Source organism: Sulfurospirillum sp. SCADC (genome assembly GCF_000743525.1).
Taxonomy (GTDB): Bacteria; Campylobacterota; Campylobacteria; order Campylobacterales; family Sulfurospirillaceae; genus Sulfurospirillum.
Window position 1 is genome coordinate 1 of record NZ_JQGK01000017.1, and the last position, 84833, is coordinate 84833.

Below are 84833 nucleotides of genomic sequence, written 5' to 3' on the forward strand. Positions count from 1 at the left end.
GTTATAATATCTCGCTCCATAATCTCGCCTCCCACGGCTTTTTATGGAGTCTCAAGCAATTTTTAGACCCTTCTTCGCAACTAGCAGTTTGGGTTGTAGTATAATAAATTTACCATAGAAGGAGGATACTATGATCAAAAAGTGTCTCAAAAATCTACTGTTCTGGTTGATTTTTCTTCCTTTACTCTACACGTTAAGTGGTTTCGTCATCCTTCCATGGTGGGCACGTACACAACTTCCTAGCCTCATACAAGAGAAATTAGGTCTATCCATTTCGATTGAAAAAGTGTTGTTTAATCCCTTCACCTTTGAGTTACATGTAAACCATTTTGCACTGCACGATACGGCAGGAAACGATGTTGCAACGTTGGAACATCTTTACATCAATTACGATCCAACCTATCTTTTCAAAAAAGAGTTTTTTGTCAAATCACTCCTGCTTGAGCAACCCTTTGTTGACCTTAAAATCGATCCAAAAGGGAATTTGACACTCCTGAGCCTGTTTCCAACAAACCCTTCGAGCGAAAAGAATGCAACCACAGATACGAGCCTAAGCATGCCTTTTATCATCGAACATGTTGACATCCAAAATGCGAAAACCAACTTTAGTGATGAACGCCCCAGTGAGCCTTTTAAACTCGAAATCGGCCCTATCAATTATGCGGTCAACAATCTTAGTTTTTACAAAGACGATCTAAGTATTCACGCACTTAAAGTGATGTTGCAAAATGAAGAGAAAATCTCGCTTGCAAGCAGTGCTTCTTTTGATCCACTCAAATTTTATGGTGAACTAAACGTTGCACACCTTCCGCTTTCAAACTTTTGGCGATACGCCCTACCAAGTATGCCAGCAACCCTTACCCAAGGCGAGCTTACCCTTAGAGTTCCTTTTTCCATTGATTTAAGTAAAGAAAAACCATTGGTCTCTTTAGAAAAAGCCTCCGCTTCTTTAGAGCGTGTTCGCTTAATCGATGATGCAAACAAAACGGTTATTGAAGTACCTTCTTTAAGTCTTGCGAATATTGATTTTGACTTGCAGACTTCTACGATTAACATCGAAAAAGCTATGATTACCAAGCCTTTTGTGGACGTCCAATTGGAAAAAGATTATGCACTAAATTTAGTGCGTCTGTTTACGCCTAAAGGTGCACTAGCGCAGCCAGAAGCACCAACGCCTGCCACGCAAGAGAGTAAAAATGAGTGGAAATTTGCACTCAAAACGTTCGAAATCCATGAAGCATCTATCGATGTTACCGATAAAAATGTCAAAAGCACGCCTATCCACTTGGCGCCTTTAAAATTGACTGCTCAAAACATCACACACGATCAAAACAGCCCTATTAGTTATGATTTTAACAGCACCATAGATTCCACCGCATCTTTAAATGCAAAAGGTATTTTTATCCCTGCGACGGCTTCGCTTGAGATGGTGATGAATGCCTCTAAACTCTCTTTAGAAAAAGCGCAACCCTACATCACGCTTTTTACAACAACACTTATTCAAGACGGTTCCTTATCGCTCACCTCTAAGCTCACCGCTTCGTTTGATCAAAAGCCAATGTTCAAAATCGAAGGAGATGCAACCATCTCGAAATTTTCACTTGCGGATAAATTAAAAAACTCACTTGTGGCATGGGAAACGCTTAATGTGAGCAGCATCGCTTACACGCTCTCGCCTGCAACACTTAGCATTCAAAAGATCATGCTGGATAAACCGTATATCAATCTTGACATCAAAAAAGATGGCACCACCAATTTTTCCAATCTTTTAAAGACCCCACAAACGCCTGCAAAAACACAAAAGTCTCAAACGACACAAGATGCGATGTCGATTTATATTGGTGATGTTACGCTTAAGCGAGGAACAACCCATTTTAAAGATGCTTCCTTACTTCTCCCTTTTGCAACCTTTGCAGATCGCCTCAATGGATCAATGTCAACCCTTGATACCAAAAATACGAAGCCTTCCGTGCTTAAACTCGAAGGAAAAGTCGATAAATATGGCTATGCAAAGATTGATGGATCTGTTTTACCATTTGATTTTAAAAATAGAGCCACGCTTAAAATTCTCTTTAAAAACATCGATATGCCTTCTCTTTCGCCGTATACGAGCAAATTCATAGGCTATACCATCAAAGAGGGGAAACTCTCTATGGATCTAAATTATAAAATCAAAAAAGGGGTTATGGAAGGTGCCAATAAAATCAACCTTGACTCACTACTGTTGGGTGAAAAGATCGAAAGCAAAGATGCAACCAATCTTCCTTTAGGACTTGCCATCGCTATTTTAAAAGATTCCAAAGGACAAATCGACCTTGACCTTCCCGTCAGTGGCGATCTAAATGACCCTGAATTTCGTTATGGAAGCATTATATGGAAAGCGATTGAAAACCTCATCGGAAGCATCGCGACCTCTCCATTTAAACTTTTAGGCTCTATACTAGGAATTGAGACAGAAAATCTTAAAAGTATCGATTTTGCGGCGGGTGAATTTGCATTGATTGCCTCCGAAGAGGAAAAGATAGAGCAGTATCGTCTGATTTTAGACAAAAGAGCGGAACTCAAGCTTATCATTACGCCAAGCTTCAATGAAACCCTCGATACCAAAGCGCTTCAAGAGCAAAATGTTACAGCGCAAATCGAAGCATTGATTCCTAAAAAAAGCAAAGAAGATGATAGTTATGGCAAAGCGATCAAAAAACTTTTCCTTCAAAAATACTCAGATGATGCCTACGATCATTTACTGAAAACCTATAAAGAGGAAAATCTAGATATGGGTGCCATTCACGATGCTTTGATCTCTAAGATTGCAGAAGGTATCACGATTGCACCCGAAGTGCTTCAAAACTTAGCGTTGAAACGCTCCGATACCATCATTCAAACCTTGACGACAAAGTATAAAATAGCACCTGAAAGATTGATCAAAAATGAGCCTCAAACCAGTGATGCCATTCGTGAAGAGTGGGTGGGATGTCCGATTTCCATCAGTAATTAAGTGCCGTGGGGGGGTTCCATTTTGGAGCCCCCCACGCTCCCACGTTAACTCAGTGCTTCCAAGGCTTTTTTGACGTCACTTGCATGATCTTTCACCTTAACATTTGACCATACTTTGGCAATTTTTCCGCTTGGATCAATCAAAAAGGTTGAGCGCACGATGCCCATATATTCTTTGCCACAAAACTTTTTGAGCTGCCAAACTCCATAGCTTTGTGCCACTTCAGTGCTGACATCCGAAAGCAGTGTTATCTCCAATTTTTGTTTGGCTATGAACTTTTGATGCGACATGGTACTATCAGGGCTCACGCCTAAAACAACCGCATTTAATCCTTCAAAACTTGGCAGTGCCGCTGTAAAATCGCACGCTTCTGTGGTACATCCAGGTGTGCTATCTTTTGGGTAGAAGTAAAGGACAATCCATTTACCCTCCAAGTCTCGCAGGGAAATTTCAACATTGTCTTGATTGGGAAGACTAAGATCTGGAGCTTTATCGCCTATGCTTAACATATACATTCCTTTATAGATATTTTTCAGCATATTACCACAGATTGTATCTCAGATGTCTCATCCAAGAGGACAAAACGTGGTCTTTTTTTCCAGTGCCATCCGCTTCTAGCTCAGCAATCGCTCTTCTTGGTATAAAGAAATTATCTTTACATGCAAAGCAACGTTTCATACTAAAACTATCTTTAATTAATTTTTGGATACCATAGTAACTCTTTAGAAAAGACTTTTAAGAAGGTAGAAAATGGATAAAGCACACTACATTTGGATGGATGGTAAACTCGTTGCATGGGATGATGCAAAAATACATATTTTAACCCATACGCTTCACTATGGTAACGGTGTTTTTGAAGGCACACGTGCTTACATGACCGAAAACGGTTTAGCGATTTTTAAGCTCAGAGAGCACACCAAACGCTTGCTCAATTCTGCCAAAATCACCCGTATTAAAGCAACCTATTCCCTTGAAGAACTCGAAGCTGCACACATTGAAGTACTAAGATCCAATAACTTTACGTCCAATGTCTATATTAGACCTCTTATCTATCTAGGATATGGCATTATGGGACTAAACCACGTTCAAGCACCGGTTAATACAGCGATTGCCGCATGGCAATGGGGCAGTTACCTTGGCGATGATGGCATTGAAAACGGTATTCGCGTGAAAATCTCTTCGTTTACACGTAACCCTGTGAGTTCAACCATGGGTAAAGCAAAAGCAGCGGCAAATTACCTTAATTCACAAATGGCAAAATACGAAGCTTTAGAAGCAGGTTACGAAGAGGCTTTATTACTTGATGAAGATGGATTTATCGCCGAAGGCAGTGGTGAATGTTTCTTTATCGTGAGAAACGGCGTTTTAATTACGCCTCCTAATGACACATCCCTTGAAAGCATTACACAAGCTACTGTTTTAGATCTTGCTCGTGAAGCGGGTATCCCGGTTGAACGCAGACGCATTACACGTGATGAGGCGTATATTGCAGATGAGTCCTTCTTTACAGGGACCGCTGCTGAAGTGACACCGATTAAAGACATCGATAATTATAGCATTGGAGATGGAAAACGAGGGCCTGTAACCAAACAGCTTCAAGATGCCTATTTTGATGTTGTCTACGGACGCAATCCAAAATACAAACATCTCTTAACCTATATCTAAATTTCTGCCTCGAAAGAGGCAAGCTTTAGCGCCATAGCGGCCAACGTAGGTTTTTTAGCAAAGCTAAAAAACCGTATTTAAAATTGAACTAAAGGAAAACTATGCCAGCAGATTTAAACGATTATTTTAAAAAGAAAAACGGTGGAGGAAGTGGGAGCAACGGTGGAGGCGATAATGACAATCGCACACCTTTTAATATCGAACCTCCTGATTTTTTAAAAAACCTTGGTAAAAAAGCAGGGGTTATCTATGTGCTTATCGCCATTATCATTATTGCCGTTATTGCAAAGCCTTTTGTGATTATTAACTCAGGTGAAATGGGGATTAAAGCCACCGCAGGTAAATTTGAATCAACGCCGATGGAACCAGGTTTTCACCTTTTCATTCCGTTTATTCAACAAGTTTTCATTGTTGATACGAAAGTGCGTATTATGAACTATTCATCCACAGAAGATTTGGGTGAAGTGATGCAAAGAGGTTCAGGCATTAAACGCAATGCTGCGATCTCCGTTCTTGATGCAAGAGGTCTTCCAGTTTCGATTGAACTCACGGTTCAATACAAGTTAGAGCCAACCACAGCACCACAAACGATTGCAACATGGGGTATGTCATGGGAAGATAAAATCATCAATCCCGTCGTTCGAGATGTCACACGTGCCGTTATTGGTAAGTTTAACGCTGAGGAACTTCCTCAAAAACGTAATGAAATTGCGGTTAACATTGAAGAAGGAATCCGTAAAGCGATTGATGCACAACCGGGTCAACCTGTTGAACTCCTAACCATGCAACTTCGTGAAATTGTTTTACCGGTGAAAATTAAAGAGCAAATTGAACGTGTTCAAGTAGCGAAACAAGAGGTAGAGCGAACACGGTATGAAGTTGAAATCGCTAACCAACAAGCTCTAAAACGTGCCGCTGAGGCAGAAGGTCAAGCCAAAGCGAGAGAGATTAACGCGCAAGGTCAAGCCAATGCGATTAAAATTGAAGCAGAAGCGGATGCGTATGCCAACAAAAAAATCAGCGACAGTATCTCAACACCTCTTTTGACACTTAGACAAATTGAAGTGCAAGGAAAGTTTAATGAAGCTCTTCGTGAAAATAAAGATGCCAAAATTTTCCTAACACCTGGTGGTGCCGTGCCCAATATTTGGGTTGATACGAAAGATAGCCAAAAAGCAGTCAGTATAAGCAAATGAGTTCAACACTTTTAAATTCCATCGATTGGAATGCTTCACCGCTTCTGCCTGTCATCGTACAAGATGTAACGAGTGGTGAAGTACTGATGCTCGCTTACATGAACCAAGAAGCGCTTGTATTAACACTGCAAACAGGACTTGCACACTACTATTCCAGAAGCCGCCAAAGCCTCTGGAAAAAGGGTGAAACGAGTGGACACTTGCAACACGTTAAAGAAGCCTATTTAGATTGCGATAGCGATACCTTATTGCTCAAAGTGGAGCAAGAGGGTGTTGCGTGTCATACGGGGCGCATGTCATGCTTCTTTAACCGCATAGACGTTGAGGAAACACCTAAAGAGCCTGAAATCACTATTGAAGCGTATTCAATCACCGATAAAATTTACCATATTATTCAAGAACGTAAACAGGCTGATCCTAAAAGTTCTTATGTGGCGTCACTCCTTCACAAAGGAGATAACAGCATTTTGAAAAAAGTTTTGGAAGAAGCGGGCGAATTTTGTTTTGCATGTAAAGATGGTGATAGTAAAGAGATTGTCTATGAAGCAGCTGACCTTATGTTCCACGCCCTTGTAGCACTCGGCGCTAAAAATATTCATCCATCACTTATTTCCAAAGAGCTTGAGAGACGCTTTGGTCTGAGTGGAATGGAGGAGAAAAATAGCCGCAATGAACATTGATGCCCTTAAATTATCACTATTGACCTATGTGAAACATTTTGGTCTTTATGATTATTTGGCATTTGGATGGCTCCTTTTTACCTTTTTAGCATTGATTATCTTGGCAAGTTTAATTGCCAAGAAATCCTCCGTTGCCTCACTTTTTATGATTATTATTGCACTGATCCTTCTTGTAGTTTCACCTTTTTTTATCAAACTCAAGCTCAGCGAAATCACACGAGCAACCACAACGGAGATCAGTATGGTAAAAAAATTGACTTTTTCGGATTCTTTGATTGTTGAAGGATTTATTTACAACCATTCCAATAAAGACTTTTCGCTCTGTTTAGTACATACTACTGTTTTCAAACAGAGCAATACAGAAGGGCTTAAAGCATTTATCAACACATTAAAACCGATCGCGAATCAGTCGATACTAGTAAAACAAGCTCTTCTTAAAGAAGGAGTCATGGAATTCCAAAGTGTCTTCGATGATTTTGTTTACAGTGGCGATGTGAATGCGTCACTTAAAGCAGAATGCTATTAAAGGAGTATAGATGACTTATTTTACCCTACTCCATTGGTTTGCTATGATTGTTATTTTTTTACTCTTAGTTTTGGTCATCATCGTAACGATTCGCAACCATGATGGCAAATCTTCCCTTTATCCACCTATCCTCACTGCATTTTTTATTACGCTTATTTTTGCAGCCTTTACTATTTATGGTCTTGATAAATTGACCAAAATTGCACGACTTGAAAATATAGTACAGAAAAAAGTCTTGATTAATGAATCATTTTCTATCTCAGGACAAATTCGCAATATTGGTAATTTTAAAATAGGAACATGTGTCTTAGAAGTCAAGATTTCCAATGAATCATTTGAGCGAGCAGGCACAGAAGGCATCAGTTTTGTTCCAAAATCTGCATTCGATAACCTGTTTAATTGGGGAGAAGAGAGTCATAGTGTTGAGACAACCAAAGAATTTGTAATTGCTGAGAATTTACATAAAGGTGAGATGCGTAACTTCACTGTCTTTATGCGTTATCCTCCCTCTTATACAAAACCCTATACACGCTACGAGCTTTTCTGTCACTGATCCGTTACGTTAGTAAGCCAACCCCTCTTTTTTTAAGGCTTGACGAATATTAAACATCTGCTGATATTTGGTATAACACCAAGCGGGAGCAAGCAGTGTCTCATCTTCAATGCCTGCACTCACACGTTGTAACATCACCTCTTTGGGCAAAAGCTTGATCGCTTCAACCAGCGTTTGAATGTAGCACTCTTCTGAAATAGGGAAGAACTCTCCTTTTTTAAAATCATTCGCTAAGGCTGTTCGTTTGACAACATACAAAGGGTGAAATTTAAATGAGTGAACACCAAGTCGAAGGGCAAACTTCACACTTTCCAGCGCCATTTCAGGCGTTTCACCAGGGAGTCCAAAAATCACATGGGCACACATCTTAAGTCCATACCGATGCGTTAAAGCGATATATTTCTCAATATTACCACTATCATGCCCACGGTTGATGCGTTTAAGTGTCTCATCGGATGAAGATTGTACCCCATATTCCACCCAAATTTCATGCTCTTTGGAAAGCTTAGCCAAATACGCAAGTACCTCTTCGTTGATGCTATCGGTACGCGTGCCAATACTAAGGCCAACAACTCCTTCAAAACTAAGCGCTTTGGTGTAGAGTGCTTGCAGTGTCGCAAGTGGGGCGTAGGTGTTGGTAAAGGATTGAAAATAGATGATAAATTTTTGAGCGCCAAATTTTTTAGCCAGTACTTTTTTGGTCTTCTTATACTGTGCTTCTAACTGAATGAGTTGAAAGTCTATGTAAGGGTTTTCAGAAGTGGGATTAAGAAAAAATCGCTTGGGTTGATTGTGCTCTAAATTGGGGCTAAACGATTCATTTTCACAAAAAATACATCCACCGCGTGCAACTGTACCATCGATGTTCGGGCAGGTAAATCCAGAGATAGAGATGGGGATTTTATACACTTTCTCCCCAAATTTTCTCCTAAAGTACCGCCCTGCGGTTAAAATCTCGCGCATTATTTAATAAAGTAGTTTCCATCAAAGCTAACCAGTGAATAGTTCATATCGTTGCCAATACTCTCTTTAAGCGCTTCAATGCTTAAAAAAGCCAATGAATCTGCTTCAATATACTCTCTGACCTCTTCAACACTTTTATTGGCACTAATGAGCTCTTTATAGCTTGGGGTATCAATGCCATACAAACACGGATGCTCAATTGTCGGAGCCGCGATACGCATATGTACCTCAGCCGCACCTGCACGTTTGAGTAATTTTACAATCTGGCGTGACGTGGTGCCTCTTACGATACTATCATCAATCACAACGATTTTTTTACCTTCTAAAATTTTATGAATTGGAGAGAGTTTGAGTTTTACTTTGAGATCACGTACAGCTTGGGTTGGCTCAATGAACGTTCTTCCAACGTAATGATTTCGAACAATCGCCATTTCAAAAGGAATACCGCTGGCTTGTGCGTATCCTAACGCCGCACTCACGCCACTATCGGGAACAGGGATCACAAAATCAGCTTCTACGGGAGCCAGTTCTGCGAGCTTCATACCCATTTTTTTGCGTGCTGCATAAACGTTTTTACCTTCAATGACGCTATCAGGACGTGCAAAATAGATAAATTCAAACGCACAAATGTGTGGATCGGGCTCAAAAAGTTGAATGCTTTCAAAGGTCTCTTTACCTTGCTGGAAAATAACCATCTCACCGGGTCTAACATCTCTTACAAACTCCGCATCCACAAGATCAAGCGCACATGTCTCACTTGCAACGATGTAACCACCCTCTTTCATTTTGCCAATGGATAAAGGACGGACACCGTAACGATCACGAATTGCAAACATTTTGGATCTACTTTGAATCAAAAGACAATATGCTCCCTTGATTACATGTAACGCTTCAATGATACGATCTTTAAGTTTACCTTGTTGAGAACGAGCAATGAGATGAATGATATTTTCGGTATCCATCGAAGATTGGAAAATAGCACCTTGCTCTACCAGTTTACTTCGTACTTCATGCTTATTGATCAAATTTCCATTATGAACAATCGAAATATCGCCCAGTTTATAACTAGCAGCAACAGGTTGTGCGTCTCTTACAGAGTCACCTCCTGCGGTGGAATAACGGTTATGACCGATTGCCATATCGCCATGTAGAAACGAGAGTTTCTCTTCGTTAAAGACTTCGGTCACTAATCCATTGTCCTTAATCGTTCGAATTTTCTTGCCATCACTGGCACTGATTCCTGTTGCTTCTTGCCCACGATGTTGCATCGCGAACAGAGCATAATAGGCTATCTTAGAAGCATGTTTTACATCAAATACACCAACAATTGCACACATAAGTTCATATCACCTTTTTTAAAGACCTAAACAGTCACTAATGGTATAAAGACCATTGGGTTGATTGATGATCCACTTTGCGGCTTTGATAGCGCCTTTGGCAAAGGTATCACGACTGGTTGCAGTATGGTTCATTTCAATAAATTCGCCATCATTGTAAAATCCTACCGTATGGCGACCTACAATGTCACCCCCACGAAGTGCCATGATAGCAATCTCATCTTTAGTGCGCTCGCCAATAAGACCATTACGACCACTGACACGTACATCATCTAAATTAAGACCTCGTCCACGTGCAGCATGCTCTCCAAGGGTTAATGCCGTACCACTGGGTGCATCTTTTTTAAAACGGTGGTGTTGTTCTACGATTTCGATGTCAAAATCACTCAGGCTTTTAGAAGCAAGTTCTACCAAACGGTTGAGTACGGCTACCCCTAAGGACATATTCGTTGAGTAAAGAATAGGCATATTGTTCGCCGCTTCTTTTAAGAGATTTTGTTGATGTTCATTCAGCCCTGTAGTGCCAATGACGAGAGGAGTAGGATGTTTCAGTGCATTTTCAAGCAGCGTTTCACACCCCATAGCAATGGTAAAGTCAATGACAACCGCACTTTTTTGTAACAGTTCTTCAACATCATCCGTGACAATCACTTCTTTGGGAAGCGTAAAGTTAAAATCTTCCAGTGCATGCAAAACATGGGGTCTTGCCTCTTTATCTTTAATGAGGTTTTCAATCAGTAATCTGCCTACCCTACCGGTTGAGCCATGGATTCCAACATCTATCATTCGCATCTTTCCTTCTTAATGGTTCACATATTCTAAGGCTTGAATGCCTGCCGTTGCGCCATCACCTGCAGCACAGACGACTTGCTTTGAAGCTTTAATTCTTAAATCACCTGCCGCAAAAAGTCCTTTGACAGAGGTGTGCATATTAAGATCAACCACCACATTGCCGTTTTCATCCATATCGCATAAAAAGCTACCATCGTCTTGTTTTAAAATTGCATTGTTGACATTCATTCCAACAAAGACAAAGACACCAGGAACCGCAATATCACGCTCTTTGCCTTCAGCATCAACGACAATAATGCCATTTAAGCCCATTTTGTCACCATACGCTTTTTTCACTGTCGCATTTAAAATAAGTTCAATTTTTGGGTTATTTTTAACTTTTTCGATGGTACTTGGGCTGGCTCTAAACGTATCACGTCTGTGAACAAGATAAACTTTTGAGCAGATATGGGAGAGATAAAGCGCCTCTTCAAGAGCAGTGTCACCGCCACCTAGGGCTACAACTTCTTTGTTTTTATAAAAAAAGCCATCACAGGTCGCGCAGGTGCTTACCCCTTTTCCAAAAAACTCAGCTTCACCTTCGAACTTAGCTTTTTTAGGTGTACTTCCTGTACACACAATCACGCTTTTCGCCAGTTCACTTTTGCCACCCGCTAATGCTATTGTAAAGCTACCATCCGCATTTTTAGAGATACGAGTTACTTCATCCATTGCATGTTTAAGACCAAAGCGCATACACTGTTCTGACCAAGGTGCCATAAAGTCTAAACCACTGAGTATTTCTGCACTCCCTGGATAATTCTCGATTTCACTACTACTGGTAATCTGTCCACCAGGGAGTCCTTTTTCAAACATCACCACATTTTTTAAACCACCGCGTGTTGCGTACAATCCGGCACTAAGACCTGCTGGGCCGCCGCCAATAATTGCTAGATCTAACATCATTTTTCCTTATCTTTTTTAGAATGACCGAATGACACGTTGTATACATACTCGTATAGATCATGTTTATGGTGCAAAAGAGGTAACGTAGTCAAGGAAGTCGTTAAACTCCCTTGCAAAATTTTAATTAAAGAAGTGAATTAATTTTATCCGCTAAAACTTGTTTTGATGATGCACCAATCATTTGATCTACTAACTCACCATTTTTAAAGAAAAGGATTGTTGGAATAGATCTGATACCATATTTGATCGCAACATCTTGCTCTTCATCCGTATTGACTTTGCAAATTTTTGCTTTGCCTTCAAAATCACCTGCTAATTCATCAATCACAGGAGCGATCATACGACAAGGTCCACACCAAGGTGCCCAAAAGTCTACTAAGGCTACGCCCTCTGCTACGGTACTATCAAAATTTGATGCGTTCAACTCTAAATATTTTCCCATCTTTTTCCCCTAAAACGTTATTTTATAGATGATCAATTATACTCACTCTAACTTTAAAATTACCATAGTGGATAAAGTTATTTTTTTAGTAACTAATATTTTTTATTATTTCAATAGTTTCGGGTGTCACCAAAATAGCATCAATTTGATAATCATATGAATTGGGGTGCGTTAGCAAATAATAGTGAATTGTTTTGATGATTTTTGCCATTTTAGAAGGGGTGATACGCGTAATGGGATCGTATATTTGTGAAAATTTCACTTCGCAAAAATGAAGGGTATTCTCTTTACATGTAATAATATCTATCTCGCCAAATTTCGAGTGAAAATTGCGTGCGAGGATCGCATGTCCCTCTTTTTTGAGATAGGAAGAAGCCTTCTCTTCGGCCTCTTTTCCTATCATCACACTCATTTACGACTCGATACGAATCATTGCAGGCTTAAGCTCAACAAATTCTAATTGGCTAAGCTCGTGGAGTGCTTTTTGAATATCACTCTCTTTACAGGTATGGGTTGAGAAAAGCAATACCGCTCGCTCCTCTTTTTTCACATCTTGTTTTTGTAAAAAACTGCTGATGGAGATAGAGTGTCTTCCCAAAATCTCAGAGATTTTAGAGAGAACACCAATTTTATCTTCCACCGTGACACGAATGTAATACTGTGTGCAAATATCATCCCGATTCATCAGTGTCAATCCACTTTTCTCAAGCGGTTTGATAAATCCAAGCATCGGTGAGTTTTGCGTATGACGTGCAATGTCAATGAGGTCTGAGACAACGGCACTCGCCGTAGCACTTCCCCCAGCGCCTGGTCCATAATACATCGTCTCACCAACGCGATCACCGATAACGCTGATGCCATTCATCACACCATCCACTTTAGCAATCATCTGCTTAATAGGTACAAGGGCAGGATGCACGCGCAGCTCGACTTGATCACCACTTTTCTTTGCAATCGTTAGCAATTTGATGTTGTACCCAAACTCTTTGGCAAAATAGATGTCTTCACTGTTGATATGCTCAATACCTTCGATCAAAATCTCTTCAGGTTTCACATCAATGCCATAGGCGATGCTGGCTAAAATAAGCAGTTTATGCGCCGCATCAAATCCACCGACATCAAACGTTGGATCGGCTTCTGCATATCCTAGCGCTTGCGCTTCTCTTAAAACATCTGCAAATTCTGCTTTTTCATTCATCATTTTGGTCAAAATGAAATTACATGTACCATTCATAATGCCTTTAATGGCTTCAATGTGATTGGCACTTAACCCCTCACGCAATGCTTTAATAATTGGAATTCCACCCGCCACACTGGCTTCATAGCCTATCGGAGTATCGCCAGCAAGATCGCGTAATTCATAGCGGTGATACGCCAAAAGTGCTTTATTGGCGGTGACAACGGCTTTTTTGTTTTTGAGTGCACGCGTGACAATTTTATACGCTTCATCCACGCCACCCATGAGTTCAACCACAACATCGACTTCGGGATTGTCTAAAACGTCATTGACATCACTGCTCAAAGGGATGTTCGCATCCCTTTTTTTGCTTACATCTTTAACGACACCGATAATAGGAACAATTTTTTTGCCACTGCGCGCTGTGATAATGTCTTCATTCTCTTGTAAAATTTTAACAACGTGGCTACCAACGGTTCCTACGCCTATAATTCCAACTCTGATCATTCTTTAACCTTCTAAACTCTTCAAATACTTCTTAATATTACGTGCTGCTTGGCGGATTCTGTTCTCATTTTCGATAAGAGCAATTCTCACATAACCATCCCCACTCTCGCCAAAACCAATACCAGGGCTCACAGCAATTTTTGCCTCTTGAAGCAGCTGTTTTGCAAACTCCATACTGCCTAAATGTACTGCAACTTTAGGAATTTTCGCCCACACAAACATCGTTGATTGTGGTTTTTCCATTGGCCAACCTGCATTGTTAAAGCTCTCTACTAAAACATCACGACGTTTTTGATAAGTTGCACGGATTTCATCGACACATTCTTGTGGACCATCCAGTGCCACGGTTGAAGCGACTTGAATTGGCGTAAACATACCATAATCAAACCATGATTTGATTTTTTGAAGTGCGCCCACCAGTTTTTTATTGCCAACAACAAAACCAACACGCCAGCCTGCCATATTGTAACTTTTGGAAAGCGTATAGCACTCAACTGCTACATCTTTTGCACCCTCGACTTGAAAAATGGAAGGTGTCTCATAGCCATCAAACGATAAATCTGCATACGCAATATCGCTGATGATGTAAAAGCGCTCCTCTTTAGCATACGCAACTAACTCTTCGTAAAACGAGACATCGGTGGTCACACAGGTGGGGTTATGTGGAAAATTGACGACAACAAATTTTGGTTTTGGCGCTGATTCTTTAAACACTTTTTTAAGTTTTGCAAAAAAGAGCTCTTTATCCAAGACATATTTTTCATCATAATCGAGGCTAAATTTATGAACATTTCCGCCTGCAATCATAAACGCATAAGCATGAATCGGATACGCAGGATCAGGCACAACGGCAACATCCCCTGGATTCATAATCGCTTGGGCTAAATGTACAAATCCCTCTTTACTGCCTAATGTTGCAACCGCTTCGGTGTTAGGATCAAGCGTAACACCGTATTTACGTGCATACCAATTGCAAATGGCCAATCGTAATTTGTAAATACCCTTGCTCACAGAATAGCCATGAGTGCCATCTTTTTGAGCAGACTCTACTAGCTTGTCAATAATATGCTGTGGGGTTCTTCCATCGGGATTGCCCATCGAAAAGTCGATAATATCATCACCTGCATGGCGTGCAGCTAATTTTAACTCATTAATTTCGGCAAAAACATACCCTGGTAATCTATCAATCGTATTAAATCTAATCTCATCAAACATCTTTATTCTCCTATCACTCTTTTACATGTAAAGATAATCCATGTTTTATATTCTCAAGCATAAAAGCATCGCCAATCTTCAAATACGTGGCATTGCTAGGAACTTTTAGCTTCAGCGTTCGTGTCGATTCTTCCGATTTAACATCACTGAGTAGATGCAAATTCTCATCAAAAAAGACAACATCGGGGAACCAACGATCACCTGCGTGAACCGTTATGGTGACCTCTCTCATATTTTTTACATCAATCCAATAGGGCTTTAAAGGCTTGCCTAAGGGTGTTGTCACACCACTTTCTATCTTTTTGGCGCCCAGATAAGCGTTGCTTGAATCGATGTCATAAAACCAGTAATGGTCTTCATTTTTTACGATATTCGTTACAGTGCATCCTCTAGCCTCAAGGGCATTCGCGAAGGCTTCGGGATCAACGATATGCTCGGTTTGAAGGTAAATCTCCCATACAAAACCCGCACTATCGCGCAAGGCATTGTTTGTTAAAAAATAGTTATACCCCATTGCTTCAAGGGATTCATTGACAATTTTGAGAAAAATCAGTGGATCACTGTGCGTACGAAACGCTAAACGTAACTGTACGGGTCTATCATACAAGAGTTGCAGTAGCCCATTTTTTTTAAGCGTTGAGATTACTTTAACACTGTCCACTTCACCATTGGGTTTAACAAAGGTGCTATTTTGTGCAAAAAGTACTTGAATAAGATTTTTTTGTGTTTCGTATTTTGAAGCACCCACAAAACTTCGAATCTTCTCTTGAAGGCTCTGCGCTCCAAATAAAGAGAGTGAAAGGATGAGAATAAGCCATAATTTTTTCACCAGTTTTTGCCTCGATTGAGCTCTATAAATTTCTCTTCAGAGATTTTTTTCATCACACCATTTTCCACTAAGAAACGGGTTGATCCTTGTTCGCTAAAGTCTTCCACACTTCCATCGTAGGAGAGTTTGAAAAAGCCATTCCCGGTTTTGATGATTTGGTGCTTCGTTAAATCAATGGTCATATTTTGGTCATTGGTACTCTCTTGACGACTAAAGGTATCAAGATTAACACGGCCGATCCAAATGCGTTTTGTTGGCATAATGATTGCACTGTTTTGAGACACGGTATTGATCAAAGTTGTGTTCGATTCTGGAAGCATTGGAAGCGGTATAGTACTGGACGCATTACTGTCGTTTCCTTCTGCTTTACGTGTTAAATTCTCATCAATACTAACCACAACAGCTTCGACGGTGCTGTTGCTACTGTTGGTTTCAACAACACGCTCTTCTACTTTGACGCCCAAGGATGTCGCGGCTTCTTGAACAACAGGTGCACTTTGAAACGCACTGGTCTGATTGGTTTCGATTTTTGCTTTATCCAACAGAGCCATAAGATCGATATTAATCTCGCCTTTGAAGATAGAGATCACACCAAAGAGACCTGCTACTAGAAAGATGAACAAAAAGAGCCATGCCCCTTTTTTAGAAGCACGATCACTTTTAGCGCGAATAAAAATTTTATCTTTATGGGAATCCTCTTCAACGCTGTGCTCTGACCAATAATCATAAAAGCCTTCAAGCCAATCGGTTAAATCAAGCTTGTACTCACGTGAAATAATTTTAACAAAACCCAATGTGTTGATTTTGTTGAGCTTGTCATATTGATTGTTGATCATATATTCAAGTTGCTTGACTTCAATGTGCGTTCTTTTGCAAACCTCTTGCAAACCAATCTTTTCTAAGACCTTAATATCCTTATCCATTGGCAATCCTATCACACAGTACCGCAGCTGCTGCACTCACATTTAAAGAGTCAAATGCTCTTGCCATTTTGATTGAAACCATTGTGTCTAATCGCTCTTTTACTTTAGGAGACAAGCCCTTGCCTTCACTTCCCATAATCAACGCCCGTTTGGCTGCGAAGGTGACCTCTTTCACATCAACACCACTCATGTCCGCACCATAGAGTGTAAACCCTATTTGTTTGAGTTCATTGAGCATATCACGTGTTGAAGGGCACAATGCAATGGGCAATTCAAACGCTGCTGCACTGCTGGTACGTAAAATGGCTTCTAAATTGCATGTTTTCATACCACTTAAAATCAAGCCATCTGCACCAAAGGCATACGCACTACGTACAATAGCACCAATATTTCCCACATCGGTTACTTCATCCAAAATGACTAAAAACGAGCCATGCTTGATCTCATTAAACGAAACAAGTTCAAGATCCTTAATCTCAGCAATAAAGCCTTGATGGTTTCCCCCATGACACAGTGCTTGTGCTTTTCGCTCATCAATGGTGCAGATCTTTTGCGTAACACGCGCAATCTGCGAGAAGAGCTTGGTGTCACACTTCTTGGGTAAGAAGACCGTTTCAATCCTTGAAGGATAGTGATTTAACAGATGTAAAAAGAGTTGTTTTCCATAGATTATCATGGCAATTATTGTATCCAAACTGGCTTAAAATAATACTAGCTTAAATCTAAAATACCTTCTTTAGAAGTTTACATGTAACAAAATAGGGACATTAATTTTGAAGTTTCGTATACCACTCTTTGATGCTCTCACCCGTGAGTTTAGAAAGCAGTTTGGCTTTTTGTTTGGGAAGAAGGTCAAGATCGATCAAATCTTCTTTGGTAATGGCTTCGCCACCGTGCTTTATTTCAGGCGTAATCACCACAACCCATTCACCTTTAAGATTCGCCGTTTTGGATGCTTGTTGCACTTCAAGTGCGGTTCCAAAAAAACGTTTTTCATACAATTTGGTTGCCTCTTTGATCGCAAATATTGGACGATTGGGAGCAAACTGGGCGAGCTCTTCGATCAATTTTTCAATCCGGTGAGGCGATTCATACACAATGACGGCGTAAGGGGAGTTCAACACTTCAAACAGCTCGTTTTGACGGTCCATTCCTTTGTGCGATAAAAAGCCATAAAACAAAAATTGATGGGTTTTAATACCGCTGGTGACATAGGCAAGTAAAGCCGCATTCGCTCCTGGGAGAATTTCATACGCTAGGGCATTTGCTTGGCAAAAACGCACCAATGCAGCTCCTGGATCGCTAATACCGGGCATGCCTGCATCACTGAGATAGCCTACATGCTCTTCAAAGATTTTTTTATCAATGGTAGATAAAACAGCCTCTTCGTTGTGTGAGTGCATGGAGATAAAATTTTGGATCTGAAACGTTACGTTATGTCTTTGAGCAAGGAGGGAGAGAAGTCTTTTGGTGATTCTGGTGTCTTCGCAGAAAAGGGTTTTGCACTCCGCTAAAAGTTTAAGACTTCTAACGGAGATGTCATCTAAGTTTCCTATAGGGGTAGGAATGAAATAGATCAATGGGTTTAAGAACTATTTTAAGCTGTATTTTTTCTTAAATTTCTCAACACGACCTGCAGCATCTACGATCTTCTCACTGCCCGTGAAGAACGGATGGCATGAGCTGCAAATATCAATTCTTAACTCGGCTTTGTTGGACATAGTCTCGAAACTATTTCCACATGCGCATGTTACAACGCATGGTACATATTCTGGATGAATATCTTTTTTCATAATGCTTTTCCTTAATTGTTCATAAAAATAAAATCTATTATTTGGCGCGTCTTGCCAAAGGGTGCAAATTATAGCACAAAAGATTCATTATTTCAAGTCATGCCAATATTTTGGAAGCCGCAGCCACCACAGCCGTCTCACTTCGTAAAATAGTCTTACATGTAAGACCCACAATCGGCTGATTTTGAAGCACGATTCGCTCTTTTGGACTAAATCCACCCTCTGGTCCAATCAAAATTGAACTAACGGCTTCATCACCACGTAATTGGACCTCTGAAAAGTCCAAGACATGACTTTTCGGATACGCATCTAAGTAGGTTTGAAGCGAAGCAAACACTTCGATCTGCATTAGCAGACTTCGTCCACACTGTTGGGAAGAGTTAATCAAAATGCGCTTCATGCGCTCCAAATCGAGCTTATGCCCTTTTTGTGAAAATTCGGCATAGACAAAACTGATCTTAGAAACACCGAGTTCATTGAGCATCGGAAGTGTCTTTTCAATGATCTTAGGATCGATGATACTCCAGCCTACATGTAAAACGTTTGAAGGCACTAGGAGCAACTCTTTTTGGGAAACCAATGCTAGTTCAGCCTCTTTTTTACCAATCTGGGTAATTTCATACGCATAGATAAAAGCATCTTCCAAATTACGCCAAAAAAGCTTCTCCCCCACACTGATGCGACGCACTTTAAAAAGATGTTCGTACTCTCTCGTATCTACTTTAAGGATTGGCTCACCGGCACTGGGATGATAGACAAATTGCATTTAATGTACCGTATAAAAAAGCGCACTGGTAAGAGCGAGTGCCAGTAAATCAAGCGTGTATTTTTTAATGGCATAGCGTTTGTAAGCGCTTTGAGACGCTTCGGTTCGCTCCAATCTTTTGTACATTTTATGCCCTCTGATTCCAAAAGCGACAATGCCAACCCAAACGACAATCATCACCCACACCGAAAGCGAAAAGGTAAATTGACGCACTGCCATGACGATAATGCCGGTGAAAAAGATGGCGGAGAGCACAATGTAGTATTGAGGGGCGATGAGTTCAAGTCTTTTGGAGAGCTTGAGAAATGTTTTGTCACTTGTGAGCAAATAGAGATTAAGGGCGATCAGTACGACTAAAAGGATGATGAAAACCAAATGCAGTTGACTCGATAGTTGGATCAGTTCTTCCATAATGAAAAATCCTTTAAAAAATAATAGACTTCTTTCATAACCCTTGAAAAGATAAAGAGTTTGCTTAGAGTACGTTAATTTTTGAAACTCAAAATTGAGTCATAGCCGAAGCTATGGCGATGTTTTTAGTTTCAAAAAGTGATGCGCTATCAGCGATACTCTTTTTTCAACGGGTTATAAAAGAAGTCTAATCTCAGATTTTACCCATTTTAGTATAATAGTACCCATAAATCACAAGGTTAAACCATGCCTATTTCGTACCAAGAAGCGCTTCAGATTATTCAAACACAAATTCAACCTTTACATGTAAACCAAACATTGCCTCTTTTAAAAGCGATCAACCGCATTTCCAGTAGCGATGTTTACGCCAAATTTGCGTTACCGAAACATCCGATGAGCCTGAAAGAAGGCTATGGTATTGCGTTTGAGCCAAGTACCCTTACCTACACACTTTTAAATCCACCCTATCCTACGCCCATCCCGTTGGGGTACGGTGTTAGGCTTTCCACGGGGGAGAGTATTCCCGAAGGTGCCGATACGATTATTGCCGAAGAAGATGTCCTTTTTGAGCACAATGAGTGCATCAAAATTCCTTTACATGTAAGCCAATCTCAGCACATTAAAAAAGAGGGAGAAGACATTGCTAAAGGCGAATTACTGCTGAAAAAATATGAGCGTATCAGTGCGCAAAAAATCACAGCCCTCGCAGCCCAAGGCATTACTAAAGTCCAAGCGGTACAAAAACCGATGGTAAGTATTTTAAGCATTGGCTCCCAACTCGCCTCGGGTGAAATCCACAACTCAAACGCAATGAGTTTAGCCGCACGGGTCGTCGAATTGGGGGGAAACGTCGGTGAGATTGTGATTTGCGAAGAGGATGACGCTCAGATTTTAAAGACATTGCAGACACTCGTAACCAAAGCAGATTGCGTTATTACAACGGGAGCACTGAGTCGTCACGATGCGATGCGTCGCCTCTTAGAGACTCAAACACTTATTCCTCTGTTTCACCAAGTCCGCATTACACCTGCCAAACCCAGTGCGCTGACGCTTTTTGAAAACACGCCTATTTTACACCTTCCAGGACTCCCACTGGGGTGCATGTTGGGGTTTGAAATGCTGGGCGTTCCACTACTTCGGCACCTGCAACATCGACCTTGCATTATTCCTAATTTCATTACCTGCATCAACCAAAAACGCCTTACATGTAAAGATAATTCGATGAGTGCCATTCCGGGCTACAGCGATGGAAGACATTTTGTATGCGCGCCCTATTACGAGGCAGGGCGACTTAATATCCTCAGCCAATGCAATGGTTATACCTTAAGCGAAGGCAAAGAGAGCATCGAAGAAGGCGAAGAGATCTCCTTCTTCTATTTTACTCATCCACCCGTTTCGTAAAAGGCGCGACTTGATGTCTCATTTTGATCATCATCGCTCCATTTATTCTTTTCAGGTTTATTGCGCAATACCTCTTTTAAAATCTCAGCAGCAGCGGCCACGTCGCCTTTATGCACCGCATCTTTGATGCTCATTGCTTCATCAAAGTAAAGACAGGGAATCAACATGCCCTCAGCCGTGAGGCGAATGCGGTTACAATCTTCACAAAAATCGTGTTTGTGTGGGTCGATAATGCCAAAAACATAGCCATCATCCAGCTCAAACAGATGCGCAGGACTTGGTCCCACACGGCCTATCCCTTTAAAGGGGTATCGTTGTGCAATCATTGCTTGCACTTCATTTCCACTCAGACCTTTGAGTTGCTCTTTGGCATGGGTGTTTTCCATGTATTCGATAAAGCGAATCGACATACCGCGCGCTTTGGCATATTCGAGTACATCCAAAACCTCATCGGCGTTAATGCCTTTGATGGGCACCATGTTAATTTTAACGTTCAACCCCACACGAAGTGCTTCTTCAATGCCTGCTTGCACTTTGGCTAAGACGTCTTTTTGCGCCATTTTACTGGCGACCTCAGGTTTCAGACTGTCCAATGAAATGTTAACGCGTTGAAGTCCAGCATTTTTGAGTTTTTGCGCCGCATCTTTGAGTAAAAAACCGTTGGTTGTAAGCGCCAAATCCAACCCACTCTTATGCTGATTGATCATGGCGATAAATTTATCTAAATCGGTTCTTAAAAGAGGTTCGCCTCCCGTGATTCTGATCTTGGTGATGCCTTCATCAATGGCGACTTTGACAAATAAAAATAGTTCTTCAAAGCTCAGTAAATTCTCTTTAGGCACCCATGAAAAGGGCTTTTCAGGCATACAGTACTGACACCTAAAATTACACCTCTCGGTTACGGAAACCCTTAAATAAGTGACGTTTCTTCCAAATCCATCCACTAACATTTTTGTTCCTTGTTGCTTTAATGCGGAGGCTATTATACATAAATATCCACAATATAGATTGTTAAAAATGGTTATCAGAACTTTCAAGCTATTTTTAAAAATGATTGAGCTAGAATGTGTGACATTTTTTAAATAACCTTTGCAAGGAGTCTAGGTATGCAAAAGCCTATTCCCAATAATAAGGAACATACGGTCAGTGCGGATGCGTTTTTAGTTTCTAAAACCGATACCCATGGCAAAGTCACTTACTGCAATGAACCTTTCATCAAAATCGTAGGTGCGAGCGAACAAGAAATTCTTGGTAAACCACACAGTATTATTCGTCATCCTGACATGCCTCGCATTATTTTTAAACTCTTATGGGATCATGTCAAAAATAAAGAGGAGATTTTTGCGTATGTTAAAAATCTCAGTTTTGATGGAGGCTATTACTGGGTGTATGCCAATGTCACCGCTTCAACCGATTCATCAGGCAACATTATTGGCTATTACTCCATCAGACGCAAAGCCAATCCTAAAGCGTTAGAGATTATCAAGCCTTTGTACGCCAAATTACTTGAACTGGAAAAAACGGGCGGCATGGACGTTTCTTTTGCCTATCTTACCAATCTACTCAATGAAAAAGGAGTGAGTTATGAAGAACTTTCTAACACGTTGCAACGATTATAAACTCTTTCTTTTAACGCTTCTTCTTTTTATAATACTCGGAGCCTATTATGATGATTTTACCGAGAGTTTTACAACCTCAGGATTACTTCTAGGTGTTGGTGTCGGCTCTTTTTTTGGTAGTCGTAAGACCATGCAATGTGATACCGTAACCTATGAAAAAGTACTCAATGTTGTTAAAGAAGCTGCTAAAGGTAACTTAGAACCACGCATCGTTAATGTCGATCCACATCAACCAATGGGTGAAGTAGCGTATGCTATCAATGATCTTTTAGATCAAACGGAAGCCTTGATGAGAGAAACGAAAACGTCCATCGAGTCAGCGGGGCAAGGAAAAACATATCGCAATATTTTCAACGAAGGTTTTCGTGGACTTTTTGCTATTAATGCACGGTATCTCTCTGAAGGTGTTAAAGGTATTTCCGAGGGACAAAAAGGCAAAGCGAGAGGCATGCTCTCTTCTGCACTTTCTGATCTTGGCGGTGGTAGCAAAGGTATCACTAGCATCCAACATGATCTTTTTACAAGCATTGAGGAGATGGCAAAAATTACTGAAATGTCAAAATCCACCGCTAAAAAATCTGATGATAGTTTACGAACCGTTATGGTGTTATCCAATGATATTAAAGAATTACTTGAACTTCTCATGAGTACTAACGAAGCAATCACCTCACTTAGTGAGCGTACGAATGAAATCTCTTCTGTCGTCAATCTTATTAAAGATATTGCCGATCAAACCAATTTATTGGCACTCAATGCCGCAATTGAAGCAGCACGTGCAGGAGAACATGGACGTGGATTTGCCGTTGTTGCTGATGAAGTAAGAAAATTAGCAGAACGCACACAAAAAGCAACACAAGAAATTGCTATAACCATTCAAACCCTGCAACAAGAGACCAATGGTATTCACTCCAATTCAGATCGTATTAGTGTGATTGCAAATTACAGTGGGCAAAATGTTATACAATTTGAAGAGGCTTTAAAAGAGTTTAATAAAGATGCGAATGTAACAGCCAATATCTCTTACTCACTTGATAGTAAAATTAGAACTACATTGGCTAAAACAGATCATATTCTCTGTAAAACAAATACCTATGAGGAAGTTCTTAACGAAAGAGCAGATGGAAAATTTGTTAAGAATGAAAACTGTAAATTTAGAGCATGGCATACTAGTCCTATTATCAAAGAACGCTTCAACCGTACAAAATCCTACCATATGCTCGAAGCACCACTTTCACAAATTATTGAGTGTATGAACGAAAATGAGCAATTGGCAAAAATAGGCTATGACGTGAATAATGTTGCACAGTATATTAATGTTTTTAAAAAACTAGAAGCAGGTAGTGCAACCCTTCTTGCAACACTGGATAAAATGGTGGAAGAACACACAGAAGAGCTTAAACGCGCAATTTGATACACATAACATTAAAAAGTAAGAGGACTAAATCCTCTTACTTTAAATTTGCCAGTTTTAATACCAAATCAACTTCACCGATGCCAATGCGTAAATCTTTCGCAATTTCGGCTTCGCTTCTGCCTTTGGCATATTGAGAGACAATCACTTTTTCATTCGAACTTGAAGGCGAAGAGGAGGCAAATCCCATCTCTTTGGTACGGCTCTCCAAACGATCAATGCGACCACTTTGCTCATCTCTGAAATTCTGCATAATTTTTTCAACATCTTGCAAAGAAGCTACCAACGGAAACACACTTTGATGAATCTCCTCTTTAACACTTCCAAGAATCTTACTCTCCAACGCCTTAGCATCCAAGGCAGGCTCTTTGGAAGCGGAGGTGAGTTCGTTTAATGTCTTGTTGAGCACATGATTTTGGTAGTTCAGCTCTTCAATGCTTTTTTCATAAATCATCAGTTTTTTATTGACCTCGATATCGCGAATATAGACCATCAAAAAGATGATCACCACAAGGGCGGCTAATGCTATAAAGGCGAGGGTTTCAATACTCACTTTGATGTCCTTTCATTTGGCGTATCATGACACGCTCACACGCGACCATATACGCGTTCCAATCGTTCTCATCGTCTTCGTGCATCATCACTATTTTACCGACATTTTCACTGTGTGCTTCAAAAAAAATCGGAATCTGACGCCTTGGGAACGTTGGCATATCAATGCGTGCATAATAGCTCTCGTTTGGTTTTAAAACGTCGCTATCAAACGCTATGTAGCCATGCCCAATCGCTTTGAGATTTCCGTGCATCGCTAAGGGCACATACAAAGGTGTGTCACTGGTCGACAGATGGGTCAGTTTATCGATTTTTCGGTGCAGTTCAATTAACAGTGTTAAGAGAACCTGATCGCTCGCTTCGGCTTCTTTGCGAATTTTAGACGATTTGAGCCAAAGCCCTAAGGGGTCATCATTGATCTGCAAAAGTGCGTAATACTCTTGCAGGAATGGTGCATTCTCCACATCACTTGGTTCAAAAGCGATCTTTAAAAAAGCGGTCACAAAACGGATGTTTTCCATATTTAGAGCCTATCTAAAAAAATCAGGGCAAAAAAGATGATGCCCAAATAGCCATTGAGCGTGAAAAAGGCGCGATCAATTTTGGAAAAATCTTTAAGCACAATGCGGTGTTCAAAAAAGAGCACGATCGCAGAAATCACAACGCCCACATACGCCAAAAATCCAAGATTGGCACTGAGCACAAACAAGAACCAAAAGAGTACGGTTTGGGCATGAAACAGGCGCGAGATAAAAAAAGTCGCCTCTTGTCCAAAGCGTGAAGGAATCGAGAAAAGTCCATTGGCTTTATCGTATTCCATATCTTGCAAAGAATAGAGCAGATCAAACCCTGCCACCCAGTACATCACGCCAATGGAGAGTAAAATCGACCACAATGGAATGGACTCTTGAATCGCCACAACACCTGCGATGGGAGCAAGTCCCAACGAAACCCCAAGTACCAAATGCGCATACGGAGAAAAACGTTTGAAGAGCGAATATCCGCCCAAAATAACCAAAATAGGAATGCTCAGATAAAACGCAAGATCATTAATACAATAGGCAACCACGATAAAAACAATGGCATTGAGTGCTATAAAAAGCTGCATATTGAACGTACCAATGCGTCCATCAACACTCGGGCGATTGGCGGTTCGTGGATTGTATTTATCAATATCGCGATCGGCATAACGATTAAATGCCATTGCAAAATTTCGTGCACTCACCGCGGCTAAAAGTCCTAAAATCAATAGTTTAAATCCAAACCAAATAGAACCATTTACAGCTTTAGACGAGACTATCATCGCCACGAAAATAAAAGGAAGTGCGAAAACGGAGTGTTTAAAGACGATCAAATCACTAATATCTTTGAGTTTGAGCCAGAGTTGTTGCAATACTAACCTTTACGTTTAAGATGGCTTGATTTTACAACAAAACCCTTTAAAAGTGTTATAATTGCACGCACAGCACCGCTAAAAGGCGCAAAAGTACAACAAGTACTCAAACTGACATGTAAGAGAAACTCATTGAAAACCATCGCTATTTTAGGACCTACTGCTTCAGGTAAAACAGCTCTTTCCATTGAATTGGCACTGAAGTATAACGCATATAGTGTATCGCTTGATTCACTGAGCATTTATAAAGAGATTGACATTGCTTCTGCGAAACCCTCTCTTGCGGAGCGCCAAGGGGTAAAGCATTTTGGGATGGATATTCTTTTGCCCAGCGAGCATTTTGATGTCACGATGTTTTTTGAGCTCTTCCAAGACGCTAAAGAGGAAGCCTTGCGTGAGGGGAAACATCTGATCATCGTAGGAGGAACAGGTTTTTACCTCAAAGCGATGATGGAAGGACTGAGTATCAAGCCTGAAATATCTTTACATGTAAAAGAGAAAATCGATCATCTCTTGATGGATTTAGAAGCATCGTATGCGCTTATACGCGCGCACGATGAGGCATTTGCGCGCAAAATTGCGTCCAATGATCGTTACCGCATCGAGAAATGGTTGGAGATCTTTTTGACAACAGGTGAAATCCCCTCAGCCTATCTTTTACATGCCAAGCAAGCGCCTCTCATTAAAGAGATTGCCCTGTTTGAAATCGATACGCCACGAGAAATTCTTGCGCAAAGAATTGCACTGCGCACGCAGAACATGCTCACACAAGGGCTGGTGGATGAAGTCTTTGGGTTGGAAAAACGGTACAGCAGAGCACCGCAGTGTATGAAAGCGATTGGCATCAAAGAGGTGTTGGAGTATTTCGATGGGAAACTTACGTTTAATGAACTGGCTGAGCGCATTAGCTTGAATACAATTCATTTAGCCAAACGTCAACGCACTTTCAATGCTTCGCAATTTCCACCGCATCCCAAAGGTGATCTGAAGGATATTTTTGACGCCATTGAAACGCATTTTAAATCTTAACAACGATAAAGGTAATCTCATTAAATGAAAATAATCGACCAAAACTACATCAACGGCGAATTCAAAAAAATTGATTCGACCAAAAGCTTAACGCTGAAAAATCCTACAACCGAAGAGGAAATCGCACAGATTTATTTAAGCACGCCTGCTGCAATGGAGGAAGCCATTCACTGTGCCGCCACAACCTTTGAATCGTTTTCACACACATCGGTTGAGGAGCGAATGGAGATTTTACAGCGCATTCATGATGAACTGATCCAGCACGAAGAGAGACTCATTAACTTAGCCGTTTTAGAATTTGGTGCAACGATTACCACAACGCGCAGACGCACTAAAAACGCTATCAATCTCTTTTTAGCAATCAAAGAAGAGCTTAAGAGCTACGATTTCGTTAAAAAAGATGACTACTCCATAACGATCAAAGAGGGCGTGGGCGTCATTGGCGTGATCATTCCGTGGAATGCCAATCTAGCGCATTTATGTAGCAATATCGCTCCTGCTATCGCACTGGGATGCACCCTTGTGATCAAGCCCAGTGAATTTAATGCCCTTGAAACTCAAGCATTCTTAGAGTGTTTGCACAGAGCCCATATTCCCAAAGGCGTTATCAATGTCGTTCATGGAACAGGCGAGTGTGTCGGTGAAGTGTTAACAAAACACCCACTTGTCAATGCTATTTCATTTATTGGCAGTACCAAAACGGGCAAAAAGATTTTTGAAAACTGCTCAAAAACCATTAAACGCATGACCCTCGAACTGGGTGGAAAATCCCCAACGGTACTTTTAGAAGATGCCGATTTTGCCAAAGTAATTCCGCATGTTTTAAGCAGTGCCTATAGCAATAGTGGGCAAGCGTGCCATGCAGGCAGTAGACTGTTAGTCCCCAAAGCGAAACTGAATGAGGTCAAACTACTCCTCCTTGAAACGATCCAAAAGCTCACCATCAGCGATCCAAAAAACGAAGAGACCAAGATTGGTCCGATGATCAACCAAACCCAATTTAATACCGTACAAAATTACATCCAAAGTGGTATCAAAGAGGGAGCGCAGCTTTTGTGTGGAGGGCTTGGAAGAGTTCAAGGGTTTGAGAAAGGCTATTTTGTCAAGCCAACCGTCTTTATCTGCCAAGATCAAACATTGAAAATCGTGCAAGAAGAGATCTTTGGCCCCGTTTTATGCGTTCTACCTTACGAGACTGAAGCAGAAGCGCTCGTTATGGCAAACGACACTCTTTTTGGGCTCTCTGCATATGTCTTTTCAAGCGATGAGACGAAGGCGTATGAATTTGCAAAGCAGATACGAAGTGGAAGGGTTCTGATCAATACTGCTGCATCAAAGGCAAAAAACCCTCCCTTTGGTGGCATGAAACAATCAGGTCTAGGCAGAATGGGTGGACGCTACTCTATGGACGCCTTTTGCGAGATAAAGTCGATACTGTTTTAACACCTACGGCATTAAATCAAGATTTTGTTGGCAGATGCTTTTCCATGAGCTGTTATCGTTAATGGCGACGCATTGTGCAAAATACGATTTGGCTTTCACCGCATCTTGCAATTTTAAACTGAGCTCTCCGGCTTGGTAAAAGAGTCGTATTCTCTCTTTAGGTATTAAGTTTTGAGGCACAAGCGACTCTGCGACACGTAACGCCTCTTCATCTCGACCCAAACGCTTCAACGCATCCATATAGCTAAACTCCAAGGTTGGGCTAAGGGCTGTGGATTTAAACTTCGTTTGCATCTCACGGCTTGCTTCGGCATACGTCACCAGTAAAAGATCATTTTTCGCGTCACTCGCCATTTTCACAATCTCATAATAAATATCCAAATTGCTCGCTTCATCAGGATAGAGAATTTTAATACTCTCCGCCAAAGAGGCTGCGCCTTCAAGGTTTTTAAGTTTGACCAATGAGAAGAAAAGATCGCGAATCGTCTCTAGCCCTATTTTTTCCCTGAGTGAAAATGAGAGGGTTTTAAGATCCTCTTTAAAGGCAAGGGCTTCTTGGTATTTTCCCATTTTAAAGAGTGCTTGTACCTCTTTTTGTGCCCAGTAGTACCTACTTGCAAGAGCGTTGTCTTTAAGATGTGTTGTTGAAATCTCCCTAGCGCGATCAAAGCGCGATACGCGCATAAAGCATTGAAAAAGCTTCTCTTCGTGTTCAGACTCAGTAATTTGGAGTTTGTAGGTTTCGATCAGATTAACCGTATTTTGACATTCATCTTTTTGAAGCTCTCTAAGTGCCAATGCTTTTGCTGCTTCATAAACCAACTCTTCAGGTTTAATATCAAAGCGATCGGGTACTCGCTCAAGCTCTTTTTGAAGGGTTAAAACTTCTTCAAATCGTTGCTGTTTGAGCAATAATTTTGCTTTTTCTAGCAGTGCTTTTTGCCCAATCTCATTGTTATATTTTTCAATCAATTTATCATAGTAATTGGCAAGTTTTGTCTCATTGTTTTCGTTCAGTTTAAAAAAGAGTTCATCCAAACTCTCACTCACTTCTTGCACATAATCACCACTGTTTTTATAATCATTTAAGTACTCTTGATAACGTGCATGTGCCGCTTCTACTTCATTGGCTTTGGCATGCCAATCTCCACTCTCTTTGAGTAACAGCTCTCGATTATCGTCTCGTTTAGAGGAATTTTCTAAGAGCAAATCGGTAATCTTCGCCGCTAAGTCATACAGATGATGTTCAAAAAGTCTGCGTGCCAACTTATAGCTTGCCTCTTTGTCTTTGAGCAAATAGTGCGCATTGACATTAAGCACTTTAAGCAGATACTCTTTTGCCTCTTTCATCTTACCCGCATCCATCTGATGATCACTCAAACGTATCGCCGCTTCGGATGCGATGTCCAAATCTTGCGCACTAAAGAGCACATCGAGGTAGAGTTTCATCGCCTTATCTTTCTCTTTTTTAAGGAAAAGGTTATCCGCATAGAGCAAAATGGCACGTTTGGTAAAAAGACTATCGGGATGTTCACTGATTAAAATATCAATGAAATAGTTGGTATCTGATTTGGCGCCACTTTTGATATACGCTTTGGTCATCAACATTAAAACTTCAGGGATATTTTCATCACTGGCAAACTCTTTGGTCCACCGTTTTCCCACAGTGATAATGTCATTTTCATTGAAAGCGAGATTATCAGATTTGTCTTCACTTTTCGCACTTAAGATTTTATCCATAGCACGCATCTGATACAGTTCCAGTTCACTTCTGAAAATAGAATTAGGGAAAAGCGTTAAAACGCGTTTGACATCTTTCACCACACTCTCATAGTAGCCACTCTCATACGACTGCTTAATCTCTAAATAGAGCCCTATGTCTTTACTTTGCGCATAGGAGATCGGAGCACCATTGAGATCAAGTGCGCCGATGTAAGGCTTTTGATATTTGGGAAATTCCACGGGAAAATCGATCCCATCTTGGACACTTTTTTCTTCGTAAAGTGGTTTTTCTTGAAGAAGAATGGTCCAGTGGCTGTAAAGCTTCTCTTGAGGCTTCGTTAGAATCTCACTGGTCGTATAAAGGCTCTCTTCTACAGGAATTAGCTTTGAATCGACTTTAGGCTCAATCGTAACGTAAAAAATACCCTCTTTTTCATAAAAATCAAGCTCAACCAACTTCATTTTCTTCGATTCTATGGGTTTATCAATGGGCCGATTGATCGTACAAATGTAGTGTTTTTTATCGAGGGCATCCGGAATGGTTTGGCATAAAAAGGGCTTTGCATCCATTACATGTAAGATGGCATAATTCACCCTACTCTCTTTTCCACTGTTTAAAACAATCTCCAAAGCGAAGAGTTGTACCGATACTAAAAGGAAGATTAAAATAGATTTCATGCGTGCATTATAGCAAAATAAGGGGTTTTTCGCCCCTTATTAAAAACCGCTAGCGATCACATATTTGGTAATAACCGTTAATAAAGGCTCCACGAAAACAATCGCAAAAATAGTGAAAATAACCGCCACACCCACAATGACTTTTAACGGGGTTGAAGCATTGGTAGCATACAGCTTTGCATCCGCAGTAACCGGCTCTTTTAAGAACATGTAAATGACCAGTTTCATGTAGTAGTACACCGCAATAGCACTGTTGAGTGCGATGATAACCGCTAAGAAAATAAACTCACTGTTAATCGCAGCACTGATCAGATAGAGCTTACCCCAAAAAACGGAAAACGGAGGCATACCGGCAAGGGCAAACATGAAAATGCCCATAATCGTTGCCGTTGTTGGCATAATCTTAACCAAGCCTGAAAACTTAGTATAGGGGTGTTGGTAACGCTCATCCCAAAGATTTTTGCGATGGCGTACAATCCAAAGCATCGTAAATGCGCCAAGGTTGGTAAACATAAAAAGCGTCCAGTAGAGAAACAGAGCCGTATTGGCTTGCGTTGTTCCAATAAGAATTGCTGCCATCATAAAACCCGCATGCGAAATGGAACTAAAGGCTAGCATGCGTTTAACATCTTCTTGTACCAATGCGGTCAGATTGGCTAATGTCATTGTAAGCACAACGGCTGCGTAAAGAATGTGCTCGACCCATACCACACCCGAAGATACCAGCATCTCAAACAAACGCATCGCAACCACAAACCCTGCAATTTTTGGCACAACGGACATATACCCAGCCAGTGGCGCTGAACTTCCCTCGTAGACATCAGGCGTCCATGTGTGTGATGGCACCAAGGAGAGTTTAAATCCAAGCGCACCCAGCATAAATACCGTTGCCGCTAGCACACCAATGAGTGGCTCAAAATGACGTGCCATCAGTACTTTTTCGATCTGATAAATCTCAACACTCCCCGTAAGAGCGTAAAAAATCAGTGCAGACATGCCGTAAAATCCAGCCGCCAATGCGCCCATAGTAAAGTATTTAATCGCTGCTTCAAAGGCTTTAGCACGGTTGTGCAGCGCAATGAGTGTGTAAAGAGCAAGGCTTGAAGTCTCCAGTCCAATAAAAATCAAAATGAGGTTATCGCTGACCACCATACATTGGAACCCTACGATCATAAACATAAAAAGAGCGTAAAATTCTGCCATTCTAAACTCTCTAAAATGACGATGGCTTAACGAGAGCGGTAAGAAAAGAGCCGAAGCGACTAAGATAATGACCTGCGCAATTATGGCAATGCCATCGACCAAAAGTACATCAAAAAATCCGCGTGCAGGCCCTGTATAGCCAATCACTGCGCCGAAATCTAAGATAATAAAGAGCACCGTAATCATCGTTAAAAAACTACGATTAAGCCCTTTAACCGCCAAATCAGCACAAATAACCGCTAAGGCACCCACAACCAAGATTGCCATAGGAAGAAGTGCAGGCAGATTGAGGCTTGCAACATCAATTAAGATAGGCTCTAGCATTAGTTTGTTCCTCCTATGGTATTGGCTTTAAACAGCAGCTCTTTGGTCTCTTGCAGCACCGCTTTTTGGTCCATCAGTACGAGCATCTTTTGAACACTCATATCGATCACACTGAGCACAGGTTTGGGATAAATGCCTAAAATGGCAACCAATGCCACTAATGGAATGAGTGCGGTTAACTCTTTGGCATTCAGATCTTTGAGTGTTTTATTTTCAGCATGGACGACTTCACCAAAAAAAGATTTTTTATACAAAACCAACATGTAAACTGCGCCCAAAATAATGCCTGTTCCTGCCAATAAGGTCATCACCCAACTGATACGGTAAAATCCAACTAACGATAAAAATTCCCCAACAAATCCGATGGAAAGAGGAAGTCCAACAGAGGCCATCAGCATAATGCCGTAGATAGTTGCGAAATTTGGCATCACCGAAGCCAGACCTCCAAAATCACTCATAAGCTTTGTATGGCGGCGATCATAAATAACTCCTACCAGCATAAACAGAGCCCCACTCACGATACCATGGCTTAGCATCAAGAAGATAGAGCCTGTAATGCCCTCAGCGTTCATAGCAAACGTTCCAAGAACAACAATCCCCATATGTGAAATCGAACTGTACGCAATAACCTGTTTCATATCTTTTTGCGCGTACGCAATCATCGCCGCATAAATCACCATAATGATACAAATCACCGCCACAGGGATCAGAAAATAGACTGACGCATCCGGGAAGAGTGGAAGTGAAAAACGCACAAAACCGTAACTTCCCATTTTAAGAAGCACGGCTGCTAGGATGATCGAACCAATCGTTGGGGCTTGACCGTGCGCATACGGTAACCATGTATGAAACGGAAACATCGGCACTTTAATTGCAAACGCTAAGAAGAAGGCTCCAAAAAGCCATAATTGCGTTTCAAAAGGCACTTGCAACAAGTACCAATCTGGCAATGCAAAACTCCAAATTCCCGTTGCTTCGTGGTATAAAAAGCCCATATACAAGATGCCCACGAGCATTAAAACAGAACCTGCAAAAGTGTAGAGAAAAAATTTGATCGCTGCGTACATACGGTTCACACTTCCCCATGCACCAATGATATAGAGCATCGGCACCAATGAGAGTTCCCAAAAAGCGTAAAACCAGATCACATCCAAGATCACAAACACACCCACCATCGTCATCTCTAAAAAAAGCACGGAGATAATCAAGTTTTTAATCTCTTTTTCGATACTCAGCGCAATGAGTGCAATCATCGTAATAAAGGTCGATAAAATCACTAAGAAGAGTGAAATACCGTCTACACCGAGATAGTAACTCATACCATAACTTGAGATAAAAGGATAATACTCGACAAATTGATAGCCAGCATTGGTGCTATCATAGCCAATCCATAAAATAATCGAAAGAAAAAACTCAATGGCACTGACACTAATACCATATGCCCGAATACTCTCTTTAGCGACCAAAAAGCCTAAGAGTCCTGCCATTGCTGGGAAAAATACAAGAAGTGATAAAATATGTTCCATCCTCTGCTCCCTAAACCATTGGTCTGTAAACGAAGGCTAAAATGAGTAAGCCAATCATACCAACCACCATCCACCTAAGCATGTCTGAGAGGTTACCGCTTTGCATTTTTCTGCTTTTTTCACCTGTGGAGTACACCATTTTTGCAATTAAATCCACTGTCAAATCCACCACTTTCGTATCAATTTTTTGCCATGCAAAGTTTGCTAAAGCACTAAAAGGACGCATAATATAAAGCTCATAAAGTTTGGGTATATAGTATTGGTTGCTTAAAAGCTTGTAGCAAAAACGCTCTTCCCATGATTTGGGAAAGCCTCCACGTCGGTACATGTAAACGGCAAACGCAATGCCGCTGAGTGCAATGCCTAAGGTTGCGGCAATAAGCAGGGCTTCTGTGCCGTGTTCGATATGAATCTCATACTGAGCCAAAAGACGCGTTACAAACCCTTCAAACGTATGCTCCAAAAATCCTGACACAATGGCTAAAAGCCCTAAAGGAAGGAGTGCGTAAATGACAAACGGTTGCGCTTCATGCGGATGAATGCCATACTTTTCATACTCTTTTTCACCAAAGAAAACGAGCATGACCAAACGGAAACTGTAAAATGCTGTGAGTCCTGCACCGATGAAAAGGGCAAACCATAAAAAGTATGCCCCTTCATTAAAGGCAACTTCTAAGATTTTATCTTTGGAGAAAAAGCCTGCAAAGGGATAGATGCCCGCGAGTGCTACCGAAGCCACACTCATCAAAATCGCGGTGGCTTTCATAGAGCCATACAAGCCACCCATCTTTTTGATGTTGAGTTCATCGTGCATTGCGTGCATAACGTTACCCGCACCCAAGAATAACAGTGATTTAAAGAAGGCATGTGTCATCAAGTGAAACAGTGCAATCCAATACGCCCCAAGTCCTGCTGCTACAAACATATAACCCAGTTGGGAAAGCGTTGAGTAGGCGATAATGCGTTTAAGATCGTTATTGACCAGCGCCATTGAAGCGGCAAAAAGTGCTACAAATGCTCCTAGTGATGCGATGGCAAAGCCCACATCAGGAATCAGCGTATAAAGCTCTCCACAACGAATGACCAGATACACCCCTGCGGTTACCATCGTTGCTGCGTGGATCAATGCTGAAACCGGTGTTGGACCTTCCATCGCATCAGCAAGCCATGTGTGGAGGGGAAACTGTGCTGATTTACCCATCGCACCGATAAAGAGAAAGAGTCCAATCGTTGCGAGGAGCGTAGAATCCATCGTTTTGAGACTCGCAAAAAACTCGTCGTATTGGAAAGATCCCACACTCCAGTAGATCAAGAAAAGCCCCATAAGCATGCCAAGATCGGCAATGCGGTTCATGATAAATGCTTCATTTGCTGCCCAAGAGGCAGAGTGTTTGTGGTACCAAAAACCAATAAGAAGCCATGAACAAAGCCCCACACCTTCCCAACCAATGAAAAGACCGACAAAGTTGTCACTCATGACCAAAATCATCATCGAAAAAACGAAAGCGGAGAGGTAAGAGAAGAAGCGGTTAAAGCTTTTATCATGATCCATATAGCCAATCGAATAGATATGAACGATGGTGGAGACCAGTGTGACCGTGACCATCATAATAACGGAGACTTCATCGACCACAAAACCAAAAGGAATTTCCAAATTACCTGCCGAAATCCAGTCCATCATGCTTACATGTAAAGGACCGTAGGTGTTCACATCGATGAGTAACACAAAGGAGGCAATCATCGAAATCGCAATAAGCAACGAAGCCACAATGCCCGTAAAAAGCATCTTAGGACGCGCCGCAAACAAGGCTACAAACAAAGAACTTGCCAAGGGCGCAAAAAGTGCGGTATAAAGATAATTTTCCATACTTACCCTTTCATCATCTGAAGACTGTTAAGATCAACCGAGCCATTGCGTTTGTACCATAAAATGAGAAGTCCAAGCCCGACAGCGACTTCACTTGCTGCAACGGCAATGATAAAAAAGGCGAAGAGTTGACCGCTTAGATCATTGTAATATTTGGAAACCGCTACAAACCCTACGTTAATCGCATTGAGTAAAATCTCGGTTGAGAAAAAAAGCATTAAAAGGTTTGTTCGACGCATCACACCGACAAGCCCAATGGAAAATAAAATACCTGTTAAAATAAAATAGTGTGTTAAGGTGATCATCTGCCCTCCTTTACATCTTCGAGATCTTCATCTTCGATGGCTAAATACTCATCCATTTTTTTACTTGCAAGCACAATGCCTGAGATCATCGCAACCAAAAGCATGATGGCGGCTAATTCAAACGGGACTAAGTATTTGGTAAATAAAACAACGCCGATCATCTGAACATTGCCCACACCCTCAATGCTAGGATACAGTGCTTCCACACTCTCCCCCACAAGCGGTGCGCATAAAATGGCAACCACCAAAACAGCACTGGCAATGGAGAGACTGTAGGCGATTTTTTTGGAGCGCATCTTTTCTGAAACATCACGTGTTGTATCAAAAAACATCATACCAAACGCGTAAAGTGCCATAATAGCGCCCGAATAAACGACGATTTGAACGACCCCTAAAAACTCAGCATCCAAGATAAAAAAGAAGCCCGAGATAAAGATCATGCCACCTGCTAGTGCGCTCATCGCATAGAGTGCATTACGACTCGTCACCACAATTCCAAACATACCGATGGTCAATGCGGCAAAAACATAAAATGCTATAACTTCATACATGGCTACCTCAATACGCTAATGGTGTCTGTTTCACAGCTTCATCGGCATTATCACTCAATGCACCAAATCCTGGAAACTCTTTTTGTTCGTTGGCTCTAAAGGTATCAAGTGGCGTTAACATATCCGCTTTGAGACCAAAATGTGCCCGTTGCTCACTCGCATTTTCATACTCCACGCCATGCACGATGGCAAGTTCAGGACAGACCTCAGCGCAATACCCACAAAAGATACAACGCCCGAAGTTGATGCTGTACTCACTCACCACTTTGCGACTTTTCTCATCAATATGCGTGTCCATGCGAATACAATTTGAAATACAAATTTTCTCACACAACCCACACCCGATGCAGCGCTCACTCCCGCTTTCAAACAGACGAAGCAAACGGTGAATGGCGCGGTACCGTGGACTCATCTCCATTTTTTGCGCAGGGTACTGAATCGTGTGAATGTCAAAGCGAATCATCTCCCGAAAGACTATCCAAAGACCGACAAAAAGCTCGCCTTTGAGGGTACGTTTGACCACTTTTTGAAACGCTTGCCATCCTGTTTCAGGCGCTTTTTCACCCTCAAAGAAGATGTATCCAGGAGAAATATTGCGTTGTTTAAAATCTTTTAATTCCATTCCATCCCCCTAAATCAGCACAAAGCCCGTGATCAAAATATTGACCACCGCTAAAGGCATTAAGACTTTCCAACAGACCCACATCAACTGATCGGGTCTAATGTGTGGCCATGCGGCTCTTACCCATAAAAATAAAAAGACCCAAAAAGAGACTTTGATTAACATCATTACCGCACCAGGGATAAACCAAAGCGAATTGTAACCACCCATAAAAAGAATGCTCACCAGCACTGAAATCGTGATCATATTGGCATATTCACCAATGAAAAAGAGACCCCAACGCATGCCTGAATACTCTGTCGCATACCCAGCCACCACTTCAGCTTCAAACTCAATCGTATCAAACGGCGCACGATTGGTTTCCATAAAACCTGCCATCGCAAACAAAATAAAGGCTAAAGGTTGTTTCCAAATCAACCAATGCGTGATCCCACCGACTTGATAGTCATTAATATCAATCAAAGAGAGTGAGCCTATCATCATAATGGGTGCCAGAACGGATAAGCCCGTGACCACTTCAAAGGAGAGCATCTGAATAACAGCGCGCGCCGCACCTAAAAGTGACCATTTGTTGGCACTGCTCATACCAGCCAGTAGAGGTCCGTAAATACCGACCGATGCCACGCCCATCACATACAAAAGCGCTACGTTAATGTCGGAGATAATCGGATGAATCACATACCCAAACAGCGTAAATTCAGGAAAATAAGGAACCGCTGCCATCGCCACAAAGGCTGTTGTTGCAGCAATCACAGGAGCGATCATGAAAATAGGCTTCACAGCATTTTGAGGCACAATGTCCTCTTTGGTGAAGAGTTTAATACCATCAGCGGCCAGTTGCAATAATCCATACGGTCCTACATTCATGGGTCCTAGACGGCGTTGCATAAAGGCTAACACTTTGCGTTCAATAAACGTTGCAAACCCTGCCATACCTGCAACCACCGCGACAACAATGACGGCTTTGACAAGGGTTTCAACCAAAACGGCTGTTTCAAACATGTTCAACTCCTTTAATCACGACGTGAGCGAAACGATATCCCTCTTTAAAAAACGGTGCGGTATCGATTTTGGTATCAAATGTTGGAAGATACGCGATCAATCCGTCGATCATCTTCTCTTCTTTGACCGCAATCACTAATTTCGCACCTGCTTCATTTTCTACGGTTACGACCGCACCATCGTGAAGACTTTTGGCTTCCAAGAAAGCCGTTGATGCGTACAGCGCGCCTGCTTCACTGAGTTGATGCGCTTTGTTGGTAAAGGCGCTAAACTGATGCACAGGGTTGGCTCTGTAAACCACATCGCCCTCTTTACATGTAAAGCTTGAAATGGGTTCTACTTCATCTTTACATGTAAAGGTTTGAAGCTCAAGTGCATAGCCACGATTTTCAGTGCCATCGTTTTCAAAACGATTCGGCAAGTGATCAAATTTCTCGGCTTTAAAGCCTTTTTCACTCGGCAAATACGGCGTATAATCAATCGTCCACTCCGCTTCTAAGCCCACGGCATTGGCGATGTCATTGAGACAATAGCCTTTAAATGGCAGTGCTGCATTGGTCGGAACGACGCGTTTGTTCATCGACGTAAACGTCCCTTCTTGTTGATTGAGAGCTGGCATATCCAAATCACCTTTGCCCAGTGCACTTAACGTAAAGTCGCCTTTGACGTTATAACCTAAACTAAAGTTTCCTTTGGCATCGTCCAAATCACAGATAAGTGAAACACCCAGTGTGTTGGTGCGAGACGGAATAATGAGCAGTTTAAACGCGGTAAATCGCTCGATCAAACCTAACAGTTTCGCGATATTTTCTGCTCGTGGATGATTGAAAAGGTCTTCACCTGCGATCAAACTAAAGCTATCTTTTTTATCTAAAAGTTTGGTGATTTTTTCCACCAAATCCGCTTCAGCGCCAATGAGTTCAATCAAAGCATTGGTATCGACTTCGATCTCTTTATCTACCATTTTCGTGATGGTTTTAACAACCTCTTTCTCTTCGCCGCTCTCTTCGTCTTTCACCATCTCTTTAATGTCTTCTTTGACGCTCTCTTGAATGGTTTTTTTCTCTATGGTGTGGAAAGAGGTAAGATAGTCAACAACACTTTTTGGCATCGTCTCTTTGTCGCCAAAAAGATCAAGGAGAAGATACGCAATCGCCTCTTCAGCGCCAATTTTATGCGTAATGCTCAGTAAGTTTTTAGAGTACGCTGAAACGATTGGGTCTGCCACAGGGTGGAAATAAAGTCCAGCACCTTTGTTCATACCAATGGCGTTATTCATTGCATAGCCTGCATTAGGACTGTCGGTCTTAATCGCAGTCCCAAAACTCACGACAAAATTGCTCTCAGAAACAGACTTCAAATCCCCACTGTAAAGGTTTGAACCTGCGGTACTTGCAAAATGTTTGAGGAAGTTTTGATACGCTTTGGCATCTTCGTTCACGAGTTTAAAGCCAAATTTCTCTTTGAGTTTTTGTAAAATCAACGCTTCTTCATTGGTAATGTAGCTGTCAAAAACGATGGTATCGACGTTGGTTTGAAGCAGTTCCACCACGCGTGCAAAGGCAGTTTCATCTTTACATGTAACCTCGTTTTGGAAGTCAAAACCATAGCGCGCTGCGGCATGTAATGGTGCGTAGTTATGATCGCTATTGACACGGTAAATCTTAGGTTCTGGATTGCTCGTACTCGTGTGTTTGACATCGTAATACAAAAGTGAACAGTCACTGCTGTGTGGGTTTGCCGCTGGGATTTTTTTCAGTTCCCACGCATTGGACGTGTATTGGAAGTCTGAGCCTACGAGTGCACCCACTGGACACACCGCTGTACACTCGCCACACTGCGTACAGTCGAGTGTTTCAGCCCCACTGGCGATACCGATGATCGACTTTTGGAGTTTATTCCACATCGCATAGGCGTCTTTTTCGGTTTTATCTTTCCATGTTTTATCAAGCTCTGCACCACCGCGAGGAACGGTTTTTAAGGCGGATTCACCGATCATATCTTTACAGACGGTGACACAGCGCTCACAGACGATACAGAGTGATGCGTCGTAATGGATTTTGCCCCACTGTTTCGTTGGGCGATGCGTATCGGCGATGCAGTGATGTTGGCTGTCCACGCCCATGTGCAAGGTGTAGTTTTGCAGTTCACACTCACCACTTTGATCGCACACGCCACACTCTAAGGGATGGTTAATGTCGTAAATCTCCATGATCGCTCGACGCTCTTTTTCGATCTCTTCGGTTTTCGTGATGACGTTCATGCCCTCTTTGGCACGCGCGTTACAACTGTACGCTCGCTTGCCATCGATGTCTACTAAACACAAACGACACGCTAAGGTTGGTGAACAATTCGTCACATAACAGAGCGCTGGGATAAAAATATCGTTTCTGCGCGCAACGCCTAAAACGTACTCACCTTCTGTCGCGGTATACTGTTTTCCATCTATGGTTATTAAAACATCGCTCATTGCTCTGCCTTCACTATTTTTACTACATGGTAGGGATAGCTCGAATCCGCTTTCGCACAGGGCATTAAAGCGATCACGCCTTTTAAACTATCGTCGCGAACAAAGGTACGCGGATAGACCTCTTGGTTGATAGCAACCGTGATTTTGTCGTTGTTTTGCACTTTGGCTGCCATTTGAAACTGAGCGGAACCTATAAGCAGATGCTCTTCATCCACTCGTGTTACAGGGCATTGATAGACCACAACCCCGTCAAAACTTTTTAGATTTTCAACCGCGTTTAAAACGCTCTCATTTTGTGATGAGACAATCATTTCAGGTGTGCTACCCACAACAAGCAATTTTGCTTTGCCAAACTTTGCGATCAATCCTGCAAGATGTGCAATAGAAGCAGCTTGTGGATGACGGATCAGATCATCTCCTAAAACAATCAGCACACGGTGAGCTTCTTGATACAACGCTTCAATCTCTTCGATCTCTTCTTCGCCTAGATTGCTCTCCGCACTGATGTAACCCTCATCGAGTTCTTCAAAATAGTTTTGAACAGTTTCAGGAAGCTTTACATGTAAAAGAAAACTTTTGGCAAGAAGCGCCAATACACCCTCTTCGGCACCGACTTCGTAACGGCTAAAAAATGTACTTTTTTCAACCAAAGCAGGATCTTCCATCGTAAAGAGATAGACCACTTTAGCTGTACTCGCACTCACCTTTTCTAAAAGTGTTGTGTCATGGCGCGAAGGCAGTGTTCCCACGCAAATCATAAGATCAAATCCTTTACATGTAAACGCAAAAGAGTCATTACTTGACTGATTTAAGGCTTCTATAAATTGCTTTTTGACCATCTATGCTACTTCACTTTTCACTTTTTTAACGACAATCGTCCAATCGGCTTCATTGAACTTCAACGAATTCATCAGTGTCCAACCTGCCTCTTTAATCACATCCGCGCTTTTTTGGATCGGAGAAAAATCACCGATCTCAAACATAAAGATGGACACTTCGCCCATAGCAGTCTCGTCGATGATCTCAAGCATACGTCCGTAAAAATCATCCCCTAAATGGCGTAAATCATACCGTTGCATGTGCTTCTCCTATCTGTCAATTTCGCCAAAGACGATGTTCGCGTTACCAATGATCGCAACCACGTCGGCTAAATATTCACCCACTAAAATCTCTTGTAACAGTGCCGTATGGAAAAAACTTGGCGCTCGAAGCTTCAACCTGTAAGGATACGGATCGCCTTGAGAGTTGATGTAAAAACCAAGTTCGCCTTTAGGCGATTCGGTCGCCACATACACTTCACCCACAGGTGGACGCATGCCTTGTGTCACAAGGACAAAATGCTGCATCAACGAGTAATTTTGCGTCATAATCTGCTCTTTGGGTGCAGAGATATATTGAGGCGCATGTGCCATGATTTCAGGTGATGTTTCCTCATACATTGGAATGAGTTGCTTAAGGATGCGAACACTTTGGCGCATCTCTTCCATATGCAGTTTATACCGTCCGTAACTATCACAGGTCGTACTCACAGGCACATCAAACTCCACTTCATCGTAGAGCTCGTACGGCTCTTCTTTGCGAATATCCCATGCGATGCCCGAACCTCTGAGCATCGGGCCACTACAGCCCCAGCTTTGCGCTTGCTCAGGGGTGACAATACCGACATCTTCCAAACGCATTTTCCAGATACGATTTTGATCTAACAAGCCTTCGTAATCTGCAATATCAAGTGGCAAATGGTTAATGAATTTATTGAGCCCATCAATCCAACCTTTAGGCAAATCCAGTGGCACACCACCGATTCTCACCGAAGAGTGCGTCAAACGCGCGCCACAATAGTCTTCGATCAAATCCAGTGTGTACTCCCTTTCTCTAAAGGTGTAAAGGAAAATCGTCATCGCGCCCACGTCAAGCGCATGCGTTGCGAGCCAAAAAAGGTGCGAAGAGATGCGGTTGAGCTCTAAAAGCATCATACGAATCACTTTAGCCCGACGTGGCACTTCAAGCCCGATGAGTTTTTCAACCGAGAGCGCAAAGCCGTAGTTATTGGCTGTTGCGGCGATGTAGTCCATTCGATCGGTTGTTGGCAAGAATTCGTTGTAGATCATATTCTCCGCCATCTTCTCCATACCGCGGTGCAAATAACCAATATCAGGCGTTGCTTTACTCACTTTTTCGCCATCGAGTTCCAAAATCAGACGAAGCTGCCCATGTGCGCTGGGATGCTGTGGACCAAAGTTGACGATCATGTGGTTATCTTCACGCTCAAAAGCGATATTCTCAAAAAAAGGTTTTAGGCGATTGACTTTTTGCATGATTAATATCTCTCTTTCAGGGTTATAGCATCTTCTTTTTTGAGTTTTTTCACGATAAACACGCCACCCTCTTCTTGGTAATCGGTCACTGTTTTTTCTTGGCTTGGTTCAGCACCAAAAGGAACTTCGTGGTTGAGGTGTGCAAAACGGTACGTATCGTTCACATCCACGCGCGCACTGTCACGCTCTTCAGGGCCTATGATGTCGCGGTACTCTTTGCCAAAAATCTTGTCGATCTCATACCATTGCGCCACTTCATCCCCCTGCAATGGATAGGTTTTGCGAAGCGGATGATCATACCAATCATCGGGCATTAAAATACGTTTCATATAGGGATGTCCGCTGATAATGACGCCAAACATATCGTACATCTCGCGCTCCGCCCAATCGGCACTTTTGTAAACACCAATCACGCTTTTAAGCACCTCTTTCTCTTTAATAAAACATTTCACACGCATGCGTTTACGCTTTGAGGTGGAGAGCATTTGGTAAAAAATCTCAAATTCGCCGCTTTTGGCTAACCAGTCAATCGCACTGTGTTCGCTTAAAAAGTTATAAGAAAGCTCATCTCTAAGGGTTTGTAAAACACTCACGTTATCTTTTGGGTCAATGTAAACAACCAGTTGCCCTTTTTGAATATAGGCCTCTTGAATCTCAAATTTTGTTTTTAAAACAGATAAATCGTTTGCAAAAACGTCATCGCTCTCCACGGCTTCTTTAGGAATTTGGGGTGCCACGAAGTAACGATCGTTGTAATACGACTTTTTTTGAACATTGTGTTTATCGCTGTAACTTCTCATCATACCAACCTTTTAGGTTCTAATCTGCGTGATGCTTTCTCGGTGCGGATTTTCTTTTGTAGCAACATAAGTGCGTATTGAAGGGTTTCAGGACGTGGCGCACAGCCTGGTAAATAAATATCCACAGGAATAATGCGATCAGCCCCTTGAACGGTTGCGTAGGTGTTGAACATACCCCCCGTATTGGCACAACTTCCCATGCTAATGACCCATTTTGGATCGGGCATTTGATCGTACAAACGACGCATAAATGGCGCATGTTTTTTGGTCAAGGTTCCTGCGATCACGATGACATCGGCTTGTCTAGGACTCGCTCTAAAAATCGTTCCAAAACGGTCAAAGTCATAACGACTCGCCCCCGTTGCCATCATCTCAATCGCACAACAGGCAAGCCCGTAGGTGAGTGGCCAAAGCGAGTTACTTCTACCCCATTGAACCAGTTTATCGACTGTGGTAAGTGCCACAGGAAGTCCTGCTTCTTGAAGGTAATTTATCTTATGCTGTGCCATTCGAGCGCTCCTTTTTTCCATGCGTATGCAAAACCAATGGTTAAAATAATGACAAATAAAATCATCTCAACAAACCCAAACATTCCCAGAGCTTTAAAATCCACTGCCCATGGAAACATAAAGATAATCTCGACATCAAACAAAATAAACAAAAGCGCAAACAGGTAAAAATGTGCCGAAATTTTATTGGGCTGTTTGGTCACTTCGGGACCGCATTCGTAAATGCTGAGTTTGAGTTTTTCCGTATCGAGTCGCGCCATTTTACGGCTAACGACACGTGCTAAGACGGTAATGCCATAAAAGACAACAGCGCCAAAAACAAGGAGGAAAAAAGCTCCAAAGTAGGGATGGGCAAAATCCATATGCGACAAAGGGGTCATTATCATTCCTTCATTCATTTTATAACAAATCCATCTGAGTGCTTTACATGTAAGCACTCAGAAAGGCTTGCTTAAGCCTTTAATTCATAAATCCAACGGATTTTGCATCACCAAAGGCGCCTTTGGTTTCGCGGTCAATCGAGAGTTTAAAATCTTCAAACGTAAACAGCGGTTGCGCTTTAGCAGCGACTTTAAGCGCTGTATTTTTAAGCACGACTTTGATCTGTCCTCCTGTGAGCGGGTACGAAGCGAGTTTTTCAATATCCAATCCCTCTTCATAGGTAGCATTTTCAGGTAAAAGCTTTTTCCACAGTTCAATTCGCTGTTTCACATCAGGCTTTTCAAAGGCAATTTTATAGTCAAAACGCCTTGAAAATGCAGGATCGATCGTCTCTAAAAGGTTTGTTGTTGCAATAAGTAGTCCATCAAAACGCTCAATCTGCTCTAAAAAGATATTTTGCATCTGATTGTGCATTTTATCGGCACTTGCGCCACTGTCGGTTGAGCGTGCACTTAAGAATTGATCCGCCTCATTTAAAAGTAAAAGAGGCTCACTTTTCGTCTTTTTGCACAGCTCTTTGTACGTATCAAAAATACTGCGTACATTTTTTTCACTCTCGCCAACATACTTGGAGAGAATCTTGGAACAGTCAAAACTGAGCACGCGCTTTTTCATCGACTTCGCTAAAGAAAGGGCTGTCATCGTTTTACCCGTCCCCGGAGCGCCGTAGAGAATAATCTTCGCATCAATGCCACTACGACGCTCTTTGATGCCCCATTCGCGCAGTAACTTCACCACATTTTTATCAATTTGTTTGAGTAAATTATCGAGAACTTCTTTGGTTTTGGGATGCAAGATGACATCATCCAAATTGGTCTTAGGGTCGATCAGTTCAAAAAGTTCCTGCTCACCAATGAGCATATCAAGCTTAATTTTCTTGCTTTTTTTCTCTTTATTGGGGTGCATGATCTTTTGCAAAATCTCTTCGGAGATGAAAAAGCTTCGCGTCACGCCACCAAAGGTGCTCAGCATCTCATCGTAATCAATAATGAGATTTTCGATGAGTTTTGAGCCCTCTTCAAGTAAGGAACGATTTTTAATCTTCTCATAATCATCGACGCTGATCAGGCTAATGAGCGTATTCATATCGCGTAAACTTTCAAACTCACCGGCATACTCCTCTTTAAGAAGGGCTAAAAAAATGAGCTGCTCTTTAGGGCTTAACTCATTTTCTTTGAAAATATTTTCAACGATGATCTCATTTTGTGTGACTTTGATACGCTCAACAATCCGACTTTCTAAAAGGTCGAGTTTATTTTTAAGACGTCCAATGCTTGGTGAATTTTCCGTTGCATTGTGTTTGGTTTGGCTTAGTTTTTGATACAGCTCTATTCGGAAAAACTGATCTTTAAGATATTCAAGATGATCGGCGTAAGGCGTAACATCTGGTAACACAACCTCTAAGGTGCCCTCTTCCAAAAGCTTTAAAAAAGCAGAACTCAGTGTAACACTACTGTTTAAAAGTTCTAAGTTGGAGACATCCATGATCTTTGAACTCAAAAAATTGTTTTGCACAATCCATCCTTGCTCGATCAACTCTTTGACCAACGAGAGTTTTTGCAGATGCGCATACTTCTTATCGCCAAAAAGCTTAATCAAAATCTCTCCAACACCAAGGTCAACGGAGCCTTGTACGTACTCTTTGGTCATTAATTGTAAAAATTTTGCTTCGTCAATCGAACATTTAAGATGCTCATAAATTGTGGATGTTTGAACCGTTTTACTCTCTAAAAAATCTATCAAATACTGCAATACAAAGCCTTTTAATCCGTAGTAAAAATATTTTTATACGACTACATGGAAATATATGATGGCAAGATGATGATAAAATAACCCTTTGATTAAAAAGTTAATCTCTATCTTTTACGTAAAATTCCACCATTTTTAACATTTTCCTTTAAAACTCGCTTTAGAACCTTACCCGTTGCATTCTTAGGAAGCTCTTCAACAAAGTAAATATGCTTCGGTAGCTTAAAATTTGCCACATGTTGCTTAAGGTAAGCGCGTAATTCACTTTCTTGAAGTTCCACACCCTCTTGGAGTTGAATAAAGGCCAAAACCTCTTCATCGTTGGTCTGTTCATTTCTGAGTCCGATAACCGCAACGGCATCAACACCTTCGTATTTGTAGATAACTTCTTCGATTTCTCTAGGATAAATGTTAATTCCTTTAGAGATAATCAGATCTTTTTTACGATCCACAATATAAATAAAGCCATCGCCATCTTTTTTACCCAAATCACCACTCAAAAGCCAGCCATTGATGATGGTCTCATCGGTCGCATCAGCATGATTAAGGTAGCCTTGCATCACGCAATCGCCTTTCACCATAATTTCACCCACTTCGCCCGTTTTGACCTCAACACGCTCTTCATTGACGATTTTCACTTCGTAACTGGGGAGCGGTAAGCCAACAGAGAGCGGTTTTTGATGATCCAGTCGGTTCACACACACCGCAGGTGAGCACTCACTGAGTCCATAACCTTCTAAAAGCGTCGCTTTTTTAAACTTGGCATTAAAATCATTCAAGGATTGCTCACTGAGTGGCGCACTGCCTGAGATAAAAATACGCACTTGATTGAACCACATAAAATACCATGGAATTTTTGCTTTTAAAAGCGCGTTGTACAAGGTTGGAACACCCAGAAAAATGGTCACACGTTTAAGCAGGGTCTGTTTAAGCACATTCGCAAAAGGAAAAACCGAGCGCACAATGACAATGCTCGAACAGGTAAAGAGAGGCAAAAGCACCATAATGGAGAGTGTAAAGCTGTGAAACATCGGTAAAAAAACGATGAAACGATCTTTACATGTAATGTGAAATGATTCGGCTCCGGAGATCGCATTGGAGAAAATATTGCGATACGAGAGCATGGCACCTTTGGGTTTTCCCGTCGTGCCAGAGGTGTAAACGATACACGCCAAATCATTTAATGTTGGTTTGTTGGCGACGTCACCATTCCGATCTACGCTTGCATCAATTTCGCTAAAGCTGTAATTGCGTTCATCCAAATGCGGATAATCATCGCACCAAATGATCTTTTCAATCTTGGTCGTATCCAGTAAGTTTTTGGTCTCATTGGCAAATGAGGCGGAGCAGACGAGCATTTTGGCACTGCAATCATTCAAAATATACTCAAACTCCTCTTTTTTCAAAAAGGTATTCAGAGGTACGGCAATCGCTCCAATCTTCGTAATCGCAAACAAAGAGACAATAAACTCCACCGAGTTGCCGACAATCATGGCAACCCGATCCCCACTTTTGATACTGCTAAATTCCAAGAAACGCGCAAACGTATCGATGTGATGCTTGAGCTTCACATACGATACTTTATGATCATCCATAAAAATAGCCGTTTTTTTAGGATCATTTTTAGCATTCGCTTCCATGATCTCATAAAAATTTTGATACGGATAGATGAGCATCTTTAAAACTTATATTTGAGTGATGCGGTTAAAAGATGGGCAGATGAATCGGTAAAGGTACCTGATGGCGCTACCGATGTTCCTCCCTTATAATTACTTACGGTTCGATCTTCTTTATCGTCATAAAGGTACGCCAAGCCCACTTTAAGATTTTGACTCATGGCGTATTCAAAGCCAATGGAGTAAAGTTTTGCATCCGAATCAGGAAGCTCGAAACCGAGGGTATTGCTTGGAGCGGGTGATTTATCGATCGCAAAACCAAGCATCATTTTGAGATTGTCGGTGCATTGATGACTTAACCCAATACGATACGCATTAGCATCTTTCCAATTTTTTGCAATAGGGTTATCAAATCCAGCCATAGCCGTAGCGGTTAAATCAACATCATAGTTAAAATCTAAATCTTTATAACTTGACCAATAGGTTCGCTCAAACACAAATTCTACCGTTGTTTTTTCATAGGTATATGCTGCTGCTAATGCTAATGAGGCAGGAAGAGGAATCGTTACACTTGCACCGCCATTATACAGCCCACTAACAAGTGTAGCATCACCTTCAACGCTCAAATCTACTTTAGAGCGATACGTTGCAGCTAAGGTAACATCTTTAATCGGCTTGTAACTGAGGGCTAGATTGTAACCAAAGTCAATCGAATCACCGGTCAAATCCCTGTTTGCTAAAGAACCAAGTCCGGAAGCATCACTTTTTACCACACCATCGGTATAAACACCACGCAAACCAAAGCCCAATGAGAGTTGCTCATTCACAAGATAACTCACTGTTGGGTTAACTTCAATAACCGTTAATGTAAACTCTTCAGAACTTGCTTTCGCAAAGGCTTCATCCCAGCGTTTTGAAAGACCAGCCGGTGCTGTAATAGAAAGACCGTAACGCCAATTGCCCACCATTGGTGAGACATAATGCAAGTTTGGCATTAAAAATTCTTCTTCTTTAGAATTTCCATCCATCGAAGAGACAGCACCATCAAAATTAACTTCGGGTAGATTAATATACGTTAATGCAACCTCCGTGTAAGCACCGTTTGCCATAAAAGACATGTTTGCAGGGTTATAATAACTCGCATCTGCGCCATTGGCACTAGCGACATACGCCGCACTAAGTGCTACTGAGTTTAAAGATTGTTCAGGGATACGGTATCCTGAAGCCAAAAGCGTCGCCGCACTCAAACTGAGTAACGTAGCAACTCTTACCGTTTGTGTCATAAGTTGTCCTTAAAATATTTTAGTGAGTAAAACTATAAAGCAGTGCAATTTCTTCTGCCCATAGTGAATCGTCGATTGTTTCAAGTATTAAAGGAATGTCATCCATACGTTCATCGTTCATGATAAACTTAAATGGTTCTAACCCTAATTTCCCCTTGCCAATAGAGTCATGTCTATCAACGTGAGTGCCCAAATCTGGCTTAGAATCATTGAGGTGCATCCCTTTGAGGTACTTAAATCCGACGATTGTAGCAAATTTTTCCATCGTTTGCCTATAAGCCTCTTCACTTCTTATATCGTAACCTGAAGTAAACAGATGGCAGGTATCGATGCAAACCCCGACACGTTCTTGATCGATGGCGTGCTCCATAAGATAGCCTAAATGTTCCATTTTGTAACCCATATTGCTCCCTTGTCCTGCGGTATTTTCCACAACCAAGGTCACACCATTTGTGTGACGCAACACTTCATTCATAGAAGCGCTAATGAGCTCTAAACATGCCTCTTCGCTGATCTGTTTGAGATGACTCCCTGGGTGAAAATTGAGCTTATCAAGCCCTAAAGCTTCACAGCGTTTGACCTCATCCAAGAACGCATTCAACGATTTTTCACGTGCTTCAAGTTCTGGATGCCCCAAATTGATGAGATAGCTATCGTGAGGAAGCACATGTTTGGGTAAAATCTCTGCTTTTTCCAACTCCGCTTTAAAACGGTCAATCTCTTCTTGGGTTAAAGACTTTCCTTCCCATTGACGTTGATTTTTAGTAAAGAGTGCGAACGCTTTGGCTCCAATTTTTGTGGCATTGATAGGAGCATTAAAAACTCCGCCACTGGCACTCACATGTGCCCCAACAAATTTCATGAAAATTCCTTTATGGCAATGGTTTGAGACGTATTAAAATACCGTTTTTGGTATCTCTAAAGCTAAGGGTTTGCCCTTTTATTGTGTAGATAAGATGGCTGTTGGAAAACTCCAAATCTTGTTCAAATCCTTGAGGAGTTCTACGAAGGTTTTTACCATCATAAAGAGGATGCCACAGGAGAATATCGTACATTAAGTCTGCGTAATGTTCCTCTTGAAAAAACTGCTGATTAAAGGCAAGCTTATCCAAACATCGCCCATCTAAACAGACATAATTTCCTATAATTTCAAGATTGAAAAGCACATTGCCCGCAGAGAAAATCTGCACATTTGCATAATTTTCTCCTTTGTTAATAAAGCCTGTATCGGAAAGTGCGATCTGTTTGTTTTTAATCGTAATCGCATACGCTTCAGAAGTCGTAATCGTCTTTTTTACGGCACACCCACTTAAAAAGAGCATGGCTAAAAAGCTTACATGTAAAAGTTTTTTCACGAATGACACTCCTTACATGTACCTTTTAAAACGATACTGGTTACTTCACCCTCCACCTTGCCAAGATCGACCTCCATACAGGTGATTTTATGGCACTGCTCGCAAATAAAATGGGCATGCGTCGTGCTAGAGAGTTCAAAATACCATTTACGATCATCCGACTCGAACTTATGCACCATGCCCAACTCTTCAAACTTAGCGATGTTGCGGTAAAACGTTGCTTTGTCCATTTTCACGCTCATGTGCTCTTTGATCTGCTCGTAATTCAGAGGGCTATTAGCCACTTTGAGCACTTCTAAAATCGAAGCGCGCGCGGTTGTAAATTTGATGTCGTATTGTTGAAACACGTTTTGAAGCTGTTCGCTCATCGTTTCCCCTTTGGGATGAAATCTAAGAAATAGTACCCAATTTTTTTTCATATACGATTAAAGAATCATTCTAAGTCACAACTAAGTTGCATTGGATTAAGATTGCATCCAAATTATGCAACTAAGTCGCAAAGGAAACAGCATGAAATACATTTTTCTTCTCTTTACCCTTCTCTTTGGTTCACTCTTAAGTGCCGCTCAGACCGTCACGGTCAGCATTTTGCCTCAAAAATATTTTGTGGAACAGATTGCAAAAGATTTTTTACATGTAAACGTTATGGTAACACCAGGATCAAGCCCTCATACGTATGAGCCTAAACCTTCACAAATGAAAGAGCTTGCCAGCTCAGATGCTTACTTTAGCATCGGCGATGGGTTTGAAAAAGCGTGGCTTCCTAAGTTTCAAAGCACCAATCCTAAAATGCTGATGGTCGATACGATTAAAGGGATTGATAAAATTGCAATGGCAGAACATCATCACGATGACGAAGAAAAATCCGATTCTAAAAAAGAGGCGCATCACGATCACGAGCATCAGCATGAAGCAGGTGAACTTGATCCACATGTTTGGCTAGATCCTATTTTGGTCAAAACTCAGGCTAAAAATATTTATGAAGCCCTTGTCAGCCTTTATCCTGAACACAAAAATGAATTCACACACAATTACGACGCATTTATTGCCTCGTTGGATGCACTTGATGCGACACTTCGAAGTACCCTAAGCGAGGTCAAAAATCGTAAATTTATCGTTTTCCACCCTTCCTTTGGCTATTTTGCTAAGCGCTATGATTTAGAGCAAATCGCCATCGAAGTACATGGGAAAGAGCCAAAAGCGAGTGAACTTGCCCATTTGATTGAAGAGGCAAAAGAGGAGAATGTTAAAGTTGTTTTTGTCGCACCACAATTCTCACAAAAAAGTGCCCAAACGATTGCCAAACAAATCAATGGAAAAACACTCACCATTGATCCACTCTCCGATAAATGGAGTGAAAATCTTTTAAGCATCGCAAAAATCTTTCAATCAGAACTAAAATGATATAATCGCTTTATGCAAAACGATATTCAGATCAATCACCTCTATTTTAGTTATGATGGCGCTACCGTACTGGAGGACATTAACCTCCAGTACAACACGAGCGAATTTTTAGCCATTATTGGGCCCAACGGTGGCGGTAAAAGCACCCTCTTAAAAATGATGATCGGCTTGCTTGAGCCTGAACGTGGCGAAGTGCTACTTTTTGGTGAAAAACCTTTACATGTAAGCCATGAAATTGCCTATGTTCCCCAAGACACCATCGCCAATAAAGACTTTCCCATCAAAGTGATGGACGTCGTGCTGATGGGCAGACTCTCAAAGTCTAAAGCCTTTGCCACCTATTCAAAAGAAGATCGCGCGATTGCGCTCTCTATGCTTGAAAAAGTGGGGATGCAAGGCTTTGAAAATCAAAAGATCAACACGCTCTCAGGCGGACAGCGCCAACGCGTTTTCATCGCCCGTGCTCTGGCGTGTGAAGCCAAAATTATGTTTTTGGATGAACCAACTGCCAGCATCGACACTGCAGGACAGATCAGTATGTTTAAACTGCTTAAATCGCTCAATGAAACAGTCGGCATCGTCATCATTAGCCACGACATCAATGTAGCGCTCAATTACGCCACCAAAGTTGTCCATATCAACAAAACGCTCTTCGTCCACGATGTACCTAAAACTCAAAATTTTAAAGTCTTTGAAAATCAAAACGAACACGTCTGCCCTGTTGAGCTCATCAGCGCAACCCGTTGCAATCACTTCCCCAAAGAGCTTGCATGATGGATATTTTAAGCTTTGATTTTATGCAAAACGCGCTTTGGGCATCTTTATTAGTCAGCATTATTTGTGGTGTCATTGGGACATTGATCGTCATTAATCGTATGGTGTTTATTGCAGGTGGTATTGCGCATGGATCGTACGGGGGGATTGGGTTGGCACTTTATTTTGGCATCGCGCCCATGCTAGGTGCTTCGCTTTTTGCGCTCTTTTTAGGAGCCATTATCGCGTACATAACACATCAAAACAACGCACGACTGGATTCACTGATTGGTGTTTTGTGGGCATTTGGTATGGCATTGGGCATTATTATGACCGATTTAACGCCTGGGTACAATGTGGATTTGATGAGTTATCTTTTTGGTGCGATTTTATCGGTTGCTCCTGAAGATCTTTACGGCATGAGTGCTGTGTTGGTGTTGGTTTTAGCGTTTGCCATTGTCTTTTACAAGCAGCTTTTAGCCATGAGTTTTGATGCGCAATTTGCCAAACTTCGAGGCATCAATGTCACACTGCTCTATGTTGCTTTGGTTTTAATGGTAGCGCTAGGTGTTGTCATTATCATTCGCGCGGTGGGGCTCATTTTAGTCATTGCGCTGCTGACGATTCCTCCGTATATTGCCGAAAAATTCACCAATTCCGTAGGTGGCATGATGGTGGCATCTTCGCTTCTTTCAGCCCTTTTTTGTACCCTTGGGCTTTACCTCTCGTACCGCTTCAACCTCAGTGGTGGCGCTTCCATCATCCTCGTCGCAACCACGCTTTTTTTCCTACAACTTTTATACAGCAGATTGACCAAAGCTTAGAGCGCATGCAAACCTTCGTTTGCATGCGCTCTAAGCACCAAAAGTGCTAATTAAAGCCTACTCGTTCGTCTTCGGTACTGTTCAATAAAATAAGAGCCTAGTTCCGCAATCACCATACCGCATAAAATCATCCCAGCCCCACACATTTGAGAAAAGCTTAGAAGCTCATTCGCAAAATAGTAACCAAAAATCCCCGCACTCACAGGCTCCATCGTAAAGATAATAGCCGTTTTTGCTGCAGTTGTAAAGCGCTGCATCGCTGTTTGAACCCAAAAGGCAAAAATGGTCGCAAAAATAACCGTAATTGCAATAGCATTGATAAAAAGCAGATCCATTTGAGGCGGAACAATAGAGCCTTCCAAGACAATGCCACCCAGCAAAGAGCAGGTAGCTACGGTTAAAAACTGAATGCTCACCAAAAGATAGACACTGTGTTTTCGAGAAAGATGCCCCGTAAAGACGATATGCAGTGCAAACATTATCGCGCAGATAAACGCATACAGTTCGCCTAACGAGAGTCCAATCTCACTGTTAAGCGTTAAAAAATAGAGCCCAATGGCTGCCACAATAGCGCCTAAAGAGGAGAAAACCGAAGCTTTATGTTTAAAAATAAGATACGAAGCAAATGGAACCACAATCACATTCAGTCCTGTAATAAATCCAACGGTTGAAGAGTAGGTATAGGTCAATGCAAAGGTTTGAAACGCATAGCCTAAAAACATAAAAAGACCCAAAAGTATTCCTGCTTTTAAAACCTCTTTGTTGATCAAACGCAGATGTTTAAACGAAATGAGCGCCATCAAAAGACCCGCTAAGAAAAAGCGCCAAAATAAAAACGTGTAGACCGGTGTTTCATTGACCGCAGCTTGTACCACAAAAAAGGTACTTCCCCACGCTACAGCTACCATCAAAAGTAAAAAATCTGCACCCAATTCTCGCAATTTATGACTCATCACCACACACCTCACACCATAGATAAAATCGGCATTGTAGCACAATGAAGTGTGAAATACAGAATACCTACACTCAAAAATTTTCTGATATGGAAAATTTCCTTTACCTCATTTGTCAGAACATGCTATAATCCAAACTTAGTAAAATATTTTTATGACTATTTAATTTTTGGAGGCTTTGAGTCATGGTTCAACACATTAAAATCTCCCTTTTTTCTCTTGTTTTACTTTGTTCCTTTTTAGACGCGGCAAGCAACGGTGAAACGCTTTTTAAACAGTGTGCAGGTTGTCATGGAGCAGACGGACGCAATAAAGCTTTTGGCAAAAGTGGTATCATCGCAGGTCAAGATGCTGAGGTGCTGCTAGAGAGCCTTAAATATTATAAAGAGACCGAATTTAAAACACATGGAACCTCTTTGGTCATGTCTAAACAGGTTAAAAATATGAATCTACAGGATCTTCAAGATATAGCAACCTATGTCTCCAAATTGCCAAAATAGCGTTTACGCACTCTACAATGCCTTGTTGAGGTGAAAAAGTCTCCCTAAATTCTTATAATCTCAAGGATTTTTGCACTTTTTTACATGTAAGAACTCCTTTATCTTACTTTTATATTCTACTGCTACAATTATGCGCAACGCCATTTAATATAGACTTCTTACAAAACACATTTTGCAAGAAGAAAAAGCACTAAAGATGCGGGGGCATTGCGTCTTGCAAAACGCAGTGTTAATGTAGTCTTTAAAGCTTTGCTATCAAGATGTGTAAAAAGTTCTGCAAGAACTCGAATGAAAGGTTTGAATGAGTCAAGCGATCGTGCGCATGGAAAATGTCAATAAATATTATGACGCGTTTCATGTGCTTAAAAATATTAATTTTTCCGTTACCGAAGGTGAAATCGTTGTCATTTGCGGTCCTAGTGGCAGTGGCAAATCAACATTGATTCGCTGTATGAATAAACTTGAAGAGATTGATAGTGGTGAAATTGTCATCGATGACTACAATCTTTACGATAGAAAAACCAATATCAATCAAGTCCGTGCTGAGACAGGTATGGTCTTTCAGCACTTCAATCTTTTCCCCCATTTAACAATTTTGGAAAATATTACTATCGCGCAACGTAAAGTTAAAGGGATGAGCAAACACGATGCCAACGAAGCAGCGCTTAAATTATTAGAGCGTGTTGGACTCGTGCATAAAGCAGAAGGCTATCCTAATGAGCTGAGTGGCGGTCAAAAACAGCGTGTTGCCATTGCGAGAACACTTGCAATGAAGCCTAAAATTATCCTCTTTGATGAACCAACCAGTGCGCTTGATCCTGAGATGATCGGTGGTGTTTTGGATGTTATGCGCGAACTTGCTCATGAGAACTATACAATTGTATGCGTAACGCATGAAATGGGCTTTGCTAAAGAAGTCAGTGATCGCATCGTCTTTATGGATGAGGGTGTCATTATAGAAGAGGCAACCCCTGAAGCTTTTTTTGCCAACCCCAAAACAGAACGTGCTCAAAAATTTTTACAAGAGATATTAACCCATTAAAAACCAAATCTTTAAGGAGTAGCAATGAAAAAACTTTTAGCAGCATTACTTGTAATGCTAGGTATTAACGCTATGGCTGATGACATCAACCTATGGCAAAAATCAACCCTCAACAGCATCGTGCAAAAAGGGGTTTTAACAGTAGGCTTGGAGCCTGGTTATATGCCATTTGAGATGAAAGACAAACAAGGCAACATCATCGGTTTTGATGTAGATATAGCGAATGAAATGGCAAAAGCCATGGGAGTTAAACTCCAACTGGTTCCCACAGCATGGGATGGCATTATTGCAGGACTTTTGACCGGTAAATATGACATCATTATGTCCGGTATGACGATTACTCAAGAAAGAAACCTCAAAATCAACTTTGCAGATCCTTACATCAGTGTGGGTCAAACCATTCTTGCTTCCAAAAAACATGCCGGTAAAAAATGGAGTGATTTGGATAAACCAGAATACACCATCGTCACAAAAATTGGTGTAACCGGTGAAATCGCCACACGTAAAATGTTTAAAAAAGCAAAAATCAGAACCTTTGAAACCGAAGCAGATGCAGCACAAGAAGTGCTTAATGGCAATGCGGATGGAATGGTCTATGACAAACCTTACAATGCTATCTTCTTCGCTGAAAAAGGTGCCGATAAGTTAGCCCACCTTAGTGATGAACTAACCTATGAACCTCTTGGTTTTGCCATTCGTAAAGGCGATCCAGATTTTCTTAACTGGCTCAACAACTTCCTAAATCAAGCTAAAAATGATGGTACGTACAAAAAAATCTACGACAGATGGTTTGCAGATACCGCTTGGCAAAAAAAGGTAATGTAACCAGTGGCAAAGACAAAACAAAATCTTTTGCACAATAAAGCATTCGGTCATTTTATGGCCGTTGCTTTTTATGTTGCATTTGGCTACTTGCTCTTTACGGCAGCTTCAAATATGAACTACATTTGGAAGTGGACAAGTGTACCGCAATACTTTGCCTATGAAAAAACGCAAACTATTACAGCACCGCTTGATGGTGTCATCCAATTGCATGGTTCCACATTGATTATTCAAGGACACGATGACAGCAAAGAGGTTACCATCGACTCAGAGTATGCTTTGAGTGTTAAAGACGGTGATAGTGTTTATGAAAATGACACCCTTGCTAAAAAAACATCGATGCAAATGGGTCCTTTATTGGAAGGGTTGCTTGTAACACTTGAGATTTCAGGTCTTGCTGCGATTTTAGCCTTTTCGATAGGCTCATTGCTTGCTTTTATGCGTATCTCAAATTATCAATTTTTAAAAGATATTGCAACGGTTTACATTGCAGTGATTCGAGGAACGCCTCTTCTGGTTCAAATTTTTATCTTCTATTTTATTATTGCTACGATCTTTGAGCTTGAACGTTTTCTAGCAGGTGCCGTATCACTCGGACTTTTCTTTGGAGCTTACATTGCAGAGGTTTTACGAGGTGCGATTCAATCCATTGATAAAGGGCAATACGAAGCTGCAAAATCTTTGGGTATGAACTATACGCAAACAATGATTTATATTATTATGCCTCAAGCACTCAAACGTGCACTCCCGACCTTGGTAGGAGAGATGATCGCGCTTGTTAAAGACTCTTCACTCGTCTCTGTTATCTCCATCACCGACTTAACCAAAGTAGGTCGCGAGATTGTTGCAAACACCTTCTCGCCTTTTGAAACATGGCTTATTATTGCTGCCGTCTATTTTGCAATTACCTTTTTGCTCTCTATACTCGGACATAAAATCGAAATGAAAATGAAAAAACAAGGTGGTATGTAAGCGTCAAAGCTTACCTACCATCACACCCTATATTCGTTTAATTCGTTACGCAAATCTTCTAAAATTTCACGCTCTCGTTTGGTAATATAGTGTAGTATCTTCTCACTCATCTCACGATTGGGAAGAATACGCATACAGTAACGATAAGAGTCTTTGTACTCAATCACATTAATGACTTCACCTTGAACGGCTATCTTTTTATCGCCATCCATAGAGATAGAAGCGCTGTTGAGTTCAAATTCAACCAGAACTTTTGCACCGACAAAAATGCCATTATTTTCACTGCTCACCACACCCAACCCGTTCATAGAGAGGTCATACAAACGCCCTATGGTTTGCATGTTACCAAATTGATGCAGATAAACATTGGCGATAATATCAGGATGCACACGAATAAACTCACGTTGCAGTGCAGGCATATTTAAAAGATAGATAAAGTTTTTTAACACGACCGTATTGTTTTGAAAATCACTGTAAACAATATCGGCTTTGAGGTGTTTATTAAAATAGTTATTTTTAACAATAAATGCTTGCCCATCCAGTTTCATCGCAATTTCTTGCAATTGATCGATGCGAAAGGCTACCTGTTCACCTTCAATGTCTACAATACTCGCTTCTGAGCTGATCGGAACCCCTTTATAGAGGTTAAGAAACGTAACGCTTTGATGATCATCCCTCATTGTATGAAAAGCTTCAATGATATTGTTGGTGGGGGTAAACATCACATCGCTGCTAAAGCTGACATCAAAGGCAGCTGTGGGGTTGCACACTTTAGGCGTCACATTACTCTCTAGGAGAGTGATAAAATGACTCACGCAACCGATCAAAAGTTCCACCTGTGGATCAATCGCTTGCTTGCGTGCAAAGGAGAGATAATTTTCAATCAAATAAAAAAGACTGCGATTGATCAAAAAACCAATCATCACACTATCGTGTCGCATACGAACAAAAAGATCTTCTCTGATTTCTTCAATATCACTGTCACGCTTAAATAATCCATGATAAATACTCAAGGCGATCTCTTTTGCCTCATCTTTACTCATAGTTTTATCGTAATGTACACACAAGCAGGTAAAATACTCTGCAAAAGAGAGTTCACACTCTTTCAAAAAAAGCGCAGAAGCAGCTAAAAATTTCTCTTTGTCGCTGAAGGAGATAACTTCTTTTTCCATCGTAGTGTCCCATTAATGATGATTTTGGCTTGATTATATCATTTTTTATTCAGAAGATGTGAAATATCTAAAACGACTTCCGTCCCTATATTTTTTTGCGAATTAATCCGCATGGTAATTTTAAATTCATCACAATAGGCTTTAACAAGGCTAAGCCCTATGCCATATCCTTCCTTGGTTGTATCGGCTTGATAGTAACGATCAAACGCCAAAAAGAGCTCCGCTTCGCTCATACCAAGACCTTGATCTTTAATGACAAGATTCTCTTTTTCTTGAAAGATGTGAATCTCATTATGATCTTTATTGTATTTCAATGCGTTATGGAGAAGATTTGAAATAACTTTGGCAAAGCCATGTTTATCGGCAAAAATTTCTACATGTAAAACCGTACACATAATATTAATGCCTTCTGCGACCTCTTTTTGCTTTTCAATCACACTTAAAATGAGCTCGTCTAAGTAAAATTTTTCGCGAACGTCTTCTAAAATCTCTTTTTTGATGTAATAATCCACCTCTGTATAAAGTGCATACAGATCTTTGCTTGCTAAATCGATACGCCCTAAACGTTTGAGCTTCTTCTCATCGTGCTCATCCGCTTGAAGCATCTGAAGATTGGCATTGATGACAGAAAGCGGAATGTTGAGTTCATGAAGCGTATCTTTGAGTAAAATATCTAAAAAACGGTTAGTTTTCAAAAGAGTAGAGAGACACGATGTTACCGTTACATACCCAACAACTATCGCAAACAAAACGCTTAACCCTAGTATCCAAACCCATGAGTCAATCCAAAAACACAGCAACGCTGTAAAGGTCATGCAGGCAAACAGACTGATACTCAACCCAATAATCGTTCGAACTAAAAAATAATGACCACTACTTCTCAAAACGATACCCAATTCCTCGAATATTAACAATGACTTCTTTGCCAAAAATCTTTTTAAGATTGTTGATATAAACGCGAATAGAGCCTTCATTAATCTCTTCGCTGCTGCTCCAAAGGCGCTCGTGAATCATCTCTTTGGTCACCACGTTTCCACGCTCTTTGACAAGTAAGTAGAGTAGTTCAAAATCTTTGAGGTTAATATCAAGCTCCTCTTTATTGTAAAAAAGACGCTTACGGGCAAGATTGAGTTTATACGCTTCATCGATGCTTAGCCAATCATCCACAATCCCTTTTGCACGCGCAAGCAATGCTTTAATGCGAAGCAATACCTCTTCCAAATCAAACGGTTTTTTGATGTAGTCATCCCCACCTAACATAAAACCTTTTGCAAGGCTCTCTTGATCATTCAGCGATGTGACAAAAATAGCAGGGGTTCGATCGCCTGCCGCACGGAGCTCTTTTAAAAAGTCAAAGCCATTCATATCCGGCACTTTGACATCTAAAAGATAGAGATCAAATTTATGTTCATAACACTGCTTCAGCGCTTCTTTCCCACTTTTCACCAACGTACATTCATATCCATGCCCACTCAAAAAATCTTCGAGCGTTTGAAGCAGTAGCGTGTTATCTTCTAGAATGAGAATTTTATAGGACATGTGTGACACTCCAAGCTAATGTTTCGTTTGCAAACATAGGAACAACGTCACCATAACTGTGTGTGACTACAAAAGGTATTTTTTCTAAAATAACCTCTTTATAGGGGGCTTTATAGTTATAAATGGTTTGTGCATTGTTACTCACAAACGCTTGCAGGTTTGCTAAAGCGTTATGTTTGTCAAAGAGTTCGACCAAAGCCTGCAGCGCGATGGGTGCTGTAAAAACACCTGCTGCACATCCACAGCACTCTTTCTTATGAACCGGATGCGGCGCAGAATCAGAGCCAAACATCACTTTAGGATGGGCTTTAAGGCTTACATGTAAAAGCGCGTCTCTGTCTTCATAACGCTTCGCAATCGGTTTACAAAACAGATGCGGTTGCAACATGCCGCCAGCCACATCATCTAATGTGATTAAAAGATGATGGAGCGTAATCGTGGCATAAAGATTTTCGTATTTGTCCAAAAGTGCCACACTCTCTTTGATCGTAATGTGCTCCATCACAATTTTGAGTTTAGGAAAAGCCATTGCTAGACTTTCATAGATGGAGCCAAACTCTTTTTCGCGGTCCATTACAAACCCATTGGTTTCTCCGTGTACGCATAAAATGAGTCCCAAATCACTCATCGCTTCCAATACAGGACGCAAAACGTCGATGTCCATGCTTGCCACACCGCCCTCAGAATTGGTCGTAATCCCTGAAGGATAGAGCTTCAACGCTTTTACATGTAACGCTGCTTTTTCTAAAAATTCGCGCGTATAATCTGAGCGAAAAAAAAGTGTCATCAAAGGCTCAAACACATTGTTACCAATGGCACTCATAATGCGCTTTTTATAGGCAATGACTGACTCAATGGTCGTAATAGGAGGAACAACATTGGGCATAATGATACCGCCCACAAAGCTGTGCGCACTCAAAGATGCCACCACCTTTAGCATCGCTTCATCACGTAAATGCAGGTGCATATCAAGAGGAGAGATCAGAGTGTGGGTCATTAGAGATGCCTTTTTGGTTTTAATTATATCAAAGCAAGCCCAAAATGTTATACTTCCATCAAAAATGATAAGGCATACCTATGGAATATCGTTACATTGGGAAAAGTGGTCTACGCGTAACACCTATTTGTATGGGAACGATGAGTTTTGGTAGCTGGAGCGATAAAGCTGAATCCTTCAAAATTTTGGATACGGCATACGATCGGGGCATTAATTTTTTTGATACCGCGGAAGTGTATCCGGTTCCTCCACGTGGTGACTATGCTGGAGAGACTGAGAAAATCATTTCTGAGTGGCTTGCGACCAAACCACGTGAAAGCATCATCTTAGCCACGAAAATAGCAGGTGCTGCAAACGGCTGGTTTGTGCCACCCATTCGTTATGGACTCACCGCAATTGATCGTTTTCACATTCAACGCGCTGTGGAAGGAAGTTTAAAACGTCTCAAAATAGACTATATCGACCTTTACCAAGTGCATTGGCCCGATGAGCTCGTTCCCAAAGAAGAGTCGATGCGAGCACTCGACGAACTGGTTAAAAGCGGAAAAGTACGCTACCTCGGCACCTCCAATGACTCAGCGTATGGACTCACCAAATCAAACACGATTGCTCAGTATGAAAAACTCGCTCGCTTTGAGTCGATCCAAAACAACTTCTCACTGCTCAATCCACGCTTTTTGGATGAACTTTCCAACATCTGCCGTAAAGAAAATGTCTCACTGCTTCCTTACTCACCAATGGCAGGCGGTGTTTTGAGTGGTAAATACAACCAAGCCTTCATCGACCCCAAAAGTCGTTTTGGTGAGTACCTTCAAGCAGGAGAACCCAGACAAAAAGCGATGTACAAACGTTTTGTCAATGAAAAATCACTCGTAGCAACCGCTAAGTACATTGAAATTGCCAAACAATACAGCATGAGCCCGGTTACACTCGCCGTTGCATGGAGCATGCACTTTGATTTTGTCGCCTCCACCATCATCGGAGCACGTTACGCCACACAACTTGAAGAGAGTTTTAAAGCGCTTGAACTCAAGCTCACACCTGAGATTTTAAACGAATGTGAAAAAGTGCAAAAAGAGATTTTATACCCGATGGGGTGAGTTTACATGTAAGGTTTTCAGCCTTACATGTAAAAAATTTTTAGACTTTTGATTTGGCAAATTCTGGGTATGCTTCTAAACCACACTCTTCGAGATCAAGCCCTACGTATTCATGTTCTTCGTCACTTCTTAGACCAATCATTTTTTTAATTAGAACAAACGCAATATAGGAAATTGGGAAGGTAAACAATCCTGTTAACGCAATGCCTTTTAGTTGTGCAAGCAGTGAAAAATCGGCAAAGAGTGCTACGGCAAGTGTACCCCAAATGCCATTGACCAAATGCACAGAAAGCGCTCCTACGGGATCATCAATTTTGAATTTATCAAAGAGTGGAACAGCAAAAACGACTAAAGTTCCACCGATGGCACCAATGACAATCGGCTCCCAAAGTCCAACTACATCGGCACTCGCCGTGATAGCCACAAGACCGCCCAAAGCGCCATTGAGTATCATCGTAATGTCCAGTTTTTTATACTGAAAATAGATAATCACCGCAGCACTGATTGCGCCTGCAAGTCCTGCGGTGTTGGTATTAACAATGATGAGCCCCACAAGGTCGGCATTGTCAACACTGGAGATGTGAAAAGCACTGCCACCGTTAAAACCAAACCAACCGATCCAAAGCAACATCGCACCAAGGGTGACCAGTGGAATGTTAGATGCAGGAATGGCACGTACCTGTCCCTCTTTTCCATAACGCCCTCGCCTTGCGCCTAAGACCAAAATGCCTGCTAGCAGTGCCCAGCCACCTACAGAGTGAATGACCGTACAGCCTGCAAGATCATGCACCTCTTTTAAAAAGCCTCCACCCCAAATCGCATTGCCTACCATCGGATAGATAAATCCACTCATTAAGACCGCAAAGATCATAAAAGGGATGATGCGAATACGCTCACTCACACCACCACTCATAATCGAAACGGTTTTACTGACAAATGCCATCTGAAAGAGGAAATAAGCATACGCACTGTAGCCCTCAACGGCAACACCGTTTATAAAAAGGCCACTTCCACCAAACATGAGATTATAACCCCACAGCAGAAAAACAGACGACGTAAGGGCGTAGAGCATCACATTACCTGTCAAAACAGCGGAGACATTTTTACTGCGAACCAGCCCTGCTTCAAGCATGGCAAAACCTGGAACCATCAAAAGAATTAAAACAGAAGCAAACAGAAGAAAGAAGGTGTCGATAACATACTGAATTGAAGATACATCCATTACATGTAACCTTTGTGTGAACTAAAATGTAATGGAGGATTGTACAAAAAAGGGCGGATACTAGGTGATTAAAATTTAATCACCTAGCGTTAATTTCTAGATAGCATCTTCGTTTTCTTCACCCGTTCGAATGCGGATCACACGCTCAATATTACTCACGAATATCTTACCATCGCCTATTTTACCGGTCTTTGCAGCTTCTGTGATGGTTGCAATCACTTTGTCTACATTTTCATCAGCAACAACGATGTCCAATCTAATTTTTGGTAAAAAGTCAACCACATACTCTGCACCACGGTAGAGTTCAGAGTGTCCTTGTTGTCTGCCATAGCCTTTGACTTCGTGCACGGTCATACCGGTGATTTCAACACTGGCAAGCGCATCTTTGACCTCTTCAAGTTTAAAAGGTTTGATAATCGCTTCGATTTTTTTCATGATTTTTCTCCTCTAGTGTTTCAAATTGGGTCTATTTTACCTTAAATTATTTTAAATATGCTTTGAGAATTTTTTGTGGTTGCATCGGCATGTCTCTGCCATCGGTTGCAACATTTTCAAGCTTACGAACCACATCCATGCCTTCAATAACCTCACCAAAGATGGTATGTCTGCCATTGAGATGTGGGGTGGGAACGGTGGTGATAAAAAACTGGCTTCCATTGGTATTGCGACCTGCATTTGCCATCGCTAACATACCTGCTTTGGTAAACATCACGTTGGGTTTAAACTCATCTTCAAACGGCGTTCCATAAATCGACTGACCACCGCGACCCGTCCCTGTGGGGTCACCCCCTTGAATCATAAAGTTTTTGATAATACGGTGAAAGGTCAATCCATCGTAGTAACCTTTTTTCACCAAACCTTCAAAATTTTCGCATGCTTTAGGGGCAACTTCGGGTTTAAGGGCAAACACAATGGTTCCTTGGGTTGTTTCAAACACCACATCTTTCGCAAGAAGTGCACTCCAAAGCCCTAAAAATAGAACAAAAATCACTTTTTTCATTTACTGATCTCCAATAAGTTTTGTATTGCGGAATCGATACATTTTATTTTTCACTTTCTCTAATATACCAACCTTAATAAGCTGCTGAAACATATGCACCACAGTTGGTTTACTCACACCGATATTGTCAATAATATCTTGATAGGAGCCATTAAAGATCTTATTTTCATCCAAATGGTTGATGATGTATTTTAAAATTTCAATTTTTTTACCGCCAATCAGTGCGGCAAGCCCTTCGATAATAAACGAACACCCCTGAATCTCTTTACTATGGAGTTTTGGAAGCATCGCAGTGTAGATATTGCTAATCAAATCTTTGACATTAATCGGTTTCATAATAAACCCATCCACCTTCAAGGTGATCGCTTCCATAAGATACTCCGTCTCCGTAAACGCTGTTGTAATAATCACAGGAATGTCTTTATTATGCTCTTTTTTAAGCTTTTTAAGCATTTCAATGCCATTCATCCCCGGCATTAAAATATCGGTCACGATAATATCAATCTCTTTTTCGAGTGCAATTTTCAGCCCCTCTTCACCGTTTGAGGCAAGATACACCTCTTTCACAAAGTCTTTCAAAATCATCTGTGTCTGCATCTGAACCGATTTTTCATCTTCGACGTATAATACGACGCAGTCTTTTAACCCATTAAAATCCATCTTATTTTTCCTCCTTTTTTTCAAGTGGTACTAAAATTGTAATAATGGCACACTTCTCATAGCGTTTGCCGTTTTGAAAAACATACGTGATATTGGTACCACTCATACTTCCTTGCATCTGTTTTTCAATAATCTGTTTTGACATGTAAAGTCCTATTCCTGTACCTGAAGATTTGTGTTTGGTCGTAAAATAGGGCTCAAACATTCTATCTTGTACCTCATCGCTAATGCCACCTCCGTTATCAATAACACTCACAACTGCGTTATTCGCCTCTTTGGTTACTACCACTTCTATCAGCTTTTCGTCCACAGCGCGCTCTTCAAGAGCATCTTTGGCATTGGAGAAAAGATTCATCACCACTTGAGAAAATTCATTGGGATACCCACAAATCTGCACATCGTGAGTACAATTTAAAAAGATCTCAATCCCTGATTTTGCATAATACTCTTGCACCAATTTCAGACTATACAACACGGTCTCTTTGACGCTAAATTCCTCTTCGCTGTGGTTAGGTTTGAAGAAGTTGCGAAAATCATCAATCGTATGCGACATCAAGGAGGCAAGCTGAATGCCTTCATCGACCTGCTTGTCGATAAATTCATCACTCAGCGCTAATCCTGCCATGCGTTTCATCTGAAAACTTTGAATAATCAGTACAATGGCATTGAGCGGTTGACGCCATTGATGCGCAATATTGCCGATCATTTCACCCATTGAAGCAAGCCTTGATTGGCGAAACATGATCTGATCTTTTTGACGACTCTGCTCGACTTCATGCTGCACTTTCAGCTCAAGATTGCGGTTGAGTTGCTGCAACTCTTGCGTTTTGGCATCAACCATTTTTGCAAGTCTTGCGTGAAGTAAGCGAATATTTTGCAATAATACAATCGCTAAAAGCGCTGCAAAAGCAATCGTACCCAGTGTGGCGACAACGATCCACTCAAATGTGTTGTCATACACTTTTGTCGTGCGTGCATAGCCCTCTTTCGCGCCATCCAGATTGAGGTTAATCAGCCCTGTTAGATCAATATTGATAGAGTAAACACTGGGGTAAAGCTCATTTTGGAGTGTATCAATTGCTTTGAGCGCCTGTTTGGTCTCAAAATAGCTAAACATCTTAAGTAAAATACCATCGATGGTGTGAATTTTCTGTTCTATCCTAGAGGTTAACATATCATCCTCATTGGTTTTAAAAAAGGATTTACTATTGGCATTCATCAACCCCCATGATCGCGCTAATTTGATCAGCCAATCGCTCTCATCAATGCCTAAACTGTTCTTATACTCTTGCAACTCTATCTTAATCAGCTCTTGCGCAAGGGCAATCACAACTTGTCCTTCATGGGCACTGATGGAACCTTTTTCAATGTCTCGAATCGTGTCTAAGATATTGACCGTATAAATGTCTTTTAGGTTTTCAAGGCGAATCGTGGGGAGCATACGTTTGGTATACAAAATATCAAAATTGTCTTTAATGCGGTTAATGCTCATATGGGCAAAACTCCCAATAAAAAGCATTCCAACCACCATGATGAGAAAAAGAAGCGTTGTCTTTTTCGCAATTGTCATCTCATCGATGCTACCCATAAAATCACTGAAAGGGTTATTGTTCATCACTTTTTCCTACTGAGTAAAAGTCATCATCGACATACTCGCTTAAATGCACGCGATGCAAGCATTTACACCGTTCATCCCTGTTTTTAGAGACAGCGGTCTCATCGAGCGTTTTAGAAAAACTTCCCAGCGCTTTGATAAATTCCTCTTTGGTAAACTCTTGACCTAAACTCTTAAACACTTCGGTGATCATACGCGCAGCAAAATAACCTTCCAAAGAGACATGCCCTAATGCTTCTTTGGGATAATATTTGCGCATCAACATACGGTAATTTTCCACCTCTTCCACCTCTGACGTCCAAGGAGAAGGCACCACTTGCGCAAACGTGATACCTTTGCCCTGACCGTGCAAAAGGTCGATCAAAGGTTTAGGTTCAACAAACGAAAAGAGTCCAAATTGTACCTCTTGACGTATTTTTGTACTCTTGCGTGCCCGCTTGATAAACTCCGCGACAGGATTGGTTGAGCCTATCATCAAAATCACTTCAGGATTGCACAGTTCGATCTCATACAGCGCATTTCCCACCGAAAGCGTATTGCGTTTGTAACTTCCCTCACCCACAAGCACTAAATTGCGTTTGGAGAGAGCCATTTTAACACCCTTAAGCCCTGCTCTTCCAAAGCTATCGTTTTGATAAAAAAGGGCAAAACGCTTGTATTTCAAATCATCCGCATAATACTGCACCAACTTTTCGATCTCATCAAGATCACCCGCTCTGGCATTGAGGACAATGGGATTGGGAGGATTGCGTAAAAATTCGGCACCTGAATACGCACCCACAAAGGGAATGCGTTTTTCAATGGCGATAGGAAAGACTTCTTCGGTTACAGGGGTTCCGATAATGCCAAAAAGCGCAAATACTTTCTCTTTTTCAATCAGTTCATGCACATTTTCAATAGCAATTTTAGGCTCATAGCGGTCATCTTTGGCGATGATCTCGATTTTTCGACCGTAAACACCTCCCGTGTCATTGAGGTTTTGCAGGTAAATTTCAGCGCCTAAGAGAAACTGATTGCCGACACTATTGAGCCCACCACTAAACGGTCCGCTCATTCCCAAACGAATGATGTTGCCTTCAAATTTTGTGTTTGAGAAGTAGTAAGGCAGCAGTAGCGTTAACACAACAAGGATAACTCCTACGAATTTGCGCATCTTTTTTTAGCTTTCATCTTATTTTAGCGATATAATATCAACTATTTTTTATAAAAATGCTTAAATAGTAAAAAAATATTTACTTAACCAATGTTTTTGAAACAAATGAAAGAGAGTTAAAAAATGACCTGCAAAATTTGTGATTTTGATACAAAAGCGTTTGACGATCCAGACCTTCATAAACAGTTTTACCTCTGCCCAAACTGCCAGTGCATCATGCTTGATCCTTGCTTCCAGCTCTCATTAGAAAAAGAAAATAGCCTCTATGACAACCATCACAACTCGTTGGAGAATGAAGGCTATGTGAAAATGTTTGAGGATTTTTTAGATTTTTTTTGGAATGATCTTACATGTAAAGAAAAAGGGTTCGACTTTGGATCAGGCCCAACGCCTGTTTTAGCGGAATTGCTTCGTCAACGAGGTGTCAAAGTTGATCATTACGATAAGTTCTATCAACCCCTCCGATGCTTTAAAAATCAAACCTATGACTTCATCACGTCTACGGAGGTTTTTGAACATTTAGAAGATCCTGTAGCAACACTGAGCCTTTTAAGCCAGCATCTTAACCCAGAGGGAATGATCGCACTGATGACACTCTTTCACACCAATGATGAAGCCTCTTTTTTAACATGGTGGTACCGAAGAGATCCTACGCATATTACGTTTTATACGCCACATACGCTTGATGTTTTAGCTAAAAAATGTGGATTGGAGATTATTAAAACGGATGGAAAGCGGATCGCAATTTTAAGAAAAAGGTAGCGATGGGTGGCGCTACCTCTGATTTGAACTTTAAAGGCTTATCGGTAGTGACGATCATAACGATTGTAACGATCATGATGATGTCGCGGTGGATAATAGTAACGTGGAGGATCAACATAGATCACGCGCTCTTGTACATAAACAGGCTCTCTGTAAACAACCGTTGGTCTTGTCTCGTAGTAGGTTGGACTTTCAACATACCGTGTTGGTTGTTGAGCCGCATTAATAATGCCTCCCAATAAAACAGCTGCACCTGCACCTAACAATACTCCTTGTTCTCTATCGCCCCACGCATAAGAATTCGTCGTTACACCGAGCACCAACAGGATTGAAACTAAACTCATTTTTAACATTTTCATTGGATACTCCTTTCGTTTATTTGGTAGAATCCTACCAGAGAATTGTGAAGTATTTGTGAAATCAATCGCGCATTTGCTCTCTTACATGTAAAAATTCATCCAAGTGCTCAAAGAAAATATCGATCAGCTTAGGATCGAAATGCTTCCCTCTTTCGCTCTGGAAAAGTGCGAAAATTTTCTCATCGTCCCATGCAGATTTATACACGCGTTCGCTTCCAAGGGCGTCAAAAACATCTGCGAGTGCTGTAATACGCCCGTAAATATGAATCTCCTCACCACTTTTTTGTTCAGGATAGCCTGTGCCATCGTACTTTTCATGATGCTCTTTGGCGACAATCGCCGCAATTTTCAGCAAAGGACGTGTGGAATGCTTGAGCATCTCGTACCCTAACATGGCGTGGGTATCCATGATCGCACGCTCCTCTTCATCAAATCTGCCCGGTTTGTTTAAAACACGATCAGGGATGCCAATTTTACCGATGTCGTGCATCGGAGATGCCAGTTTGAGCATTTCCGCCTCTTCTTCATCCAACCCGTAATGCAACGCAAGAATTTTAGAGTACTCTGCAACGCGCTTCACATGATTTCCGGTCTCTTGGGAGCGACTTTCACCAATGGCACCCATCGTAAAAATAACCTCTTTTTGCGTATCTTCGATCTCTTGATTGAGTGCATTTACCTCTTGCAAACCCTCTTCTATTTTTGCTTCAACCTCATCCATGCTCAGCGAGACATTGCGCGAAACTTTAAGGGAGAGCAACACAATAAATACAATCGTTGCGATACCGACAAAGAACTGGATTATCCGCATCTGGTCAATAAACTCATTCGATAATTGTGAGATCGTTTTTTCTAAGGCAATGCTGACATTTTTGTTCTCATCCAATACATTAGAGGCTTCTGTGATCGTCTCATTTTCAATCGCTTTGGTCTGTTCAATTTTAATGGCTTTCTCTGCGATAATGCCCACGACTTCTTTGTAATAGAGCAAATTTTCATGCAAATCACCCTCTGTTTCATTTGCGGTGGCATCAAGGAGCAGATCAATAGGTGCCAGCCATTTTTGCAACGTCACTTCATTGCCATGTTGGCAAAGCGTCTCTTTGCTGTAGTATCTCAAATCACTCAATGCTTTGATCTGCTCTAATTGATTATTGTGCAAAAGATGCTCTTGAATTTCAAGGCGTGCACGATTTTCTTCGGGATAAAGTGCATTAAAGATCGTGATATAATCAAGTTTTTCACGCTCAAGGTTAAAAAGCGCATCGTACATCAGCTCGATGCGATGCTCATTGGCATACAGCGCATTGAGGTAGTTTTGAATCACGTTATCTTCGCGAATATTGACGATAAACGTATTGATCATCGTAGAATGAGAGTGCGAAGAGAGTATGGCGCGTAAATCTTCAAAATTCTTTTCATACATTACAAATTCTGTATGCAACTGCTCTAATTTAAGAACGTCTCCTAGTTTGGTGCTTTCAAGGATGATGTCATTCATCCCCTCTTGCATCAGTAAAATTGCGGAAATATTTTCGCGAAACGTGTTGTTTTCTTTAATCTGATAAGTGATAACGGCACTAATACCTCCTAAAAAAAGCAACAACGCAATAATCACAACAAAGCTCAGTTTGACTTTCGTGCGAATATTCATAACACTCCTTTGAGCTAAAAAACTATTTTATCACTTTTTGTACCCACTTCCAATAGAATCCAAACACGATAAAAAAGAGTCCCAATCCACCCGTAATCAGTGACAACGAAAGTCCCCATTCAAACAAGATGCCAATGGCAAACGAGGTGAGTGTGCACATACCCATAAAGACCATATCGTTATAGGCGATGACTCTGCCGTAAAAGGCTTCATCGGTTTCGTATTGTAAAAGCGTATACGTATAAGACCATAAGCTTGTGGTAAACAGTCCGCACACAAAGATCCCGATGAAACTGAGGTAAAAATCATACTGCAACACACCCCAGAGGATAATGCCAATCCCTTGAATGATAAAGATATAAAAAAGAGTCTCTTTCGTGATATAACGACTGAGTAAAAATTGCCCTAAAACCTGCGAAATCGCACGCGAAGCGTTGATAAAGCCCATAACGAGCGCAATAGATAAAAACTGTTTGTATTGATGATCTGCCAAAAGCGCAATGAGCGCGTCATACGCTGTTAGTCCTACACTCGCGTGCAGAAAAATCAGATGCATAATCTTTGGATTTTCTTTGATATAGACAAATCCACTCCAAATCATCGCCTTTACATGTAAAGCATGTTGACTCGCGATGGAAGGAATATCTAAACCCAAAAGCAGGTAAAAACTGATGCTATACAGTACCATATCGGCGACAAACGCACTGGTTGTTCCAAAATAGTGAATGTAAAACCCCGCCACCGCCATGCCAAACGCATACGAAATAGACCAGATCATCGAATGAATTTCATTGGCAAGTTTGAGCTCATCGTTGTTTAAAAGTTTGGGTAAAAGTGACATCTCCGTTTGAAAGTAGATACTTCCCGTTCCCATACGGATAAAAATCAACCCGAGCAAAATCCACAGCGCATCTAACGAAGTGATAAACATAAGCCAAAAAACCGTTATGATTTCGATCGCGGTTAAAAAAAGCATAAACTTTTTCGTATCGATTTTATCGATAATTGCTCCGCTAAAAGGGGCTAGAAGCATCGAAGGCAAAAACGTCAATCCCGCCGCCGCACTGAGTGCCCAAACAGGTGCATCGAGCTGAATCAAAAGGGTATAAATTCCCATGTGGCTAAACCATGCACCAAAATAACTAATCAGCTGAATGATGCTTAAACGACGAAGCGTTGTGTTGTTGCGTAACAACTCAACATACTGTTCCATCTCTTCTCCTAAATTCTTTCACCGCCATTGTAACTTTTCATACGCTCTTTTAAGCTTTTGCGGGTATTCATGCGTCCTCAAAAAATATCGCAATACACCCTTTTTTGTGTTACAATAGACAACACTAGCAACAAGGGGAAAAAATGAAAATTTCAACGCGGATTTTGATCTCGCTCATTCTATCACTACTACTCTTAGGTGGATGTCTCATCGGTATTTCCTACAGCAATACCAAAAGTAATGCAGAGACTTTTGTCAGTGATTATGAAAAAAGTGCCTATAACTTTTATGAAAATGAACTCAAAACCATTATGGAGATAATGCAACAAAATGCAGCCACCATCTATAAAGCGGAAAAAGCCAAAGGTAGCTCCGATGAAACCATCAAAGAAGCGATTATGGCACAATTGGATGAATTACGCTTTTTCAATGATAAGAGTGGTTATATTTTTATTTATGAAAACGATGGTACCAACGTTCTTCTGCCCACCAATAAATCACTGCAAGGTAAAAGTCTCATTGGATTAAAGGACTCTAATGGGGTCTTTTTTGTTAAAGAACTCATTGCAATGGCACAAAAAGGTGGCGGTCTGGTGAAATACTTTTTCCCAAAAGTCAAAGATGGACAACCGTTTTTAAAATTTGCCTACTCTGTACCTTTTGAACCGTACAAATGGATGATGGGAACGGGTATTTATGTGGATAATGTCGAAGCGGAAGTTGGTAAACTTAAAACGCAAATCAGTGAAAATGTTGCTTCGCAAATTCGATCTTTCTTGCTCATCTCTTTGGTACTTGTGATTTTAAGCATCGCAGGAACCATGTACATCATCAAACGAACGATCTCTAGTCCTTTGAATGCACTCATTCATAGAGCAGACAATCTTTCCAGTGGCGATGGTGACCTCACACGCAAACTCGAAGTGGTCGGACGCGATGAGATCGCAGAAGCGAGCACGAGCATTAACCGTTTTATTGAAAAAGTGCGCATCTTAATCAGCGAAGCGAAAAACCTCTCCAATGAAAACTCTTCTATCTCGCATGAACTCTCCTCAACATCCTTAGAAGTGGGACGTGCCGTTGAAACATCCATGAACATTGTGGGCAACACAACCAACAAAGCCAATACCCTCAAACACGAAATGAATGAAGGTATGGGTGAAGCCAAAATGGGAAAAGAGGAGCTTCTTAAAGCCAATAACTATTTGACAGAGGCGAACAGTGCTATTCTCGAATTGACCAAAGAGATTCAAGTCAGTGCAAGCACCGAGATCGAACTTGCACACCGTGTTCAACAACTCAGCTCCGATGCCAGTCAAGTCAAAGAGATTTTGGTGGTCATTGGCGATATTGCCGATCAAACCAATCTACTTGCCCTCAATGCTGCCATTGAAGCTGCGCGTGCCGGTGAGCATGGACGTGGTTTTGCCGTTGTTGCCGACGAGGTGCGAAAACTCGCGGAACGCACCCAAAAAAGTCTGCAAGAGATCAACGCAACCATCAACGTCATTGTTCAAGCCATCGCGGACAGTAGCGATCAAATGACCTCTAATTCCAAAAAAGTAGAATCCCTTGCGACCACAGCAAGCGATGTTGAGACAAAAATCAATAACATGTTCAAAGTCATGGGCAATGCCACCAAAGTTTCCGATAAAACAGCAGAGAATTACCTTAAAACGGGCTCTGACATCGAATCCATGATCGATGATGTTTCTAAGATCAATGACATTTCAAGTCAAAATGCCAGGAGTGTTGAAGAGATCGCGAGTGCAGCGGAACACCTCAGTCGTATGACCGAAACACTCAACCTCAAACTTTCTGAGTTTAGAACATGATGGGTTTGTGCGAATGAACGCTGATTTTTCCATTGTTTCCACGGCTATTTTACTGATGTTTGTGATTGATCCTTTTGGCGCGGTTCCAGTGATACTCTCCATCCTCAAAGATGTTGACATCGCGCGCCGAAGGGTAATTATCCTCCGTGAGATGCTTTTTGGACTGGCAATTTTGATGCTTTTTCTCTTTGGCGGAGAGCTCTTTTTGAGCATTTTTCACTTGGAAACAGAATCGGTTCGCATCGCAGGAGCGGTGATCTTTTTTGTGATCGGCATCAAGATGATTTTCCCAGGCAATGAAGGCAGCAGTGGACTGTATGGCTCATCCAAAGAGCCTTTTATGGTACCCATCGCCCTGCCGCTCATCGCAGGACCCTCGACACTCGCAACGCTTTTAGTGCTTAGCAAATCCCACACACACGATCTAGGCGGACTCTTTGCCGCACTGATTTTAGCATGGCTGATCTCCGCACTCATCATGTACCTCTCGCCTCTACTCTACAAACTCCTCCGCGAAAAAGGACTCTCAGCGCTTGAACGCTTGATGGGAATGCTACTGTTGATGATGTCAGTGCAGATGTTTATTGATGGAATACGAGGGCTTGTTCACACGTTTTAGCTTTACATGTAAAGGATTTGCCTATTTCACCCAGTCCTTATATTCATGTTTAAAATGCTCTACTTTAGGCGAAACAACAAACATACAGTAGCCTTGGTTTGGGTTATTTTTGAAGTAATCTTGGTGGTAGGCTTCGGCTTTGTAGAATGTTTCTAAAGGTTTTATTTCAGTGACAAGAGGTTTGGTAAATTTACTTGAAAAGGCTTTGAGCGATGCTTCGGCTTGTTCTTTTTGGTGTTCATCGTGGTAGAAAATGACCGAACGGTATTGGGTTCCGACATCGTTTCCTTGACGATTAAGCGTGGTGGGGTCGTGAATGAGCCAAAAGATTTTTAGCAGTGCTTCATACGAAATGATGTTAGGATCAAACGTCACTTGAACCACCTCAGCGTGTCCAGTGGAACCACTGCTGACTTGTTCATAGCTTGGCGTGTGAAGTGTGCCACCTGCGTAACCACTCACGACATCCATCACACCGCGTGCCTCTTCAAAAACCGCTTCCAAGCACCAAAAACAACCGCCACCCAATGTGGCAACTTCGTATTTCATATCGGCCTCCTTTGCACTCACGTGAGTGATAACATTCAGTGAAAGTAGCATTAAAAAGAGTACTTTTTTCATGAATAACTCCCTTTTGCGAAAAATTATAGCATCTACTGATAAAACCTAATCTGTGCCGTTTTGAGTAATCTAATTATGTTATAATAACCAAAAAAATAGGGTGTATGCCACAATGAAAAACAAACCCTCACTGCACGTAACACAAACAAACGATGGTTTGAGTGTGACATTGCAGGGTAATTGGGTCAAAGAAGCCGTTAAAGCGCTTGATCTCGCATTTAACGCGCTTACATGTAAACCCAAAACTGTTTATACGTTCGATCTCTCAGGCATTCGAGAATTTGACACACATGGCATTATGCTGATTTTGCACCATATCAAAAAACTCGAAGCACACGCATGTGTTGTTTCAAAAACAGGGGCAAGCGAATCGTTAGAAAAATTACTTACGATTTGTGAACAACACTACCCCGAAGAAACGATACGTCTCCCTCACGAAAATTTCATACTCACGTATTTAGAAAACGTTGGTAAACAGATGTTTGAAGGCTACAAAACGCTCTCATCTTTTTTTGCTTTTACAGGAGAACTCAGCCATTTTGTGATGGCTGCTTTTCTAAAACCTTTTACCATTCGTCTCAAAGCAACGCTGTATCACATTGAGCAAAGCGGCGCTGGGGCGATTCCCATCATCTTGCTCACCTCTTTTTTGATTGGTATTGTTATTGCGTATCAAGGGGCGACTCAACTGGAAAAATTTGGTGCCAATATTTTCATTGTTGAGATGGTCACGATCTCTGCGGTACGTGAACTTGCTCCACTTTTAACCGCCATCGTTGTAGCAGGGCGAAGTGCTTCGGCCTACACCGCGCAAATTGGCGTGATGAAAATCACCGATGAAGTCGATGCCATGAGCTCCATGGGCTTTTCACCTTGGAGTTTTTTGGTACTCCCTCGCCTTTTTGCTTTGATCTTCTCGTTGCCGCTTTTAGTCTTTTTTGCCGATGTCATCTCCATTTTTGGCGGTATGGTGATCGCTACAACCAAACTGGATGTCAGTTTTGTTGAATTTATTGACCGCATTAAAGAGACGGTTGCGCTCAAACACCTAGTCATCGGGTTGATTAAAGCGCCCATTTTTGGAGCGATTATCGCAACCATTGGCTGTTTTCGTGGCTTTCAGATCGACAGTAGCACTGAAAGTGTTGGTAAATACACCACGATTAGCGTCGTCAATGCTATTTTTTGGGTGATCGCCATCGATGCGATTATCTCTGTGCTTCTCACGGAGATGGGCTTATGAAAAATCATGTTGTCATTGAAGCCAAAAAGATTGTCACTTCCTTTGGCAAAAATGTCATTCACGATGGCGTCAGTTTTAAAATTCAAAAAGAGGAAATTTTCGGACTTTTGGGTGGTAGCGGTAGTGGTAAAACAACCCTGCTTCGCGAGATGATTATGCTTCAAAGAGCAACCGATGGACAAATGCTTGTTCTAGGCACCGATGTGATGCAAGCTTCGTCCAAAATGGCTCAAAAATTAAGGCAAAAGTGGGGCGTGCTGTTCCAATTTGGCGCTCTGTTTACTTCGTTAACGATTTTAGAAAATATAACCATTGCGATGCGTGAATACACCGATCTTCCTGATTGGATTATCGAAGAGTCTGCTTTGATGAAACTCTCCATGGTAGGACTTCCGCCTAAAGTAGCCACGATGTTCCCCTCCGAACTCAGCGGAGGTATGAAAAAAAGAGCAGGACTTGCCAGAGCTCTTGCGCTCGATCCCAAACTACTTTTTTTAGATGAACCAACCTCAGGACTTGACCCACAAAGTGCAAGAGCTTTTGACGAACTCATACTCACCTTGCGTGATACACTGGGCATTACGGTTGTCATGGTTACACACGATAAAGACACGATGGCAAATGTCCTTGATCGCTTTGTCATTTTAGGCAATAAAAAAGTGCTTTTTGAAGGCAATATGGAGCTTTTAAAACAGACAACGAACGACGAATTGAAAAAATTTTTAAGTTGAGGCAAACATGGAAAATAGATTCAGTTATATTTTGGTAGGCGCATTTGTTTTTGTACTGCTTATTGGAGGTGTTTTGTCGATCCTCTGGTTGGGGCACTACTCCGATGAAGGAACTTTTAAATTTTACAAAGTGGCAACCAAAGAGTCTGTTTCAGGACTCAATGAAAAAGCACCTGTCAAACTTCGCGGTGTTCAAATTGGGGAAGTGCGCACCATCACCATTAATCCCAAAAATGCCGAAGAAGTCTTGGTCACCATCCGGGTTCAAGACGATGCTCCTATCAAAGAAGATACGTATGCCGTTATTGAAGCCCAAGGCATTACGGGGCTTAGTTTTATTCAACTTCAAGGGGGCGCCAACGAAGCTAAAGAGCTTAAAACCAGTGGTAAAGTCGAAGAGTATGGCATTATCTACTCTAGACCTTCTACCTTTTCAAGACTCGACAAAACGATTACCTCGCTAAGCACCAAAGCGGAGATGATTTTTGAGCGGGCTGAACGCATTATGAGTGAGAAAAATGTCAAAAACTTAGAGATTATCATTGAAAATAGTGCTAAAATAGCTGAATCTACCAGTAAAACCATGGCAAACATCGAAGCACATAACAAAGAGATTAACCAACTCTTAACGGAAGCGACTGCGGCTGTCAAAGCGGTTAAAGATATGTCGTATTCGTTCTCTACTGCCGTTGATACCACAGGAGTCAGCATGATGAATAACGTGAGTAAAGCCTCTCAAAGCATTACAAATGTTATGGGAGGACTCAATCAAAAACTTGAGAAAGGCTCCTTCGACGTCGATATTTTATTCAGAGAGAATTTGATGCCTTTACACCAAACACTTCAAGAGTTACAGGTACTTCTGAATGAAACACAAGGTTTTGTCAGTAACCTTAAAGATAGCCCAAGTGATCTTCTCTTCAAAGAGGAAACCATCCAACCTGCTCCAAATGAACGATAAAGGAAAAAGAATGAAACCGATACTCCTTGCAATTTGCACACTCCTCATGCTCAGTGGGTGTAGTGTCAAAGAGACCTCCTTAAAGCCTTACAACTATACCCTAGAGCCTATGCTAAAGCTAAAGCATGCTAGTGTCTCAAACCAAGATGTGCTCAAAGTTGCTTACATTGATGCGCCAAGCGGACTCAATAGCCGAGCGATCTTATACAAAAAAGATGGCGCGATGCAACCTTACAAATACGGCACATGGAGTGAGACGCCCCCTTTAAAACTTCAGCACCTCATCACGGAAGCTTTGATGGATCAACACCATTTTAGTTCGGTCATTTCAGGAACGTCCATGGCATCCAATAACCTTGTTTTAGAACCCGTACTTCAAAATTTTGAAGAGGTTTTTAGAGAAGATGGAACATCCTATGTCCACGTAAGCCTACGTTTTCGTATCGTCGAAATCAAAAATGGTAACGTCTTAGGCAGCATAAAACTCTCCTCCAAACAAGAGGTTACTAACACTAGCGGTGCGACAGGAACCGTTGAAGCGTTTAATGTAGCAACCGCAGAGGTCATCCACGACCTTGCCACATGGATCAATGAGGTTCGCAAATAACGATGAAAAAAATCCTCTTTTTGATCTTATGCACGCTCTCATTACTCTTTGCTAAAGCAGATTTTAGTGAAATGAGTACCGAAGAGCTTGTCGCCTTGATTGGCTATGTGGATAAGGCAAAAGAGGAGCGCTTTTATGAAGAGCTAGAGCGTCGAGCAGCACAGATGAATGAAGCGCAAAAAGCGCTTTACGATGAAGAGAAACGAAGAAGAGACCATGCCCAAAACTAAGCTCCTACTTTTGGAAGACGATACCAATCTGAGTGAAACCGTGTGTGAGTTTTTAGAGTCTAAAGGGTATAAAATCACGCCCATTTACGATGGAGAAGCTGCCGAGACACTTATGTATGAACATCATTTTGATCTTTTTTTACTGGATGTCAATGTTCCGTTATTAAATGGTTTTGAGCTTTTGAAAAACGTGAGAAAAGAGGGCAATACAACACCTGCTATCTTTCTCACCTCCCTCAATGCCATTGAAGATTTAGAACAAGGCTATGAAAGTGGGTGCGATGACTATTTGCGCAAACCTTTTGCCCTTAAAGAGTTGCTCTTTCGCATCGAAACCATTTTAAAACGGGAGTTTTTTCACGCAACAAGCCCTAAAATACAGATCGATGAGAGTATTGCATACGATTCGCTGAGTAACCAACTCTTCATCAATCAAGCACCCGTACAACTTCAAAACAAAGAAGCCAAACTGCTTAAACTCTTTTTACAAAAGAAAAATGAGATTATCAGTCATGAGATGATTATGACGCATTTATGGGAATACGACGAACAAGGCAGTGACGAAACCCTTCGCACTTATATCAAAAACCTTCGTAAAATTATGGGGAAGGACCGCATTGTTAGTATTAAAAAACTGGGATATAAATTTACGCTCGCGTGAGAAGAAGACGCTTCGATCGTTTTTATTTCTTTACGCCTTTTTAACACTGCTGATCTTAGCCTTTGTCGCATTTTTATACTACGGATTGGAGCGTGATTTAATGCTTCAAAACCAACGAGAAACGCTTTCTAACCTGACCAATGAACAGATCGCACGTTTAAAATCTTTACATGTAAACCTTGGAAAAGAGCAAACATACCCTAGAGATGAGCGTTTTAACTCAGCCATTTATGACAGCAGTCTTAAGCAAATTTTCTCAACACTCGGCACACACAAGGTCAATCTTTATGAAGATATTTACCTTAAAGCTGACCGTATTTATTTTATTAAAGAGCTTGAGTCTTACTATTTGGGCGCGCGTTACATCGTTTTGGAAGTGCCTGCACCGCCAACGTGGAGTGAAAAAGTTTTTCGTAAACTCCTAGGGTATGGTGCGCTTATTTTTTCTATTTTGGTGGTGATTGGCTACTTTCTGCTAGGTCTTCTCCTACGCCCTATGAAAGAGACGATAGCCCTGCTAGATCGCTTTATTAAAGATACAACGCATGAACTCAATACGCCTGTTAATGCCATTCTCTCCAACATCGAGATGATGGATCTTCACACGCTTGATGAAACCGTCTCTAAGAAGATCAAACGCATTACGATCGCATCCAAAACAATTTCCAACCTTTACGATGATCTAACCTATTTGGTACTTTCCCATAAAATTCTCTCTCAAGATGAAACGATTGATCTTAAAGTGCTTCTTGAAGAGCGGTTGGAGTATTTTTCTCTGCTCTTTGAATCTAAAAAAATCCAGCTTAGTTATTCACTGGAAGAAGGCATTTACCTTACCATTGATCGTAAAAAAATGACCAAACTCATCGACAACATTCTCTCCAACGCGATAAAATACAATAAGATGGGTGGAATGATCGAAGTCGTTCTTAGCCCGCAAAGCATCACGATCAAAGACAGTGGTAGAGGGATTGACAAAAATCAAATCGATCAAGCCTTTGAACGCTACACACGCTTTGATCGCAGTGTAGGAGGCTTTGGTATTGGACTGAGCATTGTGGCGAGTATTGCGAAGGAGTATGCTTTACATGTAAAACTAGATTCGGTTCTTCATGAAGGAACCACAGTGAGGATTTCATGGTAAAAAAAGTACTTATTTTCACACTGGTTATCTCCTGTCTTGGTGCAAAAACAGGCGTGTATGAGAAAAACTGCATCCCGTGTCACGAAGATATGGCGGTTAAAATCGATAAATTTTTCTATCGATACTTATTGAAATACAGCAGCGAGATGGAAGTGAAAAATGCTATGACCAAGTATCTTAAAAACCCAAAAGCAGAGAATTCTATCTTGGTGGATGGGCTAATTAACCGCTTTGGTGTCAAGAAAAAAACAACCCTCCGCGACACAGAACTCCAAGAAGCACTTGATACCTATTGGGACCAATACCAAGTTTTTGATAAATTAAAATAATTACTTTTTTATTTCACAATAAATTCACTTTGAAGCTATATAATTCTTCTATTATTTGCATAAGGAGATTCGATGAAAAAGGTATTATTATTGGCAGCAGTAGTGTGTGCAACTTCCATTTTTGCGGCAGATGGGGCAACACTTTTTAAAACATGTGCTACCTGTCACGGGGCAAAAGCAGAGAAGTCAGCTCTCAATAAATCACAAGTGATTGCAGGTTGGGATGCTGCTAAAATTACAGCCGCCCTTAATGGTTATAAAGATGGCACTTATGGTGGTCCACTCAAAGGGACAATGGTACCACAGGTTAAAAATTTGGATGCCGAAGCAATTGCTACTTTGGCTAAATATATCGAAGGTCTTAAATAAGGTTTATTCGTATACCATTTTCAAGCGATGCCGATAAAATACTTTATCGGCATCATTTAGTTTTAGAGAATATTGTTAAATAAAATACCAATTCCCCAAGCAAAATAGATCACCATCCATGCAATCATGATATAGAGTGTTGATTGACCTAATCTATTGACCATAACATCTTTGGAACCATCGAAAACGCCTTCACTTTTGCCAACTTTCCATGCCATCGTAAGCAGGAATGCTACGCCAACAAATCCCATAATCAAAAATGTTGACAAGAACATAACGATAGAAGGAATTTCAAGATTAATCGGATAGTCATAAATACTATAGCCCAATCCTGACATAATATCAAAACGGATGAGCTCTCTCATTGTTGAGATAAGAAGCGCAACCACGACTAAAATCAAGGTTGTATAGTAACTATTACTATTGATCTTTGCCATAACAAGAAGCACTAAAACGCCAACAATCGTCGCAAGTGACACGGGATGAAGAAGGTATTTGACCTGTAACATCCATAACACGAACAGTACGGCGCTGATTAAAAGCCCGATAACCGCAAAATTAGTTCCTAACTTTGCGCTGTAGCTGATAAAAGAGGCATCAAAATCTTTACGTGTTGATAAAAAGCGACTGTAGTTTTGCAAGAATATGCCTACAACAGGGATACTCAAACTCACCATAAACGCCAGTCTTATAATATCAAGATTAAACGTCCAACCACTGGTATTTACAACACCATTGGGTGCGTACATACTCATCCATTGCTGAGGCATGATAGAAGTAACCGCAAAATTGTGCATCAAAACCCCAGCAAAGACTAAAATACCAAACGAAACAAAACCGATAAGCGTACTACCTGTTCTTTGCGCTCTATTAGCATAATAGTACCAATAATACATACTATAACCAACGACCATCGTATAGACAAAGATAAAAATCCACATGCCTGAAAGCGTGTTGGTAACATACCAGTTTGGATCATAAATAACTTGCGTAAACAGAAGCGGTGCAACACCCAAAACAATCAAAATAGAGACACTGATCTTGCCTGTTTGAATAAGATGCGGTGTTAAAATACTCCAATATTTATCCGTCTTTCCTTTGGCAGAGCCGTAGAGTGAAAGCCCCATAGCTCCCAATGATAGAAGTACAAATGCCGCGTGCAATGCCCACGTTAAAATATAAAGTACTTGAAAAACTATGGGATAAAATGGAACTCCCGCAGGATCCCTAAGTGCTAATAATACTGATGCGTCCATCATTTCTCCTTAGTAGTGTAACGATACAAAATACTCTGCAATGGCATCATATTCTGTTTCTGGTAATTTGAGTTTTGGCATATAACTCATGCCTCCTTCTCCAATTGCATATAAAATTGCCTTAATTCCATCTTTATCCATTCCTACCAATCTATCTTTTAAAGGTCTATAGACGCCTGTTTTCTCTAAAGAGTGACAGTTAGAACAAGACATTTTTGCTAAAAGCTCTCCGGTTTCAAGTTTGTTTTCATCGGTAATGACTTTTAGACGTGCAGGAACAAAAGGATTGACTTGTAAAAGTCCTTTTTCAGCGATAATAGGAAGCTCGCTTTTAATATGTTTACCAGGAACATCCCTACTAATAATTTGATTGGAGTAGATGTATTGTCCTGCAACATAAGGTTTGCGCATAGATTCTCTTAGTTTCTCACCTGACCACAAGCCGGAGATAAGAATAACACCTATCATGGCGCTTGCAATCACAGGATTAATAAGTCTTGGTTTGATAATTGCAATCGCAAAATAAGCTACAAATACCAGTGTCAAAATGATTCTATTTTTGATGATTGCATCTTTGGAAAAAGCAAAAACAGCATGCGCATTATCGGGAAGTGTGCCCATGTACCATATAAAGAAGAACAAGGTAATAAAGCCACCTAAGATACTCACATAACCCATTTTGCGACTAAGCTCATCGGAAAGTGCCGCATTCCCTTTTCGCATAGAACTTGAGATCACTAAGCCTATAACACCTGACATCATAATCATAAAACCGATACGTAAAAACATATGAGGGAAGGTATTCACACCAAAAAAGGCATCACTCGCACTTCCTGTGGCATAAAATGCTTCTGTTCCAGGCCACATCATAAAACTGATAATACCGATGATAAGTGCTAATGTTCCAACGGAAGCCAGTGCAAATGTATAGGTAAGTCGGAGGTGTGTTTTTTTATCGATTTTATCAATAAAATAGACAAGCACAAAAACACCAATGACTTCATAGATAAAGAATACCCACTCCGTTGCCCAAACCCATACAAAGTTGTGAATAAGAGCACTAATGCCTCTAGGACTGGCTGCCGTAGCGGTATTCCAAATACCAGGACCTGTGATAGACCCTAAAACATACGAAAATATCAGCAAGAACATACCGTATTTTTTCATATACGGATAATAATCACTCCTATCCTCTTTGTAGGCTTTGTGTGCTAAAAAAGCAAAAAGCATTGCCGCCCCAACCGACGTATGCGAAAACAAGATGTGTATGGTGCCGGTTAAGCCCATCATCCAAGCGCTTCCATAATCTGGAAAATAAAACAATGGAAATTGCCCTATTATATCCATGAAGTCTCCTTTGTGTAAAATTTTAAACAGATGTTATTATGAAACACGCGTGTTAAATAAGTGTTAATTTTAATTTTTTTTAATTTTTTTGTATAAAACTAAAAATATCATTTTCTTTAAATAATCTATAACCACTCAAACTGCTAGTTAAACAGTAGAGCTTTTTTGTCATCAGCAAGCTTCAAAAAACAATTGATAGCATAAGCGGTGATGAAAAGTTTGAGCTTGGTTAAGAAGCCACCAATGGTTGTAGCCTTAATGAC

Annotated in this window: 89 protein-coding genes and 1 pseudogene; 31 read left to right on the forward strand and 59 right to left on the reverse strand. The window is 41.2% G+C overall.

Annotated elements, in window-relative coordinates:
* Positions 1 to 130: 130 nt before the first annotated feature.
* Positions 131 to 2995 (forward strand): DUF748 domain-containing protein, encoded by a 2865-nt coding sequence (locus JU57_RS10845; RefSeq protein ID WP_294877171.1) that lies wholly within the window; start codon positions 131 to 133, stop codon positions 2993 to 2995.
* Between the two features lie 44 nt (positions 2996 to 3039).
* Here JU57_RS10845 and bcp read toward each other — a convergent pair whose 3' ends face one another.
* Complete coding sequence (bcp, locus tag JU57_RS10850; RefSeq protein ID WP_037960864.1) at positions 3040 to 3504, reverse strand: thioredoxin-dependent thiol peroxidase; 465 nt, start codon at positions 3502 to 3504, stop codon at positions 3040 to 3042.
* A gap of 241 nt (positions 3505 to 3745) precedes the next feature.
* On the opposite strand from bcp, the gene JU57_RS10855 reads away from it, so the two are divergent.
* The 5 genes from JU57_RS10855 (at position 3746) to JU57_RS10875 (ending at position 7615) form a co-directional block, all read left to right on the forward strand.
* Positions 3746 to 4660, forward strand: coding sequence for a branched-chain amino acid transaminase (locus JU57_RS10855; RefSeq protein ID WP_037960871.1), 915 nt, complete (start codon positions 3746 to 3748; stop codon positions 4658 to 4660).
* A gap of 101 nt (positions 4661 to 4761) precedes the next feature.
* The gene (locus tag JU57_RS10860; RefSeq protein WP_037960876.1) at positions 4762 to 5856 is read left to right on the forward strand and encodes a prohibitin family protein; all 1095 of its coding nucleotides are present in this window, start codon (positions 4762 to 4764) and stop codon (positions 5854 to 5856) included.
* On the forward strand, positions 5853 to 6536 hold the full coding sequence (gene hisIE / locus JU57_RS10865; RefSeq protein ID WP_037960884.1) for a bifunctional phosphoribosyl-AMP cyclohydrolase/phosphoribosyl-ATP diphosphatase HisIE: 684 nt from the start codon (positions 5853 to 5855) through the stop codon (positions 6534 to 6536). The genes JU57_RS10860 and hisIE overlap by 4 nt, the downstream gene beginning before the upstream one ends.
* A complete protein-coding gene (locus tag JU57_RS10870) occupies positions 6526 to 7062 on the forward strand; it encodes a DUF2393 family protein (protein WP_037960888.1) in 537 nt (178 codons plus the stop codon). Before hisIE ends, JU57_RS10870 begins: the two co-directional genes overlap by 11 nt.
* A 10-nt stretch (positions 7063 to 7072) precedes the next feature.
* Positions 7073 to 7615, forward strand: a complete 543-nt coding sequence (locus JU57_RS10875; RefSeq protein WP_037960890.1) for a DUF2393 family protein — start codon at positions 7073 to 7075, stop codon at positions 7613 to 7615.
* A 9-nt stretch (positions 7616 to 7624) separates the two neighbouring features.
* On the opposite strand, the gene JU57_RS10880 is transcribed toward JU57_RS10875, so the two are convergent.
* The 15 genes from JU57_RS10880 to JU57_RS10950 all read right to left on the reverse strand — a co-directional run bounded on the left by JU57_RS10880 (position 7625) and on the right by JU57_RS10950 (position 19715).
* Positions 7625 to 8578, reverse strand: coding sequence for a TIGR01212 family radical SAM protein (locus JU57_RS10880; RefSeq protein WP_037960892.1), 954 nt, complete (start codon positions 8576 to 8578; stop codon positions 7625 to 7627).
* Positions 8578 to 9915 carry an amidophosphoribosyltransferase gene (gene purF / locus JU57_RS10885; protein WP_037960894.1) on the reverse strand — a complete coding sequence of 446 codons (1338 nt, stop codon included), beginning with the start codon at positions 9913 to 9915 and terminating at the stop codon, positions 8578 to 8580. The genes JU57_RS10880 and purF overlap by 1 nt, the downstream gene beginning before the upstream one ends.
* Positions 9916 to 9933: 18 nt before the next feature.
* Positions 9934 to 10701 (reverse strand): 4-hydroxy-tetrahydrodipicolinate reductase, encoded by a 768-nt coding sequence (dapB, locus tag JU57_RS10890; protein ID WP_037960896.1) that lies wholly within the window; start codon positions 10699 to 10701, stop codon positions 9934 to 9936.
* A 15-nt stretch (positions 10702 to 10716) separates the two neighbouring features.
* On the reverse strand, positions 10717 to 11649 hold the full coding sequence (gene trxB, locus JU57_RS10895) for a thioredoxin-disulfide reductase (protein WP_037960900.1): 933 nt from the start codon (positions 11647 to 11649) through the stop codon (positions 10717 to 10719).
* A 127-nt stretch (positions 11650 to 11776) separates the two neighbouring features.
* Positions 11777 to 12094, reverse strand: coding sequence for a thioredoxin (gene trxA, locus JU57_RS10900; RefSeq protein WP_037960902.1), 318 nt, complete (start codon positions 12092 to 12094; stop codon positions 11777 to 11779).
* 85 nt (positions 12095 to 12179) lie between these two features.
* A complete protein-coding gene (locus tag JU57_RS10905) occupies positions 12180 to 12506 on the reverse strand; it encodes a YraN family protein (RefSeq protein WP_037960903.1) in 327 nt (108 codons plus the stop codon).
* Positions 12507 to 13778, reverse strand: a complete 1272-nt coding sequence (locus JU57_RS10910; RefSeq protein WP_037960905.1) for a homoserine dehydrogenase — start codon at positions 13776 to 13778, stop codon at positions 12507 to 12509. It lies immediately after the preceding gene.
* Positions 13779 to 13781: 3 nt separating this feature from the next.
* Positions 13782 to 14993, reverse strand: coding sequence for an LL-diaminopimelate aminotransferase (locus tag JU57_RS10915; protein ID WP_037960907.1), 1212 nt, complete (start codon positions 14991 to 14993; stop codon positions 13782 to 13784).
* A gap of 13 nt (positions 14994 to 15006) precedes the next feature.
* The gene (locus JU57_RS10920) at positions 15007 to 15822 is read right to left on the reverse strand and encodes a hypothetical protein (RefSeq protein WP_037960910.1); all 816 of its coding nucleotides are present in this window, start codon (positions 15820 to 15822) and stop codon (positions 15007 to 15009) included.
* Entirely contained in the window at positions 15819 to 16745 is a 927-nt protein-coding gene (locus tag JU57_RS10925; protein ID WP_037960911.1) for a hypothetical protein, read from the reverse strand. Before JU57_RS10925 ends, JU57_RS10920 begins: the two co-directional genes overlap by 4 nt.
* Positions 16738 to 17421: a 23S rRNA (guanosine(2251)-2'-O)-methyltransferase RlmB gene (gene rlmB / locus JU57_RS10930; RefSeq protein ID WP_037960913.1), complete on the reverse strand. Its 684-nt coding sequence runs from the start codon at positions 17419 to 17421 to the stop codon at positions 16738 to 16740. The genes JU57_RS10925 and rlmB overlap by 8 nt, the downstream gene beginning before the upstream one ends.
* 91 nt (positions 17422 to 17512) lie before the next feature.
* Positions 17513 to 18325, reverse strand: coding sequence for a 16S rRNA (cytidine(1402)-2'-O)-methyltransferase (gene rsmI / locus JU57_RS10935; protein WP_037960915.1), 813 nt, complete (start codon positions 18323 to 18325; stop codon positions 17513 to 17515).
* Positions 18326 to 18337: 12 nt separating this feature from the next.
* Positions 18338 to 18538 carry a 50S ribosomal protein L31 gene (gene rpmE, locus JU57_RS10940; protein WP_025343427.1) on the reverse strand — a complete coding sequence of 67 codons (201 nt, stop codon included), beginning with the start codon at positions 18536 to 18538 and terminating at the stop codon, positions 18338 to 18340.
* A 97-nt stretch (positions 18539 to 18635) separates the two neighbouring features.
* Complete coding sequence (locus JU57_RS10945; RefSeq protein ID WP_037960917.1) at positions 18636 to 19304, reverse strand: 16S rRNA (uracil(1498)-N(3))-methyltransferase; 669 nt, start codon at positions 19302 to 19304, stop codon at positions 18636 to 18638.
* Positions 19305 to 19715 (reverse strand): hypothetical protein, encoded by a 411-nt coding sequence (locus JU57_RS10950; protein ID WP_037960919.1) that lies wholly within the window; start codon positions 19713 to 19715, stop codon positions 19305 to 19307.
* A 246-nt stretch (positions 19716 to 19961) separates the two neighbouring features.
* Here JU57_RS10950 and JU57_RS10955 point away from each other — a divergent pair, with 246 nt between their 5' ends.
* Positions 19962 to 21116 (forward strand): molybdopterin molybdotransferase MoeA, encoded by a 1155-nt coding sequence (locus JU57_RS10955; RefSeq protein WP_037960924.1) that lies wholly within the window; start codon positions 19962 to 19964, stop codon positions 21114 to 21116.
* On the opposite strand, the gene moaA is transcribed toward JU57_RS10955, so the two are convergent.
* Positions 21098 to 22066 (reverse strand): GTP 3',8-cyclase MoaA, encoded by a 969-nt coding sequence (moaA, locus tag JU57_RS10960; RefSeq protein WP_037960926.1) that lies wholly within the window; start codon positions 22064 to 22066, stop codon positions 21098 to 21100. The genes JU57_RS10955 and moaA overlap by 19 nt on opposite strands.
* A 156-nt stretch (positions 22067 to 22222) precedes the next feature.
* On the opposite strand from moaA, the gene JU57_RS10965 reads away from it, so the two are divergent.
* On the forward strand, positions 22223 to 22735 hold the full coding sequence (locus JU57_RS10965) for a PAS domain-containing protein (RefSeq protein WP_037960931.1): 513 nt from the start codon (positions 22223 to 22225) through the stop codon (positions 22733 to 22735).
* Positions 22701 to 24146: a methyl-accepting chemotaxis protein gene (locus JU57_RS10970; RefSeq protein ID WP_051906819.1), complete on the forward strand. Its 1446-nt coding sequence runs from the start codon at positions 22701 to 22703 to the stop codon at positions 24144 to 24146. The genes JU57_RS10965 and JU57_RS10970 overlap by 35 nt, the downstream gene beginning before the upstream one ends.
* Positions 24147 to 24183: 37 nt before the next feature.
* Here the strand turns inward: JU57_RS10970 and JU57_RS10975 are convergent, their stop codons facing one another.
* From JU57_RS10975 to mqnP, 3 genes are read right to left on the reverse strand one after another with little or no spacing between them, the layout of a single operon-like run.
* On the reverse strand, positions 24184 to 24699 hold the full coding sequence (locus JU57_RS10975) for a hypothetical protein (protein WP_025343420.1): 516 nt from the start codon (positions 24697 to 24699) through the stop codon (positions 24184 to 24186).
* The gene (locus tag JU57_RS10980; RefSeq protein WP_037960932.1) at positions 24689 to 25219 is read right to left on the reverse strand and encodes a hypothetical protein; all 531 of its coding nucleotides are present in this window, start codon (positions 25217 to 25219) and stop codon (positions 24689 to 24691) included. The genes JU57_RS10975 and JU57_RS10980 overlap by 11 nt, the downstream gene beginning before the upstream one ends.
* Before the next feature lie 2 nt (positions 25220 to 25221).
* Positions 25222 to 26091, reverse strand: a complete 870-nt coding sequence (gene mqnP, locus JU57_RS10985; RefSeq protein ID WP_037960934.1) for a menaquinone biosynthesis prenyltransferase MqnP — start codon at positions 26089 to 26091, stop codon at positions 25222 to 25224.
* Positions 26092 to 26223: 132 nt separating this feature from the next.
* Here mqnP and miaA point away from each other — a divergent pair, with 132 nt between their 5' ends.
* Positions 26224 to 27120 (forward strand): tRNA (adenosine(37)-N6)-dimethylallyltransferase MiaA, encoded by an 897-nt coding sequence (gene miaA, locus JU57_RS10990; protein ID WP_037960936.1) that lies wholly within the window; start codon positions 26224 to 26226, stop codon positions 27118 to 27120.
* A 24-nt stretch (positions 27121 to 27144) separates the two neighbouring features.
* Positions 27145 to 28563, forward strand: a complete 1419-nt coding sequence (locus tag JU57_RS10995) for an aldehyde dehydrogenase family protein (RefSeq protein ID WP_037960938.1) — start codon at positions 27145 to 27147, stop codon at positions 28561 to 28563.
* A gap of 3 nt (positions 28564 to 28566) precedes the next feature.
* Here the strand turns inward: JU57_RS10995 and JU57_RS11000 are convergent, their stop codons facing one another.
* The 21 genes from JU57_RS11000 to JU57_RS11100 form a co-directional block, all read right to left on the reverse strand.
* Positions 28567 to 30963, reverse strand: a complete 2397-nt coding sequence (locus JU57_RS11000; RefSeq protein WP_037960940.1) for a hypothetical protein — start codon at positions 30961 to 30963, stop codon at positions 28567 to 28569.
* 39 nt (positions 30964 to 31002) lie between these two features.
* Positions 31003 to 32490 (reverse strand): NADH-quinone oxidoreductase subunit NuoN, encoded by a 1488-nt coding sequence (gene nuoN, locus JU57_RS11005; RefSeq protein WP_037960942.1) that lies wholly within the window; start codon positions 32488 to 32490, stop codon positions 31003 to 31005.
* Complete coding sequence (locus JU57_RS11010) at positions 32490 to 34016, reverse strand: NADH-quinone oxidoreductase subunit M (RefSeq protein WP_037960943.1); 1527 nt, start codon at positions 34014 to 34016, stop codon at positions 32490 to 32492. Before JU57_RS11010 ends, nuoN begins: the two co-directional genes overlap by 1 nt.
* 10 nt (positions 34017 to 34026) lie before the next feature.
* Positions 34027 to 35883: an NADH-quinone oxidoreductase subunit L gene (gene nuoL, locus JU57_RS11015; protein ID WP_037960944.1), complete on the reverse strand. Its 1857-nt coding sequence runs from the start codon at positions 35881 to 35883 to the stop codon at positions 34027 to 34029.
* A gap of 2 nt (positions 35884 to 35885) precedes the next feature.
* Complete coding sequence (gene nuoK / locus JU57_RS11020) at positions 35886 to 36188, reverse strand: NADH-quinone oxidoreductase subunit NuoK (protein WP_037960950.1); 303 nt, start codon at positions 36186 to 36188, stop codon at positions 35886 to 35888.
* Positions 36185 to 36739, reverse strand: coding sequence for an NADH-quinone oxidoreductase subunit J (locus JU57_RS11025; RefSeq protein WP_037960953.1), 555 nt, complete (start codon positions 36737 to 36739; stop codon positions 36185 to 36187). The genes nuoK and JU57_RS11025 overlap by 4 nt, the downstream gene beginning before the upstream one ends.
* Positions 36740 to 36746: 7 nt before the next feature.
* On the reverse strand, positions 36747 to 37361 hold the full coding sequence (nuoI, locus tag JU57_RS11030; RefSeq protein WP_037960955.1) for an NADH-quinone oxidoreductase subunit NuoI: 615 nt from the start codon (positions 37359 to 37361) through the stop codon (positions 36747 to 36749).
* Between the two features lie 9 nt (positions 37362 to 37370).
* Positions 37371 to 38363: an NADH-quinone oxidoreductase subunit NuoH gene (gene nuoH, locus JU57_RS11035; protein ID WP_037960958.1), complete on the reverse strand. Its 993-nt coding sequence runs from the start codon at positions 38361 to 38363 to the stop codon at positions 37371 to 37373.
* Positions 38356 to 40833 (reverse strand): NADH-quinone oxidoreductase subunit G, encoded by a 2478-nt coding sequence (locus JU57_RS11040; RefSeq protein ID WP_037960960.1) that lies wholly within the window; start codon positions 40831 to 40833, stop codon positions 38356 to 38358. Before JU57_RS11040 ends, nuoH begins: the two co-directional genes overlap by 8 nt.
* Positions 40830 to 41672 (reverse strand): hypothetical protein, encoded by an 843-nt coding sequence (locus tag JU57_RS11045; RefSeq protein ID WP_037960963.1) that lies wholly within the window; start codon positions 41670 to 41672, stop codon positions 40830 to 40832. The genes JU57_RS11040 and JU57_RS11045 overlap by 4 nt, the downstream gene beginning before the upstream one ends.
* Positions 41673 to 41912, reverse strand: a complete 240-nt coding sequence (locus JU57_RS11050; protein ID WP_025343402.1) for an NADH-ubiquinone oxidoreductase subunit E family protein — start codon at positions 41910 to 41912, stop codon at positions 41673 to 41675.
* A gap of 9 nt (positions 41913 to 41921) precedes the next feature.
* Positions 41922 to 43148 carry an NADH dehydrogenase (quinone) subunit D gene (gene nuoD / locus JU57_RS11055; RefSeq protein ID WP_037960966.1) on the reverse strand — a complete coding sequence of 409 codons (1227 nt, stop codon included), beginning with the start codon at positions 43146 to 43148 and terminating at the stop codon, positions 41922 to 41924.
* A gap of 2 nt (positions 43149 to 43150) precedes the next feature.
* Positions 43151 to 43951 (reverse strand): NADH-quinone oxidoreductase subunit C, encoded by an 801-nt coding sequence (locus JU57_RS11060; RefSeq protein WP_037960968.1) that lies wholly within the window; start codon positions 43949 to 43951, stop codon positions 43151 to 43153.
* A complete protein-coding gene (locus tag JU57_RS11065; protein WP_037960971.1) occupies positions 43948 to 44457 on the reverse strand; it encodes an NADH-quinone oxidoreductase subunit B in 510 nt (169 codons plus the stop codon). Before JU57_RS11065 ends, JU57_RS11060 begins: the two co-directional genes overlap by 4 nt.
* Complete coding sequence (locus JU57_RS11070) at positions 44439 to 44828, reverse strand: NAD(P)H-quinone oxidoreductase subunit 3 (RefSeq protein WP_037961084.1); 390 nt, start codon at positions 44826 to 44828, stop codon at positions 44439 to 44441. Before JU57_RS11070 ends, JU57_RS11065 begins: the two co-directional genes overlap by 19 nt.
* Positions 44829 to 44916: 88 nt before the next feature.
* Complete coding sequence (locus JU57_RS11075; protein ID WP_037960974.1) at positions 44917 to 46650, reverse strand: ATP-binding protein; 1734 nt, start codon at positions 46648 to 46650, stop codon at positions 44917 to 44919.
* 104 nt (positions 46651 to 46754) lie between these two features.
* Entirely contained in the window at positions 46755 to 48323 is a 1569-nt protein-coding gene (locus tag JU57_RS11080) for a fatty acid--CoA ligase (RefSeq protein WP_037960977.1), read from the reverse strand.
* 2 nt (positions 48324 to 48325) lie between these two features.
* Entirely contained in the window at positions 48326 to 49546 is a 1221-nt protein-coding gene (locus JU57_RS11085; RefSeq protein ID WP_037960980.1) for a porin, read from the reverse strand.
* 19 nt (positions 49547 to 49565) lie between these two features.
* Complete coding sequence (nfo, locus tag JU57_RS11090) at positions 49566 to 50408, reverse strand: deoxyribonuclease IV (RefSeq protein WP_037960983.1); 843 nt, start codon at positions 50406 to 50408, stop codon at positions 49566 to 49568.
* Positions 50409 to 50418: 10 nt separating this feature from the next.
* Positions 50419 to 50901: a hypothetical protein gene (locus tag JU57_RS11095; protein WP_037960985.1), complete on the reverse strand. Its 483-nt coding sequence runs from the start codon at positions 50899 to 50901 to the stop codon at positions 50419 to 50421.
* Positions 50898 to 51269 carry a transcriptional repressor gene (locus JU57_RS11100; protein ID WP_051906822.1) on the reverse strand — a complete coding sequence of 124 codons (372 nt, stop codon included), beginning with the start codon at positions 51267 to 51269 and terminating at the stop codon, positions 50898 to 50900. The genes JU57_RS11095 and JU57_RS11100 overlap by 4 nt, the downstream gene beginning before the upstream one ends.
* Before the next feature lie 142 nt (positions 51270 to 51411).
* Here JU57_RS11100 and JU57_RS11105 point away from each other — a divergent pair, with 142 nt between their 5' ends.
* Genes JU57_RS11105 through JU57_RS11115 form a run of 3 tightly spaced genes read left to right on the forward strand, consistent with a single transcriptional unit; the run spans position 51412 to position 53882 of the window.
* A complete protein-coding gene (locus JU57_RS11105) occupies positions 51412 to 52305 on the forward strand; it encodes a zinc ABC transporter substrate-binding protein (protein ID WP_037960988.1) in 894 nt (297 codons plus the stop codon).
* A gap of 12 nt (positions 52306 to 52317) precedes the next feature.
* Complete coding sequence (locus tag JU57_RS11110; RefSeq protein ID WP_037960991.1) at positions 52318 to 53079, forward strand: ABC transporter ATP-binding protein; 762 nt, start codon at positions 52318 to 52320, stop codon at positions 53077 to 53079.
* A complete protein-coding gene (locus JU57_RS11115; RefSeq protein WP_037960993.1) occupies positions 53076 to 53882 on the forward strand; it encodes an iron chelate uptake ABC transporter family permease subunit in 807 nt (268 codons plus the stop codon). Before JU57_RS11110 ends, JU57_RS11115 begins: the two co-directional genes overlap by 4 nt.
* A 50-nt stretch (positions 53883 to 53932) precedes the next feature.
* On the opposite strand, the gene JU57_RS11120 is transcribed toward JU57_RS11115, so the two are convergent.
* Positions 53933 to 54835, reverse strand: a complete 903-nt coding sequence (locus tag JU57_RS11120) for a DMT family transporter (RefSeq protein ID WP_037960995.1) — start codon at positions 54833 to 54835, stop codon at positions 53933 to 53935.
* Positions 54836 to 55020: 185 nt separating this feature from the next.
* Between JU57_RS11120 and JU57_RS13815 the strand changes: the two genes are divergently transcribed.
* The 4 genes from JU57_RS13815 to JU57_RS11140 all read left to right on the forward strand — a co-directional run bounded on the left by JU57_RS13815 (position 55021) and on the right by JU57_RS11140 (position 58171).
* Positions 55021 to 55335 (forward strand): c-type cytochrome, encoded by a 315-nt coding sequence (locus JU57_RS13815; RefSeq protein WP_051906826.1) that lies wholly within the window; start codon positions 55021 to 55023, stop codon positions 55333 to 55335.
* Positions 55336 to 55636: 301 nt separating this feature from the next.
* Complete coding sequence (locus JU57_RS11130; protein ID WP_037960998.1) at positions 55637 to 56377, forward strand: amino acid ABC transporter ATP-binding protein; 741 nt, start codon at positions 55637 to 55639, stop codon at positions 56375 to 56377.
* A 24-nt stretch (positions 56378 to 56401) separates the two neighbouring features.
* A complete protein-coding gene (locus tag JU57_RS11135; RefSeq protein WP_037961001.1) occupies positions 56402 to 57202 on the forward strand; it encodes a transporter substrate-binding domain-containing protein in 801 nt (266 codons plus the stop codon).
* Positions 57203 to 57205: 3 nt separating this feature from the next.
* A complete protein-coding gene (locus JU57_RS11140; RefSeq protein WP_037961006.1) occupies positions 57206 to 58171 on the forward strand; it encodes an amino acid ABC transporter permease in 966 nt (321 codons plus the stop codon).
* Positions 58172 to 58191: 20 nt separating this feature from the next.
* Here the strand turns inward: JU57_RS11140 and JU57_RS11145 are convergent, their stop codons facing one another.
* From JU57_RS11145 to pyrC, 4 genes are read right to left on the reverse strand one after another with little or no spacing between them, the layout of a single operon-like run.
* Entirely contained in the window at positions 58192 to 59343 is a 1152-nt protein-coding gene (locus JU57_RS11145; RefSeq protein WP_037961009.1) for a PilZ domain-containing protein, read from the reverse strand.
* Positions 59344 to 59381: 38 nt separating this feature from the next.
* A complete protein-coding gene (locus JU57_RS11150; RefSeq protein WP_037961011.1) occupies positions 59382 to 60257 on the reverse strand; it encodes a HAMP domain-containing sensor histidine kinase in 876 nt (291 codons plus the stop codon).
* The gene (locus tag JU57_RS11155; RefSeq protein WP_037961013.1) at positions 60217 to 60882 is read right to left on the reverse strand and encodes a response regulator transcription factor; all 666 of its coding nucleotides are present in this window, start codon (positions 60880 to 60882) and stop codon (positions 60217 to 60219) included. The genes JU57_RS11150 and JU57_RS11155 overlap by 41 nt, the downstream gene beginning before the upstream one ends.
* Positions 60872 to 61879 (reverse strand): dihydroorotase, encoded by a 1008-nt coding sequence (gene pyrC, locus JU57_RS11160; RefSeq protein WP_037961016.1) that lies wholly within the window; start codon positions 61877 to 61879, stop codon positions 60872 to 60874. The genes JU57_RS11155 and pyrC overlap by 11 nt, the downstream gene beginning before the upstream one ends.
* An 80-nt stretch (positions 61880 to 61959) precedes the next feature.
* Here pyrC and JU57_RS11165 point away from each other — a divergent pair, with 80 nt between their 5' ends.
* On the forward strand, positions 61960 to 62979 hold the full coding sequence (locus JU57_RS11165) for an aldo/keto reductase (protein ID WP_037961019.1): 1020 nt from the start codon (positions 61960 to 61962) through the stop codon (positions 62977 to 62979).
* Positions 62980 to 63019: 40 nt separating this feature from the next.
* Here the strand turns inward: JU57_RS11165 and JU57_RS11170 are convergent, their stop codons facing one another.
* The 6 genes from JU57_RS11170 to JU57_RS11195 all read right to left on the reverse strand — a co-directional run bounded on the left by JU57_RS11170 (position 63020) and on the right by JU57_RS11195 (position 68599).
* Positions 63020 to 64201, reverse strand: coding sequence for an ammonium transporter (locus JU57_RS11170; RefSeq protein WP_037961021.1), 1182 nt, complete (start codon positions 64199 to 64201; stop codon positions 63020 to 63022).
* 96 nt (positions 64202 to 64297) lie between these two features.
* Positions 64298 to 64636: a P-II family nitrogen regulator gene (locus JU57_RS11175; RefSeq protein WP_037961023.1), complete on the reverse strand. Its 339-nt coding sequence runs from the start codon at positions 64634 to 64636 to the stop codon at positions 64298 to 64300.
* A 46-nt stretch (positions 64637 to 64682) separates the two neighbouring features.
* Positions 64683 to 65201, reverse strand: coding sequence for a peptidylprolyl isomerase (locus JU57_RS11180; protein ID WP_037961025.1), 519 nt, complete (start codon positions 65199 to 65201; stop codon positions 64683 to 64685).
* Positions 65202 to 65861 carry a response regulator gene (locus JU57_RS11185; RefSeq protein ID WP_037961027.1) on the reverse strand — a complete coding sequence of 220 codons (660 nt, stop codon included), beginning with the start codon at positions 65859 to 65861 and terminating at the stop codon, positions 65202 to 65204.
* Position 65862: 1 nt separating this feature from the next.
* Positions 65863 to 67476 (reverse strand): ATP-binding protein, encoded by a 1614-nt coding sequence (locus tag JU57_RS11190; RefSeq protein WP_037961030.1) that lies wholly within the window; start codon positions 67474 to 67476, stop codon positions 65863 to 65865.
* Positions 67466 to 68599 (reverse strand): ABC transporter substrate-binding protein, encoded by a 1134-nt coding sequence (locus tag JU57_RS11195; protein ID WP_294877205.1) that lies wholly within the window; start codon positions 68597 to 68599, stop codon positions 67466 to 67468. The genes JU57_RS11190 and JU57_RS11195 overlap by 11 nt, the downstream gene beginning before the upstream one ends.
* Positions 68600 to 68752: 153 nt before the next feature.
* Between JU57_RS11195 and JU57_RS11200 the strand changes: the two genes are divergently transcribed.
* Positions 68753 to 69391 (forward strand): class I SAM-dependent methyltransferase, encoded by a 639-nt coding sequence (locus tag JU57_RS11200; RefSeq protein ID WP_037961037.1) that lies wholly within the window; start codon positions 68753 to 68755, stop codon positions 69389 to 69391.
* A gap of 38 nt (positions 69392 to 69429) precedes the next feature.
* Here JU57_RS11200 and JU57_RS11205 read toward each other — a convergent pair whose 3' ends face one another.
* The 3 genes from JU57_RS11205 to JU57_RS11215 form a co-directional block, all read right to left on the reverse strand.
* On the reverse strand, positions 69430 to 69735 hold the full coding sequence (locus tag JU57_RS11205) for a hypothetical protein (protein ID WP_294877207.1): 306 nt from the start codon (positions 69733 to 69735) through the stop codon (positions 69430 to 69432).
* Positions 69736 to 69811: 76 nt separating this feature from the next.
* Entirely contained in the window at positions 69812 to 71404 is a 1593-nt protein-coding gene (locus tag JU57_RS11210) for an HD domain-containing phosphohydrolase (RefSeq protein ID WP_037961042.1), read from the reverse strand.
* A gap of 22 nt (positions 71405 to 71426) precedes the next feature.
* The gene (locus tag JU57_RS11215) at positions 71427 to 72617 is read right to left on the reverse strand and encodes an MFS transporter (protein ID WP_037961045.1); all 1191 of its coding nucleotides are present in this window, start codon (positions 72615 to 72617) and stop codon (positions 71427 to 71429) included.
* A gap of 143 nt (positions 72618 to 72760) precedes the next feature.
* Between JU57_RS11215 and JU57_RS11220 the strand changes: the two genes are divergently transcribed.
* Positions 72761 to 74452 carry a methyl-accepting chemotaxis protein gene (locus JU57_RS11220; protein ID WP_037961047.1) on the forward strand — a complete coding sequence of 564 codons (1692 nt, stop codon included), beginning with the start codon at positions 72761 to 72763 and terminating at the stop codon, positions 74450 to 74452.
* A 13-nt stretch (positions 74453 to 74465) separates the two neighbouring features.
* Complete coding sequence (locus JU57_RS11225) at positions 74466 to 75071, forward strand: YhgN family NAAT transporter (RefSeq protein ID WP_037961049.1); 606 nt, start codon at positions 74466 to 74468, stop codon at positions 75069 to 75071.
* Between the two features lie 21 nt (positions 75072 to 75092).
* On the opposite strand, the gene msrA is transcribed toward JU57_RS11225, so the two are convergent.
* Positions 75093 to 75620, reverse strand: coding sequence for a peptide-methionine (S)-S-oxide reductase MsrA (gene msrA / locus JU57_RS11230; RefSeq protein ID WP_037961093.1), 528 nt, complete (start codon positions 75618 to 75620; stop codon positions 75093 to 75095).
* Between the two features lie 184 nt (positions 75621 to 75804).
* On the opposite strand from msrA, the gene JU57_RS11235 reads away from it, so the two are divergent.
* The 9 genes from JU57_RS11235 to JU57_RS11275 all read left to right on the forward strand — a co-directional run bounded on the left by JU57_RS11235 (position 75805) and on the right by JU57_RS11275 (position 81967).
* Positions 75805 to 76935 carry an ABC transporter permease gene (locus JU57_RS11235; protein ID WP_051906828.1) on the forward strand — a complete coding sequence of 377 codons (1131 nt, stop codon included), beginning with the start codon at positions 75805 to 75807 and terminating at the stop codon, positions 76933 to 76935.
* On the forward strand, positions 76932 to 77666 hold the full coding sequence (locus tag JU57_RS11240) for an ATP-binding cassette domain-containing protein (RefSeq protein WP_037961053.1): 735 nt from the start codon (positions 76932 to 76934) through the stop codon (positions 77664 to 77666). The genes JU57_RS11235 and JU57_RS11240 overlap by 4 nt, the downstream gene beginning before the upstream one ends.
* 7 nt (positions 77667 to 77673) lie before the next feature.
* Positions 77674 to 78627, forward strand: a complete 954-nt coding sequence (locus tag JU57_RS11245) for an MlaD family protein (RefSeq protein WP_037961056.1) — start codon at positions 77674 to 77676, stop codon at positions 78625 to 78627.
* A 10-nt stretch (positions 78628 to 78637) separates the two neighbouring features.
* Entirely contained in the window at positions 78638 to 79234 is a 597-nt protein-coding gene (locus JU57_RS11250) for an ABC-type transport auxiliary lipoprotein family protein (protein WP_037961059.1), read from the forward strand.
* A 2-nt stretch (positions 79235 to 79236) separates the two neighbouring features.
* Positions 79237 to 79464, forward strand: coding sequence for a hypothetical protein (locus JU57_RS11255; RefSeq protein ID WP_037961062.1), 228 nt, complete (start codon positions 79237 to 79239; stop codon positions 79462 to 79464).
* The gene (locus JU57_RS11260; protein WP_294877212.1) at positions 79427 to 80125 is read left to right on the forward strand and encodes a response regulator transcription factor; all 699 of its coding nucleotides are present in this window, start codon (positions 79427 to 79429) and stop codon (positions 80123 to 80125) included. The genes JU57_RS11255 and JU57_RS11260 overlap by 38 nt, the downstream gene beginning before the upstream one ends.
* Entirely contained in the window at positions 80082 to 81269 is a 1188-nt protein-coding gene (locus JU57_RS11265) for a HAMP domain-containing sensor histidine kinase (RefSeq protein ID WP_037961066.1), read from the forward strand. Before JU57_RS11260 ends, JU57_RS11265 begins: the two co-directional genes overlap by 44 nt.
* Positions 81263 to 81598: a hypothetical protein gene (locus JU57_RS11270; protein ID WP_037961068.1), complete on the forward strand. Its 336-nt coding sequence runs from the start codon at positions 81263 to 81265 to the stop codon at positions 81596 to 81598. Before JU57_RS11265 ends, JU57_RS11270 begins: the two co-directional genes overlap by 7 nt.
* A 72-nt stretch (positions 81599 to 81670) precedes the next feature.
* Entirely contained in the window at positions 81671 to 81967 is a 297-nt protein-coding gene (locus JU57_RS11275) for a c-type cytochrome (protein WP_037961070.1), read from the forward strand.
* A gap of 62 nt (positions 81968 to 82029) precedes the next feature.
* Here the strand turns inward: JU57_RS11275 and JU57_RS11280 are convergent, their stop codons facing one another.
* From JU57_RS11280 to JU57_RS14140, 3 genes and pseudogenes are all read right to left on the reverse strand, one after another.
* On the reverse strand, positions 82030 to 83223 hold the full coding sequence (locus tag JU57_RS11280) for a hypothetical protein (RefSeq protein ID WP_037961073.1): 1194 nt from the start codon (positions 83221 to 83223) through the stop codon (positions 82030 to 82032).
* Between the two features lie 9 nt (positions 83224 to 83232).
* On the reverse strand, positions 83233 to 84570 hold the full coding sequence (locus tag JU57_RS11285; RefSeq protein WP_037961077.1) for a cytochrome c: 1338 nt from the start codon (positions 84568 to 84570) through the stop codon (positions 83233 to 83235).
* Between the two features lie 143 nt (positions 84571 to 84713).
* Positions 84714 to 84833: pseudogene (locus JU57_RS14140) on the reverse strand (IS982 family transposase); the annotation flags it as partial.

Excerpts from the sequence above, each read along its gene's own strand:
- JU57_RS11120 (WP_037960995.1), bottom strand. The coding sequence starts at position 54,835 with ATGAGTCATAAATTGCGAGAATTGGGTGCAGATTTTTTACTTTTGATG.
- JU57_RS11165 (WP_037961019.1), top strand. The coding sequence starts at position 61,960 with ATGGAATATCGTTACATTGGGAAAAGTGGTCTACGCGTAACACCTATT.
- rlmB (WP_037960913.1), bottom strand. The coding sequence starts at position 17,421 with ATGATAATCTATGGAAAACAACTCTTTTTACATCTGTTAAATCACTAT.
- JU57_RS11185 (WP_037961027.1), bottom strand. The coding sequence starts at position 65,861 with ATGGATTTTAATGGGTTAAAAGACTGCGTCGTATTATACGTCGAAGAT.
- nuoN (WP_037960942.1), bottom strand. The coding sequence starts at position 32,490 with ATGCTAGAGCCTATCTTAATTGATGTTGCAAGCCTCAATCTGCCTGCA.
- JU57_RS11010 (WP_037960943.1), bottom strand. The coding sequence starts at position 34,016 with ATGGAACATATTTTATCACTTCTTGTATTTTTCCCAGCAATGGCAGGA.
- JU57_RS11200 (WP_037961037.1), top strand. The coding sequence starts at position 68,753 with ATGACCTGCAAAATTTGTGATTTTGATACAAAAGCGTTTGACGATCCA.
- JU57_RS11270 (WP_037961068.1), top strand. The coding sequence starts at position 81,263 with ATGGTAAAAAAAGTACTTATTTTCACACTGGTTATCTCCTGTCTTGGT.
- JU57_RS11155 (WP_037961013.1), bottom strand. The coding sequence starts at position 60,882 with ATGTCCTATAAAATTCTCATTCTAGAAGATAACACGCTACTGCTTCAA.
- JU57_RS10875 (WP_037960890.1), top strand. The coding sequence starts at position 7,073 with ATGACTTATTTTACCCTACTCCATTGGTTTGCTATGATTGTTATTTTT.
- JU57_RS11245 (WP_037961056.1), top strand. The coding sequence starts at position 77,674 with ATGGAAAATAGATTCAGTTATATTTTGGTAGGCGCATTTGTTTTTGTA.
- JU57_RS10965 (WP_037960931.1), top strand. The coding sequence starts at position 22,223 with ATGCAAAAGCCTATTCCCAATAATAAGGAACATACGGTCAGTGCGGAT.
- JU57_RS10845 (WP_294877171.1), top strand. The coding sequence starts at position 131 with ATGATCAAAAAGTGTCTCAAAAATCTACTGTTCTGGTTGATTTTTCTT.
- JU57_RS11080 (WP_037960977.1), bottom strand. The coding sequence starts at position 48,323 with ATGCTCATCTATCCGTATCAAAATTTTTATGAGATCATGGAAGCGAAT.
- JU57_RS11225 (WP_037961049.1), top strand. The coding sequence starts at position 74,466 with ATGAACGCTGATTTTTCCATTGTTTCCACGGCTATTTTACTGATGTTT.
- JU57_RS11085 (WP_037960980.1), bottom strand. The coding sequence starts at position 49,546 with ATGACACAAACGGTAAGAGTTGCTACGTTACTCAGTTTGAGTGCGGCG.
- nuoD (WP_037960966.1), bottom strand. The coding sequence starts at position 43,148 with ATGCAAAAAGTCAATCGCCTAAAACCTTTTTTTGAGAATATCGCTTTT.
- trxB (WP_037960900.1), bottom strand. The coding sequence starts at position 11,649 with ATGTTAGATCTAGCAATTATTGGCGGCGGCCCAGCAGGTCTTAGTGCC.
- JU57_RS11025 (WP_037960953.1), bottom strand. The coding sequence starts at position 36,739 with ATGTATGAAGTTATAGCATTTTATGTTTTTGCCGCATTGACCATCGGT.
- rpmE (WP_025343427.1), bottom strand. The coding sequence starts at position 18,538 with ATGAAAAAAGATATTCATCCAGAATATGTACCATGCGTTGTAACATGC.
- JU57_RS11280 (WP_037961073.1), bottom strand. The coding sequence starts at position 83,223 with ATGGACGCATCAGTATTATTAGCACTTAGGGATCCTGCGGGAGTTCCA.
- JU57_RS10855 (WP_037960871.1), top strand. The coding sequence starts at position 3,746 with ATGGATAAAGCACACTACATTTGGATGGATGGTAAACTCGTTGCATGG.
- JU57_RS11260 (WP_294877212.1), top strand. The coding sequence starts at position 79,427 with ATGAAGAGAAACGAAGAAGAGACCATGCCCAAAACTAAGCTCCTACTT.
- JU57_RS10925 (WP_037960911.1), bottom strand. The coding sequence starts at position 16,745 with ATGGATAAGGATATTAAGGTCTTAGAAAAGATTGGTTTGCAAGAGGTT.
- JU57_RS10970 (WP_051906819.1), top strand. The coding sequence starts at position 22,701 with ATGAAGAACTTTCTAACACGTTGCAACGATTATAAACTCTTTCTTTTA.
- JU57_RS11210 (WP_037961042.1), bottom strand. The coding sequence starts at position 71,404 with ATGAATATTCGCACGAAAGTCAAACTGAGCTTTGTTGTGATTATTGCG.
- JU57_RS11100 (WP_051906822.1), bottom strand. The coding sequence starts at position 51,269 with ATGAGCGAACAGCTTCAAAACGTGTTTCAACAATACGACATCAAATTT.
- trxA (WP_037960902.1), bottom strand. The coding sequence starts at position 12,094 with ATGGGAAAATATTTAGAGTTGAACGCATCAAATTTTGATAGTACCGTA.
- purF (WP_037960894.1), bottom strand. The coding sequence starts at position 9,915 with ATGTGTGCAATTGTTGGTGTATTTGATGTAAAACATGCTTCTAAGATA.
- pyrC (WP_037961016.1), bottom strand. The coding sequence starts at position 61,879 with ATGACCCACACTCTGATCTCTCCTCTTGATATGCACCTGCATTTACGT.
- JU57_RS11050 (WP_025343402.1), bottom strand. The coding sequence starts at position 41,912 with ATGCAACGGTATGATTTACGCCATTTAGGGGATGATTTTTACGGACGT.
- JU57_RS11000 (WP_037960940.1), bottom strand. The coding sequence starts at position 30,963 with ATGAAATCTATTTTAATCTTCCTTTTAGTATCGGTACAACTCTTCGCT.
- dapB (WP_037960896.1), bottom strand. The coding sequence starts at position 10,701 with ATGATAGATGTTGGAATCCATGGCTCAACCGGTAGGGTAGGCAGATTA.
- JU57_RS11180 (WP_037961025.1), bottom strand. The coding sequence starts at position 65,201 with ATGAAAAAAGTGATTTTTGTTCTATTTTTAGGGCTTTGGAGTGCACTT.
- JU57_RS11190 (WP_037961030.1), bottom strand. The coding sequence starts at position 67,476 with ATGAACAATAACCCTTTCAGTGATTTTATGGGTAGCATCGATGAGATG.
- JU57_RS11045 (WP_037960963.1), bottom strand. The coding sequence starts at position 41,672 with ATGGTCAAAAAGCAATTTATAGAAGCCTTAAATCAGTCAAGTAATGAC.
- moaA (WP_037960926.1), bottom strand. The coding sequence starts at position 22,066 with ATGTTAGTGGATGGATTTGGAAGAAACGTCACTTATTTAAGGGTTTCC.
- JU57_RS11250 (WP_037961059.1), top strand. The coding sequence starts at position 78,638 with ATGAAACCGATACTCCTTGCAATTTGCACACTCCTCATGCTCAGTGGG.
- JU57_RS10980 (WP_037960932.1), bottom strand. The coding sequence starts at position 25,219 with ATGGAAAACATCCGTTTTGTGACCGCTTTTTTAAAGATCGCTTTTGAA.
- JU57_RS11215 (WP_037961045.1), bottom strand. The coding sequence starts at position 72,617 with ATGGAACAGTATGTTGAGTTGTTACGCAACAACACAACGCTTCGTCGT.
- JU57_RS11065 (WP_037960971.1), bottom strand. The coding sequence starts at position 44,457 with ATGGCACAGCATAAGATAAATTACCTTCAAGAAGCAGGACTTCCTGTG.
- nuoK (WP_037960950.1), bottom strand. The coding sequence starts at position 36,188 with ATGATCACCTTAACACACTATTTTATTTTAACAGGTATTTTATTTTCC.
- nfo (WP_037960983.1), bottom strand. The coding sequence starts at position 50,408 with ATGAAATTTGTTGGGGCACATGTGAGTGCCAGTGGCGGAGTTTTTAAT.
- nuoI (WP_037960955.1), bottom strand. The coding sequence starts at position 37,361 with ATGGAATTAAAAGATTTTAAACAACGCAATATTTCTCCTGGATACATC.
- nuoL (WP_037960944.1), bottom strand. The coding sequence starts at position 35,883 with ATGGAAAATTATCTTTATACCGCACTTTTTGCGCCCTTGGCAAGTTCT.
- JU57_RS11060 (WP_037960968.1), bottom strand. The coding sequence starts at position 43,951 with ATGATGAGAAGTTACAGCGATAAACACAATGTTCAAAAAAAGTCGTAT.
- JU57_RS10910 (WP_037960905.1), bottom strand. The coding sequence starts at position 13,778 with ATGATCAGAGTTGGAATTATAGGCGTAGGAACCGTTGGTAGCCACGTT.
- JU57_RS10995 (WP_037960938.1), top strand. The coding sequence starts at position 27,145 with ATGAAAATAATCGACCAAAACTACATCAACGGCGAATTCAAAAAAATT.
- msrA (WP_037961093.1), bottom strand. The coding sequence starts at position 75,620 with ATGAAATACGAAGTTGCCACATTGGGTGGCGGTTGTTTTTGGTGCTTG.
- JU57_RS11220 (WP_037961047.1), top strand. The coding sequence starts at position 72,761 with ATGAAAATTTCAACGCGGATTTTGATCTCGCTCATTCTATCACTACTA.
- JU57_RS10945 (WP_037960917.1), bottom strand. The coding sequence starts at position 19,304 with ATGCAATTTGTCTATCATCCCAGTGCCGGTGAGCCAATCCTTAAAGTA.
- JU57_RS11110 (WP_037960991.1), top strand. The coding sequence starts at position 52,318 with ATGCAAAACGATATTCAGATCAATCACCTCTATTTTAGTTATGATGGC.
- JU57_RS11105 (WP_037960988.1), top strand. The coding sequence starts at position 51,412 with ATGAAATACATTTTTCTTCTCTTTACCCTTCTCTTTGGTTCACTCTTA.
- JU57_RS10880 (WP_037960892.1), bottom strand. The coding sequence starts at position 8,578 with ATGCGCGAGATTTTAACCGCAGGGCGGTACTTTAGGAGAAAATTTGGG.
- JU57_RS10955 (WP_037960924.1), top strand. The coding sequence starts at position 19,962 with ATGCCTATTTCGTACCAAGAAGCGCTTCAGATTATTCAAACACAAATT.
- JU57_RS10905 (WP_037960903.1), bottom strand. The coding sequence starts at position 12,506 with ATGAGTGTGATGATAGGAAAAGAGGCCGAAGAGAAGGCTTCTTCCTAT.
- JU57_RS11240 (WP_037961053.1), top strand. The coding sequence starts at position 76,932 with ATGAAAAATCATGTTGTCATTGAAGCCAAAAAGATTGTCACTTCCTTT.
- JU57_RS10915 (WP_037960907.1), bottom strand. The coding sequence starts at position 14,993 with ATGTTTGATGAGATTAGATTTAATACGATTGATAGATTACCAGGGTAT.
- JU57_RS11235 (WP_051906828.1), top strand. The coding sequence starts at position 75,805 with ATGAAAAACAAACCCTCACTGCACGTAACACAAACAAACGATGGTTTG.
- JU57_RS10860 (WP_037960876.1), top strand. The coding sequence starts at position 4,762 with ATGCCAGCAGATTTAAACGATTATTTTAAAAAGAAAAACGGTGGAGGA.
- JU57_RS11175 (WP_037961023.1), bottom strand. The coding sequence starts at position 64,636 with ATGAAAAAAATCGAAGCGATTATCAAACCTTTTAAACTTGAAGAGGTC.
- JU57_RS10950 (WP_037960919.1), bottom strand. The coding sequence starts at position 19,715 with ATGGAAGAACTGATCCAACTATCGAGTCAACTGCATTTGGTTTTCATC.
- JU57_RS10870 (WP_037960888.1), top strand. The coding sequence starts at position 6,526 with ATGAACATTGATGCCCTTAAATTATCACTATTGACCTATGTGAAACAT.
- JU57_RS11285 (WP_037961077.1), bottom strand. The coding sequence starts at position 84,570 with ATGGATATAATAGGGCAATTTCCATTGTTTTATTTTCCAGATTATGGA.
- JU57_RS11170 (WP_037961021.1), bottom strand. The coding sequence starts at position 64,201 with ATGGATGTATCTTCAATTCAGTATGTTATCGACACCTTCTTTCTTCTG.
- hisIE (WP_037960884.1), top strand. The coding sequence starts at position 5,853 with ATGAGTTCAACACTTTTAAATTCCATCGATTGGAATGCTTCACCGCTT.
- JU57_RS11040 (WP_037960960.1), bottom strand. The coding sequence starts at position 40,833 with ATGAGCGATGTTTTAATAACCATAGATGGAAAACAGTATACCGCGACA.
- JU57_RS11145 (WP_037961009.1), bottom strand. The coding sequence starts at position 59,343 with ATGGAAAAAGAAGTTATCTCCTTCAGCGACAAAGAGAAATTTTTAGCT.
- JU57_RS11135 (WP_037961001.1), top strand. The coding sequence starts at position 56,402 with ATGAAAAAACTTTTAGCAGCATTACTTGTAATGCTAGGTATTAACGCT.
- nuoH (WP_037960958.1), bottom strand. The coding sequence starts at position 38,363 with ATGTTTGAAACAGCCGTTTTGGTTGAAACCCTTGTCAAAGCCGTCATT.
- JU57_RS11130 (WP_037960998.1), top strand. The coding sequence starts at position 55,637 with ATGAGTCAAGCGATCGTGCGCATGGAAAATGTCAATAAATATTATGAC.
- JU57_RS13815 (WP_051906826.1), top strand. The coding sequence starts at position 55,021 with ATGGTTCAACACATTAAAATCTCCCTTTTTTCTCTTGTTTTACTTTGT.
- JU57_RS11275 (WP_037961070.1), top strand. The coding sequence starts at position 81,671 with ATGAAAAAGGTATTATTATTGGCAGCAGTAGTGTGTGCAACTTCCATT.
- JU57_RS11255 (WP_037961062.1), top strand. The coding sequence starts at position 79,237 with ATGAAAAAAATCCTCTTTTTGATCTTATGCACGCTCTCATTACTCTTT.
- JU57_RS11115 (WP_037960993.1), top strand. The coding sequence starts at position 53,076 with ATGATGGATATTTTAAGCTTTGATTTTATGCAAAACGCGCTTTGGGCA.
- bcp (WP_037960864.1), bottom strand. The coding sequence starts at position 3,504 with ATGTTAAGCATAGGCGATAAAGCTCCAGATCTTAGTCTTCCCAATCAA.
- JU57_RS11205 (WP_294877207.1), bottom strand. The coding sequence starts at position 69,735 with ATGAGTTTAGTTTCAATCCTGTTGGTGCTCGGTGTAACGACGAATTCT.